Genomic DNA, 115,343 nt, shown 5'->3' on the forward strand with positions numbered 1-115,343 from the left:
CTTCATATTTCTCACGTTCTTCTGACTGCATCTGAGTCAGATTTACATTTCCTTCTCTGTCCACAAGAACTGCCGGGGCTGCATTTTGTACAGGCTGGGCTGGAGTTGGGGGAACCATTGGAGTAGGTTCAAATGTTTTAAGAGGTTCTATTGATCCTAGTGGATCTATGGGTTGATTTTCCTGATTGTCCATGATTACTTTTGATAAATTGATACAAATTTGTCAAGGCCGTCTCTCTGTCCTGCACCTACAGCCTCAAATTTCCATTCTCCGTTTCTGTTGTAGATTCTTCCGAATTCTACTGCCGTTTCGATTGAGAAATCTTCGTCCAGTTCATATTTTAAGATCTCTTCATTCGTATCTGTATTGAAAATTCTGATGAAAGAATTTCTTACCTGTCCAAAGTTTTGTTTTCTCGCATCTGCATCGTGAATCGTTACTACTACTGTAATTTCTTTGATGGCATCGTCAATTTTCGTAAGATCAATTTTGATCTGCTCATCATCACCTGTTCCTTCTCCTGTAAGGTTATCACCTGTGTGAATCACAGACTTGTCCGGAGACTCAAGGTTGTTATAGAAAATAAAGTGGTTATCTGAAACTAATTTTTTGTCGTCACCCAGCAAAAATAAAGATGCATCAAGGTCGAAAGCAGTTCCTGTAGAAGTGTTATTGATATCCCATCCTAAACCTACAGTAAATTTAGGTGCGTTAATATTTTCTCTTTGTCCTTTTTGTAAGTTAATAGCCATAATATAATTCCGTTTGTGTTAAAGTATTGATGTTATTTTCGTATTCTTTTATTAAATGATAATTGTTGCTGATGGCCAGCTCCAAAAGCAGGTCCATCTGTTCTTTTTTTACTTTAGACGTAAGATAATCAAAATTACTTGAATCCAGGCCTAAAATATATTTCACAATCCTTGTATTGAACTGAAAACTGTCTTTATTCATCACTTCTGCAACGTGTTTTACATTCTGTACTGCATAATAATTAAAAAAGTTTTCGATCTTAGGATCAAGGTCAAAATTCATCAGTTCTGCGTAATACAGGAACATAAAGTCTGCTTCCACGCTATATTCATCCAGAATCCTGTTGACTGTATATTCATGACTTCCCGTGATTTTTATATCGTCTATAAAAATACAAAGTTTTCCTCTTAAAAAATCTTTATCGATATAATAAGTATCATTGGCAATCAGATTTTTACGATCTTCAAAATTAAGGTTGCCATAATCTGTTATATACGTGTGATTTCTATTGATTTTGGATAAAACACTTGATTTTTTTCCTTTTTGAAACATATAGAAATCCAAATACTTCTTAAAGTAAAAGCATAAAAAATTGGAAGCCGTAGGAATAGCCATATAAGGGCTTGGAAGCACTACAATCTCTTTATCACTCTGTAAAAGTGCTTCGTTTTCGGAAATAAATCCGTCGAATAATTCTTTTGCAAATTTTTCAGCATACGACTTATCGCCATACTTGAAATAGCTGTATTCTGCAGGTGAGAAGCTAAATTCATCTGCCGAATGAATGTGGTGTAAGCTGTATCTTGTATTCATGTTTATTTTTAGTGTTTAAGTAAATGTGCACTGAAACCGAAGTTTTTTGCCCCTTGATAGTCGGCAACCGGATTGTCTCCGATATGCAAAATTTGATGCAGTGGCAAATCCTGGTCTTTGATCTTATTCTTCACTTCCTGAAAAATAAGCGGGTTCGGTTTGGAACAGTTGATTTCATCAGAATAAATATGAAAATCAATGTACTGATCAAGGTTTTCATGAATCAGAAATTTTCTCATTGTTTTTCCTTTGATAAATCCTGTGTTGCTTAAAATATTAATGGTCTTTCCCTGGTTTTTGATATCCTCAAAAAAATCATGAATATTTTCAAAAATTACAACCGGTCTATATTCCAGAAATAAGTCTTCACTCTTTACATAAAACTCATTGAGTTTTTCTTTATTCAACTCTTTTATATCTACATTCAAAGAACCAAGAATCATCAGATAGATCTCAAATGTATCTATATTTCCTCCTGTCACCTCATTGATTGTATTACAAAGATCATCATAATATTTTACGGTTTTCGCAACCTCCTCTATTGGTTTGTCTACATTAAAAAACGAGGAGAACAGCTCAACTCTTTTTGCTTTAAATTCAGGATGAGATTTGATTAAGGTGAGCCACAGGTCAAAAGAAAAATGACAGTGGTTATGGATGTCGATATCTGTTTTCAATAGGTTTTAAGTTAAAAGTTTTATTTAGCTTTCTTGAAAAAGATTTAATTTTTTTAATCATCAACAAGTGTTTAAATACTATTCTTCCCAAAGATAAAATTTTTATCATAAATGCATTACGTTAGTTCTGTGTTTTAAGATATTTTTATGAAAATTGATGAATTTCACAGACTCTCAGAAGATGATTGATGAACCGTTTAATTTCCTTTCACAAAAAAATAGTTGCAAAAATTCTTTGGAAATCAAAAAAAATTATAATTTCGCAACCGATTAACAATCAACAATGTCAACAAAAATGATAAATATTATAACTTTAAGCAATCCTGTCAGAGCTGTGTTCTTTGGCAGCACTGAATATTTATCTGAATAGTTCTATAGATCTTTTATACCCAAAAATATATTGAAGACCTATCTATTCAGATAGGTCTTTTTTGTTGCCTTATTTCAGACTTTAACAATTCAAACAACTTCTGTTATTTGTTAAGATCTCTGAAAATTTTTCTCAACTCAAAATACAAAAAAATGTTTTACCGGTTTTATCAAACCGGAGTCTATTTTGTGTTCATTATTTTCAGAACCTTTTCAAAATACAGATCTAAAAATCAACAATTTAAATCAAACAAAATGAAATACAACACACGAAATATAGGGATCATAGCACATGTAGATGCAGGAAAAACAACGTTATCGGAAAGACTTCTCTATTACACGGGACTCATTCATAAAATCGGTAATGTAGATGATGGAAATACCACCATGGACAAGGATATCCAGGAAAGAAACCGAGGGATTACCATTTCTTCAGCTGCTGTTTCAACGCAATGGAAAAAAGATCATAAAGTGTATAATATCAACATTATTGATACTCCCGGACACATTGATTTCGCAGTGGAAGTAGAACGTTCTCTAAGGGTTCTGGACAGTGTTGTCGCAGTTTTCTGTGCTTCATCCGGTGTACAACCGCAAACTGAAAATGTATGGTACCAGGCTGAAAAACATGGAACTTCCAAAATATGTTTCATCAATAAAATGGACAGAATTGGGGCAGACTTCTTTGCAGTTCTCCATGAGATAAAAACCAAGCTGAATGCAGTTCCTCTTGCTCTTCAGATTCCGATGGGCGCTGAAGTACATTTTGAAGGAGTCATTGATCTTGTCAAAATGAAAGCATTATACTGGACCAATGAAACCGGGGAAACCATTGTTGAAAAGGACATTCCGGCGGTATTCCGTACTGAAGCTGATGAATATAGAATGAAGTTACTGGAGACTCTTGCAGAATATGATGAGACTTTCTTTGACATTTTTATGGATACCGAAAATACAGTCACCGTTGAAATGATCGTAGAAGCTGTACAAAGTGTCTGCAGATCCGGAGCAGCAGTTCCTGTTCTCTGTGGTTCTGCCTTTAAGAATAAGGGAATCCAGCCTCTCCTTGATGCTGTGGTAACTTATCTTCCAGCTCCTGATCAGCTTGCTGACCTACAGGGAAGAGATCCTCATACAGAAGAAGCAGTAATATTGGAAAGAAATGAAGCGGCTTCTTTTTCGGGGCTTGTTTTCAAAGTCGTGATTGATAAACATATGGGAAGACTGGCCATGCTTCGTGTCTATTCCGGAATGATAAAATCCGGTGATACGATACTGAATGTAAGAACGGGTGAAAGTTTTAGAATTTCCAGAATTTTACAGATGCAGTCGGATAAGACTTTATCAATGGATGAAGCTAAAGCGGGAGATATTGTTGCTTTAACGGGAATAAAGGATGCCAAAACCGGAGATTCTTTATCTTCTCCGGACAAGCCAATATTACTGGAAGCGATTACAATCCCAACTCCTGTTATAAGAGTTGCTATTGAGCCGAAAACGAATGGTGATGAGAAATCTTTTGGTTTGGTACTGGCTAAAATTCAGGAGGAGGATCCTTCTTTAGTTGTTGAGAGAGACAAACAGACCGGAGAGACTTTATTGAGTGGACTGGGAGAACTTCACCTTGAGGTTACGTTGGAAAAAATCCGTCTGAATCATGGTATTGAAATCAATCAGGGAAGACCTAAAGTTTCTTATCGTGAGATCTTGACGGGGACTAAAATCCATAGAGAAAAGCTTTCCAAACAAAACGGAGGAAGCGGTCAGTTCGCTGATATCAGTTTTGAAATCGGACCAAGGAATGACAGTGAATATGGACTGGAGTTTGTCAATGTAATCAAAGGAGGTGTTATTCCCACTGAATTTATTCCTTCTGTTGAAAAAGGATTCAGAGAAGCTATGGAACAAGGTCCATTAAAAGGATATCCTCTGGAAAACATGAAGATTACCCTTCTGGATGGTTCTTTCCATGCTCAGGATTCTGCTGCATTTGATTTTGAAATTGCTGCCAGAGAGGGATTCAAAGCTGCTGCCAAAGGATGTAGTCCTAAATTGATGGAACCTGTCATGCAGATAGAGATTCAAAGTATTGAGGAATACACAGGTGCTGTCACTGCGGATATCAACAGAAGAAGAGGAATCATCACTTCTATTGATGAAAGATCAGGAAGAAAGATTTTTGCCGCGGAAGTTCCGTTAGCTTCAACTTTCGGGTATATTTCCGATCTGAGAACACTGACAAGCGGACGTGCTTCCATCAGCATGAAATTGTCGCACTATGCTTTAGTGCCTGATTTTATCGCGAATACATTAATAACCTAAACAAGCAAGGACTGTAGATTTATCTTACAGTCCTTGTCTTGTTATTGAGGTTTATATTTTTTAATTGATAATTGAAACAAAATTCAATTTTGATTTCTTTATTTTTCCGGAATTACCTTATAAGTAGGGTCTTCTTCAATATTAATTTCAACTACCGCTTCCGCATTTTTCAATATTTTTCGGCAGTCCTCGCTGAGATGTCGTAAGTGTAATGTTTTATTTTGTTCTTTATAACGTTTCGATAACTTGTCTAAGGCATCTATCGCACTCATATCCACAATACGGCTTTCTTTAAAATCAACAACCACCTGATCTGGATCATCCGCAGGATCAAATTTATCTGTAAATGCTGTCGCTGAACCAAAAAACAGAGGTCCATATATTTCGTAATGCTTCACTCCATTCTCATCAATATGTTTTCTTGCTCTGATTCTTTTAGCATTATCCCATGCAAAAACCAATGCTGAGATGATAACCCCAACCAAAACCGCCAGCGCCAGGTTATGTAAAATAACGGTAATCAATGCTACCGTAACTCCTACAAAAATATCGGACTTCGGCATTTTATTAACAATCCTGATTGACACCCACTGAAATGTACTGATGGCGACCATCATCATTACTCCTACCAAAGCCGCCATAGGAATTTTCTCTATCACAGGAGCTCCAAAAAGAATAATGATCAAAATCAGCAGAGATGCTATAATCCCCGAAAGTCTTGCTCTGGAGCCTGCATTAAGGTTTACCAGTGTTTGTGCTACCATAGCACAGCCACCCATTCCACCAAAGAAACCGTTGGTAATATTCGCCAATCCCTGAGCTACAGATTCTTTATTGGTGTTGCCTTTGGTATTGGTAATTTCATCTACCATTGATAAAGTAAGAAGAGATTCTATAAGACCTACTCCTGCCATGATTAAGGCATATGGAAATATTATCTGTAGGGTTTCCAGAGAAAAAGGAACCTTTGGAATGTGAAAACTGGGAAGGTTTCCACTGATATGAGCGATGTCTGCTACCGTTTTTGTTGGAATATTAAATCCAAGAACTAGGGCGAAGACCACAATAATCGCTACTAAAGAAGCTGGGACTGTTTTTGTTATTTTTGGAAAAAAGTAGACTACGGCAATTGTGAGGGCTGTTAAACCAGCCATTATATATAAAGACATTCCCTGCAGCCAGCTTACAGCTCCATTGGTATCCGTAATTTTGAACTGTTCAATCTGTGCCATAAAAATAATAATGGCCAATCCGTTCAGGAATCCGTACATAACGGGTTGTGGAATCAATCTTACAAATTTCCCCAGTTTAAAGATCCCAACTAACATCTGAAGTATTCCGGCTAATGCTACAGTGGCAAAAAGATATTCTATTCCATGAGACTGTATCAAAGCAATCAAGACAACGATTGTTGCTCCTGCCCCACCGGAAACCATTCCCGGGCGTCCTCCCAAAACAGCTGTTACCAATCCCATCATAAAAGCGGCATAAAGCCCTGTGAGCGGAGACAAACCGGCAAGAATCGCAAATGAAAGAGATTCAGGAATCATCGTCATGGCTACTGTAAAGCCAGCCAGCAGTTCATTTTTGTAATTGATTTTCTTCGAAAAGTCAAATAAGCTTATGGTATTCTTCATTGATTGGCAAAGGTATGGACTGTCCCGATGGTATACAATTTTTTCTTTTTATCATTTTTTATGGGTAAGCTTTTCACTTTAAATAATTCACACATTAAATCTTATAATATGTTAATTTTAATTAAAATCAATAGATAAAGCATGATTTTTATATTTCCGGTTGTTTTTACTTCTTATTTTTGTTTACATTTGAAAGCGAATAAGCAATTATTTGGTACTAATTAAAAATTCAACGCGGGAAAAGCTGTTTATCAATCTATCTACAGCTTTAACTCATAGAATTATATAAAAATCTTAATAGGTTATATATTATTTCACACAAATGGCAGGAAAAAGAAGTTTGAAAGAGAAGAAGAAGGATCCATTGAAAATAAAGAATATATCCCAAGTACATTAAGGTGCTCCCTACTCACCTTTTTTAAAGTTATTTGGTAAGTTACAAATCCGTTTTTTAAGGTTAATCATCTTATTAAACGCATTTACCTATTCTTGAATAATAACTTCTATTTTTTATCAATTTCAAATTAAAGTGAATTATTTTTCACCCTACACAATAATATATATTGCCTATTATCGTTTTTTTAATACATAAGTTAAAACAAAAGAATAATATTCAATAAACAATGTTATATAAAGAAATCCATATTGGAAAGTTTATTAAGGAGAGGGTTGATGAAAGTGAAATAACAATAGAGAGAATCTGCAAATTTTTAGGCAAAGACGAAGGAACTATCGAAATGATGTATGTCAGCAGATCGATGGATACAGATCTTCTTCTAAGATGGAGCAAATTATTAGAATATGATTTCTTCAGGCTCTACAGCTCACATTTGATTTTATATGCACCTCCTTCTGCCATCAACAAAAACCAGCAGAAGTCTGAAAAAACGCCTTATTTCAGGAAAAACATTTACACCCAGGAAATCAAAGACTTTATTATGAAAAGAATTCTTTCCGGTGAGATGACGCAAAGCGAAGTCATTAAAGAATATTCTATTCCGAAAAGTACTCTTCACAGATGGCTTCAGAAGAGTGATAATGCCAACGGATAAACAGATAAAGACATGCGCCCCAATTACAAAAAAATCTATCAGGATATGCTCAGAATAGAACATCCTGAAAAGCTGAAAGATCCGAAAATCAAAGAACTTCTTGAGAAGCTCCATAGCAGTGAGGATGTTCTTAAATTTAATGATAAACTTTTCAAACAATCCAGTGAAAATCAAAAGCTCAAAACCTATGATAGGCAGACTATGCTAAAATTGCTGCAGTATCAGAAAAAGCATGGCCATTCTACCAGTTATATGTCGAGAAAATATAAAATAAGCAGAACGACTCTTTCCAAGTGGAAGATGATGTTTGAGGGAGAGCTGGAAGAGACCATGAAAAATGCCGGTAAATAATCTACCGGCATTTTTATAAAGGTAATAATAAGGAAAAAAACGGGCTGCCGTTTGCCGGAATCGAACCGGATAGCCTTGCCGGAGTGACCGGCTTCGCTATTCCTCCCATAGTTGTGGTACGATGAATTTTTTCCTAACAACACTTCATAATATGAATATAAAGAAGCTGAAAATGGGAAGAAGGAAGATGTTAAAGTCTGAAAAATCATCTGACTTTATAGAAAATTATGATACAAAGATATCTTCCAACGTCCCAATTTCAGCTTCTCATTGTATGAAAACAAGGCGACAGGCGAATAATGTAGTCGTGCTCTAACCAACTGAGCTACTCTTCCTATATCAATCGTGTTTTTTTATTGTGGAAGAGACGGGACTCGAACCCGTGACCCCGTCGTGATGAGCGAAGTAACATTTTTCTACGGCACTTGTTTGTTTTTTTTAAATAAAAAGAGGCAAGATTCGAAAAGACTTATACAAGATCACTTCCGTGACCTTCTGGAGTCGAACCAAATTAAACCGAAGTAGGCCTTTTCTACGGCACTCTTTTATACAATCAAGGTAAAATTCTCAGAATCTTCCGTGCATTTGCTCTACCTGCTGAGCTACTTTTCCTTTTCGAGGGAAAAGGCAGGATTCGAACCTGCGACCCAATGTTTATTCAATCTCGAAGTATGATTCTAAAACGACACTTGATTTTAATTTTTCCATTGGGTTCTTCTGTACTTCTTCCAGTTTCGCTGGAACTTTGTATACTTTGCGTTCACCACTTCAAAACCGTGTGGAAAACAGCGCGAACAACCCATTTCATCCCCGTACAAGATTCTGGAAATCTGTATACCGGAAATTTTCTTCGGAAAGTCAATTAATCCATATTCATTGAATCCGAATTTTTTTCTTACCGCTTTAATTTTTTTCATAAGTATTGAGTATTAACCTCAATACACTGCTTCTTTTAGATCTGGTTTATAGTTATTCATGACTATTAGTTTTATTGTTTGTAAATTTATATAACTACTGCGCATTCTTTTTACGCAGTTATTTTTTTATTAAAAACCAAGCAATGAATGATAAGAGTAAATGATATTCAATTGGAAGTTGACGATGAAACTCTTATTTACGGCATTGGTTCGTTACCGGGCTATCTGGTGAAAGACTCTGTCAGTTTGGAATCGAAGGAGGTCTTTCTAACGGCACCAGTAATATTAACACTGCAAAATTATACTCTATGTACGCAATCTTTTTACGCAACTTGTTTTTTTATTTAAATTTTGTTCGTTTTGCCTTGAAGCAAAAGAACCAAAAGTTCAAGACTTGGAAACTACGGCTAAAAATAACCTACACTCTCTAAAAATTCTAAAACTTGCGCGAATGTAATGGTACTTCTTTGTTTCACTTTCTGTATCGCGCTTCAAACAATAGAATTTTCTTAACGTTCGCATAGCTTATTTTATTAACGCCTCTATTTCCTAGGTCACTTTCAAATTCCGGCTAATTGCTCTGAAACTTTCTCCGGAAATTGATAATTCATAATTTTTAAAATGGATAATATTCTGTTCTTAAAATTGATTTGATGCTGGATTACTTTTTCCAACTCAACTTTGAGTTCGGATTCATCTACTTCTGCAACAATTTTTATATTTTCAATATCTTCTATATTTGATTCTGTATATTCTGAGAAACAGACTTTCCCATTTTCTGTTTTGTACAACACCCACGGATGTCCTATCCAGATATCTTTCCATTCTGAAGATGGATTTTTAAAAATATTTTTCCAATCTTCAATATTACTTATATCACCACAACAATTAGGTTGTATCAGTATATCATTTTCTATTTTTAATACAATTCCACCATCAAAAGCCATGACGAAAACATCTTCTTCAGATTCCTCTGATTCCATGTCTTCAATTTTAGCTTCAACAATCATCTTCAGAGTTTCATCATCAATAGTTTTGATATCTACTAAATAAGACCCTTTCTCAATAGTCTCAAAATTAAAATTCAGTTGAGAAACAGCTTCTTTCCATTTTGTAAACCATTCTTCATGATTGGGATAATCGGAAATTTCCGGTAATCCGACTTCTTCTTTGACATATCGTAACGGGCTAATTTCAATTGTATTAATTAGTTTCATAGCATATAGTTTAATTCAATAGCCCCGATTGCAAAGGCATCCTTTTTCTGAATGGCTTGAAAAAAGCTTTGGCGAAAAAGATAGAGTGAAAAGCGGGATTAAGCTTCTAAATATATTGATTGTTTTTATGATGACTAGTTTTTATTTTTAAAAGCAGTACCTTTTACAGCACTACTTTTTGTATCATTTCTACAGCTGATTTTTTATCTTCCAATGCATTCAATACATTGAAAATTTTGTCCGACCAACCGGCAATAAGGTATACATCATTTTTTCTGACGTCAAGCGGCTGTGTACCATAACCTGCCAAGTCAAAAATATACAGTTTTGCATAAGGAGCGATAGCTTTGTATCTTTTCCATACGTCTTCAAAGGAGTTTCTGTTTCCTTTGCTATCCCACATCTGAGTATCGGTAAACAGCATTACTTTATCTACTTTTTCTCCTCTTTTGATCAGATCTTCGATGATCAGATAACCATTGGTGGAATATCCTGCTTCACCTTCTCTTTTATAGAATGCATCCACATTTCTAAGAATACCGTTTTTAGGCATTGGAACTCTTAGCCAGCGGTCACCGAAGATACCTGTCACCACTTTTTTACACTGTGACTGCAGGATCATCGACATCAGCAAACCGATGTCATACAGCAATATTTTACTTTTGCTGGAAACCGCTTTCTGCATAGAACCAGAGACATCTGCAGCGATCACTACTGAAGTATCAAAACCAAAGCCTTTGATGTTTCTGGCACTCACCACTACGGCATCTTCCAATGCTTCCAATACTGAGGACAGATAAGGAGAATCTATGATTTTCAATTCTCTGTAAGCCGCCAGAAATCGGAATGGGAGTTGTTTTGAGTTGGATACCGCTCTTTCATCAGAAAGATATCGGCAAACTTTGTTCATGGCATCAGATGACACTCTGGCTTCAAGGATATTCCTCAAGTTTCTCATGGTTGCCATATAACCCAATTTGTTGCTGAAGATCAGTTCTTCCCATTTGTTTTTGAAGGCCAGTTTTCTTTCTGCATCATCTGCAAATTTCGTTTGACCTAAAACAGAAAGCTCCACTTCCCAGGTATAAGGTGTTTCCAGTGTATTGTTAGCAATTTTGTTGAAAACTGCCTGCTGGTTTTCGTCTTTAGCTTTTGGGTGAACAAGAAATAATGCATCTTTTAAGGTTACGTCTGCTTTCCTGTTGTATTTTGCAAACTGATATTCGTCAAATTTGTTGAATGACTTCACCAAACCTTTCTGAATCTGCTTTGACAGCTTATTAAGCTTTTTAGTATCTGTTCTTTTATTCGCAAGCTGGTAATAGGCAAGCAATTCTGTGATTTCGTCTGCTCTTTGAACGATTCCATCTACTGTTTTACTCACCAGATCTGTACCGGAAGCCTGTTTTGCCAATTCGGTTGTCAAAACCAATGGAATGGAACGCAAGTACATATCTTTCCTTGCATACACCGCCAGTTTTGCCACAAATTCAGGATCATTTTTTTTAATCAGAGACTGAATTCTTTCCAACCTGTCATTTCCTTTTTCATAGTTGGCATCTGACAGTCCTGTTGTAACAACAGCACTATACAATTCTTCTGCAGGTGTCATCGCATATGCTTTTGCACCTTCGTAATTTTGCACTACTTTATTTTCTTTTTTTAAAAAATTAAATTTCATGGTTACTGTTTTTTTTTGTTAAACATGGAGAAGGATTGATACTTCCTCTCTGATTTCTGATGCAAAGTAAAGACAGTATTACGCAGTCTTTTTGCGTAGAATATTTTTCTTTGATTTTTTTAAATTTTTATTTTTGAAATATGATTAAAAGGATATTTATATTGAATAACTCTCGCAGATTTTGCAGGATTAAGCAGATTTTAAGTTTTGGCTGAAGCCGGCGGAATGAAGTCATAATTTATTAGGCGGGCTTTAGCCCGCCCCTATTGAATTAATATTGAAAACAATTATTGATATTTAACAAGAATTTAATTCCTAATTATAAAATCCTTCTATCATTCATTTTCATTAAAGAAATCGTCTCCAACAGGTATTTCAGTAGAGGTTTTATAGCTTTGTGTCATTAAAATTAAAGCTATGATTAAAGGATTATATGAAACTCATGTACAGGTAAGTGATTTGGAAAATGGTATTCAGTTTTATACAGAAGTATTAGGATTAAAACTAGCTCATAGAGATGAAACCAGACCTATTGCTTTTTTATGGGTCGGAGAAGGTAAAGAATTTATGCTGGGGTTATGGGAGCAGAAGGAGAATCTTCAGACCAGACATTTTGCTTTTTCAAGCAGTAAGGAAGATATTTTGAATTACTCAGTAGAATATTTAGAAAATAAAGATTTAAAACCTTATAATTTCCTAAAAAATGGCAGTGTTGAGCCTATGGTATTTGCATGGATGCCGGCACTGGCTATTTATTTTAATGATCCTGATGGAAACCAGCTTGAGTTTATTTCTATTCTGGAAGGTGAAAGTAAACCCGAATTGGGGGTGCTTAGCTATGAAGAATGGCTGAAGCAGGCAAAAAATTAATAAACAAAAGTTTATTAAATGTTATACAATGCAAAGGTGCAGGAAAATCAAAATTTTAAGGAGATTAAGGATGAGTCTTCTTATAAAAACTAATTTTTGCACCTTCGCAATTATTAACAAAATAATATAATAAGCATCAACAATTTTTAACTGTTTACCAGTTTTTTCACTGCCAGCACATGTTTACAAGGACCTCTTTCACCTTGATATTTACTAAACCATTCACAGGTACAGCGTTCTTTTTCTTCTTCAATGATTACCGTATGATGCACACCAGTTCCTTCTACTCTGGCTTCTGTTCTTTCCTTATTGTTGTTTAAAATTTCTACTTTTCCCGCTTCTATAAGCTTTTCAGCATTTTTTATACGGGGATTTAATCCGATAATACGGTTTAATTTAAAAGGAAGTCTTCGGTAGAAAAATTCATTATCATCAAGGTCGTAGCCTAACAATCCCATTGCGGCAAGTCTTCCTGTAATATTTTCCGCCTTATTAAAACTAATATTCTCTTCCAGAGCAAGCATGGCTGGATTAAAAGATTGGTTGGCATAGACGTATTTGTCCAAAGCGTCAATCCATTCATCTGAAACTTCAGAAACTAAACTATCCAGTAGGGCTCCTTCTCCTGAGAAACCTCTCCAGCATTCTCTTGACAAAGAAAAGCTGAATCTAATATTCCCCATATAAAGCTGCCAGGTGGTAGACTGCATATTAGCATGTGGAAAAACCTGCATAGAATCAATATACGGAAGCAAAGGTTCCAACAGACGAAGCCTGTGAAGTCCTCCTATACAAACAGCATCAGCAGATGTTACAGGAGAGAAGATTGGCTTATTTCCTCTCACAATAAGGTAATAATCAGACTTTACTACTCCTTTCGGCATTCCACGAAATAGCTGTTGTGTCTGAATTCTATTAAAAGTATGGCGTTTTTCGGATTCTGATAAATAAACCTGAACCGTTCCCAGACCTTTGATCCATTTTACAGGCAGAGGAACTTTTCTTTCTATTATTTTTTTTCTTCCTGATAAAGCCCCACTTCTTTTTCACCTACGGAAAGCATAACCTTTTCATTCGGTCGGATACTTCCCAGTGCGGTTATCATCGGTTGGTTAAAATCCACATTCGTTGTTCCGTTTTCCAGGAATTCCCCATCAAGACCATCAGGCAGGACGTCCAGCCTTGCGTAAACTCCTGCGCAATGAGAAAAACCTTCAAAGCGTAATCTTCCATTTCCGGCAGTCACAATCGGATCTTTAAGAAGTGCCATCTGAAAAGGAGACAGGTTAAAGCTGGATTTCACAATATTGGAAAGCGTGATCAGACATCTCGCTAAAATAAAGGGCTGTCCTACATTTCCCCAAAAAAAGCACGAAACACCAGTGTCTTTCTGTATCTCACTATATTTAGCAAGAAACAGTTCTTCCATGGCATCTCTCCTAGCCAGGGAGGATTTCCCTGAATAGTTATAAATAAGCGTATCTTCCATAATTTATTTCTTGAGAAGAAGATTGCAGATTTTTTTCAGACTCGAGTTTTCTTTCCAGTTGTTTAATTTTTCTTTGACCTCTTTATGGGCTTCTGACTGGTTCAAAGCCAATACTTCATGATAAATTTCAAGAATTTTCTTCAGATTGGTAACGGGAGTATCCATTTGAAGCAATATATTGGATATCAGTTCCTCAAGGGCAATATTATGATTTTTGCTGACATTCAGCATATGATGTTGTATAAGGTCTGTAAATCTTTTTACAGGTGCCCATTCTAACTTTTCGTGCAAGCCGATCACTCTTCCTAACCACGCATTGTCCATCATATGATAAGAAACATGTTCCAGCCACATTTCTGCAGCTGTCCCACGGATGGTCTTATCACTGTCCAGGAAAATAGTTCCTAAGAAAAGATATCCTATTTCATCCAAAGGCTTTTTGATCTTATAAAGTGCATTCGCGGTATTCAAAACCAGACTTCTTTCATAGACCTCAGCAATTCCGGAATAGAAAAGGCAGTATTTAATGACTTTCGCCAAGGCATTTGCAGGCGTATTTGGAAAACAAAGCATCAGTGCGGGAATTTCTGAAAGCTCTTTCTGCTCAGCAACAAAATATTCCATGAAAAGAGGCTCTTTTCTTTTTCAAGATGATATTTTGGAATAGTAATATTCAGTTCTACAGGGTAGTATGAGTTTTTCTTACTATCAATGGTTTTCCACTTGTAATCACCTGAAAAGAATTCCACAGGAATATCATCATATCCAAAACTTCTGAATTCTTCAAAAACAGTTTCCGGTGAACGGGTAATTCCAGCGGTCATCCACCATGAAGGGTGTTCAAATTTCCCTTCCGGTTTAGCATTTCTGCCAAAGAAGAAAAGTAGCAATTCCCTGTATTCACCTTTCAATCTTTTTTCAACTTCCACTATAGCTTTCGAGGTGTCATCTAGAGCACAACGCTGCAGTGCCAGATGAATATCCAGGTGATGGGGTTCAGTATTATTATTCTGATAATTCTCTAATCTTTCTACCAAAGTGACAGGAGAAACCCAGCAAGGAGCATGGGTGATTGGAAACAACAAAGGAGTCTTATCTCCTGATGCTATTTTTGGAAGGCATAGACAGCAAGCTCTTTAAACGCTTGTCTGGCAGGGCAGTCTGCTCCAACTTCTTCTATCGGACCTAATTTTTTCTGATAATTTGAATAGGACTCTCTTCCCGCTTCCTCTTCTTCTGTTTTCTGGTAGATTTTCTCAAGATTCTTAAGCTGAATCGGATATTTTTCCAGTAAGCTCAAACCATAATTGATAATAGCGTTGCATAATAAAACATTCAGATAGGGAACTTCCCATTTCGCAATCGTTTTACAAGCTTTTAAAAATACAGGTTCTATCAATTTCACAGATTCGGCATCTACATCACCGGCAAATTGGATAAATCCTGTCAAAGCAATATCACAATGATAGCTATACGGATCATCCATCGCTAAAGGAAGATAAAACATGAGGTCTTCAAAGTTTTGAAGTACCTGTACTGCATTTTCTTCTGCTGTCAGAGACAATTTCTCTGAGTCTATTGCTTCCAACTCTTGCTGTCTCTCTTCTATATATTTTGCCAAAAGAGGGCGTACGTTAGTCAGTATATTATCTGAATAATGGGAAAGCGCCTCCATCATATTTTCAGAAGCCGGAATATATTTCAGGATAATCTTTGCTGTTTTTGATTGTATACCGTCATCTTTACTTACAAATGCTGTACTTAAAGCCATCCCCAACATTTCAGGATCCATTTTCTTTCGCTGAAATATTTTTTCTGTAAGAACCAAACTGGAAACAACTACCGTTTTCACTTCTGAGCTCAGCAGATTCGGAAGATAATGTGAAAATTCATCATTCTTAAAATCAGGACTGCCTACTATTTTTTTCAAATGTGATAATATGGTATTCACCGCTTTTGATTGTGAGGAAGATAATCCTGCAAGCAATTCATCCTGTAATTCAGAAAGCTCTTCATCACTTGGTTTTAATGCTGTGAATGCATCCATAAACCATCCCGTAACATTTTTATTAAAATTTCTGTTGGAAGCCAGAAGGCATTCTCTTAAAAATCTTTTTCTTTCAATTTTTTTATCTGCAATCAGCCTTTGAACAATAGGAAACCATTCTTTACGGAAGGGTAAAGATTTGGAAGGGTATTCACATAAATACCAAAAGTGGGTATTAAGTGTTTCTGGATGATCGTCAAGGTCAGATGGATAATTACTTAGGTGATGACCCAGCAATTCCGGTTTAGGTTCTACATATCCTTTTTCCGTCCATCCCAGAATATCCTTATAATTAAAGGCGGTAAATTCTGCTTCTACAGATTCATTGATAAATTCTGAAAACCATTCCGGGCATCCCCACTCCAGTATCTGTTCGGTTTGTTCTGCATTACGGAAAAGACTCCAGTAGTTTTTACCGAAATTCTTTTTATCCATACAAACAAATGAAGCGATATCTATAATCGAATGCTGATTCACAGATCCTGCCGTGTGGTAGGAATTTTTAGTCATTACAATCTTACTGATCTCACGGTCCATTTTCTTTATAGACGGTACCAGTATTTTCCTTTCTTCAGTACTAAGCTCTTTTAGGAAGGGGATGATCTCATGTATTTTTTCCTCATTAAGGATCTCATAAAGTCTTTCTTTCATGTGCTTTTAATTTGATAATATAGTTTTCAGGTTATTTTCTTTTTTCCATTCTATAAGCAGTCCAAGAACTGTTTTGTCCTGTTTGGACTGATTTTGATTTAACAGTTCATGATCGGGCTCCAAGAGCCTTTTAAGATTAAAAACCGACTTCTCAACAGCTGATAGAATGGGCATCAGCCGCTTTTTGAAACCAGGGTTACTACTGACAATCAAATTGATAAGATTCCAAAGACCATCTATATTCTTTACGAATGTCCATTGAAAACTGATCTTTTTATCGATTATTGTTTCCAGGTTCTGTATCTTTAAATCATAGGAAACTACCTTGTTTATTATGACTTCAAAAGCCGTACCACAGAGGGTTTTGTATTTATTAAACAGTCTTGAAAACAGAAATAAATAATGTGCCGATTGAAAAGGTATATTCATTTTCATCCAGACATCTATATACTTTATATCATACTGAAAATCAGCATTAAAAAATGTATTTTCATGCTTTTTCACAAAAAAAAGGTCTAAAAAATACGGTTCGCTATATAAAATCCTGACCAGGTTATTTTGATAAACACCTTGATAAAAATTGAATAAATAGTCTAAAAAATAAGTATTTTCAGGAACGTCTTTATGGCTTCCAAACTTCCCTATCCATACCGGAACATACATTTCAAGGATTGGGTCGACAACATCAGCCGGTATTGAACAATATCCGGATCGTTGTCTTTTGTACTCATTTCCCGCTTTGCAGTCAACCAAAGCAGCCCACACAGAGATCGTATTGCGGCCCCCTTTTCTATTAGTCTGTTTTTTTAAAAGAGCAACAACTTCTTTTTTATCTTTTGGTGTAAGCTTTTTAAGAAAAGGAACAATCTCCTTTGTTTTATAGTTTAAATATTTTGCCATAAAACCTCCATCAATAAGCATAAATTCATTCTTATCAGCTAAAATAAAAAAAATGACTGACAGACAGTAAATTATCCCTTTAAAGTGAATTTTTTAACAAAATATTAAGTTAATAAAACAACCGCTACCACCACCTTTAGTACCACAAAAACAATTCCCTGTTTAAAGATATATTAGTAAAAAAGTGGATTCAGGCCCGGTATTTTACTTTTTATTCTTTTTCTACCTTGTCAATTTTCGGATTTCAGCTGCTTTAAAATATCATCTTTTTACGATACAGATACGTTAATTTTAATTAAAATATCAACATCAAGATTGTAATACATTAAAATCTAAATATTTGCAAAACAAAAGCACTTAATAACTCAACTCTTTTTCAATGATAAGAACAGAATTCTTATTTCTTGTAATCATCATTCCTAATAATAAAAAGACTGCCTCATTACTTTGAGACAGTCTCCATTTTTAAAATGACCTGTTGTTATTTCAGATTATTTAATAATTTTTCAGGCACCAATGCAGGATTTTCGCAATGTTTTTTGCATCATCCACTCCTCTGTGGTGGGTGCCTTCCAGGGTAAAGCCCAATTCACCCAAAGCCCTGTTCATCCCAACACTTTTCCTGATGGTAGGATGAATTTCGCCAAACAATGTCTTTACATTGATATGGTCATCACTCATAGGATAATCTGTATAGAATCTTCTTGCCTGACCCTGAAGCATATTCAGGTCGTAGTTTCCATAGCTGGCCCACGTCAGTTCTTCTGAATCGTATTCTGCTCTCAGGATGTCAAATGCATCATCCAGCATGATTCCTTCGCTATCCAGCATATTTTGGGTAAGTGTAGTAAGCTCTGTACAAAACGGGCTCACTTTTGAATATTGGGGCTTTACTAAAATCCCTTCATTTTTAGAGATCTTACCGGTTTTTACATTCATGATGCATACACCGATCTCGATGATCTCGCTTTCCTGGCCTCTTGGCGGTCGGTTATCCCAACATGTCGCTTCCAGGTCTACTATTAATATATTTTCTGTTGTTTTCACTTGTTTAAAACTTAATTGTTAAAGGGAAGAAGAAGGATGTGGGAAGAGGGAAGTTTTCACAATGTCTAATTTACTTCCAGCCTCCAGGTTCTGTCTTCCAGCCTCATTACTATTTACAGAATCTTAGTTAAAATTCTGGCTGTATTGTAAGCATCGTCTGCTCCGTTGTGGTGAGTGCCTTCAAAATCCATATTCAGATGACTCAGGGCTCTTTTAAGGCCTATTTGTTTGTGCAATTTGAAATGTCTTTTAAATTCATGCATCACATTCATATAGTTTTCTGAAAAAGGATTCGTTATACCAAGCCAATCACACTGTTCTATGATCTGCTCTCCGTCGAAGTTTCCGTATCCGGCCCATGTAAGGGGTTTGGAATGGTATTCATTTTTGATTATTTCACAGGCTTCTTCGAAGTAGATTCCTTTTTCTTCTATCAGCTGCGGAGTAATTCCTGTCAGTTGTGTGCAGAATCTGTTGATACCTGAACGTTCAGGAATGACATAAATGCTTTGTTTTTGGGAAATTGCTTTTGATATTACATTTAATTTGCAAATTCCTATTTCTATAATATCGACTTTCTGCCCGATGGGAATTCTGTCGTTTTCCCAGCATGTAGCTTCCAGATCGATGATTATGATCTCATTGGTTGTTTTCATGATTTTTTTAGAAATTAGAAGCTAGAGGTTAGAAGTTAATTAGGTTTCTACATCTCCTACCCTTCAGCTTCCTTTCTGTTGTTAATTGTTAATTTCTAGGAGCAAATGGAGGCGTCCATTTTTTCCTCTTCATCAATTCTTTGACTTCCTCGTAGGAAACCGGATAAAAATTGTGGCAATCTACCCCAACGTCAAAACTCAGAGCCATCTCATCATCCGGCAATGTTCCGTGTGAGTGTCCATATAACTGCCATACACCGCGGTGCGAGCCATTCCAGGTACGCATGGCGTAATGGAAAAGAATGATTTTTTGTTTTCCGTTACTTTGGTCCGGCTCATCAATTTTCAGTTCGTGATAATCTCTGATGGAAGCAAACCGCTTGGGATAAGTTAAAGCTGCTCCTTCATGATTACCTTTGATAAGGTGGATGTCCCCATTTAACCTGTCTAAAATTTCTTTGGTAAAATCCGGTTTTCCCAGACTCATGTCTCCTAAATGATAGACTGTATCACCGGGTTGAATTTTCTCGTTCCATCTTTTAATGAGTTCTTCATTCATATGGTCGAGAGATTCAAAGGGTCTTTCGGAAAATTTTATAATATTTTCGTGACCAAAATGATGGTCTGCTGTAAAAAATATATTGGGTTTCATTTTTTAATTGTTTTTTAAACTATAACATTCTCAATGTCATTCTGAATACAGACTAAAGGTCTGCGAACGTAGTTCAGAAGTGGAGTGAAGAATCTCTAAGTTCCTTAAACTGATTTTTCCTTCAAGATTCGACGCTGTCAATGACAAATTCAATATGTGATTTCTATAGTTTTGGTTTAAATATTTTTAATTAATTCTTGCGAAATGCTTGATAAAAAGCTATTTCGATTTCTTCCTGATCGCTCTCCGTATATCTTCTTGAAAAGTGAATCGGTATTGCTTCTTTCACCTGGCACTCATTCATGATTTTTCCTGATGCAGAAGCGAAACTGTGATAATTGATCTTTGCAAATTCCTGGTCTGTATCTTTATAAAATGTTTCGATATATACCAGATCAGCTCCTCCAAACACGTTTTTTATTTGTTTGTAATTGTTTTCGTCTACGGCATGATCCATGATTACACCAAGCTTATACCCTGCATTGCGGGTCAGCAGATGAAACAAATCAGCTGCTTTGTACATTGTTTGCTCAATTTCGATTTCTTTATCAACATCATTTTTTTCAAAAGCGGTCTTCATCTCACTGATCCATTTTCCTTTTCTAAAGCCGGAAGCTTCTTCATTAAAGGTGACCGAATCTTTTTCTTTAAACAGATAAGCAATAGAATCTGTTTTGTGATCAAGAATGGCAAAATCAACATTGATGTATTCATCTTCAAACAGGAAATCCTGTGTTCTGATCAATTCAAGGTTCCAGTGTGGCGGATGAAGGGTGTAGACATTAATTTCTTTTTTTGAAACAATCTCCCGGATTTCATACTCAATCGCGTTTTCCGCAATCAAATTCCAGGTGTAAGATTTTAACCTTGCTTCAACCTGTTGATGAATATTTTTTGGTCCGCAGATCACTACTTTTTCTCCGCTTCCGATCTGATGTCTGAAAATACTATCGAAATTTGAAAAGTGATCAATATGGGTATGACTGATGAATACTGCTGATATAGACTGTACTTCTTTTACCGTCAATAAACTTGCTTCACCACAATCACACAAATAGTGCTTTCCTGAGTTGGGAACTTTGATCAATATACTGATGTCTTCTTTTAAAAGACTTTTTATTTCTGCTTGTAACATTGTTTTTCTTTTTTTAAACCACCCCGTCAAAAGTTTTTGAATTTCCGCCATCCTTCTAAGGGAGAGGAATTCTCTCGCTTTCATTTGTTATATTTCTAAGTACTTTCTATTTTTCTGACAGTAATGGCTGCGTTTTTATACATAAAAAAGTTTCGGTAAAAAATTACCGAAACTATACTTTAAGAGTCATCAACTCTTCTTTTATAAAATCAATGACTAAAGAATTCAACTTTTTGTTGATCCTTTTCTGCTCTTCTTTTTCAATAGTAGTGAAAGCTGCCGGGAAGTCTTTTTGGAAATCCTCTAAAATATCCTGTGAAAAAAGACCAATAAGCTTACCCATGATTTTAGGTTCGAATTCGCCAATTTTGCTTACCACATTATTCAATCTGTTGGCAGTAGCATATTTTTGTATTTCCTCCCAGATTTCCTGAGCTTTTTCACCGAAATGGATCTGTTTCTGAACAGTTTTACCTTCTTTTCTAACCATTTTGGATTTTTCGACCCATTTTTCATTCTTATTTTTCAGAATGATTCTTGCGCCGTTTCCAAAGTACTGGGTTTTCAAGGTTTTTACAATGGTACCTTCACACATGTTATCTTCCAATTCAGGAAGTCCCAGCCAAGCCGGAATTTTTGAATTGAAAACATTGGGGAATCTCAAAGCTTCTTCCAAAGTTCCCTGAAACAAGATTTTAGCATAGAAAAATCCTGTCTCCTGAAAAATCTGATTGACCACTTCTGTATCCAAATAGGTAATCCCATTCAGTTTAATATCGAAAGCATAAAATTCGTTGTGAGGAGTATATTCAATACCCTTTTGTACCTTCACAGCATCTTTTACCGGTTCCACTTCTTTATGCTTGTAACCGCCACCGAACAATTCACCGTAGATTACCACAGTTTCAACATCCGGATAGATGGTTTTCACTTTTTGAAACACTTCTATTACATTTTTTCTGTAGCGTTCCAACATCTGATGTGCATTGAAAAATTTCTCATCTTTTTCGATGAAAGCAGTTCTCTTTGCGATTTTAATTTCCTTTCCATCGGTGAAGAAAGAGAAATTAGCCCCGTGAACTTTTTCCTGTACAATGAAAACCTCATCCCCAAAACCCTGCATCCTGATCTGTTCGATCACGCGGGCCTGGTAAGCATTTTCTATAGCGTTATATGTTTTGAAAATCATTTTGTTTTAGTTTTTAATTGTTTCTAAAATTTTTTAAAAGGCTTAGAATATTCTCCTTTCCTACCGGATTCATAGAGTGACAATAGAATTGTGGAAGGTCAAGATAGTTATCCATACAATATTCTATCAGCCATTTGGCGCAGTCATATCCTGTCTTTTCAACATATTCCTGAGAATCCTGTTTCAAATAATGTACATCTGCAAGGTCATGGTCGAAAGAAATCATTTCCGGAAGTCCTTTTTCCAAAATCCTGTTGACAAACTGTTCGTAATTCCGAACGATATGCCAGCCACTTCTGAGGAAAATATCCTGTTTGGTATAATGATAGGCTTCAATAGGATATCTTATATCATCAAGAAATAATAATCTTTTTGTCTTTTCCATGATTTAACTTTTTATAAATTCTTTAAGCTTCCAACTCCCTACATCCCTCTTCCAGCTTTATTATACCATCATATCAGCACAATTGGAACTTGCGAAGGCAAAAGGTTTTGCTTTAAACACATATCCCATTCCCAGAATGTATCCCATTGCATCTTTTAATGCTACATTGGATTTAAAATCCGGGTCGGTATTAATGTCTGCGTGTACCTCCATTTCCACCCCATAAGTATCCAACACAGAGCAGATAGCGTATGCAATTTCTACGGATTTGTTGACCTCATTCAGCATTCGCTCTTTGATACTGATACTCTGTATTGCTCTTTCTTTTCTGATAAAGGTAAACGCTCCTTTTCCTTCACGAATAAATACCACTGCCGTAGCATAATTGATGGCATCTCCATATACATGAGAGTCTGATCCCACACATACTTTCAGACGGTGTCCGTCTGCCTGTTCGCGAATAATGGCTTCTTCTACCAGTTGTGTGATAGAGTGTTGGAAAATTTTTCCGTTCATATTCTGCCATGTTTGTTGTTGCGTTTCCATTTTTTTTACATGTTTTAAATTTATAAATGATTATTGATAATTAATAAACGATAACGAGTCGTTAATTTCTATTTTTTGCACTCCGAACCGGATTCGAACCAATACCATCAGTTTTGGAGACTGAGATGCTGCCATTACACTATCAGAGTAAATGCTGTTAATTCATTAGGACTCGAACCTAAACTACAAGAATCAAAATCTTGTGTGCTGCCTATTACACTATGAATCAAGGTTTAAATTTATGAGTAATAAGTAATTGATCATGAGTAATGCCAGAAACTAGTCAGGTATCAATGATTACTCATTGCTTATTACTTATCATTCATATTTTTGCGGAACAGACAGGAATTGAACCTGTACCTTTAGTTTTTCAGACTAACGTGCAGACCTTCTACACCACTCTTCCGATTATAACTGATTATTAATCAATTATTATTTATTATTTGGTACGGGAAGAGGGATTCGAACCCCCAAAAGCTTGATCCTAAATCAAGAGTGTCTACCATTCCACCATTCCCGCAGATTTTTTTATGAGTAATTGGTAATTAGTAATTTTTTTATGTTGTTTAATTACTCATCATCCATTGCTTATTACTCATATTATATCTAGGTTTGAGAAAGCTCTGTCTATTGATAAACTATGCTTGCTAGTGTTTGTAAAGATCTTCTGCGCTTGACAAACCTTTCTCATTTCCTAATTATGTTTTATTTTAAAAAAAGTAAAAGGCTGTCTTTATTTTTATTGATTAAAGATCTTCTGCTCTTGACAGTCCTTTTTTCTTTTCTTCTTTTTTTGTGAATGGTAACTGGCCAATTTTTTTTAAATCTGAACTTTCATGGTATTATATCAATTCTATATTGACCAGCTATTCACATCCAGTACTCTATAGGGGAATCGAACCCTTATTTTCTGCTCGAAAGGCAGGCGTCCTCACCGTTAGACGAATAGAGCTTTAATCCACTGACCAGGAATCGAACCTGAACAACAAGAGTACATTTCCTGCATGCTGCCATTACATTATCAGTGGTTGGGTGGAAGTAGTAGGATTCGAACCTACTCAGCTATGAAGCAACAGATTTACAGTCTGCCCCGACTCTCCAACTTCGGCGTACTTCCGGATTTCATGAGTAATTAACAATGGTTAATCAATAATTTCTCATTTTCATTTTAAAAAGAAAAGGCCTGTCTCTATTGAATGTTTGACTAAAGATCTTCTGCGCTCGACAGCCTTTTTCTTTTCTTAATAAAGGATATTTCATAAGAGTAATCATCACTCTTTCATTGAGATGGTTATGGGATTCAAACCCACTCAGTTTACACAACGGTTTTGCAGACCGCCCCGACTCTTCCACTTCGGCGAACCATCAGATTAAAAAAAAATAAAGTTTGCTCTGATTTTATTTGATATAAGAACTTCTGCGCTTGGCAAACTTTATTTTTACCTAAAATTTTATAAATGATATTCTTCATTCTAACTGTTCTTTGGAGAGATCAGAAAAAGCTTGTCTGTATTTTTGTGTTTGGTGTAAAGATCTTCTGCTCTTGACAAACTTTTACTTTTTTCTCCTGAAACAATTAACAATTAGTTACCTGCGATTTTGGAAAGACTTGAACTTTCAACTTCCGGTTTAACAGACCGGTGCTCTAACCAATTGAGCTACAAAATCATTGTAATTCCGGAAGGACTCGAACCTTCAACCTTCGGTGTATCAGACCGATACTCTAACCACTTGAGCTACGAAATCATTTGTATTCCATAAGGGGATCGAACCCTTGTCGTTCGGTAGAAAGCCGAATGCACTTGCCACTATGCTAATGGAACAAATTGTCTGGAAAGCAAGATTCGAACTTGCGACCTCCTGCGTCCAAGACGGGTAAACAACCACCGTTATCTTTCCAGCTTTGGGGCTCACTTCTGTTTCTTTTCCGGGAGACAGCCGGATTGGAAATTTTCCATGAACCTTTTTGTAATTCCGAGAGGATTCGAACCTCTAACCCTGGGTTTAGAAAACCCATGCTCTATCCAGTTGAGCTACGGAACCGCTTTGTAATCCCAGAAAGATTTGAACTTTCAACTCCCGGTTTAAAAGACCGGTGCTCTAACCAATTGAGCTATGAGATTTTATATTTTGGGTATCTCCGGGGATCGAACCCTGTTCTCCGGTTCCACAGACCGGCGCTTTACCAAATAAGCTAAAGAAACCATAAAAAAAGCGCCTCTTTTCGGGAGGCGCTTCATATATTTTAACGTAAAAGATCATTAGCTGACCCACGTATATAAGCACCTTTCATCCACAATTTCACTATCAAGAATACACAGAACTCCTGTCGGCTCCTGTCCGAATAGTCTTGAATATTGATTGAATATGTTGTGTAACTGTTTCATTTTATTTTTGTTTGTTTCTAAATTATTTTTAATTGAATCCTGAAAACCTGTTGCTTTCAATTTTCGGTTGCAAAGTAAATATGAATTTTTGGAATCCGCAAATAAATTTTAAAATTAAATTATTGATAATCAATTGATTACACTTTAATTTTAGAGTAGGGAATTTCTGCCCGCAATATTCTGCAGATATCTTAATTACCTAAATGACTGTCTCTCACTGGGTTGCTTATCACTCTATTTTATCGTATTAAAGTTTCATTGTTAATTAAAAAATTTTCATGTTTATAGTTATTTTTTTTCATTCTAAATAATTTCTGACCTAAAAAACAAAAAACGCCTCGATTTTTCGAGACGTTTCTGTTGTATTTTGATTAATTTTTTACAAGTTTATAGTAAATAATTTCCAAAGTCAGCACATTTCGCCTCATTCCATATCACCTCATCATACCCTAATAATCCTTTATTAGAAGGACTTTCGAATAGTTCTGCATTGATATGTGCTCTTTGTATTGTCATAATTTTCTGGGGCAAAGATAAATATTTTTTGATATTATTTTATAATTTTCACAAGCTCGGGAAGGTTTTGGATATGCAAAAGCGCAAAATAATATCAGAAAAACTCTTATAATTTACAAGGATTTTATCTGCGATAAACCTTCAAAAGTACCTTTGTCATTGCGAGCATAGCAAGGAATCTAAACTTAAATGTTCTCTCGCAGATTATTCAAATTGAGCAGATGTTTATGTAAAAAAACATTAATGTCTTTAATCAGTAAAACGTTTTTAATCTTTATTTGCTGAAAATCTTTGCGACTTTGTTATTTTCCAACAAAACAGAATTACTGTGCTATCTTAAACGCAAAGTTTTATTTCGAGAGGTTTTTATTTTAAGGGAGCTAAGGGGAATCAATTACCATTGATTTGATGAAGCAGTCTATTAAAAGTTCATCATACAAAGTTTTCTAATCCATTAATTATTTACTTGTATTCATTTCTTCATCAAGTTTTTCAAGTTGTATGAGTAATTCTCCTTGGTAATCATAAAGACTTTTATGGTCTGAAGTTGCTATAACAACGACTTCTTTAGCTTCCATTAATGAAAATGCAGGAAATTTCTCCTTAATTTCCTTTATTGCATACAATGGTGATTTACCTTTTGATATTATTTCCTGTACAATTTCAAAAGGATTTTTGTTATCATATTTAAAATGAAGATATTTAGCAGTATTGTCCATTTTATTTTTTATCCTTTAATTTCTGAACATTTTATTTCTTCCTGTTTTGAATCTGGAAATGTCTTTCAGAATCACCTCATCATTGGGATTAAAAAATTTCAGTTCATTCACAATTTCTGAGCGGGTGGCTACTTTCTCTGCAATGATTTCATAGGCTATATTTCTGGCTGCTGCATGTAATTTTGGGTCTTTTTTGAACTCATGCTTCATCGCTTCAAGGTAAGTGATCTTTTTGTGAGCCGGAGTTTTTTGATATAAATACTGTATTTCAGATTCCAGTTTTTTAACATCAAAGATATTGGCAAAATAGTTATTCAAGCAGTTGAATGCATCTTTGTCTTCTTCCCATCCTCTCAGCAGTACTTTTTGTGCATCTTCTGTTTTTTCCATTTTTTTACGGAATATCAAAGAAGCTTTTACCATCTGATTATTGGCAACATAATCATCTGCAACGAACTGATAATAGGCATGGGCATTTTTAAGATCGTTGATTTCTTTATAGAGATCTCCTACTTTTTCTTTCTGCTCCATTTCTTTGTAAAGGTCAATGGCTTTTTTGTATTGCTTTGCTTTTTCATAACAAATTGCAGCATCGGATTTGTTGTTTAGCTTTTTAAGATAGACTACGGCTGCTTCATTGTAGAACCCTCCATTTTCCAGTGTCTTTGCACCTCTGTAATTATCCTGCAGCAGATTCATGTAAACTCTTGCCGCTTTTTTATAATCATTTTCAGCAATATATTTTTCGGCAAGTTCTTCGTATTTGCTACGAATCCTGTCAAAAAGGGAATTTTCCAGATAGAAATTGCTGCTTCCACTCCCTTTTCTTCCTGATGAATTTCTGTTGTTTTGTTCTTTATCTTTTAAAGAAGTGATCACAATAAGGATAATAAAGGCGGCTATTAAGAAAATAACCAATGTCCCTATGACACTCCAGAAACTCTCATGGAAAAGCTGGGCAACGATTCCGATGACCTTAAATATGGCCAACAGCATGAATGCAGCTATAAATTTGTCTATAAATTTCTGTTTATTCATCATCATCGGAGTTTAAAATGGTTTTATCATCTCTGAAAAGACGATACAAAAGTAGCATCACACAAATCACAAGAACCCACACAAACCATTTGTATCCAAACATTTCTACCAACGGATAGAATAAATAAATCAGCATTGCTACAAGGATTGCTATTAAAATAAATTTCACCCAGACAGGTACATTATCGCCACCAAGGTTTAATGATTTATTTTTAAACAGAAACAAATACAATCCTACGCCAGCAATCATCAGGATTACCATATACATAATGTCTGAAACCGGGGCCTTTTTTTCCAACAGAGTTCCTTTGGAGCCTATTCCTTTAACCTTTGATTGATCAATGGATGCAGAAGAAGGATCTATGATATCCAGTGTACCGTAAAGTTTCCCTAGTGAGTCAGCCATCAAAGCCTTTCTTTTCTTCAGAAGAAATTTTACGACGTCCCCATTTACAGGTTTCCCTCTGGTATACTGCTTCAGGGAATCTGAAATTTTACGTTCCAGCTTCTCGGTTTTTCCTTCTATATGTTTTGTAATTTTTTTGGTGTAAATGGTTTTAAGAGAATCCCGGCTTTGTTTTTCTTTATTCACAAGCTTTTCGATGTCTTTTCCTATTTCTCCTACTTCTCTGCCACCAGCTTTTTTATAATCTTCTTTGGCTTCTTTTGTTTTGGTTTCAATGATTCCGGCATTAAGAAGTTCTTTAGATAATCCTTTTCTCGACTGATTATATATGGAATCGATCTTAAGATCAATTTCCGAGATTCCGGATTGAAAAGCAATCATATCAGAAGGTGCTTTTACAGCATCCTTTACAATTTTCCCTGAAGAAGTGCCATTTCCGTCCTGTTCGGGGTTCTTTTGATCTGAAGGCAATGCAATCTTTAAGACTATAGCTGCAATAATAACTGCCCAGAATATTCTGCGGAAATTTTTTGTTCCTGCACTCTCTACTTTACCTTTGGAACCTCCACCAAATAAACCTTCCAGCCAGGTAAATTTTCCAAAGCCATCTCCTCTTGAAGTTCCCATGACATCCAGAGAAACTCCCAGTTCTACTGCTCTTTCAGGATACTTTTCAATATATTTTAAATATTTTTCTATTTCTTTTTTATTCCCGGCCATTACTTTTTTAAGGTCAAACGGCAGGTTGTTCATCCATTCTTCTTCGGTTTGCTTTGGCTGTAATGTTTCCATCACTTTTTCGTCATCCATTTCAACGGTATAACTTTCAATTTTTTGAGGAATTGAAACTCCATTCAGAGGTTTTCTGATACTTTCATCGATAATACCAGGTTGCTGAATCAATGAGATCCAGTCGATTTCTTCAGATAGTTTTACCAGTCCGAATTCGGGATGCATAATCAGAAAATGAGAATCAAGCTGTGCCCAGTCTTCAGAATTAATTTTAGGATAAAAAGTAGTGTTTTCAGGGATAAAAAGCCTGTTATCTACACACTGGAAGTAAGCATTCCTGCCTATTTCCTGAGGGGCATTGTCATTAAAAACAAGGAAACAGCCGTACAGCACATTGGGACTATTGGTCGGAATTGCATAAGATTTTACCTGGCTTAAATCAATCCCAAGCATTTCCATTTCCTGAAGCCATACCACAGGTGAAGAGCCTCTGATTAAAAGCCCCTTTTTGGGATAGTTATTTTTCGGGAAAGGTTTTATTCTAAGCTCCATAATCCAAAATCTGTTCTATAAACGGTTTCAAAAACCTATAACACATATCATCCATTGTTCTTACTTTCAGTAGAGCATGCTCCGGGAGATAATATTCTGAACCTCCAAATTCGGTATAGGTTGCCAAAGAGAGAAAACCATTAGCAGTGGAAGGGATGAAAAACTCTTCAATGCTCTTGCTACTGCTTCGGAAAGTCAGCATTCCCCGCGAGTCTGTAATAATCTCGCTCCCATCGGGAAATGTAAATTTATTTTTATGCTGCTCGGCAAAAATTTTAATATCATATTTGCTTCTGGAAAAATTCAGGGTGTTTTCTGAGGCACTGTACAATTCATTTCCGGAAATGACCAGATTTTCATAGTGATTGATTCCTATTTTCTGAAAATTGTTGATAATCCTCAATCCACTTCCCTTGAGCTTGGCGACTTCGGCTTCAGCTTTTATGTTATTTTTTTCAAATTCTTTATCCTTTCCGGTAATAGGTTCTACAGAGATATTTCCATCAATATTTATTTTATAATAGGTAGGATTATCAGGATGATGCAGGTAAAAACTTCGCCCAAAATAAGCCAGTTTGTAGGACTCCGGAACATTCATCCCTGTAAGATTCTGCTCAGAATATTCTCCTGTATTAAGATTAAGCTTTGATATTAATTTTTGTTCAACCTGATATTGGCACAGAATAAAGTGCTGCTGTCTGTTTTTGGCAAGGGCAAACTGTCCTTTTGGTTTTATGGAAATGTTATCGAATAATACTTCACAACCATGATGTGTTTTATAATAATCATAGGAATGTTTGTCGTAATAGTTATCAGAAAGATAAGTCTTCAGTAATTGTTTTTTCGAACTCAGAATGAAAAATTCTCCTTCATATAAGAACTCAGCAATCTTATTAACAGGGGTTGGAAATAAGACAGGATAGTTTTGCGGAAGATCCGTTTTCTTTCCATTGAAGTTATGAACGGACTGTTTTTGTTGTGGAGGATTGGCCCACAACTCCTGCAATGGAAGTTTTATTTTCTGAATATGTTTTCTGGCTCCTTTGTGATGTTTATAAATATTAATCTCACCATCTGAAGTGGTAGTGACCAAAAACTTAAGCCGGTCTCTGTTCTGATGAACTACCCGCTGAACTTTTTCATCATCCATATTGTCCTGATGGGTAATGAAGAAAACTTCAATATCTTTTTCGGTGTGTTCCTGATTAAAAAAATGTTCCAACGCTTCCGAAACTTCGAGAACCGGACTCACCTGATTAAGGTTTTCAACGACTTCTTCCACCTTGTTGAGGGTAATCGGAACACCTGCCTGTCCTAAAGCAAAAACTTTACATTCAGAATGGGCCTTCGGATGTTTGATGACGGCAATAGCAGAGGCAAAAGCCAATACTTTTGGTGTTCCCCAGTTTCTAAGGGAAGTATCAATCAGGATAATTCTTTCAAAAACATTTTCTTCGGGCGGAATTTCTCTTTGAATGTAAAGGGCTTCATTATTGGCCACACGATTCATAAAAACATCATCTTCATTGGCAAATTCGGATAGAAGCATTCTGTGAAAGTCGCCTTTGTTGGTCATATCAGATATTCCTCCAATAGGCTGTTCTCCGGGAGAAAGATGACGCATCGGGATTTTTAGACCGCTCCATATTCTTTTGATCAGACTTCCTACCTGAAATGTTTTGGGTTCTTCAACCAATTCTTTGATAAAGTCTTTATTGGTATCCGCCGTTGTTTCTTCTTCTACCACTTCATCGTCCAACTCCGGCTCATCAACCAGCCCTTTCATAGCATCAATGATAGATTGTGCGGTAGGAAACTTTTCGTTCAGATCCAAAGCACTTAAATCTTTGTTTAAGGCTAATGAACCGGTATCTTGCTGTTCTGCACAAGAAGCCAGTTCGTGTGGTCTTTTATAATAGATTCTTATATGAGCTTCAGCATTCACTGAAGATATTCTGTTGTGCCCATTTTTGAATAAGGTCTGCAGAAGTACAATTCTGTTTTGTTTCTGCTTGTAAACTTTGGCAAGTGATCGTATTTTTTCAAGAAATTCAATTTGTTTTTCCACATTGAATTCGAAATCCTCTCCACTGTAAAACTCAGCGGTACGTCTTAACGGGCCGGCAAAATCTACATATCCGTCCTGCATCGCATACACCACCATAAGCAATGCCCCGAACGGAGGCCATCCCTGCGGCTGAAGTTCTTTAAGAATCTCCATCACATAAGGCCTGTAAGCTATCGCTCCCACTCCCGGAACCGAGAGGAGATTATTTTCGTGATAACCGGAATCACCGGGAATATCTTCATCAGTTTTCCATTCCCAGAAGTAATTTTCATAGGACTGGAAATAGGCCTTTAATTCCATTCTCTTGATTTTTCTGTAAGACGAAATGAGCTTACTGACAACGGGCGGAAATCTGTTTCTTTTATTAAAAGGTAGCTTCCATTTTCATCCCAAAGCAACCATCCTTCCGACTCTTTATTATATTTCTGCTGTAGCAGCGTACTTACATTTTTAAATTCAAAATCCAGACCTGCCGGCAGTAAATGTCTGTCTTTTGTCCAATAGGTCTTTCCGGGGAAACTCAGTAATGGAGTGCCCATAAACAGGGCTTTATCTCCCAGAACAGTCCATTTTATTTTTTCAAGTTTAAACCTGGGTAATGCTGTGATACTTTCTTTAATATCAGCAATATTGCTCAATAAAGCAACTGCAGGCTGTTCTTCGTTGCTTTCTTTTAACCTTACCTGAACCTGTTCCTGAATTCCAAAATAGTTTTGATTCGAAGGTGGAAAAGTAAGCTGCAATGCCTTGTCTATAGGTATCCAAAGCAATGCTGTTCTCATTTTTTTACTCGGAACCAAAGCCTCTTTCCTGAACAAAAGACCATCCCGAAGCTCATACAGAATAAAATCCGGTAATTGTTGTATTTCCGGAGATGCTGCCTGCTCATCGGTAAAACCTCTCAGCCAGATTATTTCTTCTTCCACTGCAATCTGAATGTTTTTCCAGTCTCTGATAGAGCCCAGAAAATCTTCATTGGGACGGGGAAGTTCTGCCCAGAATTCTTTTAAACGCTTTGAAGGATCTTCTGCCATAAGCTTTCAATTTCTTGCTGGATATATTGCTTCTGTTCCGGATTTCTGATCCAGTCACAACGGGTCTGCAGGTATCTCAGTTTATCTTTTATTACATTCTGTTCTTCAAAACTCAGCATTCCACTATTCCATTTTTCCACAAGAATTGTCACATCTTTCATGACTTCTTCAGGATTGGGTGTTTTGTTGTGCATAGCCTGTGGATGGGAATCCGGGTGATCATCTTTCTCGATGGTCCTGTTGATAATTCCTTCCAGAATTTCAATCTGCTCTTCTGTATCCCAGATATGTTTCAATACCCAAAGATCGGAAAGTACTGCTTCTTTTCTTCCACAGATCAGGGCACTGGCAGCGATCAGGTTTTGAAGTTTCACCGCTCTACGGTCTGAAATGGCAATACCTGTATTTCGAAGATTGATAATCGTATTCAGGTAGACTTCATAAATGGGTTTAAGGTCTATTGTTCTACACAGGTTCTGAAGCTGTCTGATCTCATCGGCATGAATTTCCGGAATTTCCGTTTCTTCTTCATTCTCCAGTTTTCTACCTGCTAAAAGGACCTGCTGTAATAATTCAGGATTTACGTAATCTACATTAATTCTTACCAGAAAACGGTCAAATAATGCGTTCAATGCTTCGTCTTCCGGAAGAACGTTACTTGCTCCTACAAACATCAGTGCCGGCAAGTGCTTTGTTTCTTTTCCTCTTTTAAAAATTTTTTCATTGAGAGCCATCAGAAGTGAATTCAAGATGGCAGAATTGGCATTGAAGATCTCATCCAGGAAAACCATGGAAGCTTCCGGCATCATTCCTTCTGTATTGGTGAGAAGCTCTCCTTCTTTCAGTTTTCTGATATCAAAAGGTCCGAATATCTCGTTCGGTTCTGTAAAACGGGTTAATAAATATTCGAAATTTTTGCCGTCTTTTACTGTTTTTGCCAGCGTTCTTACAATTGCTGATTTTGCGGTACCCGGAGGTCCGTACAAAAAGGCATTTTCTCTTGCCAAAAGGCAGATTCCCAACAGATCTACGACATCATTTTTACCTACAAAAGTATCTTTTACGTAGTTAAGAACTGTATTGAGTTGATTTATATTCTGATTCATTGATTTAAAAAATTAAAATTTCCACCACTTTTTTGAGGCTTCTCCTCTTCTATACGTACTTCCCTTTCATTTCTTTTGCTGAATGAAAATGCCAGTTTCAGATAAGTATCTTTGATTACCACATCACGGCATTTCAGGAATGTTTCTTTTGTTGGGATCAGCTAAAAATTCAAATACTTTCTCATACGCTTTCATTGTTGTTTTCGGTTATCGTTTTTAGTTCTCGCCAGAATGCGTCTTTGTGTATTCCGAATTCGGCTATTATTAGTTTATTGATGAACGGAATTTCCGCCAGTTTATAATCTCTTTTTTCGACAATTCTTTCCAGATATAATTTTCTGTAAGTATTGTCTTTTAATTCTTCCTTCCAGTTCACGTTCTTCAGATCAAGATCATACCCGATTCCCGAATAGTGAAACTGCATCAGAATATTTTCCAGCATGGCAATCAAAGGATCTTCAGAATCGACAGCGTTTAAAGCCACAATGACCTGCGGTAAAAACCTGAGTGATAAATCTGCAGATAAAATAGAAGAAATATCCCGGACTCCTTTAAATCCGGGAATAAGATTTTCAATATTTTTTTCAGTATTTTCTCTGATCAGATAAAGCTGTGCACTATGATAGAGAATTTTTGCGGCCCATACGGCTGTTTCTTTGTTACAAGTCAGTTGATCGGATAGAAACTCCAGTCTTTCTTTTTCAAATTCTGTTTCGAAATAATCTCCTGCTTCCGCCTCTTCCTGAGGGGAAATTTTCTGTAAGCTTGAAAAAAGAGTAATGCATTCTTCCTTACGAAGTAAAAAGATCGTGTCTAAAAACGGTGACTTGGTTTCCATGATCTAACAAAAATAAAATTATTTCGTTGAGAATAAAATTTTTGTTGAGAAGATTCATGTTAAATATGGAATTAAAGTGTTGGAAAACGCAAAGACGCAAAGGTTATAATCATTATGCTGCTTTAAGGCGCTAGAAAATCTAAGATTTTCAGCAAGGTTACCATTTAAAATTTAAACCTTATAGGTTTTAAAAACCTATAAGGTTTGAGATTACGTATTCATTACTATAAAGATTGCTTCGTCGCCATGGCTCCTCGCAATGACTTACTGCGATACGATTTCAATGATATTATTTTCCGTATCAAGGATTACGCTTTCGTAATAGCCGTCTCCTGTTGTACGGGGTTCTCCGGCAATGGTATACCCATCTTTTCTCAATATCTCTGTAAGTTCATTTACGTTCTCTTTACTGTCTACTGAAAATGCAAGATGAATGATTCCATAGTGCTGGGATTCGTAAGAGTTTTCTGTTTCTTTGATGTTTGGTTTAGTCATTATTTCAAGACGGCAGCCATTATCAAAACTTAGAAAGTAGGACTGAAAGTTTTTGACAGGATTGTGGTATTTTTCATTGGAAACGGCTCCGAAATATTTCTGATAAAAGGCTCTGGATTTTTCAAGATCTTTAACCCAAATGGCAATATGTTCAATTTTCATTTTTAAAATTTTAAATATTTTACTTCTGCAAAAGTAGCCTGACTGCCTTCATGATACCTGCTCCACATTATTCTTTTATTGTTCTGTATTTACCAGATTTTATTTTTGATTTATACAAAAGACAATACCTAAAATTTTATTTAAAACATTTATTAGTAATATCTTATACATTCTGTTGATCAGAGATGGCTTCATTGTTTCCATTTTCGTAATGACAGAAACAAACTAAAAGTTATTATCTTTGTGCCATTCAAAAAAACATTATGAGTATTCACATCAGTGCAAAAAAAGGAGAAATTGCTAAAGTAGTATTGCAGCCGGGGGATCCGCTTCGTGCACAGTATATTGCTGAGAATTATTTAGAAAATGCTAAACTGGTAAGCAAAACCAGAGGTATTCTTTATTATACAGGTCTTTATAAAGGAAAAGAGATCACGGTAGGTGCTAGTGGAATGGGCTTCCCAAGCATCGGGATCTATTCTTTTGAGTTGTTTACAGAGTATGAAGTAGATACGATCATTAGAATCGGGACTTGTGGTGCTTACAATACTGATCTTAAACTTTTTGATATTTTAAATATTGAAAAAGCTGCCAGCGAAAGTACTTACGCCAAATATGCATGGGGAATTGAAGAGGAAATTCTTCCTCATCAAGGGAATATCTTTACTACCATCAATGAAACGGCAAAAGATTTATCATTAAACGCTAAGGCAATCAACATCCACAGTAGTGATATTTTCTACAGAAAAGATCCTGCTACTCCTGAAATTGCTACAAAATACAACTGTCCTGCAGTAGAAATGGAAGCATTCGGTTTATTTGCGAATGCACAGCATTTAGGAAAAAATGCAGCTACTATTCTTACGGTAACGGATATTATCCCTACACACGAAAAAATCTCTGCTGACGAAAGAGAAAAGGCTTTGAATCCAATGATGGAACTGGCTTTGGAATCGGCAATAAAGAGTTTGTAAGAGCAAGAGACAATTTTGTTTATAAAAAAAGAGCTTTACTTCATCAGTAGAGCTCTTTTTATAGTCTGAAAAAATTTCTGGCCGTTTCTGTGGTCTCGTCCGCGACTTCGGAAATGCTGATCTTCTTCAGATGGGCAACTGTTTGTGCTACATACAGTAAAAAGGAAGATTCATTTCGCCTGTTCTGCATCCTGAACATATTTTTCGGAAGCATAAAAGGGGCATCTGTTTCAATCATCATTCGGTCAAGAGGGACATATTTTATAACGTCTTCGAGATGCTTAAATCTTTTCTCATCACTGATCGCTCCGGTAAATCCCAAATACAATCCTTTATCCAGATATGTCTTTGCTTCATCCAATGTTCCGGTAAAGCAGTGTACAACAGCTTCGGGTAATTGGGAAAGGTATTCATCTGTGATGTCATTAAACCTTTTAAATGCTGATCTTTCATGAAGAAAAAGCGGTTTATTGACTTCTACAGCCAGTTCCAGTTGTGCTTTATAACATCTTTCCTGTATGGGTCTTGGAGAAAAATCCCGGTCGAAGTCCAGTCCGCACTCGCCTACTGAAATCACATGATCCTGTTTCAACAATTTCCTGAGTTCACCGATACTTTCCCCGTTAAAAGATTTGGCATCATGAGGGTGAATTCCGGCTGTTGAAAATAAAATTTCCGGATATTCTTCTGCAATCTGAGCAGATTCTTTGCTTCCTTTTACGCTGGTTCCTGTAAGAATCATATGTTCTACCCCCTGGTCCAAAGCGCGGTTGATAATTTCGTCGTGTTCATTATAGAACTGTTTATTGGTCAGATTAATGCCAATATCAATGTATGTATTCATTTTGTTTTTTATTATAATTTAATTATTGTTTTTAGTTAAAAAAAATAGAAACAGGCCGGGTTTGAACCAACGATTTTCCTTTGAGTGGAATGTTTTTCCAGTTAAACTACTGTTTCCAATTTATGTTTCTGCTCTCAGGAGATTAAAATATTCTGAAGCGGTTAAAGGTCGGATTTCTCCGGCTGGAGTCATTTTTTCCTTCAATTCACAGATTAATAGATCTCCCTGTCTTTTTAGATTTTTGATATGCGGGATAAGATTACTATGTATTCTGAAAGTAGATGCAATAGCCGTCAAAGCATCATCTTTATATTCCTGCTCTATCCACAGCCAATGTTCCTTTTTTGTGGAAGGACACCAGCATTTCACCGCATAAGAATGTTGCATTCTATCTCCCCATATAAAAATTCCGAGTTTATTGTTTTCAACTTCGTGAACTTCATAACGGTTGACTTTCTTGGTTAAGTTTTCGTTTCCGTTTTCATCATATTCCACGTAACAAACTTCTATTTCACTTTCATTGATCTTTTTAGCTTCCAATTTTTCCATCAGATTTCCTACACCATAATAGCTGAAGCAGAAAAGTTTGAAATTTCTATCTGTGGTATTAAAAAATTCTTCATATTTCATCGGCTTCACTTCATCCCAAAGACTTTCAATTTTATCTAAGATCTGCGTAAAAAACGAAGTATCGAAATGTTCCCACTGTCTTTCATACTCACGGGTCTCAAAATTCTGAAAACTGCTGTGTCTTAATTTTAGGATCGCAACCAGTTTTCTCAAAGGATAGCTCTTTTCCTGAAGAACATAAGGGAAAAACATCCGGGAAACAATGAAATGATCTTTCGTAATATAGATGTTATTATTTATTTTAAAATAAATATTCTTTGCCAGCTGTTCAAAACCGGGATTTGTACCATACAAATAATTATTAATACATTTCAAAACCGGAAACTGAAACCCCTGCAACCTTGAATCCCCCCATTGTCCGAGATACTCCAATGATTTAAAATTCACATTCCGGCTCTCCTGATACATAAGCTGAATTTTTCCGTTAATTTTTTGAAGATGTTCAAAACTATCGGTTTCATGGATAATCAGATCACCCACCTCAGCAATGTTAGGAGCAACCACATTATAAGTATTGAAAACACCTTTCACATATTGAAGAGCATTCAGGTGGCACTTTTCAGAACCATTATATTGGAAATTTCCATTGATATCAGTCAAAACAGGAAATACGGCTCCGCTCCCGCCATTGAGCATAATATTTCCAGATTTCTCAAGTGCCGGGAAAGCGACATAAGAACCATTTTCCAGATGAATACTTCCGCTGGTTTCCTGAAGTTCTGGAAATAAAATACTTGTATTTTCAAATTTCAGGTTACCGATCAGCTTCTTCAACGCCGGAAAATAATGGGTAAATTTGTGTCCAATCTGGCATTCACTTCTGAATTTAAGAGAACCATGAACAAATTTCAGATTCGGGAATGATATATTTTCACCTACCACACTGATTTTACCGCGGATTTCCCGGTGAGGAATTACAATATTATTTCCAAGGATCTTAATATCAAAAATACCGTCTTTCAGAAGCACATCTGCCTGAAACTGGTAATTGATAGGAATAGCATCTCTCGTTTTCAGTAATTTGCCATTCTTAGCATTGACTGTAGCATTTTTAACAGAAATATAGCCTCCGATTATTTCCAGGTTTTTAAAAGCAGCATCAACGATGCACTTGAAATGACCGCTTACTTTTTTAAGCTGATCCAGCTGGGTATAGCAATGCATTTTAAAATGACCTTCCACCGTTTCAAGTTGTGGAATTTCACAATTATCTGCATCAATAGAAAGATTTCCGTTGATATGTTTCAGTTCCGGAAAGCGGCAGCCTTCACCACGCAAAAGCAAGTTTCCTTTTATTTCGGTACCGTGAAACGTCATGTTTTTGGCATACACTTCTATCTGGGTATGGTCGTCAAAAACAGCCTCCGTCCAGTCTTCTTCGGAGAATATTTTATATCGTTTTGTGGTATCAGTCGTATGCATTTTCTATTATTTGTGTTATCGGGTTATATTCCTGTTGGATATACTTTACAAAACAACCGCTTTCTATACGGAGCATTTTATGTTCATTATGGGTGATAAAAGCATCTTTTGCAATCAGAAATGTTTCTGTAATTCCGTTTTTAGAATAGATGTAATAGTCTTCCGCTTTCAACATATGCTGGTTGCTTGTTTTTTCAAGACAGTATTCTTTATAACCCTTTGTATGTTCTGCCAGATTTTCAATTCTGTTCAGGTAGTTTCTGTTTGCTTTTCTTTCTCTTACCGTTGAGAGGTATTCTGGGATATCCTGTTCTTTTGTCACCATTACATTTTCAAAAGATTCCTGTTTCCATTCTGTCGAAATCATTTCCGGTTCTTTCACCAATTCTATTTTAGAAATTCTTGGTCTCGGCGTTCTTTCCTGCCATTGCATGGGTACGGGAACTTTTACTTCATCAATGATGTTTAAAAAAATCAATAAATCTTTAAGCATGGTATTATAATTTTAAATGAAAGCCAAAGAGACCGGGATCGAACCGGCAACCTATCCTCCGTGGATATGCTTTTCCAGATTAAGCTACTGCTCTGACTTTCTGATTAGGGAGATAAGCACGATTCGAACGTGCATCGATTCCGGGCAGGGAATCGTTTTTCCGTTAAACTATTATCTCCATTATTTACTTTGGGAGTACAGCAGGATTTGAACCTGCAGCTCGTCCGTATTGAGGACGTATTCTTCTCCTTTTGAACAATGTACTCCTGTGAAACGGACGGGAATTGAACCCGCAGCCTCTGACTTGGAAGGTCAACGCTCTTCCTGTTGAGCTACCGTTTCAATGGTTGGGAGATAAGCAGGATTCGAACCTGCAACTCATTTTAGCAAAATGTATTTTTCCATTTATTACTATTATCTCCGTCTGGATATTACCAGGTGTGAACTTTATAATTTTTCAATAAAACTCCACTAAAGTAATTTCCTTTTATTCCTTCTATCACAGGATGCAGAGTTCTGGCAGCTCCATCCACTGAATCCAGTGGCGGAATATATCCCATCTCAAACTGTTTTTTTCTCAAACTTTCTTTAGCTCCTGTAGAAATCCATCCCACATCTACCGCGCTCATATAGATCTGATCATTTTCAAATTCTTTTGCAGAAGTGAGCGTCATCATATTCAGAGCTGCCTTTGTCATATTGGTATGCGGATGAAAAGCCGTTTTATTTTCATAGCTAAAAATTCCTTCTGATGAGGTTACATTGATGATAAATTTTTCTTTAAACGCTGAGTTTTTCATCAATGGCTTCAGTTCTTTGATCAGGAAATAAGGGGCAATGTGATTGATGAGGTTTACCTCTACCAGTTCATACATGGAAACCTCTTCCAAAGTAGAATTCCAGCTTGTTTTTTCTCTGTTATCCACAGGTTGTCCAAAACGGGTAAGTGCCACCTGAGTTTCTTCATTGTGTGCATATTCCAATTTCGCGGTTTCCTTGGAAATTTCTGTCTGGTTCGGGATCAGGGTCGATATATTTTTAAATTCTATTAGTTTTTCCTTTTCACGTTTTATTATCGGCAGATAGTATTCATCAGGGTATTTTATTGTCTGAGCTGCATTATTGATCAGAATATCCAGCGTATCAAAATTGAATCTATAAAAGTTGATAAAATCCTGAATCGCCTTCAGATTTCTCAGATCCAAACCATATATCCAGAGTCTGTCTTTCCAGTTTTCATAATCTTCCTCCTGCTGCATCAATTCCATCGCCAGTGCCGGGAACCGGGTTGTCAAAACCAAATTAGCTCCGTTTCTCAACACCTTCAATGCTGCGGCAAAACCTACCTTCACTCTTCCTCCTGTCAGGATTACATTTCTTCCTGTAAGATCTGCCGTTTCAAAACGTTTTTCATAGTTTTCTGCAGCGCAGACCGGGCATAATCTGGAATAGAAAGAGTGCGCATACTGATAACTCTGGTTACAGCAATAGCAGTTTTTGGGAATCTGAAGTTTTGTGAGTTGTACCTCTTCTTTTTCATTATCATAATAAACAGAAACTCCCGCCAATGCTTTCTGCATCAATACAGAATTGGAATTTACAGCCAGATCCTGAGACTTCATTTCTGAATAATTTTCATGACGGCTTTGTTTTTTGGCGCTCTTATGAATTTTCGTAATCAGTCCTGAAAATGTTTTGTTATCAGGATTCAGAAACGGATCTTCCTTCAAGGCATCAAGAACCTTGAGACATATTTCCCATTCTTCGGTTGAAAACTTTTGATCTGATGTATTCATAGCTTCTGTTTTATGTCTGCAAAACTAGAAGCATAGTACGCAATCTTTTTACGTAGAAGAAAAAGAATGAAAAAGAGTGAATTTGTGAAGAATACATCAGGCTAGTCTCCATGATTTATGAAAAAATATAAATTCCCGCAGATTTCATAGATGGCAGAGATGTTTGTGTTTTATTTATTCGTTGATAAATTTTTCCAGAAAGCCGATCAGTTTTGTTCCTCCGTGGCTCCAGCGGATGCCGTGACCTTCTTTTTCCCGGACTTCAAAAACTAGTTCGTGTTTGTAATGAAAGAAAACATTCCACCAGGTTTTATTGTCAATGATATCATGGATTTTCGCCATTACTTTCTCTTGTTTCTGCTGATTGTTTCCTTTTATCTCCCCCAGAAATCATCATCCATTCTTCCAATATGCTTTTCCCAAGCTCTTTGTGCAATGGTAATTTCGCTATTGAAAGGTTTCTGACAGGCCTCAATCAGCATGGTTTTCAAATGAGGAATCGCGTTTTCATCACGAATGCTTGCAGAGGTCAATCTTTGTCCTAAGATGTTCAGCCAGTGTTCAAACGGAATATTTTCCAGCAATTTTGTTTTAACCTCATCTGAATCGTTATTCTCAAGAATCAGAATAAATTTTTCAAAGCTTTCCTGCCTGTCAACTTGTATTTCTTCGTTAAAATAAGGTAAATCCAGTTCTAAGGAATGGTTTTTAAATCTATCTATATTTTTTTCCAGATTTATCAGATGCTCTTCTGCTAAAACAGCTTTGTACTGGTCTTTCCAGGTTTGAGAAAACAGAGGAATATAGGGTTCAAACAGGTTCATATTTTACATCATTTTAATCAGATTAACAGGAAGGTTTTCTTCTCTGATCAAATAGCCGATGAGATTAAACCATTCTTTACAGTGATCCAGAATCCAGGCATCTGAGGAAACGATGAGTTCCGAACTTTCTGCCAGAAATTTGTCTGGATTATACTGCAAATCACCTTCCCAGTTGAGCTGATGTTGTTCGGCAAATTCAAGAATAATCTGCTTGATTCTTCCACTGTTGGACACCGGTTTGTCAAAGATCCATACAAGTTTCTCAATTTGGTTTTTCTGATGAAAAGAAGCAACTAATTCTACGGCTCTTAAGGTTTGATTCACTCTTTTATACGTTCCATGAACTCCGGAAAGATCACGGATACAACCGTCTAATCCTTCAAAAATATAAGCTTTGGAAAGCAGACTTTCCAGCAGGATTAAAACATTAAAACCATCGAGGTAAACTATCTTTTCCTTTAAATCTGAGGCTTTCAAATGTTTCAATTTTCTTTTTTGAATCTGAATATCAGATGCGGATGCTCCCCGTAAAGCCTGTATCTGACGGGTTTTTAGTCTGTATCTGTTTCCTACAAGCTCTGAAGCCGCTTTTTCCGGGTATTCTCTGGTCAGCAAATACTGCATATCTTCAACAGCCAGTTTCAGTTTGCTGATCTGCTTCTCTGAACCAAACAGAGTATCATCGCCAGTGTTTTTTCCACGGTTTCTGTTATTCATACTCAAAAATAGAATTTTTGGGGAATTTTTATGGCAAGAAAAAAGTTTTTATCATGGAATGTTGAGAAACCACCCCGTCAAATCTTCGATTTGCCACCCTCCAAACGAGGAGAATTGAGTACATTCGGCAGTAATATTTGTTAATACTATTGATATTCTTATAGGAAATATCATTTCTTTCATTCTAATTTGGGATCTGTTATGTTTTCTACAACAAAAGAGATATTCTATACAACGTTTTGATATTTATTCGGAATAAGTTTGCAAAGACTGAAAAAATACCCTTATGAATACACTGAAAAAATTATGTTATCTGTCTGCAGCCGTGCTGTTATCAGCATCTTTTGTTTCATGTTCAAGTGATGACAATGAAATCATTATTGAACAGCAGACTCCCTCACAGGTACTGTCTTCTACTCCATGGGAAACTACCGGAGCTAAGGATAAAAATGGAAATAATATTGCTCTTACTGATGCCAGCGTAGCCGGATATGTGGGGTTTGCTTATTTTAAGGCAGACGGAAAGTTTGCCATTTACAACCTTACTGACGTATTGAGGTCAATGGGAACCTGGTCTGTGGATGCACAGGGAAAAACCAGAACGATTGCCGCATTGAATCCAGATGGGACCACGATTTTCACCCGTGATGTTGAAATTCTTGTTTTAAACAGAAATGAATTCACTTACAGAATACGTCCTAACTCCAGCGACCCGTCTATTTACTATGACATCATCCACACCAGAACGTCTCACGCAGAGCCGACAAATGGACAGCTTGCATTAGCTTCTACTCCATGGGAAACCACTGGTGCTAAGGATAAAAGCGGAAATAATGTAGCTTTAAGTGATAGTAGCGTAGCCGGATATGTAGGCTATTCTTACTTTAAAGCTAACGGAACTTTTAAAATTTTCGGTTTAAATGATATTTTGAGATCTGAAGGGACATGGTCTATTTCTCCTGACGGGAAAAAGAGAACGCTTACCACGCCTACTTTTACCCGTGTTGTGGATATTCTTACCCTGAACGAGACTACATTTACTTACAGAATTACTCCTGATGCTGCCAATCCGGCTGTATTTTACGATATCATTCATACAAAGGTCAACCATAAGGAACCTTTGTAGTGATTATTTTTTTGATATGAAGGAAAAACCTGCCCAGTGATGGACAGGTTTTTATTTTTTTAAATTAAACGAATGAAGAATGTGCTAATTTGTAATTCATTAAATATATTCCTCCCACCATTTTTTCCAGGCTACCGTCCCCAGCTGGTCCAAATCTACCTTTTCGCCAATCATAGGAAGGGTAATGGGTATATTGTTTTCTTCTGCATGTTTTGAGGCAAACTCTAAAGGTTCATACCAGATATGCTGTGCCAGTTTGAATTTTGAGTTGTGAACAGGAATGAAGTTTTTGGCTTTCAGTTCTTTTATTTCTGAGATCAGCTGATCCGGCAGGGTGTGAATGTAAGGCCACATTTCGTTATATTGTCCGGTTTCCATTACAGCTAAATCAAACGGTCCGTATTTTTCTCCAATTTCTGTAAAATGATTTCCATAACCGCTATCGCCACCTAAAAATAGATTTTTTGTAGGTGTTTTCAATACAAAGGAAGTCCAGAGTGAAATATTACGGTTCAGTAATCTTCCGGAAAAGTGTCGTGCAGGAGTAAGTGTTATTCTGAAACCTTCTGCGATATCCATGCTTTCCCACCAGTTTTTTTCAATGATTTTATCAAAACTCCAGCCCCAGTATTCAAAGTGCTGACCGGTTCCTAACCCACAAATAACTTTTCCTACTTTATCTTTTAAATCCTGAACCGTTTTATAATCGAGATGATCCCAATGATCATGTGAAATAAGCAGGAAGTCAATATCCGGCATGTGTTCCGGCTTGTAATAATCGGCTCCCTGGAAAGCTTTTATAGAGCCTGGCATAGGAGAAGCATTTCCACTGAAAACAGGATCTATCAGAAATTTCTTGCCATCCACCTGTATGAAATAGGAACTGTGCCCAAACCACACCAAAACATTTTCTTCAGGCGGAAGGTTCTTAAGGTCGGTCACCACAAACGGAAGAGCCCTGCTGGGTGATGTATTTTCTACTTTACACAAGGTTTGGAGAAGTACTTTGGTCATACTTTCTCCTTCTAATAAAGACGGTGTTGTCAATATATTCTGAAATTTCCCATTGAGATAGTTGGGAAGCGTACTGAAATATTCTTTTCTTTTTCATCGGGAAATTGCCCGAGCTGCTTTTTTAAATTTTTCATTCCCTTAATTTTTACATTCTGAGCCTTTCTTCTTCCAGGTCCAGCCTTGTTAAATAATGTCTAATATATTCTTCGTCAATATTCGGATTGCGTCTGTTTTCTTCACGAAGCCAAATTCTCTGCTGTTCGATGGTTTCAAAATAGATTTGTTTGGCTTCTTCAGACATCTCATGAGTAGAGTCTTCTTTATCTTCCTGCTCCCAGCGGTCCATCAGTTTGCTAAAATATTCATTTTCGCTTCTTCTTTCTTTATAATTTTCATCCAGATACCTGAAGGATACCCGGCGCATTTCTCTTCTCAGGAAATATTCAGATTCTTCTTCGGACATCCCTGCTCCGGAATCGGATAAATTGAGCTTTTTGATCAATGCAGGGAGTGTCAATCCCTGAACAATCAAAGTGGTAAGAATCACGATGAAGGTAATAAAAAGAATAAGATCACGGTGCGGAAAAGGCTGCCCATTTTCCATTACGATGGGAATAGACAATGCTGCTGCTAATGAAACTACTCCCCGCATTCCTGTCCAGCCCATCAATAATGGAGCTTTCATTCCCGGATCTCTATCTGCAACATTGATGAAATTTCGCATGATGAGCGTAACGAAAACCGCCCCAAAACCAGATAATAACCGGACAATAACCAGTACTATTGTTATCAATAATCCGTAGCCAACGGCATCGGATAAACTTATCCCTTCTTTTTTCAATCCCACCATAATTTCCGGCAGATCCAGCCCGATCAGCAAGAACACAATTCCGTTGATCAGAAATACAAAGCTTTCCCATACATTGGAGCCTCTTAACCTAGATTGTGAAGTTTTAAAAATCTGATGTCTTCTAACGGAAAGAAACAATCCACCGCTTACCACGGCCAATACCCCCGAAGAATGCACTTCTTCAGCGGCAATATACATCACATAGGGAGCAACAAGACTGAGTATTGCATCCATATTGACATCGGTAGGAAATATTTTCCCAATTTCAAGGAAGATAAAAGCAAGTATAATCCCTATTCCCAATCCGCCGAATACCATCCATCCAAAACTTACCGCCGCATCCTGCCATATGAACTGTCCCGTAGCCACGGCAACCATTGCAAACCTAAAAATGATCAGTGAGGAAGCATCATTGAATAAACTTTCTCCTTCCAAAACCGTAGATACATTTTTGGGAACTTTCACAAATTTCAAAATCGCTCCGGCGCTTACAGCATCCGGTGGTGATACAATTCCTCCCAGCACAAAGCCTAATGCCAGTGAAAATCCGGGAATATATGAATTGGCTACAAAAGCCACAGATATTGCCGTAAGGAAAACAACAATGAAGGCAAAACTGGTAATAATGCGCCTCAGTTTCCAAATTTCTTTCCAGGAGACGGCAAATGCAGCTTCGTATAAAAGCGGAGGCAGGAAGATGATAAAAATAAGTTCCGGATCAATTTTCAACACCGGTAGTCCGGGGATAAAACTGATAAGAAGTCCGGCAATAACCAGTATAATTGGATATGCTACTTTTAAACGATTGGCCAGCATAATAGCACCGATGATTACCAGGACTAAACCTAAGTAATAAATAAAATTTTCCACCATTGTTTTTTATTAATTTTTTAAACCAAGTCTTTATTTTTTGATAACAAAAGTTTAAAAGAAAAATAAATATAAGATTTTGAGATGTGAAAATCCAATTGATTTGGAATAAAATTTTAAATCCGGTCTATTTCAAATTTTATAAAAATAAATGTGATCCTTAGAAATCATGCAACCAGCCAAAGCATAATGATTCCTAATACTAAACAACATAGTATCATTATAGCAAAAGTCTGTGCTAGTAATTTCCAATATTTTTTATGATCGAATGTAAAATCAACAGGATTGATATAGTAGACATCATAAACCAAAGGATCTATCCGCAAATCTGGTCTGAAATATACAATTCCCTGAATATACCTTCGCCTTAAAGCTTTTAAATTTCCAATAAAGGAACTGTAACCTGCATCCATTCCGTTAAAATCTACTTCTGTTACCAAGCCATTGTCATTCACTTTCAATATATAGGTTTTGTATCTTGGACTGACACTCACATCATATTCATCAGAAAAGGAATATTTTTTCAGGTTACTGTAAAGAATTTTATCTATTGTTCCATTGGCCATTTCGTAATGAATTCCCTGATCATCAACGACTACCTGTCTGACCTCTCTTTTTCTGATTTTCTTCTGATATAGAATAAAACGGTATAAGCCAAAAGCAAGAGCCGGATAATACAGTATCGAAACTACAGTAAATAACACAATTTTATTACTGAGCACAATGGGCAATGCTACTATCAAAAGAAACGCCATCACCAATAAAAGGATCCCAAAAATCCTGGTCACCCAAGTCATGAGCCACCATGTTTTAGAAACTAACGGTAAAAAATCTTTTCTTACATCCTCTCGCATCTGTTCAAGATACAAAAAAAGTCAATAATATAAAAGAGCCACAGTGGCACACCATGACTCTTTTTACTTAATTGAAAATAAGATATGATTGAATTGAAACTATGAGATCGTATATGTTTTTTCTGTAGTGGTATTGTAGGTATCAGAGATGATATTGTCTACAAACCTCCATTCTGCCACAGAACTGCCAGAAGTAAATTTTACATGCAGGTATCCTCTTTTATAAAGATTCGCATAATCAAGGTCATCGATCAGCAATGAGAATGCCTGAGCCAGTTCTATTGCTTTTGCAGGGTCTGAAGTTATTCCGAGATACCCTTCCAACCCCGGAGAAGAAACGGAACTGCAAGCTAATTCGGTTCCAATGAATTTGCCTTGTGCATCGGTAAGTTTTCCTAACCATGCGTTGTGGGTATCTCCAGCCAATACCACTACATTTTTTCCTGCAAGAACGGAATACAGCTGTTCTCTTTCCATGAAATATCCATCCCAGGCATCCAAATTATAGGGTAAAGTAGTTGTGATTCTGGCAATTTCCTGTGGAGTCAATGTAGGATCCTGCTGCTTGTATCTTGTTTTGATAATAATCAGTTGTGTGATTATGTTTTGAAGGGCCTGCATCGTGGCTGGCTGTGCGCTTCCTTGTTGTTTTATTTCTGTCAGAATCTGGTTCAAAAGCATCAGAAGTTCAGCAGGAACCATCATTTTAGTCATTAAAATCTGTTGTCCCAGTACTTTCCATTTTGCTGTATCGCCATTAATCTGAGAGCTCAGCCATGACATCTGTTCGCTTCCTATCAGTTTTCTGCTGGTGCTTAAGAAATCTGTTTTAAACTGTACCTGATTAAAGTTTCCTGCATTATCCAGATAATCGGAATATTCCATCTGTTTATCTCTTGCAATCACCCTTGTATCCATCATATAAAGAGATACAATATTTCCGAAGTTGAAACCTCTGTAAATTCTCATATCCTTCCCAGTTTTAAGGGGAATATATTCACTGTATGCCTGGAAAGCAGCCATTTTTCTGGCTTGAAAATCACCTTCATTAGGCTGATGGTTTTCTGCTCCGGATTTATAAGTATCATTGGCAAATTCATGATCGTCCCAAACACAGATGAATGGCTTTTTCTGATGAAGAAGCTGAAGATTTTTATCTCCCCGGTATTGTCTGTATCGTTCTCTATAATCGCTGAGATTAAGGATTTCCTTTGCCGGCTGATGTGCTCTTCCTAATTGATTGGTATAAGGATTTGTTCCGTATTGCCCAGGTGCATATTCATAGATATAGTCTCCTAGGTGTACAACGACATCTGCTTCAGATTTTGCAATCGCTCCATATACATTAAAAAGTCCTGCAGGGAAGTTGGAGCAAGATACTACTGCCATTTTCACCTCATTTACTGCATCTGATTTTGAAGGTAAAGTAAGGGTTTCCCCTGTTACACTCGCTTCTTTGGTTTTGTTATTATAGAATCTGTAGTAATATTTTGTATTGGAAGAGATATTCTGTACATCTACAGCTACCGTAAAATCATTCACTGCTGTAGCATTCGCCTGACCTCTTCTTACAACTTCTGAAAAGTTGCTGTTCTTGCTTATTTCCCAGGTAATTTCTGCATCAGTTCCTTTAGAATATCTGGTCCAGATAATGATTCCCGTTGCACTGGGATCAAAACTTGCCACTCCGGATTCAAAACCTCCATTTTTAAGATCATCGGGAGCATTTCCATTTTCTGTAAAATCGTCACTGCAGCTTTCAATTAAAGGTGCAATGAAAATTCCTCCGGCAGCCAATAGTGAATTTTTAAGAAATCTTCTTCTGTTGAATTGGTTATTATTTTCCATCATTACTTTTTCTGCAAAGCAACGGGATATGAGGAAGAAGGGTGTTAACTGTGTTTTAAATATCCTTTATGGTTTTTTAAACAAATGTTTAATGTTATGCATAGGAAATTTGAAATAGTAAAATGTCTCCTTTTAAGAAAATAGAATGGAAGTTTGTTCAGATATTATAAAAAGATATTCTGCTTTTTATTACATTCACGATACTAATAATTATGATAAAATAATATGACTAGAAAAATCATTCTTTCGTTATTCATCCTGATAACCGGATACTTTTTCTATAAACCAATGGTAGTATCATTAGCAGCTGTAAAAGGACCCAAGAGTATTGATCTTAAGCCGAATGAAAAATTTAAATTAAAAGATATTCCGGGATTGGAAAGCACTCAAAATATGGTTGTATATATTGTTTTAGACCATGAGGACAGAAAAAATAGGAGTTCTGCCATCCCAAAATGGAAAGTTTTAAAATCCAATAATCTCTCTTTAGTAAATGATTTGATTAATTGTGAGTTTAAATACACAGGATCGGATGTTTCCACAGTGCAAAGTATGATCTATGTCTACTCAAATAATACATTAGTTTTTGAGAGCGAAATTTCTCTGGACACCAATAGTTTAGGACTTCAAAATACGGTAACTGGCTGGGCTACTCCAGTTGATCAAAAACAATTTCTACATATTATAAATCGGTTTGATAGATATAACCTGCCGGTTTTAATTATTAATAATTAGTAATGTTTAATAGAATAAGCAATAAAAAAACCGCTCACATGCTGTAAGCGGTTGATTTTATGTGGTCCCACCTGGGCTCGAACCAGGGACCACCTGATTATGAGTCAGGTGCTCTAACCAACTGAGCTATAGGACCTCAAAACTTGGTTAAATTTTGTGTTTGCAAAAATAGCAAAATTTCTTTTACTACAAAATTTTTTATTGCTTTTCTTGGCAAAGTTCTACCAGCACACCATTTGTAGATTTCGGGTGTAGGAAGACAACTAATTTGTTATCAGCACCTTCTTTCGGTTCTTCGGAGATAAACTGAAATCCTTCTTTTTTCAATCTTTTCACTTCTTCCAGGATATTTTCAACCCCAAATGCCAGATGATGGATGCCTTCGCCCTTTTTATCGATAAATTTTGAGATCGGACTTTCAGGATTACTGGCTTCCAACAGCTCAATTTTACTTTCTCCGGTTTCATAGAAAGACGTAACCACGCCTTCTCTTTCTACAGTTTCTTTTTTGTAGGATTCTTTTCCTAATAACTTGGCAAAAAGTTCATCAGAAACGCCTAAAGACTTTACAGCAATACCAATATGTTCTAGCTTCATAAATACTAATAAATATAATTAAATCGTAAATTTGATACTGCAGTCGAATTTCAAAGTATCAATTCAAACAAAAGTACTAAATTTGCAGAAATTATGGAAAGTAACAGACAAAGAAAAGTAGCACAGATCATTCAGGAAGACTTCGCAGAACTTTTCCGCAAACAGGCTTCAGACAGCAAACAGAGCATATTGGTATCTGTTTCAGATGTAAAAGTAACTGCTGACTTAGGAATCGCTAAAATTTATTTAAGCATTTTCCCTCAGGAGTTTCGTAGCGCTGTGATGAAGGAAATTGAAGAAAACAAACCTCAATACAGAAACTTCATTGGCCAAAAAATGGCAAAACAGGTACGTATTATTCCACAGCTTAACTTTTATCTGGATACAGCTCTTGATGATGTTGAAAAACTGGAAAGAGAATTAAGAGGCGAAGGCGACAATCCTGTTTTATAGATCTTGAAGAATATTGCATTTTACATAGCATCCAGATACCTTTTGGCTAAAAAAGGCAGTACTGCCGTTACGTTCATTACGTGGCTGGCCGTAGGTGCCATGACGGTTGCTGTGGCTGCAATGTTCGTCATTATTTCCGTCTTTTCCGGATTGGAAGAACTGAATAAAGACCTAATTTCCAATCTCCATGCGGATCTGACTTTAAAAAGTTCTGCAGGGAAAACTATTAAAAACCTGGAACAGGTTAATTCTGTTTTAAAAAACAATAAAGAAGTGAGCAGCTTCTCCCGTGTTATTGAAGAAAAAGTATACATCAGCTTCAATGGGAAAGGAGATATTGCCTATTTAAGAGGGGTAGATTCCGCTTATGTCAAAGTAAATCCAATCAATAAAGATGTTTTCTACGGAACATATCCCAGCTTCAAGTATTCTAATGAAGTATTGATGGAAAACAGCCTGGACAACAGACTTTCTATTCCCGTAGATTCTTCCAATCATTATGCAACGGTCTTTATGCCCAAACCGGGAACAGGGATCATCAATAAGGAAGAAGACATCTATAATAAAAGAGATATTTCGGTAACAGGTGTTTTCCCCGGAAAAGATCAACTGGATAATTACATCATCTCTCCTATTGAACTTACTGAAGAATTGTTAAGTCTTCCAAAAAAATCGGCTTACCAAATCGTTATTAAATTAAAAAATCCGGAGAATGCAGATGCTGTAAAACAAAACCTGCTTTCTTCTCTGGGAAAAAATATTGAGATCAAAACCAAGGAAGAAGAAAATGCTGCTTTCTGGAAAATGATCAACACTGAAAAGCTTTTTATCTACCTGATTTTTGCACTGGTTATTTTCATTACGACCTTCAATCTTGCAGGAGCGATCATCATCCTTCAGCTTGATAAAAAAGAACAGGCAAAATCATTGATATCACTTGGCTTCCCTTTAAGCCATCTAAGAATGACCTATTTCTACACCGGAATACTTATTGTGGTTTCCGGAGTAATTACCGGATTAATCCTGGGAACAGCACTTTGCTATTTTCAGCTTTATACAGAGTTCTTCAGAGCCAATGAAGTTCTCCCATTCCCGGTAAAAATTGTAGGAAAAAATTATCTTATCGTAGCACTTACAGCTTCTATCTTCGGAATCACTATTTCATGGTTCTTTTCAAAAATAAGTAGAGAATATCTTACTAAAAGCTAATATCGTAAGATTATATATTACATTAAATTAATATATCTCGTTTTCATTTTTTGTACCTTTACGCCCCAATTTAAAAAAATGAAACGAATTTTATCTTTTTTTCTATTAAGTTTTGTATTTATAAATGGTCTGGCTCAGATCCCGGCCGGATATTATAATGCAGCTACAGGCCTAAGTGCCGCTCCTCTTAAAACAGCTCTTAAGCAAATCATTACTACAGGACATGCTACAGGTATCACGTATAGTGATGTATGGGGTGCATATCAGACAACCGACCGTGATTATGACTATGATAATGATGGTACAATTCTGGATATTTATTCAGAAACACCCGTAGGACCAGATCAATATAATTTCGCATATGGTACAACTCAATGTGGGTCAAACGGTTACTCTAATGAAGGAGACTGCTACAACAGAGAACATGTTGTTCCTCAAAGTTTATTCAATGAGGCATTACCGATGAGATCAGATGTTCACTTCATAAGAGCTACTGATGGAAAGGTAAACAATGAAAGAGGTAATTTACCTTATGGAAAAGTAGGTACATATAATTTTCTGTCAAAAAACGGATCCAAAAGAGGAAACTCTGTTTCACCAGGATATTCAGGTGTTGTATTTGAACCTATTGATGAGTTTAAAGGAGATATAGCGAGAATGATTTTTTATTTTGTAACAAGATATGAAAGTCAGCTTGCAGGGTTCTCTACCGGTGATATGATCGCCAAAAACACTTACCCAAGTCTTCAGGATTGGGAATTGAGCCAACTTTTACTATGGCATGCGCAAGATCCTGTATCTGCATCAGAAATTAGAAGAAATAATGCTACCTATGCATTTCAGGGAAACAGAAATCCATACATAGACCATCCTGAATATGTAAATATGGTTTGGGGAACTCCAGTTCTTGATACACAAGCTCCAACAGTTCCTACCAATTTAATTGCAAACAATCCGACATCAAATTCAATTGCGGTAAGCTGGACAGCTTCAACTGATAACGTGGGAGTAGCTTCTTATGAAGTTTATGCAAATAGCGTTCTAAAAGCCACTGTTTCAGGAACAATAACTTCTACTGTTGTAACAGGATTATCTCCACTGACTCAGTATACATTCTATATCATTGCTAAAGATGCAGCAGGAAACGCTTCACCACAAAGTAATAATGCTGTAGAGACTACTCTTGACGGACCTGCCGGAGGAGGAAGCTGTGGAACTGAAGACTTCTCAAATATACCAACTTCTACAAACCCTGCTTATGCCACAAGAGTTTGGACCAATAATAGCATAACATGGACTGCGGTTGACTCAAGAGTTGATGAAACGATCAATGGTAAAGCAATTACATTAAGAATTGGAAACTTATCCAGTTCTGTTCTTACAGGAGGAATCCAGAACTTAACAGTAACAACTGCATTAAAGTATGGAAGCGGAGCTGGTGTTCTAAACGTAGAAATAAATGGAAATCTAGTAGGTACGATTCCTTATAGCGGAACAGCTAATGCAACAACGACAACAACCATTCCTAATATTAATGTAAGCGGAAATGTAGTGATCAAAATTACGAATCCAATTACAAGTCAAAATGCACAAAGAGTTGCCATAGATGATCTTAGCTGGACATGTTTTAGTACTTTAGCAACTGCTGAAACCAAAAAAGACAAATCCCAGTTCACGATCTACCCTAACCCGGTAAGAAATAATGAATTATTTGTAAAAGGAGAAAACCTTAACAAAGTTTCAAAAGCGGACATTTACGATCTTTCCGGAAAATTAATTGAAACATTCATTAATCCTTTCAAAAACACAAACAAAATCAACCTTAAAGGATTAACGAAAGGAACTTACATCCTAAAAACAGATAACTTCTCTACTAAATTTATCGTAGATTAATTATTAAAAAATATTTCAAACCAAAGGCCGGATTTATCCGGTCTTTTTTTATTTTTGATCTATGGATTCCAATAAAAAATTAGGATTGATAGGAAGAAATATTTCCTATTCTTTTTCTAAAAAATTCTTCGAAAATAAGTTCCAAAAGCTCATGCTGAAGAACTTCTCCTACGATATTTTTGATCTGAATGAAATCAATGAAGTGGAAAACCTTTTTTCTTCTCCGGAGCTCTTAGGATTCAATGTTACCATTCCTTATAAAGAAAAAATAATTGATTATCTTGACGAATTAAGTGATGAAGCGGAAAAAATAGGCGCTGTCAACTGCGTTCTTATTCAGAATGGCAAAAAGACAGGTTATAATACGGACGCTTTCGGCTTTGAAAAAACGCTTATCTTACACAAAAAGCCTTCACAGGACAAAGCACTGATCTTAGGAAACGGAGGTGCAGCAAAAGCTGTAAAATATGCGCTAGACAAGCATAACATTCCTTCTGTAACAGTTTCAAGAAGTACAGAAATCAACTTTGAAAATCTTGATAAAGAAACTGTTACTGAATACAAAATAATCATTCAATGTACACCTGTAGGTACTTTTCCAAATGTTAAAGATTGTCTGTCTTTCCCTTTTGACGGTCTTTCTCCGGAACACCTGGTGATCGATCTGATCTACAATCCCAATTATACCCAATTCATCATCAATGCCTCTGAAAAAGGAGCAAAAACAGTCAACGGGTATTATATGCTTGAACAGCAAGCAGAAAAAGCTTGGGAAATTTGGAATTTTCAAAAAAAATAACATAAATTAGTGCTTTAATTGGCCTTAAAGCTATATTTAAAGGATATTAACGCCACTCACATAAAAGATTTGCTATGACTACAGAAAACAATCTTTCTGAAAACGAAGAAAAGAATAATCCTAACGAAGTATCTCAGGACACATCAGAAAACACAGTTTCTCATGATGCAATCCCACATGAAGATGAAGCAGAGCACCTGGAAGAACATGAAGAGGTAGAAATTTCCCTTACTGATGCTTTAAAGGAAATGGAAAAAATCATCAACACGCCTAATGCGGGTGAGAATTTTAAGAGATTCAACCAGCTGAAGGAAAAAGCAAGTCATTACATCCATGATGAAGTGGAGGATAAAAAGCATGAATACGCAGAAGCCGGAAATGCTTCTGAAAACTTCAGTTATGAGCACCCTTCTCAGACTAAATATTCCGCATTGGTTAATATTTTCAGGGAAAAACATGACGACTTCCAGAAAGGACAGGAAGAAGAGCAAAAGAAAAACCTTGAGCACCGTCAAAGCATTATCGAGAGACTTAAAAATTTATATACAAGTTCTGAACCAGGAATTAATCTTTTTAAATCCATTCGTGAGATCAAAGAAGACTGGTCAAGAGCCGGGCAGGTTGCAAAGTCTGAATTTAAAATTCTCAACAACAATTATTTCCACCACCTGAATCAATTTTATCAGATGCTGGATCTGAACAAGGAGTTTTTGGAGCAGGAATACAGCCATAACCTGGAAAAAAGACAGCATATCATTGCCCGTGCCAAAGAACTTGAAAATGAACCCGTGATTCAGAAGGCTTTAAATGAGCTTCAATATCTTCATAAACTTTGGAAAGAAGAGGCTGAACCAGTTTCAGAAGAATTCCGTGAGAAAACATGGGAAGAATTCAAAGAAATTTCCAATAAAATTCACGAAAGAAAGTCTGAACTTTCCGCTTCTATTGAAAAAGAGCAGACTGTGAATCTTGAAAAGAAAAATGAGATCATTGCTGAAATAAAGAAACTTTCTGAACCATCAGAAACTCCTAATCACAATTATTGGCAAAATTCCATTAAGAGAGTTGAAGATCTTCGTTCAGAATTCTTAAAAACAGGAAGTGTTCCAAGAAAGCTTTCCAACCAAAACTGGAATGATTTTAAAACAACACTAAGAGCTTTCAATACAACGAAAAACAATTATTATAAATCTTTGAAAGGGTCTCAGCAGGCTAATCTTGAAGAGAAGTTAAAATTGATCCAGACGGCACAGGATAATATGAATAACGAGGAATGGGATATCTCAGTTCCGTTATTCAAAAAACTACAGGAAGACTGGAAAAAAATCGGGCACGTTCCAAAGAGCATGACCAACAAAATATGGGATGAATTCCGTGATGCATGTAACGCATTTTTCAACAATTACAGAGAGAAAAGCAACACTTCTACCGACAACTGGAAAGAAAATTATAAAAACAAAAAAAATCTTCTTGATGAATTGAAAATGGTGTCCAATGAAGAAGGCAGCATCGAAAAAATTGAGCAGATCAAAACTTCATGGAATAATATCGGTAAAGTTCCGAGAGATAAAATTTCAATCAACACTGAATTCAATAAGACTTTAAGAGAGAAATTGAAAATAAACAAAATCAATGAACTTGAACTGAAAGAAGAAGGCCTATCTGAAAACCAGCTTACTGACAAAGCAAGAAAGATCAAAAATCAAATTTCAGATCTTGAAGGTGAAATCGTAAAACTGGAAAACAACCTTTCTTTCTTCAACAAACCATCAAGAGAAAATCCTCTTTTAAGAGATACTTACAATACTATTGATGAGAAGAAAGCTCATCTGGAAACATTAAAACAGAATCTCCACAGCATTATCAGCGGAGATTAATAGATAACAAAATAAATAAAGGCGGAGCAAAGCAATTTGTCTTCGCTTTTTCTTTTTATAGAATATGAACAACGACGAACTTTATATCAAAAGATGTATCGAACTGGCACAGAAAGCCCTTGGCAAGACTTACCCTAACCCTCTTGTAGGAAGTGTGATTGTACATAACGGGGAAATCATAGGTGAAGGATACCATCATAAAGCAGGAGAAAATCATGCTGAAATAAATGCGATCAATTCAGTTAAAAATAAAGAACTGATCCCGGAATCAACGATCTACGTATCTTTGGAGCCTTGTGCTCATTATGGGAAAACGCCACCCTGCGCTTTAAGAATCAAAGAATTAGGATTTAAAAAAGTTGTTATTGGCGCGATGGATTCTCATGATAAAGTAAATGGGAAGGGAAAGAAAATCATTCAAGACGCAGGAATTGAAGCCACTTCAGGAATTCTGGAAAAAGAATGTATTGAACTTAATAAGAGGTTTTTCACGTATCATGAAAAGAAAAGACCTTATATCATTTTAAAATGGGCAGAATCAGGTGATGGCTTTTTGGATAAATATTTTAAACCTACCGCCATTTCCAATACATTGGTCAATCAGTTCGTTCATCAATTGAGAGCTGACGAGCATGCTATTTTAGTAGGAACCCAAACAGCTTTACATGACAATCCAAGTCTTACAGTAAGAAATGCCGAAGGGATAAATCCTGTCAGAATTCTGATTGACTTTGATTTAAAAGTTCCGGAAACCTTCAATATTTACAATAACGAAGCAAGAACACTGGTTTTAAATTCTGTGAAAGAGAGTACTGAAGGCCCTATTCAATTCATAAAAATCAACAAGGATCATTTTCTTCCGGATCTTATGGAAGCGTTGTATAAAGAACAAATACAGTCTGTGATTATTGAAGGCGGCCGTTTTACACTACAGCAGTTTATCAATGCTAACCTTTGGGACGAAGCTATTGTCATTAAAAATAAAAGTCTGATACTGGAAAACGGAACAAAAGCTCCGGAATTTGATCATACAGCATCCAAAACCGAAGATTTCAGGGATAATACGATTTCTTTCTTTAGACAAAAATAAAACCTTTTTATCACCTTCAAATGAAATAATTTATTTACATTAGTTTTACAAAAAAATTACTATGAAAAATTTAAAGAAAGTTTCAAGACAAGAGTTGAAAAAAGTATCTGGAGGAAATGCTCCTCAATGCTGTTCTTATTATCCACCTTCATTACAGCATTGCTGTGCAACTCCTTCCAATATGAGCTGCCCACCAGCTTGGGTAGATGGAACATTCCCATGTTAATATTATAAAATGGAACAAATTAACCCAACAAAAAATATGATCATGAAAAATGTAAAAAAAGTATCCAGAGCTAATATGAAAACCATTCAAGGAGGTGTTTTTGTAACATGTACATTGCCTAATGGGCAGCCTACGAGATGCAGAGATTACTGCCCTGCAGATTTTTGCGGTCCTACAAGCTATATGTGCCTGATTCCAATGGATCTTTGTGGAGATCAAATGTAAGAATGCAATTTCACTTTCAAAATACATAAGCCGTCAAGATTTGACGGCTTAATTTATGATTATGGTGCAGAATACTAAAGCATTTAATATTTTTGCATAAACAAAGCAGGAACTCCAATGACGTTTGAATACAAAACCATAGAAAAACCCATAGAAGATATTCTTTTAAAAGAAAAAGGAAGCAAGTTCATCGGATTTGCTTACCCTGTGAATAATGAAAAAGAGCTAAAGGCAGCTTTAGAAAAGGTCAGGGAAGAACATCCGAAAGCCACCCATCACTGCTACGCTTTCAGAATGGGATTAAATGGTGAAAACTATCGTGCTAATGATGACGGAGAACCTTCCGGAAGTGCGGGTCTGCCTATTTACAATCAGTTATTGGCGAATGAAATTACAAACGTTCTTGTGATTGTGGTCCGCTATTACGGTGGAACTAAACTTGGTGTTTCCGGGTTGGTAAAAGCCTATAAAGAATCTGCAAAGATTACATTGGAAGAAGCCAATATTATAACCCGGGAACTGGAAACAGAAGTTGAGATTCATTTTAATTTCAATCAACAGAATACGATCTTCACCCTGCTTTCAAAATTTGATGCCAAAGTTTTGAATTTTGATGCCAACGAGAACTATATTCTCACGGCTTCGCTGAAACTGGCCCAAAAAGAAAACATCTCGGAAAAACTATCCGAGATGCAATATGTTTCATTTGAATTTAATGATTAATCCCTTCTTCCACCAAGAAGTAAAGACCCCCAGTAAAGAAGCTGTGCCAGAGAGCCCAGGGCTGCTACAACATAAGTTCTTGCTGCCCATTTCAAACTGTCCTGTACCCCAACAAACTCTTCTGCAGTTACAGTTCCTGTATCTTTAAGCCATTTCATCGCTCTGTTACTAGCATCATATTCCACAGGTAACGTTACAAAAGCAAAAAGTGTTGTCATCGCAAACATCGCTACTCCAATTGCCAGAACCGTAGTATTTCCGTTTGGATTTTCAATACTTCTTGATGCTGCCATTACCGCGATACCCGCTATAAGGACAAACTGCATCAGATTGGAACTTATATTAACGATAGGAACCAGTTTTGAACGTAAGTTCAACATAGAATATCCTACGGAGTGCTGTACGGCGTGTCCGCATTCATGAGCTGCTACTGCAGCTGCTGCGGCATTTCTCTGCATATAAACCCCTTCAGAGAGGTTTACTGTTTTATCTGCCGGATTATAGTGGTCCGTCAACTGCCCGGGAACAGATATTACCTGAACATCATTAATCCCGCTATCTCTCAACATTTTTTCCGCTACTTCTTTCCCCGAAAGTCCATTTCGAAGGTGTACATTGGAATAATATTCAAATTTCGATTTCAATCGGGATGAAACCCACCAGCTCACCAACATTGAAATACCAATAATGATATAATAACCCACCATTTTATTTAGATTTTGTGTTTAATTTTTATCCATAATCAAATAAAAACTGTGCCAAAGTATAAGATTTTATTATTTATATTTGTGACTAAATTACCATCAAAAGTTATGTCTAAGGTTTCAATTATTGAAGTAAAAACAGCTGATCAACTCAAGCAATTCGTAAAATTTCCGATGGATTTGTACAAAAATAACCCGTACTATGTCCCATCTTTTATAAAAGACGAAATGAAAATCTGGGATGCAAAAGAAAACCCTGCCTTACAATATTCAGAATCTAAGCAGTTTCTGGCGACAAAAGACGGTAAAGTAGTGGGTAGAATTGCTGTAATCATAAATCATAAAGAAGAGAAAGAATTAGGGAACAAAAAAGTACGTTTTGGCTGGATAGATTTCATTGATGATGCTGAAGTTTCCAAAGCTTTAATTCAAACCGCAATCGATTATGCCAATGAGCACCATATCGACATGATTGAAGGACCTATGGGCTTCACCAATCTTGACAAAGCAGGCATGCTGACAATGGGATTTGATAAACTGGCAACGATGATTGGAATCTACAATCACGCCTATTATCCCAAACACCTTGAAAACCTTGGATTAACCAAAGAAAAAGAATGGGTAGAATATGAAATGAATTTCCCGAAAATACTTCCAGAAAAAGTGGAGAAATTCAGTGGCCTGATTGCTCAGAAATACAAACTTAAAGTTCTTAAATTCAAGTCAAAAGAAGAAATCCTTCCTTATGTAGAACCTATGTTTAAGCTTTTAGATGAAACTTATAAACATCTTTCTACGTATACTCCCATTTCAGAAGAACAGATCAAAACATACAGAGAAAAATACTTTCCTTTTATCAATAAAAACTATGTAATCTGTGTGGTGGATGAAAATCAACAATTGGTTTCTTTTGCTATCACAATGCCTTCCTATTCCAAGGCTCTTCAGAAATCAAAAGGAAAATTATTTCCATTGGGATGGTGGCACTTTTTACAAGCCGGAAAAAAGAATGATCGTGCCAATTTCTATCTTATCGGAATTCATCCGGAATACCAGAGACGTGGCGTAACGGCTATTATTTTCAAGGAAATTTTTGTACGATTTACCAGCATGGGGATTGATTTTGCTGAAACTAATCCTGAATTGGAAGAAAACAAAAGCGTGCAGGTACTTTGGCAGGATTACAACCCTGTAAATCATAAACGAAGAAGAACATATTCTTTAATGATAGGCAATCCAAAATAAGCCTTCTATACCTACTTCATACGAGCTGATGTCTTAAGGAATCTAAACCTCAATACATCACTCGTTATTCATAGTCACCATTTTCCTCTGATTTTCGTAAATTCACAGTATGAAACCACAACTCATTATTTTCGCTGTTTTGATCGCCGGATTTATTTGTTATAACATCTTTTTCCAGTTAAAAGATGACAGAATGAATACCATCATCAATATTGCTTTTGCCAGTATTCTTTTCGGATACATCTCATTTATGGCCTATACCCTTTTGAAAAAAATGAAAAAATAAACCGAAAGCCTACAATAATCAACCCTTCAAGACCCTTCAATACTTACGAGAAAGGGAAAGTAGTACCATTTTAAAAGTACATGATGGGGGTTATCTTTTGGGAGTGACTACAAAAAAAGGGGGAAAAACACATCATAAAAACAATCATAAAAAGCTAATTTTTATTGATTCTAAATTACCGATTTAACTCATTTTCACCCGACTTTTAAGCTGATAAATTTCATGCTTTCTTGTTTATTCGCTAAATTTGCAAATTGAGATAATAATGCAAAAATGAATTTACCTGAAAGTTATATTCCAATCCTTATCCAGGCTGGTGTAGCAGTAGGATTTGTAGCGGTTTCTTTGCTTGGGGCACATTTCTTGGGGCCACAACAGAAAAAAGGAGACTCTGTAAAAAACCAAAGCTGGGAATGCGGGATTCCTGTAGAAGGAAATGCTAGAACACCGTTTTCTATCAAATACTTCCTGACAGCGGTATTGTTCGTACTATTCGATATTGAAATCGTATTTTTTTATCCTTATGCGGTAAACTTCAGAGAATTCGGCATGGAAGGCTTCCTTGCCGTACTTACATTCGTTGCGATCTTCTTCGTGGCGTTTTTCTATGTTTGGAAACGCGGTGCGCTGGATTGGGATAAGTAGGATAATTAAAAATCAAAAATTATAAATTTTAGATCGGATTTTAAACATAGAAAATGATGTTTTAATCTACAATCTGAAATTTAAAATCTAAAATCTAAGAGATGTCAGATAAAAAACCAGTAATAAGAACAGATGCACCTGCTCCCGAAGGCTATGAAGGAGAAGGGTTTTTCGCAACAAAACTGAGCAGTGTAATCGGTATGGCTAGAAAGTTTTCACTTTGGCCATTGCCATTTGCAACCTCTTGTTGTGGTATCGAGTTTATGGCTACCCTGAACCCCACTTATGATGCTTCAAGATTTGGTATGGAAAGAAACTCTTTCTCTCCAAGACAAGCAGATATGCTGATGGTTTGTGGAACTATATCAAAGAAATTGGGACCAGTCCTGAAAGAAGTTTACACTCAGATGGCTGAGCCAAAATGGGTAGTCGCAGTTGGCGCTTGTGCTTCCAGCGGTGGTATTTTTGATACATATTCTGTACTTCAGGGAATTGATAAAATTATTCCGGTAGATGTGTATGTTCCTGGATGTCCTCCAAGACCTGAGCAGATTATTGAAGGAGTAATGCAGGTACAGGCTCTTGCAGAGAGTGAAAGTATCAGAAGAAGAGATATGCCTGAATATCAGAAATTATTAGATTCTTACAACATAAGCAACTAAACGGAGATGACAAACGAATTTGTATTAGAAGCAATCACAAGAGAATTTCCGGAATCTGTTATTTCAAGCTCAGAACCTTATGATATGCTAACGGTTGAAGTGAAGAAAGAAGATATTAAGAAAATCATTCATTATCTTAAAGATTCATCTTTGGAATTTAATTTCCTTACGGATATTTGTGGTATTCATTACCCTGAATTTCCGGACAAGGAAATTGGTGTTGTATACCATTTGCATAATATGATGGCCAATTTCAGATTACGTCTGAAAATCTTCATGTCCAGAGAAAATATAGAGGTAGATTCTCTTACAGAATTATATGCGGGAGCTAACTGGATGGAAAGAGAAACGTATGATTTCTATGGGATTAAATTTAAAGGACACCCGGATCTTAGACCTATCTTGAATATGGAAGATCTTGGATACCACCCAATGTTGAAAGAATATCGCCTTGAAGATGGTACCAGAACCGACAAGGACGATAATATGTTCGGAAGATAAAAAATAATGCAATAAGCCATAAGTAGTAAGCATTAGCTTAAAGCCTATAGCCTATAGCCTAAAGCATTTAAATTATGAAAGATAACTCATTATCTAATATACTAAACCAGTACGAAAGTAAGGAACAGATTGACGGACAATTATATACCCTCAATTTAGGACCTACCCACCCTGCTACTCACGGGATTTTCCAAAACATCTTAACGATGGATGGAGAGAGAATCCTTCATGCTGAACAGACGGTAGGATATATCCACAGAGCATTTGAGAAAATTTCTGAAAGAAGAAACTATTCTCAGATCACTACCCTTACTGACCGTATGAATTACTGTTCTGCACCGATCAATAACCTGGGTTGGCACATGACAGTGGAGAAGCTGATCGGAGTTAAAGTTCCAAAACGTGTAGACTATATGCGCGTTATCCTTATGGAACTTGCCAGAATTGGTGATCACCTGATTTGTAACGGGGTAACCGGAATGGATGCAGGAGCCATTACAGGTCTTACTTATATGTTCATCGAAAGAGAACGTATTTATGATATGTATGAGCAGATTTGTGGAGCAAGGATGACAACCAATATGGGAAGAATCGGAGGATTTGAAAGAGATTTCACTCCTAAGTTCCATGAGTTACTGAAAGATTTCTTAAAAACCTTCCCTGCAAGATTTAAAGAATTCGGTACCTTATTAGAAAGAAACAGAATTTTCATGGACAGAACCATCGGTACAGGAGCCATCTCTGCCGAAAGAGCTTTAAGCTATGGTTTCACAGGTCCAAACCTACGTGCAGCAGGAGTAGATTACGATGTAAGAGTTGCACAACCTTATTCATCATACGAAGATTTCGACTTTATTATTCCTGTAGGAACTTCAGGAGATACTTACGACCGTTTCATGGTTCGTCAACAGGAAATCTGGGAATCCCTTAAAATCATCAACCAAGCATACGACAACCTTCCGGAAGGACCATTCCACGCGGATGTTCCTGATTTCTATTTACCTGAAAAGGCAGATGTTTACAGTAAAATGGAAGCATTGATCTACCACTTCAAAATTGTAATGGGAGAAACAGATGTACCGAAAGGAGAAGTTTACCATGCTGTAGAAGGTGGAAACGGAGAATTAGGATTCTATCTTGTGAGTGACGGAGGAAGAAGTCCTTACAGACTTCACTTCAGAAGACCATGCTTCATCTACTATCAGGCATACCCTGAAATGATTACAGGTTCTGTAATTTCAGATGCCATTGTAACGATGTGTAGTATGAATATTATTGCGGGAGAATTAGACGCATAAAAAGAAGAGGTCAGACATCAGATTTCAGATGTTAGACTCTTCGCTTTACATATAAATTTAAAAATCTGATGTCTAGAATCTGACATCTGAAATCTTAGATAAAAAATGAGCGAAACAATAGCTTTTAAACCGGAAAGTTTAGCACAGGTACATAAAATTATCGCAAGATATCCTGAAGGAAGACAAAAATCTGCTCTTCTTCCTGTACTTCACTTAGCACAGAAAGAATTCGGAGGTTGGTTAGATGTTCCTGTGATGGATTATGTTGCCGGACTATTAAGTATCCAGCCAATCGAAGTATATGAAGTGGCTACTTTCTATACGATGTTTAATATGAAGCCGGTGGGTAAATATGTTTTGGAAGTTTGCAGAACAGGACCTTGTATGGTTTGTGGAAGCGAAAAAATTCTGGACCATATCAGAACCAAACTGAACATTAAAGATGGGGAAACTACTGAAGACGGTATGTTCACATTAAAGCCTGCTGAATGTCTTGGAGCATGCGGATATGCACCAATGCTGCAGCTAGGAAAATTCTTTCATGAAAATTTAACGATAGAAAAAGTAGATGAAATCCTTGATCTTTGCAGACAGGGACAAGTTGCTTTAGACTAAAATAATTTTAAATCCTGAATTTTGAATTTCGGATTTAAGCTTAGTTAATTTTTTAAATAATTACAAAAAAGCTAGAAGCCAAAAGCCCATAGCTAAAAGCATAATAAACAATGAGTAAAAAACTTTTACTTAAAGACGCACATATAGAAGGTATTCGCTACTTTGAAACATACCGTAAACAGGGAGGTTACACTGCAGCTGAAAAAGCCTTGAAGATGACTCCTGACGAAATTCTTGAAGAAGTAAAAGCTTCAGGACTAAGAGGTCGTGGTGGAGCAGGATTCCCAACAGGGATGAAATGGAGCTTTTTGGCAAAACCAGAAGGCGTACCAAGACACTTGGTGGTCAATGCAGACGAATCTGAACCGGGAACTTTCAAAGACAGATATTTGATGGAATTTCTTCCTCATTTATTGATTGAAGGAATGCTTATCTCATCTTTTACTTTAGGTTCAAATGTTTCTTATATCTATATCCGTGGAGAATATTCATGGATTCCGGATATCTTAGAAGAAGCAATTGAAGAAGCTAAAGCAGCAGGATTTTTAGGTAAAAATATCTTAGGAACAGGTTACGATTTGGAAATCTATGTTCAGAGAGGTGGTGGAGCTTATATCTGTGGTGAAGAAACTGCATTGCTTGAATCCCTTGAAGGAAAACGAGGAAATCCAAGATTAAAACCGCCATTCCCGGCTGTAAAAGGACTTTGGGAAAGACCAACAGTGGTAAACAATGTTGAGTCTATCGCGGCAATCGTTCCAATCATTGATATTACAGGTGCTGAATATGCAAAAATCGGAGTAGGAAGATCTACAGGTACGAAATTGATTTCTGCTTGTGGAAACATCAACAAACCGGGTGTATATGAAATCGATATGACCATCACTGTAGAAGAATTTATCTACTCTGATGAATATTGTGGCGGTATTAAAGACGGAAAAAAATTAAAGGCTTGTATTCCTGGAGGAAGTTCTGTTCCGATTGTTCCAGCTAATTTATTGTTGAGAACTGTGAACGGAGAGCCAAGATATATGAACTATGAATCATTGGCAGATGGTGGTTTTGCTACCGGAACAATGATGGGTTCAGGAGGTTTCATCGTTTTGGATGAAGATCAGTGTATCGTAGAACATACCATGACATTGGCGAGATTTTATCACCATGAAAGTTGTGGACAGTGTACACCTTGCCGTGAAGGAACGGGATGGATGCACAAGATTTTGAAGAAAATCGAGAAAGGAGAAGGAAAAATGGAAGATATCGATCTACTTTGGGATATCCAGAGAAAAATCGAAGGAAACACCATTTGTCCATTGGGTGATGCAGCGGCTTGGCCAGTTGCAGCAGCAATTCGTCACTTCAGAGATGAATTTGAGTGGCACGTGAAAAACCCGGAGTTGTCACAAACTCAAAATTATGGATTGGCACATTATGCAGATCCTATCCCAGCTGTTGAAAAAAATGCTTAGTTAAAATGAAGAAGTTATTAGTTGTTGGTTTAATGATGTCGAATTTTGTATTTGCACAAAATAAGAAAACAGATACTGCAAACTATAATAGATCCGTTGAAGAGGATTTATCATATGTAGCGAGTGAGAAACAGCAGATTAAAGCTGAAAAAAAGGAAAAGCCTAATCCATTAAGTAAGAAAGGTCAGGTTTTCGTATTTTACGGCTGGAACAGAGCGGCTTATAGTAATTCTGACATCCACTTTACTGGAAACGGATACGATTTTCAATTGAATAACGTAACAGCACAGGACAGGCCTACAAAATTTGGAATCGTTTATTTTGATCCAAGTTGGTTTACTGTAACGCAGTATAATTTCAGAATAGGATATTTTATTAAAGATAATTTAGCACTTGTTTTAGGGATTGACCACATGAAATATGTGATGGATCAAAATCAAACTGTTAACTTTAAAGGACATATTTCAGATCCTGAATATGCAGGAATGGTACAAAACGGACAGGTAAACCTCGCAGATGAGAAGTTCCTTACTTTTGAACATACAGACGGATTAAATTATGAAAATTTAGGTCTTGAGAAATACAAAAATCTTATTCATAAGAAAAATATAGATTTAGTATGGTCTTACGGAGCCGGGATCGGGTTCATGTTTCCGAAAAGTAATGTAAAACTTTTTGGAAATGAAAGAAGTGACCGTTTTCATGTTGCAGGGATGGGAACCGATATCAGATCCAGTCTTAACTTAGTTTTCTGGAAAAACTGGATGCTTAGAGTAGAAGGAAAAGCTGGTTATATTAATATGTGGGATATTAAAACTACATTAAATAACAAACCTGATAAAGCCCGCCAGGATTTTGTTTTCGGACAAGTTCTAGCAGGAATTGGATATACATTTAATACTAAGAAATATAAATAACAAAGCCTATTGCTTAGCGCATAAAGCTTAAAGCATACGATATGAGCGAAGAAGTTAAAAAATTCAAAATAACGATAGACGGACAGACTACTGAAGTTTTGCCTGGTACTTCTATTTTGGAAGCTGCAAGACAAATCGGTGGTAAATCTGTACCTCCAGCTATGTGCTACTACAGCAAATTGGAGACCAGTGGAGGAAGATGTAGAACTTGTCTTGTAGAAGTTTCTAAAGGATCTGAAGCTGATCCGCGTCCTATGCCAAAATTAGTTGCCAGCTGCAGAACTAATGTAATGGACGGTATGGAGGTAAAAAACCTTAGTTCTGAGAAAGCTCAGGAAGGAAGAAAAGCCGTTACCGAGTTCTTATTGGTAAATCACCCGCTGGACTGCCCTGTTTGTGATCAGGCTGGAGAATGTCATCTTCAGGATTTAGGTTATGAGCATGGAAATCTTCAGACAAGAACTGAATTTGAAAGAAATACTTACGAAGCTGATGATCTTGGACCGAACATCAAATTGAATATGAACCGTTGTATTCTTTGTGCAAGATGTGTATTGACAGCTAATCAACTTACAGAAACAAGAGAGCACGGTATTCTTTTCAGAGGAGACCACGCGGAAATTTCTACTTATTTAAATAAAGCTTTAGATAATGACTTCATCGGAAACATTATCGATGTTTGTCCAGTAGGAGCATTAACAGACAGAACAGCACGTTTTACAAGCAGAGTTTGGTTTACAAAACCAATGAATGCTACATGTAAATGTGATAAGTGTTCTGGAAAAGCTGTAGTATGGATGAAAGGAGATGAAGTGGTAAGAGTAACTGCTAGAAAAGACCAGTGGGGTGAAGTAGAAGAATTCATCTGTGATACATGCCGTTTCGAAAGAAAAGAATTATCAGACTGGAATATCGAAGGTCCTAGACATATCGACAGACACTCTGTAATTTCATTGAACCACTATGAAAAGCCTAAAGATGAGCTAAGAGTTTTAGACAATCCGATGGCTAAAGAAATCAGTGAAAAAGACGAACAATAATTAATAAGACATCAGATTTCAGATACCAGACTTCAGACAACAAATTAAATCTGACATCTAGCATCTGACATCTTAATATCTAAATAAAAATGGATTTACTTACATTTAAACTTATACTTGTACTAGCACTTTTCCTGCTATCGTTAACGATTGCAGCCTACTCTACCTGGGCAGAAAGAAAAGTTGCCTCTATCATGCAGGATAGAATTGGTCCTAACAGAGCTGGACCTTTCGGATTGCTGCAGCCTCTTGCTGATGGTGGGAAGTTTTTCTTCAAAGAAGACTTTACGCCGGCCAATGCAGAAAGATTCCTATTCGTATTAGGACCTGCTTTGGTAATGTTTATTTCATTGATTACAGGAGCTGTTATTCCTTGGGGTAAAAGTTTAAATATCGCAGGTACTTCTTTTGATCTTCAGGTTGCTAACATTGACGTTGGTGTACTTTTCATCATCGGAATGGCTTCCATCGGGGTTTACGGAATCATGATCGGAGGTTGGGCTTCAAACAACAAATATTCATTACTAGGTGCTATCCGTGCTTCTTCTCAGATGATTTCTTATGAATTGGCAATGGGATTAGCACTTCTTTCTATCATTATGATGACAGGAAGTTTAGATTTAAAAGAAATCACAGAAAGTCAGACTACTGGAAAATTATGGGGAGTAATTCCTTGGGTTTCCGGGATGAACTGGAATATTTTCTACCAGCCAATCGCTTTCCTTGTTTTCTTTGTAGCCGCTTTAGCCGAAACCAACAGACACCCGTTCGATTTACCTGAGTGTGAATCTGAATTGGTAACAGGATATTCTACAGAATACTCTTCCATGAAATTAGGTTTATATATGTTCGGGGAATACGTGAACATGTTTATCTCTAATGCTTTCATTGTCGTTCTTTTCTTTGGAGGGTATAATTATCCTGGTATTGAATGGGTAACTCAGAACTGGGGTGAGAATGCTGCAGGGATCCTGAGTGTTGTAGCATTCTTAACGAAGACTGTAATCGGAATTTTGATCTTCATGTGGATCAGATGGACGCTTCCAAGATTCAGATACGATCAGTTAATGCATTTGGGATGGAAAACATTAATTCCAATGGCATTGGTAAACCTATTAATTACAGGAGCTGTAATTTTAGCATTTGCAAACTAAGAGCATTTTATTTACAAAAATGAAAAAAATATTAAATCTATTATTCATTATAGCATCAATATTTTGCTTTTCACAGAAATATATAGATGGAATAATCATAAAAAAAGATAATGATACAATAAATTCTAAGATTAGAATATCTACCAATATCTTTAATAAGAAAATAATAGATGAAAGAAGTTTTTATGACTTTTTAGTTCTTGTAGATGAGAGTGGAGAAAAAAAAGAAATAATTAAAACTCGAAATGTAAAAGAACTGAGATTTACAGATTTTAACGGAAAAGATAGAATCTATATAGATGATAAAGGTACTTTTAGACAGTTAATGTTTAGTGGCGAAAAGACTAAATGGTTTAGAGATATAGTTGTAAATTCATATGATGGCTCTATAACATATGCAGATTATTTAGTTTATAAAGATGGGCAAGAACTGAAAATTGGAGGAGGATTTACTAATACGAAGAAAATGTTGATTAAAGCAACAGCCGCAAAACCAGAATTAGAAAATCAAATTAAGATTATGGAAAGATTTAGTGATGAATATATAGTGAATCTTCTAAAAAATATGACCAATAATCTTTATCTATCTTAAAGCTAAAATTTCGCATAAAAGTAAAAATTAGTATCAAACAATAATAATACAGACGAGATTAGTCTAATATCTATAATTAAATGAAATTAACTAACAGATCAAAAGTTGTTTCCAATAAAGAAATGACCCTTGCTGAAAAAATCTACCTGCCTGCAATCTTTACAGGGATGGGGATTACATTTAAGCATGCTGTAAGAACCGTGATAAAGGGTGCTCCCGCAGTATATTCGTATCCGGAAGTACAGAAGCCGAGAACTACCATCTGGAGAGGCCAGCACGTTCTGAAAAGAGACGAAGAAGGCAGAGAAAGATGTACAGCTTGCGGACTTTGTGCGGTAGCTTGTCCTGCAGAAGCCATTACGATGACTGCTGCTGAAAGAACTAAAGAGGAAAAAGGTCTTTACAGAGAAGAAAAGTACGCTTCAGTATATGAAATCAATATGCTAAGATGTATTTTCTGCGGAATGTGTGAAGAAGCTTGTCCTAAATCTGCGATCTATCTTACTGATAGATTGGTAGACGTAGAAACCAACAGAGGTTCTTTCATTTACGGAAAAGATAAATTAGTTGAAAAAATAAATGAAAGGATTGATATCACGACAAGACAATCCGAGAAACAAAAAAATGCGGTAAAATAATGGATCAGATTTTATTTTTCTTGGTGGCGTTTTTAGCAGTGGCAAGTGCGGTTTACTTCGTATTTGCAAGGAATCCTTTATATGCTATTCTGTCATTGATTGTTACGATGTTTTCAATTGCAGGAATGTACATTCTTTTGAATGCACAATTCTTGGCAATTATCCAGATTATAGTGTACGCAGGTGCCATCATGGTACTTTTCCTTTACATCTTAATGATGCTTAACCTTAATAAAGGAGACGAAAGTAAGAAGAACAATACTTTAAAATTTGTTGGAGTTTTTACTGCAGGTATTCTTTTAGTAGGAGTATTAGGTGTTTTCAGAGGAGTACAAGACAACCATATTGTAGTTGAAAATGTAGACAGAAGTGTTGGTCTTACGAAAAATCTGGGTAGACTTTTGTTTAATGAATATGTTTTACCGTTTGAGCTTGCTTCCATCCTAATTCTGGCAGGTATTGTAGGCGCGGTATTAATCGGTAAAAAAGATTTATAAAATTATGGGAGAAGTAAATACTTTTATACAAAGCGTCCCTTTGGAATACTTCATCATTCTTTCATCAGTATTGTTCTGTCTGGGAGTAATGGGAGTATTGCTTAGAAAAAATGCTATTGTGATTCTGGGCTGTGTAGAGCTTATGCTGAATTCTGTAAACCTTTTATTGGCAGCTTTTTCAGCGTACAAAGGCAACGGCGACGGACAACTTTTAGTTTTCTTCATTATGGTGGTAGCAGCTGCTGAAGTAGCGGTAGGTCTGGCAATTATTGCGATGCTATATAGAAACACCCGTTCTGTAGATGTGAGTATATTTAATAAATTAAGAGGATAGGAATGGAGAATCTAGTATATGCAATAGTACTCTTACCACTTTTAGGGTTTCTTATTAACGGTTTATTCGGGAAAAATCTTCCAAAAATATTGGTGGGATCTTTGGCTACAGCAATGGTTTTCGGATCTTTCTGTATCGCTGTAAGTCTTTTTATGAATTTCAATTCTGAAAGCCAGCCTGTAATCGTAAAAGCTTTTGAATGGTTTAGAGTAAATGGTATTCAAATCAATTTTGGATTCCAGATCGATCAGCTTTCTTTAATGATGGTGATGATCATTACAGGTATCGGTTCACTGATCCACTTATACTCTATCGGATATATGAGTCATGATAAAGGGTTCTACAAGTTCTTTACTTATTTGAATCTTTTCATCTTCTCTATGTTACTTTTAGTGATGGGAAGCAACTACCTTATCTTATTCATTGGATGGGAAGGGGTAGGTCTTTGTTCTTACCTGTTGATCGGATTCTGGTATACTAACGAAGAATACGGTAAAGCAGCAAGAAAAGCTTTCATCATGAACAGAATTGGTGACCTTGCTTTGTTGATTGGTATCTTTATGATTGCCTCTCAGACAAACGCTGTAGATTATCTTTCTGTAGCAGAAAATGCTTCAAAATTTGAATTAGACGGAACAGTGATCATCTTTATCACAGCGAGTTTATTCATCGGTGCTACCGGTAAATCTGCTCAGGTTCCTTTATATACATGGTTACCGGATGCGATGGCCGGACCTACTCCTGTATCAGCGTTGATCCACGCGGCAACGATGGTTACTGCAGGGATCTATTTGGTAGTAAGATCAAACTTCTTATTTACTTTAGCACCTACAGTACAGGGAGGAATTTTACTGATCGGGTTCTTGACTGCTGCGTTAGCAGGATTTTATGCACTTCGTCAGAACGACATCAAAAAAGTATTGGCATACTCTACAGTTTCACAACTTGGATTTATGTTCATTGCATTAGGTCTTGGAGCGTATACAACAGCCATGTTCCACGTAATGACACACGCATTCTTCAAGGCTTTATTATTCTTGGGTGCAGGTTCAGTAATCCACGCAATGAGCAACGAACAGGATATGCGTTTCATGGGAGGTCTTAAGAAATATATTCCTCTTACCCACGCTACATTCCTGATCGGAACATTAGCCATCTCAGGTTTCCCTTTATTATCAGGGATGATCTCTAAAGACGAAATTTTAGTAGCAGCTTTCGCTAAAAATCCAATCTATTGGGTAATCTTGTTTGTATTAGCGGCAATGACTGCAACCTATATGTTCAGACTATACTACCTTACATTCCATGGAGAATTCAGAGGTACTGAAGAACAAAAACACCACTTACACGAAAGTCCATCAAATATGACATTACCATTGATCGTATTGGCTATTCTTTCTGTAATCGGAGGTTTTATCAACCTGCCACACTTCATCGGACACGGGCACTATGCCAAACTGATGGAATGGTTAAAGCCTGTTCTTACGGAACAAAGCTACAGCCAGATGGAAGCTACTCTTTCCGGAGTACCTTTCAATACTGAAATGATCTTATTAGCAGCTACAGTGCTTATGTTCTTTACTGTATGGTTCATCGTTAGAAATACTTATGTAAGTAAGAAAAAGATGGCTATCGCAGAAGAGAACTACACCGGATGGGAAAAGCTTTCTGCTAAGAAATTATATATTGACGAACTTTACAACGCATTGATTGTAAAAACTGTTGAAGGATTAGGACGCGGAGGAAAAATGTTTGATAAGGGTATCTTAGACCGTTTTGTAAACTTTGTAGGTGATGGTGCTGAAGACAGCGGTAAAGCTATGAAGCGTGTACAGAACGGAAATGTAGAGACATATATCCTTATCATGTCTTTAGCGGTGGGAATTATATTAATTGTTAACTTTTTATTACAATAATAATGTCTTGTTTATTATTAACATTATTACTATTACCCCTAGTAGGTTCGGGATTAGTTTTTGCATGGAAGAGTAATTCCAGCAAATATTTGGCGCTTGGAATTGCATTGATACAAATGCTTGTAACATTCTATATACTTTCGGATTTCGATTTTACTCCGACAGTAGACAGTGTATTGCAGCACGAGATCAATTATCCATGGTCACAATTTATGAAGAGCTCTCTTCACTTCGGTATCGATGGAATGAGCATGCTTCTTTTATTATTGACCAATATTCTGGCTCCAATCATTATTTTATCATCTTTCAATGAAAGTGTAAACTACAGAAATACATTCTACGGATTGATTCTGTTGATGCAGTTTGGTCTTATAGGAGTATTTACTTCTTTAGACGGATTGTTGTTCTACATTTTCTGGGAAGTAACATTGATTCCAATTTGGTTTATCGCCGGACTTTGGGGACAAGAAAATAAAAGGTTTGAATTCACTACGAAATTCTTCGTATATACATTCGTTGGATCTTTATTTATGTTAATCGGATTGATCTATGTGTACAACCACTCTGCATCATTCGCTTTAACAGATCTATACAATGCACAACTGAACGAAACACAACAGACTGTGGTATTCTGGTTTATCTTCTTTGCATTTGCAGTGAAATTACCGGTATTTCCTTTCCATACCTGGCAGCCTGATACCTATACCTACTCTCCTACTCAAGGATCGATGTTGTTATCCGGGATCATGCTTAAGATGGCAATCTATGGTGTAATGCGTTATTTACTACCCATCACACCTATTCCGATTGCGGGAATTTCAGGACAGATCGTGATCATCCTTGCTATTGTAGGAATTGTTCACGGAGCTTTGATTGCTATTATCCAGACGGATATGAAGAGAATTATTGCCTATTCATCTTTCTCTCACGTAGGACTGATGGTAGCGGGGATCTTTGCTTCTGCAGTAGTTACTCTTAGAGGAACTTTCAATGTAGAAGGAGCAGAAGGAGCTTTGGTACAAACTTTCGCTCACGGGATCAACGTTGTAGGATTATTCTACTGTTGTGATATTTTATATAAGAGATTTAAATCAAGAGACATCAGACAAATGGGTGGTTTAGCTAAAGTAGCTCCTAAATTTGCTGTATTGTTCTTGATCATTATATTAGGTTCAATGGGAGTTCCATTAACTAATGGATTCATCGGGGAATTTATTCTATTAAAGTCTGTATATGATTTTAACGGAACAGCAGCAGTAATTGCTGGTCTTACGGTAATTCTTTGTGCGGTGTATTTACTGAGATTCTACGGAAAAGCAATGTTCGGAGAAGGAGATGCAGCCGTTTTAAGCACAGCGAAAGATTTATCCGGTGTAGAATTTTCTGTATTGGCAAGTTTAGCGGTTTTTGTGATTTTACTTGGTATTTTCCCACAACCGGTAATCGACATGGTGGGTAGTTCAGTGAAGTTTATCTACACAGCAATGGCTAATTAAGAATTTAAAGATTTAAAAATTAAAAAATTAAGAGATTTAGAAGCGTAAAAGAAGAGAGACAGGAGACTATTGAACCTGGAACTTGAAACCTTAAACGTTGAACTTTAAACTTCTGATCTCACATCTCAAATCTATATTATGAGTGTTTTAATTATTGTTTTCCTAACGGCAGTTATTGCGTTATTTTCAGGAGTTTTCGAACAAGGAAAATTCGCAAGATACATTGGGATTTTAGGATTAATCATCGCATTGTACGTAAGTTTTATGCCTGAATGTGCGTTCTTCGACCATTACAAGCATATGTATGAGTACAGTGACAATACGGCGTTATTTACTAAAATTTCAATCGTAACAACATTATTATTATTCTTCCTGGGAGGTTTTGCATTCAGCAACCACAGAAGCCACCAGTCAGAATTATATGCATTGATGCTATTTGCATTATGTGGAGGGATTATCCTTTTCGGATACCAGAACCTGGTAACGATGTTCCTGGGTATTGAAATCCTTTCTATTCCATTATATGTAATGGCTGGAGCTAACAAAACTGATCTGAGATCAAACGAAGCTTCTATCAAATATTTCCTAATGGGTGCATTTGCAACAGGTTTCTTACTGTTCGGGATTGCGTTCATCTACGGAAGTGCTGGAAGTTTTGATCTGTATAAGATCCACGATTTCGGAGTAGCCAACTCAGGGAATGTAATGTTCATCTTAGGAGTATTACTGATTCTTTGTGCATTGGCATTCAAAGTAGCTTTAGCCCCTTTCCACATGTGGAGCCCTGATGTATATGCAGGTTCTCCATCATTGATCACCGCTTTCATGGCAAGTGTGGTAAAGATCTCCGGATTCTTTGCACTATTCAGATTGATGACTCTTGGTTTCGCCGGAGTTACTCATGAATGGATCAATGTTTTAGGCGTATTCTTAATCATTACTTTATTATTGGCAAACGTTATGGGTCTTGCTCAGACGAATGCAAAAAGAATGTTAGCTTACTCTTCAGTTTCTCACGCAGGATATATCGGATTGGTATTCTTCGGAATGACAAGCCTTTCTACGTATAACCTTGCATTTTACTTATTTGCATATTCTTTATCTACAGTAGGAGTTTTCATGTGTCTGATCTGGGTAGAGAAATTAAAAAGAGAAACCTCTTTTGGAGCATTCAAAGGATTGGCAAAAACTGAACCTTTATTAGCAACAGCATCAGCGATCTCTATGCTTTCAATGGCGGGAGTTCCGTTAACAGCTGGGTTTATGGGGAAATTTGCTTTATTCTCCCAAGCGATGAACGGTGCTGCTTTCTTAGTATTGGTAGCTGTATTAGGTTCAGCCCTATCTATCGCTTACTATTTAAGACTGATCATTTCAATGTTCTTCTTTAAAGAATCTACATTCAAGTCATCAGAAAAAGTAACGCTTACTTACAACATTGTTGCGGTAGTTATCATTGCAGCAATTATCATTCTGGGAATCTTCCCTGACCTTTTTGCAAGAATGTTCGGATTGTAAGATCTGAATTTTAAGATAATAAAAAGCACAACTTTTCAGTTGTGCTTTTTTATTGTAAACAAGGGGCATATATGGATAAAAACAAAAGCTTATATTTGAAAAAACAAAACCAGGAAACTCCGCATACATTTAACTTTTGTCTCTGTTAAATTTGTACACCACCCTCTTTTAATTGAATATGAAAAACATTTTTCGCCTCATATTTTTTACGCTGCTATCAATCTCTTGTCACTCTCAAAATAGTAAAGATTATAATTTTGGGTTTGAATCAAAAACAGGAAATCATCTATTATCTGACGGCTGGTTCAGCTGGGGAAACAACAAGGTAAAAATAGAATCAACCCAATCTCAATCAGGAAAAAAATCGGTAAGCATTCAATCTGATACGACAGACCGTACAGGAGGAATGGCGTATATTCTTATGAACAGCTACCGGGGAAAAGAAGTAACGCTAGAAGGCTATATCAAAACAGAAAATGTGGAAAACTCCACAGGCTTGTTTATAACTTTTGAAGATCAACAGGAAATTCAAATTGAATCAAAAGACATCAAAACCGAAAACCTCAACGGAACTGCAGATTGGAAAAAATACACGGTCACCGCTATTATACCTGAAGACTCCAATAAAATTATGATGGGTGGATTTCTGAAAGGAAAAGGAAAAGCCTTGTTTGATCAATTTAAACTTTATATAGACGGAAAAAATATTGAAGAACTTTCACCTCAAGATTTATCCCAATCTCCCGATGAATTCTTTCTCGATTCTCAATTCAGGATTAACGGACTCAACAAACAACAAATCGATAACCTATATCAGTTGGGGAAAACGTGGGGATATTTGAAGTATCACAGCCCGGAAAATTCAAAAGGAAATCTCAACTGGGATTATGAGCTATTCCGTTTTTTACCCAATATAAATTCTAAAAACTTTGATTACTTATTATACAGCTGGTGCAAATCTTTCAGTACTGCCCTAAAAACAGATATCAAAGAAAATTATTATATTGATTGGGTTCCCAATGAAGGAAATCCGATATTTAAAAATGAAGAATCCTATCCGCGTATGAAATGGGACGATGACGGGATGAAACTTCTTGCATTATTCCGTTACTGGAATAGCATCAATTATTTCTTCCCCTATAAAGATATCATAGGAAAAAACTGGGATCTCGTTTTGAAAGATTACATTCCGAAAATAGTTCATACCGATGATGAACTCAGTTACAAACTGGCATTGCTGGAACTTACTAAAGAGATCAATGACACGCATGCCGGCATTTACTATTTCGGAAGTGTTATTGATGAATTTTACGGCATCAATGAAGCCCCTTTGAAAACCCGATTTATTAATGATCAACTGGTCATCACAGACATCAGTAAACAAAATACAGCATCGGGATTTGTCGTTGGAGATATTATCACAGAGATCAATCACAAAAAAGTAAATGATCTTCTGGCTGAAAAAGCAAAATATATACCTGCTTCCAACAAAGCAGCGCTTCTCAGAGATATTAGCAGTATCATTCTCAAAACAAATGAAAATGATATCGTCATAACAATACAACAAAATAATGGAAAATTGTCGGATATCAGTTTAAAAACAATTCCCGGTCAGGATCTAATCCTGGAAAAAAATATTCCGACACACAAAGAATTGGATCATAATATCGGGTATATCTATCCTGCTGTCATCACAAAAGAGGAGATTCATACGGTGATGAAAAAATTCATGAATAAAAAAGGAATTATCATTGATCTCCGATGTTATCCTAAAGAGTTTTCAACCTTTATCCTTTCCGATTATTTTTTTCCTACTTCCAAAGAATTTGCTCAATTTAAAGCAACATCATTACATCATCCCGGAAAATTTGAGGTGAATGGAACTGCAAAAATTGGTAAAACAAACCATAATTATTACAAAGGTAAAGTCGCTATTCTAGTGGATGAAACGACGCAAAGCGCATCAGAATTCATTGTGATGGCCTTACGCACAGCTCCCCAATCTGTCGTGATAGGTTCTCAAACAGCAGGTGCAGACGGAGATGTTTCCAAAATACTTCTTCCTGGTGGAGTAAGCACTTCAATAAGTGGACTGGGAGTATATTACCCCAATGGAAAAGGGACCCAAAGAACAGGTGTTTCTATTGATATCCAGGTCAAACAGACCTTAAAATCCATACGAAATAATGAGGATCCACTAATTGAAAAAGCAGTAGAATTTATTAATCAATAATCCAGTAATCTGTCTTTCCAAAAAACAGCAAAGAATTACAAAATACATTGCTGTTTTTTTCAAAGTATCTGTAAATTATGTACAATAAAATAAAATTTCCACCCTACCCATATTCTGCTTTTTTCATAACTTTACTCTAAATTTCAGCTCTTGGCTAATCTCTACAAAAAAGACTCTCCTTTTCAGGTTTATATATCATTCAAAAAATATTTGGATGTTCTGGAGCATATCCGATATAACGATAGATTGGAATATAGAGTCAATTATGCAGAATCCCTGATCGAGAGTACGAAAAACTTTAAAGAGCTTCGGGACGGGTTCGAGGATACGGCTCTTCTCGAAAAACATGAAGACCTCATCAGATTGCTGCTTGCTGATCTTTTCCCAACCGGTCTTACCAAAAACGAAATCAAAGCGGCAAGTATTCCTCTTTCTAACATCACATTCAATTATACCGAAAGGTTTAAAGATATTCTTAAAGATGCCGGAAAAGACTTCGAAATAGAACTCAGAAATATTTCAGATAATGAATTTTATGTGTTCTGCTGTTGTCTGATTCTTCAGAGCTACTTCAAAAAAGATATTAAAAGTACGATTCCGTTTTATTATGATATCCCCAACAAACAGGGAATCATGAAACATTATAAGATTACAGTCAACTCAGACTTTACGGAAATCACTCCTACAGAAGATGCCAAGATCCCATCTGATGATATTTTGGAGATGCTTCTGGAAAACCTGGATGATTTTAAATTGTGGAAAAAATATTTCCCTTCCCAATCATGGATATTGAAAGGATTCACCATCATTTCACTGGTAGACTGCACCTCTGAAGTTGCACTTTCTGACCTGAAATCAAGCATGATCGAGATTGATCCGGAAGATTTAAATCCTAATGAAAACCTGACTGAAATTTTCAAATCCTATTTTGATGTCCCGGAACTCAGCTTTGGGCTGATGACCTTCAACAAAAAAGAACAGAAGCTTGATAAACTTCCGATTTACGACAGTCTTCTTACCAATCATATTCTTGATTTCTGGATCAACACTTTTGATGAAGAAACCCGTAAGAACACGTTCAATAATTTAAATCATAATTCAAAACCAGTAGTTGTTTCCAATGTAAACAAACTCGATGAAAATGTAAAACAGCTTCCTTCCTTTAGTATTTTAAAGGACAATAACGTCAACAGCTTCATGGTAATTCCTATCATGAAAGATGGAGAGCTCCTTGCTATCATGGAATTTACCTCTCCTATTGCCGGAAGTTTCAACGGGTTGAAACTTAAAAAACTGGAATTTTTCACGGATATGGTTCTTTTCTCTCTAAACAGATTCTACTTTGAGAAAAACTATCAGATAGAAGCTATTATCCAACGTGAATATACTACGATTCACGATAGTGTAGTCTGGAAGTTCAGAAATGAAGCTGAAAAATACTTCACGGCATCACTCGGAAAAAAATATATACCTTAAAGCAGATTTCATTTAAAACCCTTACTCCGCTATTTGGTGTTTCAGATATTCGTTCTTCTTCGGAAAAGCGATATAACCTGATGCTGTTGGATCTTAATCAGCAGATTGAGTGGCTTAACGAGATTTTTCTACTTACCAATTCCGATTCGGAAAAATTCCTGCTGGCACTGGATATTTTCGAAAATGAACTGAATAATGAGATCAAAGCTGATACGGAACAGCGCTTCCAAAGATTATTAAGGGAAGAGATTCATCCTTTTCTACAGGGAAAGCTTGAAGTAAGGACTTCCAGAGAAATAAAGGCAAAGATCAAAGACTATTTTTCACATATCTTTGCACCAACAGACCTGTTTTACAACCATCGAAAAAAGCTGGATGACTCTATCACTCTGGTCAATAGAAAGCTTGCTGATATGCTGGATGAAAGCCAGGTAAAAGCGCAGGAAATTTTCCCGCATTACTATGAAAGGTTTAAGTCTGATGGTGTGGAACATAACCTGTACATTGGTCCTACCATTGCTCCCGAACTCCACTATAACTCAAAAGTTGTTCACAAACTGAGATATTGGCAGCTGAAGACCATCTGCAAAATGGAGCTTGACTTCCAGTCTTTCAAAAAAGATCTTCCTATACAGCTGGATATTGCCTCGCTGATCTTTGTATATAATGAAAAAATAGACATACGTTTCAGAATGGATGAAAAACGCTTCGATGTAGATGGAGCCTACAATTCTTATTACGAGATCATCAAAAAGCGTCTGGATAAAGCCCATGTCAAAGATTCTTCGGAACGCATCACCGCTCCCGGAAAAATCACCATCGTCTATTTCGGAATGGAAAATCAGAAGGAATACCTGGACTACATCTCTAAGCTCCAGAAAAAAGACGTTTTACAGCATGATGTGGAGTTTCTGAAGGTAGAAGATCTTCAGGGAATTACGGGATTGCTGGCGCTGAGGGTGTCTTTTACGCTTCCGCAGGAATAAAAAAAATCCGGAATATATATCCCGGATGATTATTTATCGTTTATTTTCAATAAAAATACTGATTTCAAATTCCTGTTTTACAGGATATTTATAAACTTTAGCAGAATGCCAGTTATTGAGTTCTTTTGATTGAAATAAACTTACAATTTCTTTCTTTGACACATCATCTGTATACCTTAGAAAATCAATTTTTTCAATGTTATTTTGCTTTCCTATTGTTATGCGAAGTCTGTTTTCACCTTTTTGGGTATTTGCATGAATCTTAAATTTTTCAAATAAGATTTTGCGGAAATTATTTATTCCTCCTTTAAAACCAGCATTACCAGGTCCAAATAGTTCTATATCATCAATACAATTTCTACTTATTTTCTGACACTTTTCCAGGGATACTACAGCTTCAGATTTTAATGAATCAATTGCTCTTCTTTCTTCTGGTGTAGGTGAAAGTATTTTTATATTCTCTAATGTTGAAATAGAATGAACTAATGATTCTGATTTTACAGAATGTAATGCATCATCATTTTTAATTTGAGCAAAACTTTTAGCAAATAGACAAAGTGTTATTATTAATAATATTTTTTTCATTGGTGATTATATTAAAAATGATAACAGTAGAAACAAAATAACTTTTTTCACCATAAAATTCATTGCAATAATTCTATAAGACTGATCATTTATTACTATTGTTTGGTAAAAACTAACCCCTCAGTTACAGGTAAGTATACTTTAATATCAGGATTTCCCGGACAATTTTGATTAGTAAGAACTGAGCTATTCGTTCTAAATGCCCAAGAAATTTGTGTATTAGTAAGCTTTTTCAATAGTATTTTTCCCCAACCTACTCCACAGTTAGTACCACTATAAATGAAAACTACAGAATTTATGTTAGGTTTTGTACCAATGCTATAAATAAAATTATTAGATAATTCATCAGTAGGGAAATTAATAGTGGATGTATTTTGTAAAATACTGCCTGATGAATTTTTAATTTTAAACTTTATTATGAGGGCATCCTTATAATAAATTTTTCCAATATCTTTTTCTTCTCTATTTTCTTCTTTAGTAATATATAAAGTAATTTCATTTCCTTGAAAATTAGCTTTATAAATTCCTATGTACGGAGATAATTCGTTATTCAAATCTTTTACATAACCTCCTTGAGGTATATTTTCCATCCAGGTATTTAATGGAAGAGGATTTTGTTGTGCTTTACATGAAAGCATACTTGTAAAGGTGATAAAAAGTATAATTTTTAAATATAATGTTTTCATTATTGTAATTTTTAGGTTAGGGGCAAGGAATCGGAGTTGTAGTTCCGTCTGAATTTAATGTTATCATGTTTATCGTACCATTATCATCTATCCTTTGTAATATCACATTATTTTTATTGATATTCATTTTATCTAAGGTTTCAAAAAATAATTTTTCTACTCCCGTATGATTCAATGAAGCTCCATCATTATCTGAATAAGGAGAAACAGGCAACATAGAGGTTAACTCATATTCTCTTTTTTGATAATTATTTTTTAAAATTTTCATATCATAATTTGTACTCGAAATTGTTCCTGCATCTTGTATAGGACCATTATAACGTAAAATATAATGAAAGTATTTTATTCCATTTGGGCATGAGGTACAGTTCTCAGAACCTATTACCCCTATAAAAACATCACTTACAGTAGAGCTGCTTCCTGACGTAATAATATTGGTAAAAAGAGATTGTATATCGGGTGGTGAGAATATGTTTATTCCCGCCCCAGGGTGAGAATGGTAAAATCCAGCAAATTCCTGCATATCCCCCACATCCCAATGTTGTTTGCCTCCTTCTGTTATATCGGAAGTTGTGCCATCAGGTCTTATTTTGAAGCCAAATTCATTGCCATCAACTATTACTTTTTCTTTCAATTGCCCTATTTTATCTTGTACAGCAGGATTTGTAAGCATCATTTTTGTTTGTTTACAAGGTGGTATTCTACGAGGTGGTAAGTTAGGTATTGTAGGTGTACCATCATTATTTCCACCCGACCCTCCAAATGGCCCACCGCCGCCGCCAGTTCCATCTTCCCCCAATGCTGTGGAAGCTGGGAGCGCTTTACATCTATGGATAACGACGGTAACCATTTTTGAAGGCTGGTCTGCCTTACAAGGACCTCCTTGTGATTTGGAAGGTTCTCCATTAAAGTGTTGGCCTTCACTACAGGAAGTAAAATAGGATTCTTCTATCCATTGACACGAAATATCAGATTTGTTTACTAATCCTCCCCCACTGTAGGTCCCTGGGTTTAACTCTTCTACATTGAGTTTCCCCTTTGTATCAACAGAACCATCATTCATCAGGATTTGTTTTTCCGGTGATGTAAAATCATAAGTAATTAAAAGTTCTTTGTAAGTACCATCCGGAAGAAGACTCAGAACAAGGTTTTCCAAAGGTGCATTTTCAGGTTCATTGTCCCTTGTGATATGAAAAGTGTAGCTGTGAACATTTGGTCCTCGTTCTATGTAAATCACATCATCTGTATTCACAGAAACTCCGTTGCTGTATTTCACAGATTTTCCTGAAACATGAGCCTCACGGGTTTTCAGTTTCTCATTGATTTTTTTTAGCTCAGGAATAAGGTTGATTTTGTGTTTACTTTCTTCTAAAGAAATCCTTTTGTAAATATATCGGAAAGCATTGTAGTCATTGGAATTTTCCTGCTGGTCGGGGAAATAATCATTCCTGCAGGACCATAAAGTGGCAAATAAGGCTATCAATAAAGACAACCTGAGACTCATTTTTTTTCTCATGTGTTTTTAATTTTTGTGCGGTTAAATATATAAATTTTTCGCAAACGTAAGAATAAAATTTTAAGTAGGCAAATCTGCCTACTTAAAATTTATAGTAAACTACAACCTTTGCTATGTGAAAGATTCGGATCAAATAATACTGAAGAAAATTGGTGAGCGTCTCCAAGAGACACGTGTGCAAAAAAACCTTACACAAAAAGAACTTGCCTTTATGGTAGATATAGAAATTTCACAGATTACAAGGATAGAAAGAGGGGTTATCAATACATCTGTTCTCAGTCTTCTGAGAATTACGGATGCTCTTGAAATTTCAATAAGTGATTTTTTGAAGGATTTAGAAAAATCCTAATCCACAAAATAAGTATCCGGTTTCTTCAATTCTCCCTGAGGAATTGCTGCCTGTTCAAAAATAGAAAATTCTATAGTACGGCAAATGCTGTTCAGGGCAAGGTCATTTTCCTCTTCACCAAAAGGTTCACCAATCTCCTGGATAATGGCATCGAGAGCAATAAAAGTATAGCTGATCAACAAAACGATCAGAGGCATCATCCACCCTAAAGAATCTACCAACCCAAAAGGAAGCCAGAAACAATACAGATATACGGTACGATGCAGCAAAACACTGTAAGCAAACGGTAACGGAGTATTGTAAATTCTCTCACATCCCCCGGAAATATTAGAAAACTGATTCAACTGATGATCCATAGAAGTCATCACGATGGTATCTATATTTCCTTTTTTATTCTGCTCATTGAGCCAGTCGGCAATAAACCCCAGAATAATACTTGGAATAAACTTTTTATCCTTTACCTGTGCCAGCTGTTCCAGAGAAAGCAATCTCTCAAGATGCTCTGTACCGGTTTTATCTCTCAATTGAAAGTTCAGTGACCAGGAAAATGCCGAGATCAGTTTAATGATTTTCTGTTTTTCTTCTTTGGCTTCGGGAGAAGAGTCGTTCACTAATGATAAAATCTGTCTTGTCAAAGACCTGGTTTCAATCACAAGTAATCCCCAAAGTTTTCTGCCTTCCCAGAAACGGTCATAGCTCGCAGAATTACAGAATCCCATAAAAATGGCAAGTGCCAATCCTATCAGCGTAAAAATGGTAGGATTTAGATGCACTTTATAATCAAAGATTCTCCCTTTAAAAAAATAGATAGCCAAAGAAAACAGCGTAATCATAGTGAGCTGAACTACAATTTTCTTCAACACAGATCCTCTCCATATAAATAGCATTTTCAGCCAATTCGTTCGCTGTCTGACAATCATTTGTTATCTATTTATTTTAAATTAAAGACTAAGGAATGCGATCCCAAAAGACAGAACAGAAATAATAATCCCGGCCATAAAGATCTTATAGGTAATGGATAAAAGCTTGTATTTCCTGTCAAGAACTTTTCCCAGATAGTATAAATCTTTTACCATGGAATCATAAATATAATCTCTGTCTTTGATCAGGTCTTTCATCGCATTGTGATAATCATCAAACAACATCTGCTGAAAGTTTCCGAAGAACAGCAGGTTTACTTTTCTATTCGCAATATCCTGATTGGTAAACGTAGTTTTTGTCACATTCGGCTTGGTAGACAAGATCGCAAATATGATTGTCAGTACGCTTGACAAAAGCAATATGAAACTTGGAAGAATTAAATGTGAATTTTTAGGAGCATCTAGCTTCGGAACCAATACAGAAAGACAAACCGAAATAATAATCGCATTTACTGATAAAAGAATATTGGCTTTACTATCTGCAATATCGCTCAGTCTCGTATGATTGTTAAGCGTTACTCTGAATAAAGTATCTACACTTCTGTCTGATTTTTCTTTTTCCTTTTTCCCTTCTGAAACCTCCTTCTTAGTCTCTTTTTTATCTTCTTCTTTTTCCAGCTTCTTTTCGATCTTTTTAATGTTCTTCTTTTTCAGGGGTTCCCAGTTTTCTTTGGCATAATCTGTATAAAAAGTATGCTTATTCTTCAGCATATCCAGATTACCGGCATTCCATTCTTCATTGGAAAAACATCTTACATTGGTCAATTCCCATTCTTTTCTCAAAGCATCGGAAATATCACTGTAATCATGTCCTGCAAAATGGCTGAAATCGGCATCTTTTACAATTTTTTCCAGTAAGTTCTGAGGCTCATATTGTATTTTCGTAGCCAGAATCAGTTTTTCAACATCTGCAATATAGTTTTCCGGATAATTTTCCTGGTGTAAAAAGGCTTTCATAACCTCTACGCTCCTTTCCTCGTGGTTCAGAGCACATTCTATATACCCGGTATCATGAAACCATAATGCGACGAGTACCTTCTCCTGATCCTCTTCAGAGACAGGAGTGTTTTTCATGATTTCCTCAGCCTTATTCACTGTATAGGCAGTATGGATAAAATTATGATAAAAATATACTGAAGATAACTTATCTTTGAATAAGATTTCAACATAATTTTTAGCTTTGTGTAGAATGCTCATTCCTGAATTTTTGTTAATGTAAATTTATGAATTTATCCTTTAAAACTCATCTAAAAAATACTTCTATTGTTCTTCGAACAGTAATGTCCGCAGGAGCCCTTTATTCCTGTGCTACCTATAACGTGCAAAAGGGCAAAAACTTATTTGAAGTAAAAGATTCTGAAATAAAATCTGAAAATGATTTTAAAGTTTTTCTGATTGGTGATGCTGGAAATGCAGATGAACCTCAGGCACAAAAGACTCTGAATTTACTAAAAAGTAAGCTGGACTCTGCCGACAGCAACTCTATGCTGATCTTTCTGGGAGATAATATCTATCCTAACGGGATGCCCAAAGAAACAGATAAAGAGTATGCTTCAGCTAAAGAAAAACTGGAAAATCAGCTTGCCATCACTAAAAACTTCAAAGGAAAAACATTAGTAATTCCCGGAAATCACGACTGGTACAACGGACTTGAAGGATTAAATACCCAGGAAGGACTGGTAAAAAAATACCTGGACGATAAAAAGGCATTCCTCCCTAAAAACGGATGCCCAATTGACGATATCAACCTATCCAAAGACATCAAACTCATTGCCATTGATTCCGAATGGGTGATTGCCAACTGGGACAATTATCCGGGGATCAACAAAAACTGTAATATTAAAACCCGCGAGGATTTCTTTACCGAGTTTAAAGATCTTATCATTAAAAATCAGGGTAAAAAGATCATTGTAGCTTTACACCACCCTATTATCAGCAGTGGAACGCATGCAGGCTTTAATTCTGCGAAATCTCATCTTTTCCCTTTAAAAAGTAAAATTCCTGTTCCTGTAGTTGCAAGTGTCATCAATATAGTAAGGAGTTCCTCCGGAGCGAGCCCTGAAGATATTAATAACCAACATTATGCAGATCTGGCTAACAGACTGAAAAGTATCGTTCAGGATAAAGAAAACATTATTTTCGTTTCCGGGCATGATCATAATCTTCAATATCACGAAGACGGAAACTTCAGACAGATCATCAGTGGTGCAGGTTCTAAAACAGATCCTTCTACCATTGTTGAAAAAGCAGACTTCTCTTACGGGGGAAGCGGTTTTGCGGTTTTAAATTTCAGAAAAAACGAAAGTACAGATGTTGAGTATTTTTCAACAAAAGAAGCACAGCTTAAAAAACTGACTCATATTTCAGTCATTTCCAAACCGGATGCATTTGTCAATAATTTTCCAAATTCTTTTCCGGCGACTTTCTCTTCAACCATTTATCCGGTACAGCTTACCGAAAAAAGGAAATTTTACCGCTGGCTTTGGGGAGACCACTACAGAAGGTATTATGGAATTCCGATTGAAGCTCCAACAGCCAACCTTTCAGAGTTGAATGGAGGATATATTCCTTTCAGAGAAGGAGGAGGAAACCAATCCAACAGTTTACGATTAAAATCAGCAGACGGACAGGAGTTTGTGATGCGTGGCGTGAAAAAAAGTGCTATTCGTTTTCTTAATAATATGGCTTTCCAAAAAAGTACATTAGGAGAAGAGCTTGCAGATACTTTCCCTGAAAAATTCCTGCTTGATTTTTATACGACCAACCATCCTTTTACTCCGTTTACCATTGGGAATATGTCAGAAAAACTGAATATTCTGCACAGTAATCCCAAATTGTATTATATCCCAAAACAACATGCTTTGGGGAAATATAATGAGAACTATGGAGATGAAATGTACATGATTGAAGAACGTTTTTCTTCTGACCCGAAAACATTGGCCTATCTCGGCAATGCAAAAGATATCGTTTCCACAAATGATGTATTGAAAAACCTCAACAAAAGCAATAAATATTCTGTTGACAGAGAGTCTTACATCAGAGCAAGATTATTTGATATGCTTATCGGTGACTGGGACAGACACTCGGATCAATGGAAATGGGCAGAATATGAAGTGGGCGACAAAGTTGTCTATAAACCTATTCCTAAAGACAGGGATCAGGCCTTCAGTAGATATGACGGGGCTGCATTTAAAGTGATTATGAATGTTCCGGCCATTCGCCATATGAAAACCTTTACAGAAGACATCAGCAGTGTAAAATGGCTGGCTATGGAACCCTATCCAATGGATTTGGTTTTCTTAAAAGGTGCTGACCAACAAGAGTGGGAAACGCAGGCAAAATATATTCAGGAGCATCTTACCGATGCGGATATTGATGATGCTTTCCATAATCTTCCGAAAGAAGTACAGGATGATACCATCGCTGAAATCCAGCGAAAACTGAAAATAAGAAAAACAAAACTCCTGAGCTATGCGACTCAGTATTATGATGTATTGCAGAAAAAAGTTCCTCTGGCAGGCACTGTAAATCCTGATAAATTTGTCATTACCAAAAACGGACATTCTGTTCTTGTACAGCAATACAAACTGGGTAAGAATAAGGATAAGAATGAGCTTGTTTTTGAAAAGACCTATCACGATTCAAAAACAAAAGAACTGTGGATCTATGGGCTGGAAGATGATGATATCTATGAAGTAAACGGAACCGGAAGTCCTAAAATGACCATCAGACTGATTGGTGGATATAATCATGATACGTATACTATTGGTGACGGAAGAAAAGTAAAGATTTATGATTTTAAATCTCAGAAGAATACTTACAATGCCAGCAATGCAACCAAAAACATTACTGACGACTACGACATTAACAGTTATAATTATAAACATCCGAAATACAATTCATTTGCTGGTTATCCAAATTTAGACTACAACCCTGATGATGGTGTCATTGTAGGAGTTTTAGCTAATTATACCGTTAATAATTTTATCCGTGATCCTTTTACTCAAAAACACAGCTTAAAAGCTAATTTTTATACGGCTACAGCAGGATTCAGTCTTACTTATAGAGGAGTATTCAAAAAAGCGATTTCAGGATGGGATATCAATCTGGATGCATTTTATACGACTCCAAGATTTTCTCAAAACTTCTTTGGACTTTCCAATGAAAGTGAGTACGACAAAGAAGATACGGAAAGAGAATACAACAGAGCCAGAATTTCTAAGTTCAACTTTGCTCCTTCCATCTCTCAGAAAAGCTGGATGAATCTCAGTCATCAGTTTCAATTGACTTTTGAGGATAATAAAGTACAGAGAAAGGCCGACCGTTTCATCAACCAGTCACCGGACGTAAGACCGGGGGTATTTAACAGCCAGCAGTTTGTAGGAGCTAATTATACTTTTGGCTATAAAAATGCTGATAATGTAGCCTTCCCTACCCTTGGGCTGGAATTCATGGTTAATGCCGACTGGAAAGCGACTCTTTCCGATTTTAATAAAAATTTCGTAACTGTAAAAGGAAAGCTTGCTGTTGATCATAGAATTGATAAAAAAGGAAAATTTGTATTTGCAAACTCCAGCAATGTCATGTGGATCAACAATAATAATTTTGAATTTTATCAGGCTGCAACCATTGGTGGCAATAACGGTATGAGGGCTTTCAGAAATGAAAGATTCTCCGGAAGATCATACTTTATCAATAACTCTGAAATTCGATGGGATTTCGGTAGGGTAAGAAATAATATTGCTCCGGCTAACATGGGAATCCTTATTGGATATGATATCGGCCGTGTATGGAATGACGGTGAAGATTCCAGAAAATGGCATCAATCTGCAGGTGCTGGGGTTTGGCTGAGTATCGTAGAAATGGTGTCTGCAAGGCTGAATTATTTTTATGGTTCAGATGGCGGAAGGGTTTCTGCAGGGGTAGGAATGAAATTTTAAATCTTATTGGGGAAAGAAGAAAATAATTCTAATTTTACCATCTCAAAAAATAATTCAGAAATAATCACAAAGAACTAATAACCAACATGTTAAATTAATAAAAATTATATATTTAAAAAATATCAATTTAAATTTAATTTAATAATTCTAATTTTCAGCTCACATTTTTCATCAATAACACAAATATGGCTTTTATCTAAAGGCCATATTTTCAGCTATATAGTCCAAACCTACAGATAGCACAATATGTTTGTTAATTCCTTAAAAAACAGACATTTTTAAAACAGTTTATATTTGTGCCAACAAAAAAACCAACAATTGAATGAAAAACAAGCTATTATACATGGTGTTATTAGTCATGTCCATAAGTTTAAATGCACAGATAGGGATTAAAACACCAACACCTCAACATACATTACATGTCAATGGTTCCCTTCAGGTAGTTAAAGACCTGAATGTGGGTGGAGATGATAGGACAAAGGGAAATTCAGGAAACAAAGGAGAAGTCTTAATGTCAAGTGGAGTGGGAACAGCTCCGATTTGGAAAACGATTGAATCAGAAAACTTTTTAAAGGTAGTTTATGTTGGAAATAAAACGGATATCAATCCAACAAGTGGCAGTTATACAGGAACCCACTCTACACCCGTCAACACTCATGAAAGTTATTCACAAACCTATATTTTTAATGTAAGCAATAAGATTGACACAGCTTATTTGACCTATAACTCTACAACAGGTCTTTTCACGGTAGTAAAACCCGGGTTTTATAATATTGTCCCGTATGCTACCTATGATCTTAATCTGAATCCTTCTGGACAAACCGCAGGAACAGCTAATTCTTACATTCAGAAAGTTTCTCCGGCAGTCACAACGCTTGCTGGTATCTCTACAGGACATGGAGAGCGCACTACAGGATTGAATCATAATCTATCATCCATCAATTTCTTCAATACCGGGGAGACATTCAGAATACGCTGTCGTTATACCCAGGATTTCCGATTATCCAGCGGCAATATTCACATATCATATCTTACGCCGTAATCAACAATTCAATCACTTCAATTACATTCATATATTTAAAAAATCCACAGAGTAAATCTGTGGATTTTGTATTTAGTATAATATTATCTGTCCGTTTGTATCATATTTATAAGTCCATTTCTTTGTCCCTGTTTTTGGAGGAAGACCAGAATTTAAAGCTACAGTACCCGATTCTCTTCTCCTGAAATTATTAGCAGATAAGCTTTTCTCAAAAAAAGTATCATTGATCAAATAAAGTTTTTTAAATGGATTGGCAGCATTATCAAAATCAGAATAGGTAACAGTACTAAATTTAGTATCTACCCCACTTACTTTTTCTAAGACTTCACACTTAGTAAGGTGATTATTGTTATCGTAATAATATCGTAGATCTTACCTTACTCCGTAATAACAACAGCTTTAATCAATCTATTTATATATTCAAAAAAACACAGATTTACTCTGTGTTTTTTTATTTACAATAAAAATGGAAAAGATAATAAATGCTACGGATTAAGTTCCTGAAATCAGTAGATAGCAATGTATAAAACGGATTTATATTTTGGATATAACAGTAAAAACAGATCTCCTCATAGAAATACTTCTATAACAAAGAATTAAATAAAAAAAGTAAGAGAAATTAATTTAAATAAAATTTAAAAAATATCAAAAATAATTTAAATATTACATCAAAACAGCATTTAAACAAAAAAAGCACAATATAACAGGCAATATCTTACTATATCAAAATTTCATTTGTTAAAAGTAATGTATACATTTGCACCAATAAAAACACACTTTCTAAGATGAAAACAAAACTACTAAGCGTAGCATTAATTGCTATGTCATTATTTACATTCGCACAAGTCGGGATACAAACGCCGACTCCTAAAAAAACATTACATGTTAACGGCGGGCTTCAAGTTGTGAAAGATATCAATGTAGGCGGGGATGGTAGTACAACAGGTTCTTCAGGAACTGCCGGAGATTTCTTAAGTACCAATGGAACCGGTAACGCTCCGGAATGGAAATCCCTAGATTCTCAGAGTATTACCAAAATGGTATTTATAGGTAATAAGAATAACACCGACCCTGCACCACCAGCTCTTCCTTATGCAGGTGGCCAATCCAATACTTTACGTTATAATGTAGTAAACAAAATTCTTAATACTTATATTAGTTATGATTCTAATACGGGTATTTTTACCGTGAATAAAGCAGGATTCTATAGTGTTAATACCTATTTGACATACGATTTGCATAGTAATCCATCTGGTCAGACCGGTGGTACGGCAACATCTACAATTGATAAAGTTGGTGATGCTATAGAAATAGCAAAAATGTCAACCAATCACTCAGAAAGAAGCGAATATGTGTATCACACCTTAACAGGAATCAGGTTATTTGCGGTTGGAGACACCTTTAAAGTAACCGGTGATCATACAAGACAATATAGATTGGTGACTTCAAACTTTCAGTCCAATATATTTCAGAATAATTTTAGACGTTTATACAATCTTCATTAAAAAAGCTTTACAGGTATTTTGTAAAGCTTTTTTGGTAATAACCTATAAACCACAAGAATATTTTAAAATAAAATTCCATGTTACTTTTCTCCATAATCCTTCTTCATCTTGTTTCCAATATTCATAAAAGTAAAAAAATGTTTAAAATATTCAGCATAATATTATTAACTACACCATTACTTATTTTCTCACAAATAGGATTAGAGATTTGCTGTTTTTTTACAATCTCTTTATTACATAAAATGATCCTAAAAAGAAAATGTATATACATTTCCACCTTCATTTTTTCCTTTCTCATCCGCGATCATTAATGTTTTATCATCAAGAAAAATAATAGCTTCCTTCTGAGAATTATGGTTTAATGGAATTTTCTGAATTTTTGTAGCACTGAAATTATCGGCAGTAAATCCGGTCAGAACATGTACATTTTTGTGCGTCAGCAATACAATTTTATCTTTCGTACTATTGATGGTAGCTGATGTAATCGCTGCATCATTATAGCCGCCTTCAAGTTTTAACGTTCCTATTAACTTCGCTTCAAAATTCCCCTCTTTATTAGGTACCTGGAATACCAGGAAAGTGCCGTCAAAACCTTTGCTTCTGTTTTTGGTGAATAAGTAAAAGCTTCCATTCATTTCTACAAAAGCCTCACAATCATACAGCAGGTTTGATTTTTTCGGTGGAAATTCCGTCTGCCCCTGATAATGGAATTTCGTAGTCTGAACAACTTTTGTAACTGTTTGTTTACTATCTTTCAAATCTGTTTTTAAAATAGCAAGGTCCTGTCTGTCATTATCATTATTCCCAAAATCTCCGATATAAATATTTCCTTCAGAATCAGATATAATGTCTTCCCAATCTGTATTTTCAGCATTTTCTACCGGTATTTTTGCCAGCATCTCTCCTTTATCATTCAGACCGTATATTGCATTTTTATTCCCTCTATCTTCTATCACCCAAATAGTCTTTTTATCTTTTGATAACGTAATTCCGGAAACTTCCTTCAACTTTTTGGGTAAGGAAAACTGTATTTTTAGTTCGTCCCCATTAGTAGGGGAATTCTGAGCTTTTGGATTGCAACTCAATAAAAACAAAGCAGGTAGAATAAGCAAGCGTAACATATTTTTTATTTTTTTTAACTGAACATAAGAAGCATTAATTGTTCCAATCAGGATTTATGAATTTTTTTTGCCTTTTCCCAAAGGACATCCATTTCTTCTAAAGACATATCTGCAAGCTTTAAATCTTGCTCCTCAGCAAGTCCTTCCATCTTTTGGAATCTTGAAATAAACTTTAGATTGGTTCTCTCCAAAGCAGAATCCGGATTGATTCCTGAAATTCTTGCATAATTGATCAGCGAGAAAAATACATCACCCAATTCCTGTTCTTTTTTAACCAGGTCCGTCTCTGCATGAAACTCCTGAATTTCTTCATCTACTTTTTTCCAGGCATCTTCCGCATCGTGAAATTCAAACCCGATACCTTTCACTTTATCCTGAATTCTGTAGGCTTTTACCAGACTCGGTAAACTTTTTGGAACTCCTCCTAAAATAGATTTATTTCCTTCTTTTAATTTTAATTTCTCCCAGTTCTGTTTCACCTCTTCTTCGTCTTTCACGACAGTATCTCCGTAGATATGAGGATGGCGGAAGATCAGCTTTTCATTAAGAGAATTGATAACATCTGCAATGTCAAAACTTTCTTTTTCTGAACCGATTTTAGCATAAAAAACCAAATGAAGCAGCACATCTCCCAACTCTTTCTTTATTTCATGTAAATCGTCCTGCAAAATAGCATCTGAAAGCTCATAGGTTTCTTCAAGGGTAAGATGGCGAAGTGACTGCAGTGTCTGTTTCTGGTCCCATGGGCATTTTTCACGCAAATCATCCATGATGTCCAGTAATCTGCTAAAGGCTTCTAGTTTCTCTTGTTTCGTATTCATAAGTAATGGGAAATTCAATCTTATACAAATGTAAGGGATATTTTGGGTCTGTGGTAGAGGTTGAGAGTGAAAGTTGGGAGTTTCGGAGTGTGGGATGCGAGGTTTAATGTTTAATGGCACAGACAAAATTTGAACTTAGCAGAAAATTCCCTAATCCCTGCAACCTAGTATCTGCTACCTAATCTCTGCTACCTTCTACCTAATAGAAAAACAAAAAGCCTTGTCCGGAACTTCCAGACAAGGCTTTATATTTTAATTCAAGTTGAATGAATTATCCTTGTTTTCTGTGTGTACTTTTAGGAGCTGATTTTGCAGCTGAAGTAGCTTTTACTTTTGGAGCAGCTGGCTTCTCTACTTTTGGAGCTTTCTTAGCTTCTTTTTCAATGCTTACTTCTTCAGCAGGTTCTCCGTCCAAAGTTTCAGGCTCTGCTTTTACAAAGCTATCAGGAGTGATATATCCAGCTTTATGAAGGATATTGTACCACTGAGCCAATTTCTTAATATCAGAAGAATATACTCTTTCTGTATCGTAGTTTGGAAGAGATACCAACATAAAGTCTTTCAACTCTGCATCAGAAGATTTGTGAGAGATCGTTTCCTTATAGTCGTTGTTTTTAGCAATATTTTCAAATACTTCAAACAAAGGAACTTCTTTCTCAAATGTAAACATGGCAATATTGTCCAATAAACTTACCTGGCTTGAGTTTCCAATGCTTACTTTTTTCTTGTTGGTAACATCTTCAATGATGAATCCGTTTCTTAATTGAGAAACTAATTTGAAAAGTCCTGGTTTTCCAGAAATTGAAATTATTTTTTCTAACAGCATAATTTTATTTTTTGTAAATTCTGCAATCAGCACTAGCTTTTTGCTTTATATTATTTTTTAATCCTTGTTTAAATTATTTTGGAAATCTCATTTTGTAACCGATGCTTACTTCACCTTGAGAGATTTTTGTCAGCTTACCTTTTACCAGTTTTTTCTTCAAAGCACTCAGGTGGTCGGTAAACAGAACGCCTTCAATATGGTCATATTCATGTTGAATTACGCGGGCTCTAATATCGGAAAAAGTTTCTGTATGTTTCACAAAATTTTCGTCATAATATTCGATTACGATTGTCCCTTTTCTTTTTACATCTTCTCTTACATCCGGAATAGAAAGACAACCTTCATTGAACTTCCATTCTTCCCCTGATTCTTCAAGAATCTGCGCATTGATGAACACTTTTCTGAAGTCTGCCAACTCGTCTTTAATATCTTCATAATCCTCATCATCTGCAAGAGGCGTTACATCTATTACAAACAGACGGAGATCCAAACCGATCTGAGGCGCTGCAAGACCTATGCCATTTGCGCTGTACATCGTTTCGAACATGTTATCTATCAATTCTTGTAATCCGGGATAGTCTTTGTCTATATCTTTTCCCACTTTTCTCAAAACAGGATCCCCAAAAGCTCTTATCGGTAAAATCATCTTAATCTTTGTTCTAAAAATTCTGCAATATGATCGTTGCACTTACTTTATCTATTAATCCTTTTTCCTGCCTCTTTTTTTTGCTTTTTCCACTTTGTGAAATAAAAAACGAAGCCATTTTGGATGTAAATCTTTCATCAAAACGGTGAACCGCAATATCCGAAAATTCTTTTTTAAATTCTTCTATGAATTTTAAAATATCAGTTTCTACTTCTGAAACGTTTCCTTTTAAATCTATGGGAAGCCCAACCACTACTTCATCTACCTTATTTTCATTGAAATATTTTTTCAAAAATTCCATTAAAGAACGGTTCTCTACAGTCTCCAGCCCACTGGCTATAATCTGCATATCATCTGTTGCAGCGATGCCACAACGAGCCTTTCCGTAATCTATTGCAAGGATTTGTCCCATAAGTCTGCAAATTTAGTAAAATTTACTGATTTTATTCATAACGCAGTTTTTTTATATAAATCATGTTTTATTCCATTATTTTTTTATAATTTTAATCTTCCAAAAAACAATTATATGAAGAAACTCATCCTCGTAAGACATGCAAAAAGCGACTGGCCGGAGGAAACAGAGGACTTTGACAGACCTTTAGCAGACAAAGGTTTGGAGGATGCTATGCACATGTCCAGATTCCTGAAAAGCAATAGTATTTCCATTGATCATTTTGTGTCCAGCCCCGCGGTACGTGCACTGAATACCTGTAAAATTTTTAATCAAGCCTATCAGTTGAACTGTTCTACTGATGAGAAATTGTATAATCCTTCGGAAAGAAGCTTTGAATCTGTAATTTATGACCTGGATGACAACCTGAATTCGGTTGCTTTCTTCTCTCACAACAATGGAATTTCCAATTTTGCCAATTCCATCTCTGAAGATATTTTCCATTTTCCCACTTGTGGAGTGGCCGGTTTTGAAGTAGACTGTGAATCTTGGTCCGAGTTTGATGGCGCCAAAAAGAAACTGCTGTTCTTTTATGAGCCTGGGAAAATATAACTTTACTTCCTTATTTTTTATGTCTCAATTATTATCCTTCTTTTCTCATGTCAGAAACAGAAGAAAACTTGTTATGAGTCAAAAAATTCTTTAAAAATTAATACATAGATTACTTTAGTAAATCAGGATCTTAATCTTTTACAGTAAACCATCATTTCTTTTACATACTTCACATTCCCCTCCTCTGGAGGGGTGGCAAAAAATAAATTTTTTGACGGGGTGGTTAAATTTCGCCTAAAGCCATTATCCCTGTAAACATGAAAAAACAGGCGAAAGCCCGTTCCCATTGAATTATATCAGTTTCAATTATTATTAAAATTAGTGTTATCTGTGAATAAATTAGTGGCATTCGTGGTTAACAAAAAAGAACGGACCAAAGCCCGCTCTTTTGAATATTTTTTTACAATTTTATCTTTTATTTTCTCTTCAAATCCAGATCATCAAAATCAAAACTGAAATCTGTCACATCAGAAATCGCTTTCAGTTTTGCAGATTCTGCTTTTCCGTTTTCATCATAGCTGAAAATAATGTAGGCATCTGCATCATAGCTTCTGTCGTCCCATTTGATAATGAAAGAATTGTTGGAATATGGAAGCAGTTCTCCTTTTAATCTTAGAGAATTTTTACATGAAATTCTATACGTATTTCCCTGTTGTGCAATTTCAACATCCCCAAACCAAACATCATTGTATGTTCCTGTAAATTGTTCTGCTTTTGGCTGAAGAGATTTTTCTTTTTTAAATGCTTCAGATTTTGCAAAAGCATCTTTCTTCTGTTTGTCGAACTCAGTCTCCATTTTAGACATTCTGTCACCATATGTTTTCAGCCAGTTTCTGTCTGCTACTCCAAGGTAAGAATCTTTCACAGTATTGGTAATGGTATTGAAAGCCGCTCCAGACTGTTGGTTCGTCAATACAACAATTCCCAGTTTCATATCCGGAATTAAAGTAAACTGTGTAACCGTTCCGATCAATCCTCCTGTATGCTGTATCTGCTTGTGTCCTTTAACATCGCTTAGGAACCATCCTAAACCATATCCATAAAAACTTGTATCATATGGATTTTTCGCCGCTACCCTATCCGGAATCTGTAAACTCCAAAGCTGTTGAACATTCTTATCTGAAACCAGTTTTTTACCATCTTTTGTAGTAAAATTATTTAAAAGACATTCTGCCCAAGTCGTCATATCTTTAATGTTACTCATAATTCCACCCGCAGCATTGGCTGTTTCGTTCCAGTCGTGGGGAACAGCAATTGCTTTTCCATCTACAGGAGCATGTGCATCAATTTTGTTGGCTGTTGCTTTTGCTCTGTTGTAGCTTCCAAAACTTGAAGTCATTCCTACTGGTTTCATAATTCTCTGCTCAATAAATTCTGCCCAGCTTAATCCTGAAACTCTGTGAATCACTTCTCCGGCAACAATAAACATAACATTGTTATAATCTAATTTTGTTCTGAACGGGTTTTCCGGTTTTAGGTATCGTACATTACGAACAATATCATTAACCGTTAAGTTTCCTCCTTCCGGAAAAAACATAAGATCTCCCTGCCCAAGACCCAATCCGGCTCTGTGCGTGATAAGATCTTTTATCGTTACATTTTGGGAAACATACGGATCGTACATTTGAAACTCAGGAATATATTTTGAAACCTTATCATCCCAGTTCAGTTTTCCTTCATCTGCTAAGATTGCTAATGCCGTACATGTAAAACCTTTAGAATTGGAAGCAATCCCCACCAGTGTATTGTCATCCATAGGCTGTTTGGAGGTAAGAGAACGTACTCCAAAACCTTTGGAATAGATCATTTTACCATCTTTTACAATTCCTACGGACATTCCTGGTACATCAAAAGTTTTCAGGGTATTTTGGATCAGTTCATCCAGCTTTTTTTCTTCAACCTGCGCATTGGCCAATCCTACGGTCAAGAGAAAAATGAAAAAAGAAAATTTCTGTTTCATTGTTTATTTTAATTTTCTCAAATTTACTAAATATTAAGCGATGCTCATTTTAGCAGTGCTAAAACTTTACTTATTTTACCGATAAACCAGTTGTATTCATGAAAAAGCCTATTTGTATCTGTATTTTCTCTCTTTTCGCAGTCAGTGGTATCAAAGCCCAGGACAGAACTTCCAATCCTTTGCTTCTACAAACCTGGAATCTCAGTAAAATGGACACTTATATCTATACGTATGAAAAACAGGATGGTTTTGAAGCAAGAAGAGAAGGGATCAGGTTTCAGAAAAATGGAAAAATCACAGGAAATCTGATTAAATCTACCTTAAGATATGATACTTTGGAAGAACCTGTTAGCAAAAAAAGTGAAAAGCCAGACCGTTACATCGGGAGCTGGAGAAAAGCTTCAGATTCTACTGTGACTTTAGTATTTCCTTCCAATACCAATATGACCGGTACTTTTGTGATTTCAAAGCTTACAGAAAATCAACTGAAATTAAAAAAGGTTTTTAGTGAAGCTATAGAAAAGAAACTGGACTCTATCAGGAAAACAAAAAATATTACTGATTAAGATCCCGACTCAGTTTATGAAAGCTTGTTTATATTTGCAGTCTTAAAAAAATAGTAAAAATGGCAGTAAACAGATTATTGGCTTTCTTCTTACTGATGATAAGCTGTAATTTATATTTTTCTCAGGACGTCACCATCAAAGATGATAAAGTCTTGCTCGATGGAAAACAGATCCTGAAAGCTGAAAAGATCAATGTAGCCCAATATTCATTTTTCTCCATGAAAGATGACGAGGAAGTTCTTCTTTACCGATATATGGACAACGAAACACCAAGGTATGTAAGTGATGATTATTTTATTCTGAACTTTCTCACTGAAAAAACAAAAGTAGAATCTACTGATATAGCAAAAATCTCCAATTTTATGAATTCCAAAAAAGGAATGGAAAAGCTGATAAAATGGTTATTGAAAGAAAGAGTGATCAATCATGACGGAGAAATTAATCCTGATCGTGTAGCGGTATTCAAAGATAAGTATCACGAAAATATTACTGAAAGAACCCTTAGATAATGACAAAAATCCTTCTCCTTTCCGATTCCCATTCTTATATTGATGACCGGATCTTAGAATATGCTTCTCAGGCTGACGAAGTCTGGCATGGTGGAGATTTCGGAAGCCTAGAGGTGATTGAACAGCTGGAAAAGATAAAACCTCTGAGGGGAGTTTATGGAAACATCGATAACGCTCAAATTCAGGCTGAATTTCCGGAAGTGAACCGTTTCTTTTGTGAAAAACTGGAAGTGCTGATGATTCATATCGGAGGTTATCCCGGAAAATATACTCCACTCACCAAGAAAGAAATAGCCGAGAAAGCTCCGAAATTATTTATTTCAGGGCATTCACACATTTTGAAAGCCATGTATGATCAGAAGAACAGTCTGCTGCACCTTAACCCCGGAGCTTGTGGAAAACAGGGCTGGCATAAGGTAAGAACAATGATGCGCTTTGTGGTGGACGGTGAAGAGATCAAAGATCTTGAAATTATAGAACTTGGACCGAGAGTGTGATGAGTGAGAGCGTACGAGGGTTTGAGGATAAAGGAGTTTGTTTTCAATACATTTTACTTTTTACCTTTGCACAATAATAGATTCAGACAAGTCATAAAAAATTATGAAGATTGGCGATAAGGTTTCGGTGGTAGATGAAAATCTAAGCGGAGTTGTAACTTCCGTGAGGGGAAATATTGTAGTTTTTAAAGACGAATATGGCTTCACCCACCAGTATGCAAAAGAAAAATTAGTACCGAAAGATGCTGATCTTTATGAAAATATCAGAGTGGTGAAAAAACCTGAGCCCAAAAAAGTTATTTCTAAAAAACATCAGAAAAATCATTTGGTTTTAGACCTGCATTTTCATAATTTGGTAAAGAATCCAAATGACTATGACAGCTTTGAAAGATTGTTTATTCAAAAGGAAAAACTGATTGAAGTAATTCAGTTTTGCAGGAAAAATAACCTGAAGAGACTGGAAATTGTTCACGGCATAGGTGACGGGACTTTGCAGAGGATGGTTCGCGATGTATTGGAAAGCCAGGTCAATATTGATTTTTATAATAAGGAAATACTTCACCATCAATCGGGTGCGGTAATGGTAGAATTTCACTAAATTTGCAGGAATTGAAATATGAACGTACTTAATTTACTTTTTACCAAAGACGGATTGATCTACCAGATTGTTAAAAACAAAAACATTCTGGAGGAAAAGTCTTATTTCGTTACTGAAGAGACACCAGCCAATCTTATTGAGCAAAAGCTGGACGAAGTTCTTATTAAGCAGCGCTATGACGAAATCCATATTATTTCGGCATTTAATCATTTTACGTTGATGCCGGAAGGTTTTTCCGAGCATGATGCAGGATTTGATCTGATTGCCTTCAATGCTCCTACAGACAGAGAGAAAGAAGAACTGATGCTTTCTATCAACAAAAAATTCAACATTCAGTTTTATTATACTTTCCCGAAAAACTATTATAAGAAAATAAAGGAGTTGGCAATACCTGTCCATTTCAATTTCTCCGGAGAAAAGTTCCTAAGTTCGATCAATAATAAAACCAATAAGGAAATCCACATTAACCTTTATCATAACCAATGTGAGTTTTTTGCCATTGACAATAAAAAGATCATTCTTTATAATAATCTGGATGTAAACTCAGAAGTAGATTTTCTTTACTTCATCATGTTTACATTAAGCAAAATAGGCTTCGGGATCAATGAAACCAGCTTTTATGCTTATGGAGAAACTACGGAAAATGAAACATTCATTTCCGAACTTCAGAAATTTGTTAAGAACCTGAAAATCGTTTTTGACAATATTCCAAACAAGAATTTTATACTTAATTAGGTTGCAGACAGCAGGTAACAATGATTAGAATACAATCACCTGCCACCTATGATCTATTACCTAAAACCTAAACAACAATATGTTCAGAATAATATCAGGAAAATGGAAAGCTAAAAAAATTGCAGCTCCTAAAAACTTTGACGTTAGGCCTACAACTGATTTTGCTAAAGAAGCTTTATTCAGTATCCTGGAAAATAAATATGACATGCAGTCTATTGCTGTCCTTGATCTTTTTGCAGGAATTGGCTCTATCACCTTCGAATTCGGTTCCAGAGGCTGCCAGAGTGTAACTTCCGTAGAAATGAATCCGAAACACACCTCTTTTATCAATTCTACCGCTTCTGAGCTTGGTATGTCACTTCAGATCAACGTACAAAGAGATGATGTATTTGACTGGCTTAAAAAATTCAGAAATAAAAAATCATTTGAGATTGTCTTCTCCGATGCTCCTTTTGAAATGGAAGAGAAAAAGTACTATGAGCTGATTTCTCTTGTTTTAAACAATAAATATTTAAAAGAAAACGGAGTTCTTATTGTAGAACATCAAAGCCGTATGAAAATGGAACATCCCAATTTAGTAGATACCCGAAAATACGGAAACGTGAGTTTTAGTTTTTTTGAACCTAATAAAGAAAATAATCAGGAACTTTAATCCCTGATTATTTTTTTTGAGATAACGGGAGCTTCTATCCCCCATTTCGTAATCGCTTCCAAAACAGGAAGTAGTGTTTTTCCAAAATCTGTCAATTCATATTCAACAACCAAAGGAGGTTTTTCTGTATAAACAGTTCTGCTTATCACACTATCATCTTCTAACTGCTTAAGCTGCAGACTTAACGTTCTTTCCGTAATGGTAGGAATAGACTTTCTTATTTCATTGTATCTTTTTGCACCATCAATTAAATGGTGTAAAATTACCGCTTTCCACTTACCACCTATGAACCTCATGGTGACGCTGGTACAGCAAGGGTAGGATTTATTATCTACTGTATACATTTATACTATCATTTTTTACCGTTATTGCAAAGTTAGTAAACTTAAATTACTTTTGTAACTATAAAAATGATAGTATAAAATTATGAATTTTTTAAACAAAATGAAAAACAGGTATACTGTAAAAAAGTATAACCCACAGGGAAAAGTCAGCGAGGAACAAATTGCAGCTTTAAAAGAGATTTTAAACCTCAGTCCTTCATCTATTAACAGCCAGCCATGGAATTTTATTTTTGTGAATGATCCGGAACTAAAGAAGCAGCTCGCAGACAAATCTTATTTTAATAAAGAAAAAATTCTGGACAGCAGTCATTTAATTGTTTTCCAGGCTCTTAAAAATCCGGAAGATTTTGAAAAACAGATTGAAGGAGTACTTCCTGAAGGATCTGTGGCCTATTACAAAAATTTTGTAAAGCCAAAAGGAGAAACCGAAATAAAATCCTGGCTAAAACATCAGGTATACTTATCGTTGGGAGTCTTACTCTCTGCCTGTGCTGATATGGAAATAGATTCTACTCCGATGGAAGGAATTCAACCTGAAGAATATGACACTATTCTGAATAATGAAAAATATGAAACTCTTTTTGCTGTAACTATTGGTGAAAGAGATGAAGCAGATTCCAATCAGCCGAAGTTCAATCCAAAGACCAGGTTGAAAGCTGAAAAGGTAATTTTGGAAGCATAATTATTAATCTGCAAGAAACTATAGTTAAAAACACAAAAAAGCTGTTTCAGATGAAACAGCTTTTTTATTTATAATACTTTTAATTCTAAATCGATTGTTTTTCCGAAGAACTTCTTGGAGATCTTTTCAAAATTCTTGGTAAGATCTGAAAGGTAGAAATGATAATTCGGCTTGGGATTATTATCATTTAAAAGATGGTATTTATCCAGGATAATATTCAGATGATTGGCAACAATATTCGGGGAATCAATCACACGGACTCTATTTCCGTAATACTGTTTGATCTCATCGATCAAAAGAGGATAATGGGTACAGCCCAGAATGAGCGTTTCAATATTTTTTAATTTGCTATTGCTTAAATAGTTATAAATAATAGCATGGGTAATCGGATGGTTCTTAAATCCTTCTTCAATAGCAGGAACAAGCAATGGTGTTGCCAGTTCATCCACTTTGATCCATTTATTATGCTTTCGGATACTCTTTTTATACAGTCCGGAATTCACCGTAGCTTTGGTCGCAATAACCCCTACATTATTGTGGATTTCGTAAGATACCTTTTCAGCAACAGGATTGATAACGTCTATCACAGGAACTTTTCCTGCAACGGACTGCATCACTTCATTCAAAGCATTAGCAGTCGCCGTATTACAGGCAATTACAATAGCTTTACAGTTCTGCGCCAGCAGAAAATTGGTGATTTTTGTAGAATATTCAATAATAGCTTCCTTGGATTTTTCTCCGTAAGGAAGGTGTTTTGTATCTCCAAAATAGATCAGATCTTCGTTAGGAAGAAGCCTTTTGATTTCTTTGGCAACGGTAAGACCTCCCACCCCGCTATCGAAAATACCGATAGGCTGGCTTGGTGAAAGATGTGAATAATCTTGTTTTTTAGTTTTCAAATGACCCGAAATTTTATACAAAAATAGTGAATTTTATGGCATATTGTACACCTGCAAGCATTATACAATAAACAAATCAGAAGCAATTCCGTCAGCCATAAACCAATGCTTTTCAGGAATTTTTAAATGGTCATTTTCAATGATTAAAATACCTTCTTCTATTTTCGGTTTGATTTCTCTCTGAAAGTGCTCCAGCATCCTCTCTGAAAACTTGTTTTTTAAACTGATAAGATCAACTCCCCAGATGGTGCGCAGACCAATCATAATCATTTCATTGAACTGATCTTCCTGGGAAAGAAATTCTTCTTCTTTGGCCAGTAGTTTATCATTAAGCTTTTTGATATATTGCTGGTTATTGGCTACATTCCAGCTTCTGACATCAAATCCGTTATAAGAGTGTGCCGAAGGTCCTATCCCCAAATATTCCTGATATTTCCAATAAGAAGAATTGTGACGGGAATAAAATCCGGGTTTTGCAAAATTGGACACTTCATAATGTTCAAAACCGTTATCTTTTAAAAAGTCTGATAAGTAATAAAATTCTCTGTTTTGCTCTTCTTCTTTGGGACTTTTTACTTTTCCTTTTGAAATCCAGTTTTCCAAAGCTGTTTTGGGTTCTACTGTCAAAGCATATGAAGAAATATGCGGAACTTCCAGCGCTATTGTTTTATGTAAGTTTTCTTTCCAGATCTCAAGGTTGGAAGTAGGAGAACCGTAAATCAGATCAATGCTCAGATTTTCAAATCCAAAATCCTGAGCTCGTTTGATAGAACTCTCCGCCTCTGAAGCATTGTGAGCCCTATTCATTAATTTTAAATCTTCTTCAAAAAAACTTTGAGTACCAATAGACAGTCTGTTTACAGGAGTTCCGGCTAATTGCCTTAAAAAACTTTTATCCAAATCATCGGGATTGGCTTCCAATGTGATTTCTATATCTTTCTCAAAACTGAAATGTCTTAAGACTTCATCTATTAAAGAACTGATCTCATCCACTGAAAGAATAGATGGAGTTCCCCCTCCAAAATATAGGGATTTCAGGTTTCTGTTCTGTAACTCATCTTTTCTCAGCAATATTTCAGTTTTCATCGCACGAAGCATTTCATCCTTGAAATTCAGGGATGTTGAAAAATGAAAATTACAATAGCTGCATTTTTGTTTACAGAACGGAATGTGAATATATATCATAAAAAAAGCTCTGAAATTTTTCAGAGCTCAAATTTATTTAAATTAAATTGATTAGTATCTAAATCCTCTAACATTAATAAAGTTGTCAAAGTTATAACCCAGACCAATCATGAAGCTGTTTCCTCCATAGCTCTGGATATCAGATAACCCAAGGTTATAAGTAGCTCCGATCATGAATTTGTTGAATCTTACTTTTACAATTGGAGAAATACTCAGGTTCTGATTATCAAATCTGTTCTGAACCGTTCTGTAGCTTACCCCGAAAGAGAATGCGTTGATCTCGTTAGAGAACGTCGCCATAAGGTTCCAGTCGATCATTCTCGTTGAGTTTGTATTAAGGTTGATCAATGCTGATGGCGCTAGTGTAATGTTATCAGCAATGTTCCAGTTATATCCTAAGTTTAAGAAGAATTTAATTGGAGAAGGCTCATAGTTGTTTACGATAGAAGCATCATTACTCAATGCAATATCATTTACGGAAACACCCCCGAATAGACCTCTATAGGTAGCGGCCAAACCAAAGTTGGCATACACCATAAAGATATTACTTTCTTCACCTCTCAATAATGGGTCACCTCCTTCTTCAGTATTGATTTTTGAATAATCAAAATTCATGTTATAGAAGTTAACACTTGTACCAAAAGAGAACTGGTCTTTTCTGTCTCCCTCGCTGCTCAGCGGAATAAAATATGAAGCACCGGCCGTGATACCACCAGCAGAAATAGGCCCGTTACTGTCTCTAAACACGGAAATACCAGCACCTACTCTATCAAAGATATTCGCATTAATCCCAATAGACTGAACATTCGGAGAATTACTAAATTTTGAAAATTGTTGTTGATAATTGGCGTTGAGCTGTACGTAATCTGATTTTCCGTATTGAGCTGGGTTGAACAGGAACTCACCATCCAGAAGATATTGCTGATAGTATGGTAGTGATTCTTGTGCTTTGTATGCATTTGACAAAAGAGCTAAACATACGATAGCATATAGTTTTCTCATAACAAATCTTGATTTCAATTCAACAAATATAAAAAAATTCTCAATATATTTTTAGTTTTCCAAATAATTTCTCCATTTTTTTACAGCATCCGTCATATCTTTGGGCATTGGGCTCTCAAAATACAATTCCTTTTTAGTCGTTGGGTGTATAAATCCGAGGGTATGGGCATGAAGTGCATGTCTTGGTAAAATTTCAAAAACATTTTTAATAAATTGCTTGTATTTGGGAAGATTGACTCCTCTCAAAGGGGTATGACCTTCATATCTTTCATCGTTAAACAAAGTATGACCTACATGTCTGAAATGCGCCCTGATCTGATGGGTTCTTCCGGTCTCAAGTTTACATTCCACCCAAGTCATGTATTTGAACCTTTCAAGAACCTTATAGTGGGTTACTGCGTGTTTTCCATGGCTGCCATCTTCATAGACAGACATTTGCATCCTGTTTTTAGGATGTCTTCCGATATGTCCTTTGATGGTACCTTCCTCATCCTGAAGATTACCCCACACAAAAGCCCAGTACAATCTTTTCGTTGTTCTGTTAAAGAATTGTTTCGCCAGAAAGCTTAATGCATACTCATTCTTGGCAATTACCAGCAGTCCTGAGGTATCCTTATCAATTCTGTGAACAAGCCCTACTCTGTCCAGATCAGACTTTTGACCATTCTTTTCAAAGTGATATGCCAGCGCATTCACCAGTGTTCCGTCCCAGTTTCCAAATCCTGGGTGTACAACCATTCCCGGCTCCTTATCCACAACAACAAGGTCATCATCTTCATAGATGATATTCACTGGGATATCCTGCGGAGTAATGACATTCTCCCTTGGAGGATGGGTAAGCAGTACCGAGATCTGATCTCCCGGCTTCACTCGGTAATTCTGTTTTACCGGAGCTCCGTTTACAATAACGTTTCCGGCTCTGCAGGTTTGTGAAATTTTATTCCTTGAAGAATTCTGTCTGTGTATTAAAAGGAACTTATCAATTCTTAATGGCTCCTGTTTGTTGTCAACAGTGAGATTAAGATGTTCATACAATCCTTTATTTTCCTCGTCAATATCGATGTTTTCAATACTGTTGGAATCTAATAATTCTTCATCTAAAAAATCTTCGTTATCTTCTGACATTCTTTTATATTTTTTACAGAAAAGGCTTCAACATTTTATAGTTGAAGCCTGTATTTTTGATATTAATCTGATCTTATTCTACGACTACCTTCTTAGCTTTCGGCTTTTGAGCAGGCTGTTGTGTAGTTGCTGAAGCAGCTGGTTTGGCTGTACTTCCTGCAGTATGAGTACCATTTCCTACAGCCGTTTTAGGCTTTTCAGTTGCAGAAACAACAGGTTTGGAAGTTGTCGTCTGAGTCTTAGGAGTCTCAGTTTTCGGAGCTTCCGGTTTTGGAGTTTCTTTTTTAGGTGCCGGAGCAGGTACTACGGGAGCTTCATAGCTTGGTTCGTTATGAACTTCCTCATATCGTACCGGAGGCAGTGATGTATCTACTTTCATACGATAGATAGAATTCAGCTGCTCTACTTTCGCTCTTAGCTCTGCCGGAGTTTTCTTACTTGCCCAAAGGTCAATCTGCATTCCCTGGTCACGAACATCTCCTGAAGCAGGATCTTGATAATAAATAATATCAGATTCGTCTTTGCTGCCATCTTCATGCTCTACCAATCCAACTTCAAACATACTTTTTGCAATAACTGCTCTTGCTTCTTTTACAGAAAGTCCTACCACATTAGGAATAGAAATATTTCTCATAGGACCAGAGCCTACCACTACATCGATTACAGAGAATCTAGGCAAACGTGCTCCCGGATTTACAGCATTTCCTTTATATAAAATACGTAAAAGAGCATCTTTCTGGATACTTGGTTCATAAATGGTATCTCCAATCTTAAGACCTACCTGATCTAACCTCTGGAATGCCAGCCCTGAATATTTATTGATAACATCCGGAACAGCAATCTGAGCCCATGTTCTAGGATTCACTCTAAGACGTACCGTTCTTCCGTCCTTTACACGGGAACCCGGTGCAGGATAGATCTGAAGAACCTGGAATGGTCTGTATTTAGGATCATACTTCGCACTGTCTACTTCATACTCCAATCCTGTATCATCCAATATTTTAACAGCATCATGGATAGATTTATTAACGACATTGGGAACAGGAATTTCCTGACCGTGATTAGTATGGTATTCCAACCAGCGAAATGTGAGCCATATCAACCCTACAAAAATGCCGATGGCTATTACTAAATTCAGTAAAACTTTCCAATTGAAAAGTGATTTAAGCATACTTAAAAATACTTTAATTATAACCGCAAATATAGCTAATAATTTTAGAATGGACTTTTTATTTAACACAATTCATTTTTGATGGTAAAATTTGTCAATTTCCCATATTGCATTACAGAAAATGATTAAATTTGCCTTAATTGATACTATATGGTTATGAACAAAAAAAGTGTTGCCGTAGTAATGGGAGGCTATTCTGATGAATATGTCGTTTCTTTAAAAAGCGGACAATTGATTTATGATTCTTTAGACAGAAATCTCTATGACGTATATAAAGTAGTAGTCCTTAAAGATGAATGGTATTTTTTAGGAGAAAATGATAAGAAATACGAGATCAACAGAGGGGATTTTTCTGTAACTTTAGATAATGGAGAAACCTTAAAATTTGATGCCTGCTTCAATATTATCCATGGAACTCCTGGTGAGAACGGGATTCTTCAGGCATACTGGGATGCGATTGGTCAAAAATATACAGGTTGTGATTTTTACCAGAGCGCTCTTACTTTCAATAAAAAAGATACGCTTGCCGTATTATCAAAGTACGGAATTCCTTCCGCGAAAAGTATTTATTTAAGAAAAGGCGAAGACATCAATGTGGATGAGATCATATCAGAATTAAATCTTCCTGTATTTGTAAAACCCAACCAATCCGGATCTTCTCTGGGAATTTCTAAAGTGAAAGAAAAATCTGAACTGATTGCCGCTACTGAAATTGCATTCAAAGAAGATGATGAAATTCTGATTGAAAGTTTCCTGGACGGTATGGAAGTTTCTGTAGGAGTTATCGATTTTAAAGGAGAAACTATCGTTCTGGGAATTACAGAAATTGTTCCTACCAATGAGTTTTTCGATTACGAAGCAAAATATGAAGGGGCTTCTGAAGAAATTACCCCAGCAAGAATTGACGAAGAAACCACAAAAAGAGTAGAAGAAATTTCTAAAAGAGCGTATGATTCACTAGGAATGAGCGGTTTTTCAAGAAGTGAATTCATTCTAATGGACGGAATTCCTTATATGCTTGAAATGAATACCAATCCAGGGTTCTCTCCGGCAAGTATTCTTCCACAACAAGCAAGACATTATGGAATTTCCATTATGGATCTTTGTGGAAATGAAGTTGAAAAAGCTTTAAATAAAAGAAAATAGATAACTGAAGTAAGAAATTATAACTCGTACAACATGAAAATTGCTGTTTTCCCTGGGTCATTTGACCCTATTACACTAGGACATTACGACATTATAGAAAGAGCGGCACCGCTATTTGATAAATTAATCATCGCCATTGGACAGAATTCTCAGAAGAAATATATGTTTCCTCTTGAAAAAAGAATGGAATTTATCCAAAATTCTGTAGCAGAATTCCCCAATGTGGAAGTAGATTCATTCGAAGGCTTAACGGTAGATTACTGTTTTGAAAAAAATGCTCAATACATTATCAGAGGATTGAGAAACCCTGCCGATTTTGAATTTGAAAAAGCGATTGCTCATACTAACAGAACTTTAGCCCACAAAAAACTGGAAACGGTATTCTTACTGACCTCTTCAGGAAAATCTTTTATCAGCAGCAGTATCGTAAGGGAGATCATCACCCACGGCGGCGAATATGAACTGATGGTTCCGGATTCGGTGAGAGTGGAGAAATAAACAAAACAATAATTGATAAGCGATAAATGATAATTGATATAATGGCCAAGAATTTGCTTAAGCAAAAAATCATTCATCAATTATCATTTACCATTTATAATAGATATGCACGAACAGTTCAATTTTGCTATAGAAGTCCTGGGGACCATTGCCTTTTCCATGTCGGGAAGTTTTGCAGCCATGCAAAAACGGCTTGATCCGTTTGGGGTACTTATTATTGCATTTGTAACTTCCGTAGGAGGAGGAACTGTAAGAGATCTATTGCTTGATATCCCGGTATTCTGGATGCATGATCTTCTGATGTGTGCCCTGATCCTGGTGACCAGCATTTTTTCAATGGTATTCAAATCTCTTGAAAAGAATTTTAAAGTAACCTTATTTATCTTCGACAGCTTTGGTCTTGGGTTATTTACCATTATCGGAGTTCAGAAAGGATTAAATGCAGGAATCCATCCTATGATTTGTATTGCATTAGGAACTATAACAGGTTGTTTCGGAGGTATTATACGGGATATATTACTCAACAGAATTCCATTGATTTTCAGAAAGGAAATTTATGCTACAGCATGTATATTAGGAGGTTCAGCATTTTTATTGATGACCAGATATACTACACTTTCCTATACTTTTATACAAATATTCACTATTATACTGATTGTAGCGATTCGTACTCTGGCTGTAAAATACCAATGGCAGATGCCTAAATTTTATGGTTATGATCATAATTCGGAAATGTAGCTTCGTTAAGAAAATCTTTATCTAAAAGATATTTTTTCTAAGCCCTACCACCTCCAAGAATAAAAAACAAAAAGTCCTGAAAAATTCAGGACTTTTACTTTTATATAGATATCGGAGATTCCTTAGAATCGTCCTCTCTGTCTCATATTAGGATTATGCATGTGCTTCTGCATAGTTGGCATTTTCAACTGATCTTTCATCATTTTGATCTGATCGGTCATCATTCCTGCGCTGTCTAATCTTTTTGCTTCTTCCAGTAACTTCTGCCCTTCCTGTTTTCTTCCTTTGGAAATAGCTGCTGCTGCAAGATTTAAAGTAGCCATTGCTCTGTCATGCTTCATATTCAAACCATATTCCAATGCTTTTTTCATAAAAGGTTCTACTTTTGCAGGGTGATCCTGAGCTTGAGTCAATCCTAATAAATAGTGGAAATATCCGTATTGAGTCTTGTGAAGTTGTCCTTTATAATCTGTTATTTTGGTTAGCCATTCACCAGCTTTCTCCATATTTTGTTTTCTCAATTGCCAAAATGCCAAAAGAATATATTCATTTTTAAAGAATAATAAGATCGGAAATGCAGCCAAAAGAAAAACAACAATACCCCATCCCATACTTCTTGTGAAAAATATCAAATAAAGTCCCGCCAGGATAAGAAGTGCTGCTATTACAATTTTTATGTATTTATTCATTATTAAATTTTAGAAGTGCAAAGATAAAAAATTTACAGGTTAGAAGCTAGAAGTTAGAGGTGAGAATTCTGTAATTACTCACTCTTGATTTTTTCAAAGGTCTGGAAACAGAAATCATAAGCATTTTTCTCATCCTTCTCATGGCAGATTTCTGCAGTTTTTTTCCAGATTTTCTCATCTATTTTCGGGAAGAATGTATCTGCTTTAAGGTCTGCTTTCACTAAAGTAACTTCAAGCCTGTCTACCAAATCCATTGTCTGCTCATAAATATTTCCACCTCCAATAATGAAGACTTCTTCATCAATTTTTTTAGCAAATTTCAATGCTTCTTTGATACTTCCTACGATAAGGATTCCTTCTTCAAACCAGTTCTTCTTTCTTGACACAACAATATTGGTACGGTTCGGAAGGGGCTTTCCAATACTTTCGTATGTTTTTCTTCCCATAATGATGGGATGTCCTGAAGTTATATCTTTAAAATGTTTTAGATCTTTAGGAAGATGCCAAAGTAATTGATTTTCAAAACCAATTTCATTTTTCTCTCCCATTGCCACCACTATTGTTGTCATTCAAATAATTTTTTACAAAATTAGCACATAATTTGTATATTTGGTTAGCACAAAAAATTTAAAAAAAATAAACTATGAAAAATAAAGGATGTTTGGGTGCCGGAACTATTGGTATTGCCCTCCTTATTATTGTTGCTGTTCTATTCTTCTGGGGAAAAAGCGGATATAACAGCTTTGTCGACAAAGAACAGAGTGTCAACGCAAAATGGTCGAATGTAGAGACTGTATATCAAAAAAGAGCAAACCTTATTCCTAACCTGGAAAGAACGGTAAAATCGTATTCAAAATTTGAGCAGGAAACTTTAACTCAAGTTGTGGAAGCACGTTCCAAAGCTACTTCTATCAACATTGATCCTAGTAATATGACTGAAGCTGACCTTGCTAAATTCCAGGCTGCTCAGGGAGAATTATCAGGAGCTTTGAGCCGATTGATGGCTGTAGTAGAGGCTTATCCTAACTTAAAAGCAGACCAGCAGTATATCAACTTCCAAAGAGAATACACTGCTATTGAAAACAGTATCAGAACTGAAACTGTTTATTATAATGATGCTGCAAAGGATTACAACACTTCCATCAAGACTTTCCCGAATAATATTTTGGCGAATTTCACCAACTTTAAAGAAAAACCTTATTTCAAAGCTGAAGCAGGAGCTCAAAAAGCGCCTGAAGTATTCAAATAATAATGGGTAATTTCCTAACAAATCAACAGATCGCTTCCCTTGTGGAAGCGATTCAGTCTGCGGAAGATCATTCTACGGGAGAGATCAGGGTGCATATTGATTCCAATACAGAAAATCGTGATGCCAAGACAGCATTTGACGTTTTCAAAAAACTCGATATGGATAAAACGGCTGATAGGAATGCTGTTCTTTTTCATGTCAATTTTGAAAAAAAATATCTGACAATCATCGGAGATATCGGAATCCATGAAAAGGTACGACAGTCTTACTGGGATCACCTGCACGACTATATCACTGCGGAATTTGCCAAAGGAAATTATCACAAGGCGCTGAAAAGTGCCATCCTGGAAACAGGGCTTGAACTCAAAAAACATTTTCCTGTAGAAGGAGAAAATCCAAACCAACTGTCAAATGAAATTACGTTCTCTTAAAATAGTATTTTCATTTGTATTGCTATGCTTGTACACTTTTGTATCAGCACAATACACCATTCCTGAAAAACCCGCAGTTCTTTACCCTGTCTTTGATGAAGCCGGTTTGCTTTCTCAACAGGAAAAAGATGCTCTTAATAATAAGCTGATCAAATTTGCAGATTCTACCTCAACAGAAATTGAAGTAGTGATCATCCGCTCCACCAAAGGAGAGGATGTCAACTTTCTGGCAACCATGTTCGGTGAGAAATGGAAGATCGGAAAAAAAGGAGTGGATAACGGAGTGGTTTTCCTTGTTGCCACAGAAGACAGAACGATGTCTATCCAGCAGGGACGTGCCGTAGAACAATATCTTACCGCTTCAGTAGCAGGACAGATCTTAGATTATATTGTTACCCCAAACTTTAAAAAAGGACTTTGGTATGACGGCATCAATGGCGGAACCTCAGCCATTATGGAGGCTGTTGAAGGTAAATTCAAACCTGTTGCAACGACAGCTCCTTCCGGTAACGGAAGCGCTTTTAAAGTCCTGATCATTGCTTTTGTTATTTTCATCATTATTGCCATACTTTTTGGCAACAGAGGCGGTGGCCGTGGTGGAAATAATGACGACGACGATGATGTCATTATCACCAGAAAAGGACGCAGAAACTATCCTGGTGGCTTCTTCCCATTCCCTGGCAGCTTCGGAGGAGGTGGCTTTGGCGGCGGAAGTTCCGGAGGCGGAGGCGGCGGATTTGGAGGTTTCGGCGGCGGTGGAAGCTTTGGAGGCGGTGGTGCTTCCGGAGGCTGGTAAATCAGTAAATCACTTTCAAAATATATAAACAGATCAGGTCATCACGGCCTGATTTTTTATTTAAAAACATAAAATAGTATGTTTTTTTTAGCTTTTCTTAATGGTAAATTGATTTTTACGTATTAAAAAATTAATAAAACCTCATAAAAACTACCTTTTATTCAATATTTTTTTATTATATTTACTGAAA

At 36.2% G+C, this 115,343-nt stretch carries 118 protein-coding genes and 21 tRNA genes (1 of these 139 running past the window's edge); 55 read left to right on the forward strand and 84 right to left on the reverse strand.

The genetic code is table 11. The features are described 5' to 3' along the window. The 4 genes in view from LF886_RS20855 to LF886_RS20870 are tightly spaced (at most 8 nt apart) and all read right to left on the reverse strand, a layout consistent with a single transcriptional unit that may run on beyond the window. Window positions 1-193, reverse strand: the 5' portion of a protein-coding gene (locus LF886_RS20855; protein ID WP_236851441.1) for a toxic anion resistance protein. It extends 983 nt beyond the left edge of the window; only the first 193 of its 1,176 coding nucleotides appear in the window; the start codon lies at window positions 191-193; its stop codon lies beyond the left edge, outside the window. Window positions 194-195: 2 nt separating this feature from the next. Beyond that, a complete protein-coding gene (locus tag LF886_RS20860) occupies window positions 196-753 on the reverse strand; it encodes a TerD family protein (protein ID WP_124530814.1) in 558 nt (185 codons plus the stop codon). Then, window positions 743-1,567, reverse strand: coding sequence for a phosphoribosyltransferase family protein (locus LF886_RS20865; protein ID WP_236851442.1), 825 nt, complete (start codon window positions 1,565-1,567; stop codon window positions 743-745). The genes LF886_RS20860 and LF886_RS20865 overlap by 11 nt, the downstream gene beginning before the upstream one ends. An 8-nt stretch (window positions 1,568-1,575) precedes the next feature. Then, window positions 1,576-2,244 (reverse strand): HAD family hydrolase, encoded by a 669-nt coding sequence (locus LF886_RS20870; RefSeq protein ID WP_236851443.1) that lies wholly within the window; start codon window positions 2,242-2,244, stop codon window positions 1,576-1,578. Between the two features lie 624 nt (window positions 2,245-2,868). On the opposite strand from LF886_RS20870, the gene fusA reads away from it, so the two are divergent. Continuing rightward, window positions 2,869-4,935: an elongation factor G gene (gene fusA, locus LF886_RS20875; RefSeq protein WP_236851444.1), complete on the forward strand. Its 2,067-nt coding sequence runs from the start codon at window positions 2,869-2,871 to the stop codon at window positions 4,933-4,935. Window positions 4,936-5,033: 98 nt separating this feature from the next. Here the strand turns inward: fusA and LF886_RS20880 are convergent, their stop codons facing one another. Continuing rightward, on the reverse strand, window positions 5,034-6,572 hold the full coding sequence (locus LF886_RS20880) for a SulP family inorganic anion transporter (RefSeq protein WP_236851445.1): 1,539 nt from the start codon (window positions 6,570-6,572) through the stop codon (window positions 5,034-5,036). A gap of 623 nt (window positions 6,573-7,195) precedes the next feature. Here LF886_RS20880 and LF886_RS20885 point away from each other — a divergent pair. Beyond that, on the forward strand, window positions 7,196-7,624 hold the full coding sequence (locus LF886_RS20885; protein WP_103233653.1) for a transposase: 429 nt from the start codon (window positions 7,196-7,198) through the stop codon (window positions 7,622-7,624). Between the two features lie 45 nt (window positions 7,625-7,669). Then, a complete protein-coding gene (locus LF886_RS20890; RefSeq protein ID WP_228447757.1) occupies window positions 7,670-7,975 on the forward strand; it encodes a helix-turn-helix domain-containing protein in 306 nt (101 codons plus the stop codon). 619 nt (window positions 7,976-8,594) lie between these two features. On the opposite strand, the gene LF886_RS20895 is transcribed toward LF886_RS20890, so the two are convergent. The 4 genes from LF886_RS20895 to LF886_RS20910 form a co-directional block, all read right to left on the reverse strand. Beyond that, window positions 8,595-8,705 (reverse strand) — tRNA-OTHER (locus LF886_RS20895). Further along, entirely contained in the window at window positions 8,671-8,892 is a 222-nt protein-coding gene (locus LF886_RS20900; RefSeq protein ID WP_236851446.1) for a phosphate ABC transporter substrate-binding protein, read from the reverse strand. The genes LF886_RS20895 and LF886_RS20900 overlap by 35 nt, the downstream gene beginning before the upstream one ends. A 560-nt stretch (window positions 8,893-9,452) precedes the next feature. Further along, window positions 9,453-10,109 carry a hypothetical protein gene (locus LF886_RS20905; RefSeq protein WP_236851447.1) on the reverse strand — a complete coding sequence of 219 codons (657 nt, stop codon included), beginning with the start codon at window positions 10,107-10,109 and terminating at the stop codon, window positions 9,453-9,455. A gap of 163 nt (window positions 10,110-10,272) precedes the next feature. Beyond that, a complete protein-coding gene (locus LF886_RS20910) occupies window positions 10,273-11,790 on the reverse strand; it encodes a TROVE domain-containing protein (RefSeq protein WP_236851448.1) in 1,518 nt (505 codons plus the stop codon). Window positions 11,791-12,207: 417 nt separating this feature from the next. Here LF886_RS20910 and LF886_RS20915 point away from each other — a divergent pair, with 417 nt between their 5' ends. Then, complete coding sequence (locus tag LF886_RS20915) at window positions 12,208-12,660, forward strand: VOC family protein (protein ID WP_236851449.1); 453 nt, start codon at window positions 12,208-12,210, stop codon at window positions 12,658-12,660. 146 nt (window positions 12,661-12,806) lie between these two features. Here the strand turns inward: LF886_RS20915 and LF886_RS20920 are convergent, their stop codons facing one another. The 36 genes from LF886_RS20920 to LF886_RS21080 all read right to left on the reverse strand — a co-directional run bounded on the left by LF886_RS20920 (window position 12,807) and on the right by LF886_RS21080 (window position 35,410). After that, the gene (locus LF886_RS20920; RefSeq protein ID WP_236851450.1) at window positions 12,807-13,544 is read right to left on the reverse strand and encodes an SWIM zinc finger family protein; all 738 of its coding nucleotides are present in this window, start codon (window positions 13,542-13,544) and stop codon (window positions 12,807-12,809) included. Window positions 13,545-13,669: 125 nt separating this feature from the next. Further along, window positions 13,670-14,149 (reverse strand): hypothetical protein, encoded by a 480-nt coding sequence (locus LF886_RS20925; RefSeq protein ID WP_236851452.1) that lies wholly within the window; start codon window positions 14,147-14,149, stop codon window positions 13,670-13,672. A 3-nt stretch (window positions 14,150-14,152) separates the two neighbouring features. After that, a complete protein-coding gene (locus LF886_RS23965; RefSeq protein WP_262913033.1) occupies window positions 14,153-14,773 on the reverse strand; it encodes a DUF6493 family protein in 621 nt (206 codons plus the stop codon). Next, the gene (locus LF886_RS23970; RefSeq protein WP_262913034.1) at window positions 14,722-15,231 is read right to left on the reverse strand and encodes a DUF6493 family protein; all 510 of its coding nucleotides are present in this window, start codon (window positions 15,229-15,231) and stop codon (window positions 14,722-14,724) included. The genes LF886_RS23965 and LF886_RS23970 overlap by 52 nt, the downstream gene beginning before the upstream one ends. Window positions 15,232-15,254: 23 nt before the next feature. Then, window positions 15,255-16,847, reverse strand: coding sequence for a DUF6493 family protein (locus LF886_RS23975; protein ID WP_262913035.1), 1,593 nt, complete (start codon window positions 16,845-16,847; stop codon window positions 15,255-15,257). Between the two features lie 6 nt (window positions 16,848-16,853). After that, a complete protein-coding gene (locus LF886_RS20935) occupies window positions 16,854-17,768 on the reverse strand; it encodes a DUF6493 family protein (RefSeq protein ID WP_236851453.1) in 915 nt (304 codons plus the stop codon). A 474-nt stretch (window positions 17,769-18,242) separates the two neighbouring features. Next, window positions 18,243-18,794 (reverse strand): 3'-5' exonuclease, encoded by a 552-nt coding sequence (locus tag LF886_RS20940; protein WP_236851455.1) that lies wholly within the window; start codon window positions 18,792-18,794, stop codon window positions 18,243-18,245. Between the two features lie 113 nt (window positions 18,795-18,907). After that, window positions 18,908-19,450: a 3'-5' exonuclease gene (locus LF886_RS20945; protein WP_236851456.1), complete on the reverse strand. Its 543-nt coding sequence runs from the start codon at window positions 19,448-19,450 to the stop codon at window positions 18,908-18,910. 88 nt (window positions 19,451-19,538) lie between these two features. Beyond that, complete coding sequence (locus LF886_RS20950; protein ID WP_103232781.1) at window positions 19,539-20,102, reverse strand: metallophosphoesterase family protein; 564 nt, start codon at window positions 20,100-20,102, stop codon at window positions 19,539-19,541. Between the two features lie 190 nt (window positions 20,103-20,292). Next, the gene (locus LF886_RS20955) at window positions 20,293-21,237 is read right to left on the reverse strand and encodes an MBL fold metallo-hydrolase (protein WP_236851458.1); all 945 of its coding nucleotides are present in this window, start codon (window positions 21,235-21,237) and stop codon (window positions 20,293-20,295) included. A gap of 172 nt (window positions 21,238-21,409) precedes the next feature. Next, on the reverse strand, window positions 21,410-22,426 hold the full coding sequence (locus tag LF886_RS20960; RefSeq protein ID WP_236851459.1) for an RNA ligase, Rnl2 family: 1,017 nt from the start codon (window positions 22,424-22,426) through the stop codon (window positions 21,410-21,412). Window positions 22,427-22,439: 13 nt separating this feature from the next. Beyond that, entirely contained in the window at window positions 22,440-22,811 is a 372-nt protein-coding gene (locus LF886_RS20965) for a cyclic-phosphate processing receiver domain-containing protein (RefSeq protein WP_236851461.1), read from the reverse strand. Window positions 22,812-22,871: 60 nt separating this feature from the next. Next, window positions 22,872-23,357 (reverse strand): ribonuclease H-like YkuK family protein, encoded by a 486-nt coding sequence (locus LF886_RS20970; RefSeq protein WP_103232785.1) that lies wholly within the window; start codon window positions 23,355-23,357, stop codon window positions 22,872-22,874. A 78-nt stretch (window positions 23,358-23,435) separates the two neighbouring features. After that, a tRNA-Trp gene (locus LF886_RS20975) sits at window positions 23,436-23,506 on the reverse strand. 184 nt (window positions 23,507-23,690) lie between these two features. After that, window positions 23,691-23,763, reverse strand: a tRNA-Phe gene (locus LF886_RS20980). 38 nt (window positions 23,764-23,801) lie between these two features. After that, window positions 23,802-23,877 (reverse strand) — tRNA-Leu (locus LF886_RS20985). A gap of 360 nt (window positions 23,878-24,237) precedes the next feature. Then, window positions 24,238-24,309: transfer RNA gene (locus LF886_RS20990), tRNA-Glu, on the reverse strand. Between the two features lie 81 nt (window positions 24,310-24,390). Beyond that, window positions 24,391-24,474 (reverse strand) — tRNA-Tyr (locus LF886_RS20995). Window positions 24,475-24,642: 168 nt separating this feature from the next. After that, window positions 24,643-24,724: transfer RNA gene (locus LF886_RS21000), tRNA-Cys, on the reverse strand. Window positions 24,725-24,951: 227 nt separating this feature from the next. Beyond that, a tRNA-Asn gene (locus LF886_RS21005) sits at window positions 24,952-25,025 on the reverse strand. Window positions 25,026-25,029: 4 nt separating this feature from the next. Next, window positions 25,030-25,103 (reverse strand) — tRNA-Ile (locus LF886_RS21010). A 5-nt stretch (window positions 25,104-25,108) separates the two neighbouring features. Next, a tRNA-Glu gene (locus LF886_RS21015) sits at window positions 25,109-25,180 on the reverse strand. Window positions 25,181-25,186: 6 nt separating this feature from the next. Continuing rightward, window positions 25,187-25,258: transfer RNA gene (locus LF886_RS21020), tRNA-Pro, on the reverse strand. A gap of 68 nt (window positions 25,259-25,326) precedes the next feature. Next, window positions 25,327-25,400 (reverse strand) — tRNA-Arg (locus LF886_RS21025). A gap of 6 nt (window positions 25,401-25,406) precedes the next feature. Then, a tRNA-Lys gene (locus tag LF886_RS21030) sits at window positions 25,407-25,480 on the reverse strand. Window positions 25,481-25,488: 8 nt separating this feature from the next. Next, window positions 25,489-25,556 (reverse strand) — tRNA-His (locus tag LF886_RS21035). Between the two features lie 62 nt (window positions 25,557-25,618). Further along, complete coding sequence (locus LF886_RS23980; protein WP_262697051.1) at window positions 25,619-25,744, reverse strand: hypothetical protein; 126 nt, start codon at window positions 25,742-25,744, stop codon at window positions 25,619-25,621. Window positions 25,745-26,131: 387 nt separating this feature from the next. Continuing rightward, the gene (locus tag LF886_RS21040) at window positions 26,132-26,260 is read right to left on the reverse strand and encodes a penicillin-binding protein (protein WP_068939893.1); all 129 of its coding nucleotides are present in this window, start codon (window positions 26,258-26,260) and stop codon (window positions 26,132-26,134) included. A 458-nt stretch (window positions 26,261-26,718) separates the two neighbouring features. Then, window positions 26,719-26,979 (reverse strand): hypothetical protein, encoded by a 261-nt coding sequence (locus LF886_RS21045; RefSeq protein ID WP_236851463.1) that lies wholly within the window; start codon window positions 26,977-26,979, stop codon window positions 26,719-26,721. A gap of 15 nt (window positions 26,980-26,994) precedes the next feature. After that, complete coding sequence (locus LF886_RS21050) at window positions 26,995-28,017, reverse strand: soluble NSF attachment family protein (RefSeq protein ID WP_236851464.1); 1,023 nt, start codon at window positions 28,015-28,017, stop codon at window positions 26,995-26,997. Next, complete coding sequence (locus LF886_RS21055) at window positions 28,010-29,707, reverse strand: APC family permease (protein ID WP_236851466.1); 1,698 nt, start codon at window positions 29,705-29,707, stop codon at window positions 28,010-28,012. Before LF886_RS21055 ends, LF886_RS21050 begins: the two co-directional genes overlap by 8 nt. Continuing rightward, a complete protein-coding gene (locus LF886_RS21060; protein ID WP_236851468.1) occupies window positions 29,697-32,075 on the reverse strand; it encodes a hypothetical protein in 2,379 nt (792 codons plus the stop codon). Before LF886_RS21060 ends, LF886_RS21055 begins: the two co-directional genes overlap by 11 nt. After that, complete coding sequence (locus LF886_RS21065; protein WP_236851470.1) at window positions 32,066-32,809, reverse strand: hypothetical protein; 744 nt, start codon at window positions 32,807-32,809, stop codon at window positions 32,066-32,068. The genes LF886_RS21060 and LF886_RS21065 overlap by 10 nt, the downstream gene beginning before the upstream one ends. After that, the gene (locus LF886_RS21070) at window positions 32,782-33,915 is read right to left on the reverse strand and encodes an AAA family ATPase (protein WP_152290585.1); all 1,134 of its coding nucleotides are present in this window, start codon (window positions 33,913-33,915) and stop codon (window positions 32,782-32,784) included. Before LF886_RS21070 ends, LF886_RS21065 begins: the two co-directional genes overlap by 28 nt. 181 nt (window positions 33,916-34,096) lie before the next feature. Next, window positions 34,097-34,753 (reverse strand): hypothetical protein, encoded by a 657-nt coding sequence (locus LF886_RS21075; RefSeq protein ID WP_236851471.1) that lies wholly within the window; start codon window positions 34,751-34,753, stop codon window positions 34,097-34,099. A gap of 264 nt (window positions 34,754-35,017) precedes the next feature. Further along, window positions 35,018-35,410, reverse strand: coding sequence for a VOC family protein (locus tag LF886_RS21080; protein WP_236851478.1), 393 nt, complete (start codon window positions 35,408-35,410; stop codon window positions 35,018-35,020). A gap of 263 nt (window positions 35,411-35,673) precedes the next feature. Between LF886_RS21080 and deoD the strand changes: the two genes are divergently transcribed. Continuing rightward, entirely contained in the window at window positions 35,674-36,384 is a 711-nt protein-coding gene (gene deoD, locus LF886_RS21085; protein ID WP_103231396.1) for a purine-nucleoside phosphorylase, read from the forward strand. 58 nt (window positions 36,385-36,442) lie between these two features. Here deoD and LF886_RS21090 read toward each other — a convergent pair whose 3' ends face one another. The 13 genes from LF886_RS21090 to LF886_RS21150 all read right to left on the reverse strand — a co-directional run bounded on the left by LF886_RS21090 (window position 36,443) and on the right by LF886_RS21150 (window position 43,110). Continuing rightward, window positions 36,443-37,228, reverse strand: a complete 786-nt coding sequence (locus tag LF886_RS21090) for a TatD family hydrolase (protein ID WP_236851485.1) — start codon at window positions 37,226-37,228, stop codon at window positions 36,443-36,445. A 46-nt stretch (window positions 37,229-37,274) separates the two neighbouring features. Next, a tRNA-OTHER gene (locus LF886_RS21095) sits at window positions 37,275-37,344 on the reverse strand. A gap of 4 nt (window positions 37,345-37,348) precedes the next feature. After that, window positions 37,349-39,280, reverse strand: a complete 1,932-nt coding sequence (locus LF886_RS21100) for a hypothetical protein (protein WP_236851487.1) — start codon at window positions 39,278-39,280, stop codon at window positions 37,349-37,351. Continuing rightward, window positions 39,267-39,773, reverse strand: a complete 507-nt coding sequence (locus LF886_RS21105; protein ID WP_236851489.1) for a hypothetical protein — start codon at window positions 39,771-39,773, stop codon at window positions 39,267-39,269. The genes LF886_RS21100 and LF886_RS21105 overlap by 14 nt, the downstream gene beginning before the upstream one ends. A gap of 23 nt (window positions 39,774-39,796) precedes the next feature. Further along, window positions 39,797-39,868, reverse strand: a tRNA-Pro gene (locus LF886_RS21110). Window positions 39,869-39,881: 13 nt separating this feature from the next. After that, window positions 39,882-39,951, reverse strand: a tRNA-OTHER gene (locus LF886_RS21115). A 14-nt stretch (window positions 39,952-39,965) separates the two neighbouring features. After that, window positions 39,966-40,039 (reverse strand) — tRNA-Ile (locus LF886_RS21120). Window positions 40,040-40,042: 3 nt separating this feature from the next. Beyond that, window positions 40,043-40,115 (reverse strand) — tRNA-Gly (locus LF886_RS21125). Window positions 40,116-40,122: 7 nt separating this feature from the next. Continuing rightward, window positions 40,123-40,195 (reverse strand) — tRNA-Ser (locus tag LF886_RS21130). A gap of 9 nt (window positions 40,196-40,204) precedes the next feature. After that, window positions 40,205-41,569 (reverse strand): SDR family NAD(P)-dependent oxidoreductase, encoded by a 1,365-nt coding sequence (locus LF886_RS21135; protein ID WP_236851490.1) that lies wholly within the window; start codon window positions 41,567-41,569, stop codon window positions 40,205-40,207. A 174-nt stretch (window positions 41,570-41,743) separates the two neighbouring features. Beyond that, on the reverse strand, window positions 41,744-41,911 hold the full coding sequence (locus LF886_RS21140; protein WP_236851492.1) for a hypothetical protein: 168 nt from the start codon (window positions 41,909-41,911) through the stop codon (window positions 41,744-41,746). Between the two features lie 32 nt (window positions 41,912-41,943). Next, complete coding sequence (locus LF886_RS21145) at window positions 41,944-42,393, reverse strand: hypothetical protein (RefSeq protein ID WP_236851494.1); 450 nt, start codon at window positions 42,391-42,393, stop codon at window positions 41,944-41,946. A gap of 3 nt (window positions 42,394-42,396) precedes the next feature. After that, complete coding sequence (locus LF886_RS21150) at window positions 42,397-43,110, reverse strand: DUF434 domain-containing protein (RefSeq protein ID WP_236851495.1); 714 nt, start codon at window positions 43,108-43,110, stop codon at window positions 42,397-42,399. A 286-nt stretch (window positions 43,111-43,396) separates the two neighbouring features. Here LF886_RS21150 and LF886_RS21155 point away from each other — a divergent pair, with 286 nt between their 5' ends. Then, entirely contained in the window at window positions 43,397-44,236 is an 840-nt protein-coding gene (locus LF886_RS21155) for a DUF4822 domain-containing protein (protein WP_236851497.1), read from the forward strand. Window positions 44,237-44,335: 99 nt separating this feature from the next. Here the strand turns inward: LF886_RS21155 and LF886_RS21160 are convergent, their stop codons facing one another. The 4 genes from LF886_RS21160 to LF886_RS21175 all read right to left on the reverse strand — a co-directional run bounded on the left by LF886_RS21160 (window position 44,336) and on the right by LF886_RS21175 (window position 49,675). Then, on the reverse strand, window positions 44,336-45,250 hold the full coding sequence (locus LF886_RS21160) for an MBL fold metallo-hydrolase (protein ID WP_236851499.1): 915 nt from the start codon (window positions 45,248-45,250) through the stop codon (window positions 44,336-44,338). A gap of 145 nt (window positions 45,251-45,395) precedes the next feature. Beyond that, window positions 45,396-46,973, reverse strand: a complete 1,578-nt coding sequence (locus LF886_RS21165) for a Na+/H+ antiporter (RefSeq protein ID WP_236851500.1) — start codon at window positions 46,971-46,973, stop codon at window positions 45,396-45,398. A gap of 164 nt (window positions 46,974-47,137) precedes the next feature. Beyond that, window positions 47,138-47,767: a hypothetical protein gene (locus LF886_RS21170; protein ID WP_236851502.1), complete on the reverse strand. Its 630-nt coding sequence runs from the start codon at window positions 47,765-47,767 to the stop codon at window positions 47,138-47,140. A 156-nt stretch (window positions 47,768-47,923) separates the two neighbouring features. Further along, the gene (locus LF886_RS21175) at window positions 47,924-49,675 is read right to left on the reverse strand and encodes an alkaline phosphatase D family protein (protein ID WP_236851503.1); all 1,752 of its coding nucleotides are present in this window, start codon (window positions 49,673-49,675) and stop codon (window positions 47,924-47,926) included. 222 nt (window positions 49,676-49,897) lie between these two features. Between LF886_RS21175 and LF886_RS21180 the strand changes: the two genes are divergently transcribed. Beyond that, window positions 49,898-50,407: a hypothetical protein gene (locus tag LF886_RS21180; protein WP_236851505.1), complete on the forward strand. Its 510-nt coding sequence runs from the start codon at window positions 49,898-49,900 to the stop codon at window positions 50,405-50,407. Between the two features lie 62 nt (window positions 50,408-50,469). Here the strand turns inward: LF886_RS21180 and LF886_RS21185 are convergent. Together LF886_RS21185 and mce are read right to left on the reverse strand one after the other, a co-directional pair. Beyond that, a tRNA-Ile gene (locus LF886_RS21185) sits at window positions 50,470-50,543 on the reverse strand. A gap of 62 nt (window positions 50,544-50,605) precedes the next feature. Then, window positions 50,606-51,004 (reverse strand): methylmalonyl-CoA epimerase, encoded by a 399-nt coding sequence (mce, locus tag LF886_RS21190; protein WP_110009625.1) that lies wholly within the window; start codon window positions 51,002-51,004, stop codon window positions 50,606-50,608. Between the two features lie 93 nt (window positions 51,005-51,097). Between mce and rbfA the strand changes: the two genes are divergently transcribed. From rbfA to LF886_RS21235, 9 genes are all read left to right on the forward strand, one after another. Further along, the gene (gene rbfA, locus LF886_RS21195) at window positions 51,098-51,457 is read left to right on the forward strand and encodes a 30S ribosome-binding factor RbfA (RefSeq protein ID WP_103234718.1); all 360 of its coding nucleotides are present in this window, start codon (window positions 51,098-51,100) and stop codon (window positions 51,455-51,457) included. Window positions 51,458-51,460: 3 nt separating this feature from the next. Then, window positions 51,461-52,666, forward strand: coding sequence for an ABC transporter permease (locus tag LF886_RS21200; RefSeq protein ID WP_236851506.1), 1,206 nt, complete (start codon window positions 51,461-51,463; stop codon window positions 52,664-52,666). A gap of 78 nt (window positions 52,667-52,744) precedes the next feature. Beyond that, on the forward strand, window positions 52,745-54,559 hold the full coding sequence (locus LF886_RS21205; protein ID WP_236851513.1) for an endonuclease: 1,815 nt from the start codon (window positions 52,745-52,747) through the stop codon (window positions 54,557-54,559). 61 nt (window positions 54,560-54,620) lie between these two features. Next, window positions 54,621-55,358: a shikimate dehydrogenase family protein gene (locus tag LF886_RS21210; RefSeq protein WP_236851515.1), complete on the forward strand. Its 738-nt coding sequence runs from the start codon at window positions 54,621-54,623 to the stop codon at window positions 55,356-55,358. 74 nt (window positions 55,359-55,432) lie between these two features. Continuing rightward, window positions 55,433-57,235, forward strand: a complete 1,803-nt coding sequence (locus LF886_RS21215) for a DUF349 domain-containing protein (protein WP_236851517.1) — start codon at window positions 55,433-55,435, stop codon at window positions 57,233-57,235. Between the two features lie 64 nt (window positions 57,236-57,299). After that, a complete protein-coding gene (gene ribD, locus LF886_RS21220) occupies window positions 57,300-58,325 on the forward strand; it encodes a bifunctional diaminohydroxyphosphoribosylaminopyrimidine deaminase/5-amino-6-(5-phosphoribosylamino)uracil reductase RibD (protein ID WP_236851518.1) in 1,026 nt (341 codons plus the stop codon). A gap of 61 nt (window positions 58,326-58,386) precedes the next feature. Then, window positions 58,387-58,551, forward strand: coding sequence for a bacteriocin-like protein (locus LF886_RS21225; protein ID WP_236851520.1), 165 nt, complete (start codon window positions 58,387-58,389; stop codon window positions 58,549-58,551). Between the two features lie 42 nt (window positions 58,552-58,593). After that, the gene (locus LF886_RS21230) at window positions 58,594-58,776 is read left to right on the forward strand and encodes a bacteriocin-like protein (RefSeq protein WP_123921480.1); all 183 of its coding nucleotides are present in this window, start codon (window positions 58,594-58,596) and stop codon (window positions 58,774-58,776) included. A 117-nt stretch (window positions 58,777-58,893) separates the two neighbouring features. Further along, entirely contained in the window at window positions 58,894-59,499 is a 606-nt protein-coding gene (locus LF886_RS21235; protein ID WP_236851521.1) for an IMPACT family protein, read from the forward strand. Here LF886_RS21235 and LF886_RS21240 read toward each other — a convergent pair. Continuing rightward, window positions 59,496-60,206, reverse strand: a complete 711-nt coding sequence (locus LF886_RS21240; RefSeq protein WP_185145140.1) for a zinc metallopeptidase — start codon at window positions 60,204-60,206, stop codon at window positions 59,496-59,498. The two genes, LF886_RS21235 and LF886_RS21240, sit on opposite strands and share 4 nt — an antisense overlap. Before the next feature lie 105 nt (window positions 60,207-60,311). Here LF886_RS21240 and LF886_RS21245 point away from each other — a divergent pair, with 105 nt between their 5' ends. From LF886_RS21245 to LF886_RS21345, 21 genes are all read left to right on the forward strand, one after another. Further along, window positions 60,312-61,448, forward strand: a complete 1,137-nt coding sequence (locus LF886_RS21245; RefSeq protein WP_236851523.1) for a GNAT family N-acetyltransferase — start codon at window positions 60,312-60,314, stop codon at window positions 61,446-61,448. A gap of 109 nt (window positions 61,449-61,557) precedes the next feature. Next, on the forward strand, window positions 61,558-61,734 hold the full coding sequence (locus LF886_RS21250; protein WP_165835341.1) for a hypothetical protein: 177 nt from the start codon (window positions 61,558-61,560) through the stop codon (window positions 61,732-61,734). A gap of 273 nt (window positions 61,735-62,007) precedes the next feature. Beyond that, entirely contained in the window at window positions 62,008-62,379 is a 372-nt protein-coding gene (locus LF886_RS21255; protein WP_103234088.1) for an NADH-quinone oxidoreductase subunit A, read from the forward strand. 101 nt (window positions 62,380-62,480) lie between these two features. Continuing rightward, complete coding sequence (locus LF886_RS21260; RefSeq protein ID WP_002983540.1) at window positions 62,481-63,041, forward strand: NADH-quinone oxidoreductase subunit B; 561 nt, start codon at window positions 62,481-62,483, stop codon at window positions 63,039-63,041. Window positions 63,042-63,047: 6 nt separating this feature from the next. Further along, window positions 63,048-63,542, forward strand: coding sequence for an NADH-quinone oxidoreductase subunit C (locus tag LF886_RS21265; RefSeq protein WP_103234089.1), 495 nt, complete (start codon window positions 63,048-63,050; stop codon window positions 63,540-63,542). 74 nt (window positions 63,543-63,616) lie between these two features. Continuing rightward, the gene (gene nuoD, locus LF886_RS21270; protein WP_236851524.1) at window positions 63,617-64,840 is read left to right on the forward strand and encodes an NADH dehydrogenase (quinone) subunit D; all 1,224 of its coding nucleotides are present in this window, start codon (window positions 63,617-63,619) and stop codon (window positions 64,838-64,840) included. A 105-nt stretch (window positions 64,841-64,945) separates the two neighbouring features. Beyond that, window positions 64,946-65,455: a complex I 24 kDa subunit family protein gene (gene nuoE, locus LF886_RS21275; RefSeq protein WP_034693429.1), complete on the forward strand. Its 510-nt coding sequence runs from the start codon at window positions 64,946-64,948 to the stop codon at window positions 65,453-65,455. A gap of 110 nt (window positions 65,456-65,565) precedes the next feature. Continuing rightward, complete coding sequence (nuoF, locus tag LF886_RS21280; protein WP_103234091.1) at window positions 65,566-66,924, forward strand: NADH-quinone oxidoreductase subunit NuoF; 1,359 nt, start codon at window positions 65,566-65,568, stop codon at window positions 66,922-66,924. A gap of 5 nt (window positions 66,925-66,929) precedes the next feature. Then, on the forward strand, window positions 66,930-67,841 hold the full coding sequence (locus LF886_RS21285; protein ID WP_109623034.1) for a hypothetical protein: 912 nt from the start codon (window positions 66,930-66,932) through the stop codon (window positions 67,839-67,841). A gap of 41 nt (window positions 67,842-67,882) precedes the next feature. Next, complete coding sequence (locus LF886_RS21290; RefSeq protein WP_236851526.1) at window positions 67,883-68,881, forward strand: 2Fe-2S iron-sulfur cluster-binding protein; 999 nt, start codon at window positions 67,883-67,885, stop codon at window positions 68,879-68,881. A gap of 89 nt (window positions 68,882-68,970) precedes the next feature. Beyond that, window positions 68,971-70,035 (forward strand): NADH-quinone oxidoreductase subunit NuoH, encoded by a 1,065-nt coding sequence (gene nuoH, locus LF886_RS21295; RefSeq protein WP_236851527.1) that lies wholly within the window; start codon window positions 68,971-68,973, stop codon window positions 70,033-70,035. A 19-nt stretch (window positions 70,036-70,054) separates the two neighbouring features. Then, window positions 70,055-70,627, forward strand: a complete 573-nt coding sequence (locus LF886_RS21300; RefSeq protein ID WP_236851529.1) for a hypothetical protein — start codon at window positions 70,055-70,057, stop codon at window positions 70,625-70,627. Window positions 70,628-70,707: 80 nt separating this feature from the next. After that, complete coding sequence (locus tag LF886_RS21305; RefSeq protein WP_040996950.1) at window positions 70,708-71,265, forward strand: NuoI/complex I 23 kDa subunit family protein; 558 nt, start codon at window positions 70,708-70,710, stop codon at window positions 71,263-71,265. Then, window positions 71,265-71,762 carry an NADH-quinone oxidoreductase subunit J gene (locus LF886_RS21310; protein WP_236851530.1) on the forward strand — a complete coding sequence of 166 codons (498 nt, stop codon included), beginning with the start codon at window positions 71,265-71,267 and terminating at the stop codon, window positions 71,760-71,762. Before LF886_RS21305 ends, LF886_RS21310 begins: the two co-directional genes overlap by 1 nt. A gap of 4 nt (window positions 71,763-71,766) precedes the next feature. After that, window positions 71,767-72,096 carry an NADH-quinone oxidoreductase subunit NuoK gene (gene nuoK, locus LF886_RS21315; protein ID WP_089696983.1) on the forward strand — a complete coding sequence of 110 codons (330 nt, stop codon included), beginning with the start codon at window positions 71,767-71,769 and terminating at the stop codon, window positions 72,094-72,096. Between the two features lie 2 nt (window positions 72,097-72,098). Continuing rightward, a complete protein-coding gene (nuoL, locus tag LF886_RS21320; protein ID WP_103232052.1) occupies window positions 72,099-74,012 on the forward strand; it encodes an NADH-quinone oxidoreductase subunit L in 1,914 nt (637 codons plus the stop codon). A 2-nt stretch (window positions 74,013-74,014) separates the two neighbouring features. Then, entirely contained in the window at window positions 74,015-75,508 is a 1,494-nt protein-coding gene (locus LF886_RS21325; protein WP_236851532.1) for a NuoM family protein, read from the forward strand. A gap of 138 nt (window positions 75,509-75,646) precedes the next feature. Next, window positions 75,647-77,026 carry an NADH-quinone oxidoreductase subunit N gene (locus tag LF886_RS21330; protein WP_109738746.1) on the forward strand — a complete coding sequence of 460 codons (1,380 nt, stop codon included), beginning with the start codon at window positions 75,647-75,649 and terminating at the stop codon, window positions 77,024-77,026. A 178-nt stretch (window positions 77,027-77,204) separates the two neighbouring features. Further along, window positions 77,205-79,259, forward strand: a complete 2,055-nt coding sequence (locus tag LF886_RS21335) for a S41 family peptidase (RefSeq protein ID WP_236851534.1) — start codon at window positions 77,205-77,207, stop codon at window positions 79,257-79,259. Window positions 79,260-79,409: 150 nt separating this feature from the next. Continuing rightward, window positions 79,410-80,735: a GAF domain-containing protein gene (locus tag LF886_RS21340; protein ID WP_236851535.1), complete on the forward strand. Its 1,326-nt coding sequence runs from the start codon at window positions 79,410-79,412 to the stop codon at window positions 80,733-80,735. 80 nt (window positions 80,736-80,815) lie between these two features. Beyond that, a complete protein-coding gene (locus tag LF886_RS21345; protein ID WP_236851537.1) occupies window positions 80,816-81,721 on the forward strand; it encodes a hypothetical protein in 906 nt (301 codons plus the stop codon). A gap of 33 nt (window positions 81,722-81,754) precedes the next feature. Here LF886_RS21345 and LF886_RS21350 read toward each other — a convergent pair whose 3' ends face one another. From LF886_RS21350 to LF886_RS21360, 3 genes are all read right to left on the reverse strand, one after another. Next, entirely contained in the window at window positions 81,755-82,306 is a 552-nt protein-coding gene (locus LF886_RS21350; RefSeq protein ID WP_236851539.1) for a hypothetical protein, read from the reverse strand. Window positions 82,307-82,401: 95 nt separating this feature from the next. Further along, window positions 82,402-82,992, reverse strand: coding sequence for a DUF6705 family protein (locus LF886_RS21355; protein ID WP_236851540.1), 591 nt, complete (start codon window positions 82,990-82,992; stop codon window positions 82,402-82,404). 16 nt (window positions 82,993-83,008) lie between these two features. Continuing rightward, window positions 83,009-84,508 carry a hypothetical protein gene (locus LF886_RS21360; protein ID WP_236851542.1) on the reverse strand — a complete coding sequence of 500 codons (1,500 nt, stop codon included), beginning with the start codon at window positions 84,506-84,508 and terminating at the stop codon, window positions 83,009-83,011. A gap of 115 nt (window positions 84,509-84,623) precedes the next feature. On the opposite strand from LF886_RS21360, the gene LF886_RS21365 reads away from it, so the two are divergent. Continuing rightward, a complete protein-coding gene (locus LF886_RS21365) occupies window positions 84,624-84,857 on the forward strand; it encodes a helix-turn-helix domain-containing protein (RefSeq protein ID WP_236851544.1) in 234 nt (77 codons plus the stop codon). Here LF886_RS21365 and LF886_RS21370 read toward each other — a convergent pair. Together LF886_RS21370 and LF886_RS21375 are read right to left on the reverse strand one after the other, a co-directional pair. After that, the gene (locus tag LF886_RS21370) at window positions 84,854-85,777 is read right to left on the reverse strand and encodes a bestrophin family protein (protein ID WP_236851545.1); all 924 of its coding nucleotides are present in this window, start codon (window positions 85,775-85,777) and stop codon (window positions 84,854-84,856) included. The two genes, LF886_RS21365 and LF886_RS21370, sit on opposite strands and share 4 nt — an antisense overlap. Before the next feature lie 21 nt (window positions 85,778-85,798). Further along, entirely contained in the window at window positions 85,799-86,974 is a 1,176-nt protein-coding gene (locus LF886_RS21375; RefSeq protein WP_236851547.1) for a Pycsar system effector family protein, read from the reverse strand. Between the two features lie 26 nt (window positions 86,975-87,000). On the opposite strand from LF886_RS21375, the gene LF886_RS21380 reads away from it, so the two are divergent. The 3 genes from LF886_RS21380 to LF886_RS21390 all read left to right on the forward strand — a co-directional run bounded on the left by LF886_RS21380 (window position 87,001) and on the right by LF886_RS21390 (window position 93,264). Continuing rightward, window positions 87,001-90,717, forward strand: a complete 3,717-nt coding sequence (locus LF886_RS21380; protein ID WP_236851549.1) for a metallophosphoesterase — start codon at window positions 87,001-87,003, stop codon at window positions 90,715-90,717. Between the two features lie 322 nt (window positions 90,718-91,039). Next, window positions 91,040-91,759: a hypothetical protein gene (locus tag LF886_RS21385; protein ID WP_236851551.1), complete on the forward strand. Its 720-nt coding sequence runs from the start codon at window positions 91,040-91,042 to the stop codon at window positions 91,757-91,759. A gap of 785 nt (window positions 91,760-92,544) precedes the next feature. After that, window positions 92,545-93,264: a hypothetical protein gene (locus LF886_RS21390; protein ID WP_236851553.1), complete on the forward strand. Its 720-nt coding sequence runs from the start codon at window positions 92,545-92,547 to the stop codon at window positions 93,262-93,264. A gap of 248 nt (window positions 93,265-93,512) precedes the next feature. Here the strand turns inward: LF886_RS21390 and LF886_RS21395 are convergent, their stop codons facing one another. From LF886_RS21395 to ruvX, 5 genes are all read right to left on the reverse strand, one after another. Further along, on the reverse strand, window positions 93,513-94,385 hold the full coding sequence (locus LF886_RS21395) for an SdiA-regulated domain-containing protein (RefSeq protein ID WP_236851559.1): 873 nt from the start codon (window positions 94,383-94,385) through the stop codon (window positions 93,513-93,515). 47 nt (window positions 94,386-94,432) lie between these two features. Continuing rightward, window positions 94,433-95,206, reverse strand: coding sequence for a nucleoside triphosphate pyrophosphohydrolase (gene mazG, locus LF886_RS21400; protein WP_236851567.1), 774 nt, complete (start codon window positions 95,204-95,206; stop codon window positions 94,433-94,435). A 271-nt stretch (window positions 95,207-95,477) separates the two neighbouring features. Further along, complete coding sequence (locus LF886_RS21405) at window positions 95,478-96,032, reverse strand: DUF5606 domain-containing protein (RefSeq protein ID WP_236851569.1); 555 nt, start codon at window positions 96,030-96,032, stop codon at window positions 95,478-95,480. Between the two features lie 73 nt (window positions 96,033-96,105). After that, complete coding sequence (def, locus tag LF886_RS21410) at window positions 96,106-96,678, reverse strand: peptide deformylase (RefSeq protein WP_236851571.1); 573 nt, start codon at window positions 96,676-96,678, stop codon at window positions 96,106-96,108. Window positions 96,679-96,691: 13 nt separating this feature from the next. Continuing rightward, complete coding sequence (gene ruvX, locus LF886_RS21415) at window positions 96,692-97,090, reverse strand: Holliday junction resolvase RuvX (RefSeq protein WP_236851578.1); 399 nt, start codon at window positions 97,088-97,090, stop codon at window positions 96,692-96,694. Window positions 97,091-97,204: 114 nt separating this feature from the next. Between ruvX and LF886_RS21420 the strand changes: the two genes are divergently transcribed. Further along, window positions 97,205-97,681: a SixA phosphatase family protein gene (locus LF886_RS21420; protein WP_124530888.1), complete on the forward strand. Its 477-nt coding sequence runs from the start codon at window positions 97,205-97,207 to the stop codon at window positions 97,679-97,681. Window positions 97,682-98,096: 415 nt separating this feature from the next. Here the strand turns inward: LF886_RS21420 and LF886_RS21425 are convergent, their stop codons facing one another. Continuing rightward, window positions 98,097-99,641 carry a serine hydrolase gene (locus LF886_RS21425; RefSeq protein WP_236851580.1) on the reverse strand — a complete coding sequence of 515 codons (1,545 nt, stop codon included), beginning with the start codon at window positions 99,639-99,641 and terminating at the stop codon, window positions 98,097-98,099. 98 nt (window positions 99,642-99,739) lie between these two features. Between LF886_RS21425 and LF886_RS21430 the strand changes: the two genes are divergently transcribed. From LF886_RS21430 to rsmD, 6 genes are all read left to right on the forward strand, one after another. After that, complete coding sequence (locus LF886_RS21430) at window positions 99,740-100,207, forward strand: hypothetical protein (protein ID WP_236851581.1); 468 nt, start codon at window positions 99,740-99,742, stop codon at window positions 100,205-100,207. Window positions 100,208-100,266: 59 nt separating this feature from the next. Beyond that, the gene (locus LF886_RS21435) at window positions 100,267-100,716 is read left to right on the forward strand and encodes a hypothetical protein (protein WP_236851583.1); all 450 of its coding nucleotides are present in this window, start codon (window positions 100,267-100,269) and stop codon (window positions 100,714-100,716) included. Further along, window positions 100,716-101,213, forward strand: a complete 498-nt coding sequence (locus LF886_RS21440) for a metallophosphoesterase family protein (protein WP_236851585.1) — start codon at window positions 100,716-100,718, stop codon at window positions 101,211-101,213. The genes LF886_RS21435 and LF886_RS21440 overlap by 1 nt, the downstream gene beginning before the upstream one ends. A gap of 103 nt (window positions 101,214-101,316) precedes the next feature. Next, on the forward strand, window positions 101,317-101,811 hold the full coding sequence (locus LF886_RS21445; RefSeq protein WP_236851587.1) for a Smr/MutS family protein: 495 nt from the start codon (window positions 101,317-101,319) through the stop codon (window positions 101,809-101,811). Between the two features lie 18 nt (window positions 101,812-101,829). Beyond that, window positions 101,830-102,546, forward strand: coding sequence for a DUF3822 family protein (locus LF886_RS21450; protein ID WP_236851588.1), 717 nt, complete (start codon window positions 101,830-101,832; stop codon window positions 102,544-102,546). 79 nt (window positions 102,547-102,625) lie between these two features. Then, window positions 102,626-103,198 carry a 16S rRNA (guanine(966)-N(2))-methyltransferase RsmD gene (rsmD, locus tag LF886_RS21455; RefSeq protein WP_103234326.1) on the forward strand — a complete coding sequence of 191 codons (573 nt, stop codon included), beginning with the start codon at window positions 102,626-102,628 and terminating at the stop codon, window positions 103,196-103,198. Here rsmD and LF886_RS21460 read toward each other — a convergent pair. Next, a complete protein-coding gene (locus tag LF886_RS21460; RefSeq protein ID WP_236851590.1) occupies window positions 103,195-103,542 on the reverse strand; it encodes a winged helix-turn-helix transcriptional regulator in 348 nt (115 codons plus the stop codon). The two genes, rsmD and LF886_RS21460, sit on opposite strands and share 4 nt — an antisense overlap. 82 nt (window positions 103,543-103,624) lie before the next feature. Here LF886_RS21460 and LF886_RS21465 point away from each other — a divergent pair, with 82 nt between their 5' ends. Next, the gene (locus LF886_RS21465; RefSeq protein ID WP_236851592.1) at window positions 103,625-104,224 is read left to right on the forward strand and encodes an NAD(P)H-dependent oxidoreductase; all 600 of its coding nucleotides are present in this window, start codon (window positions 103,625-103,627) and stop codon (window positions 104,222-104,224) included. Window positions 104,225-104,292: 68 nt separating this feature from the next. Here the strand turns inward: LF886_RS21465 and murI are convergent, their stop codons facing one another. The 5 genes from murI to LF886_RS21490 form a co-directional block, all read right to left on the reverse strand. Next, complete coding sequence (gene murI / locus LF886_RS21470; RefSeq protein ID WP_103234324.1) at window positions 104,293-105,123, reverse strand: glutamate racemase; 831 nt, start codon at window positions 105,121-105,123, stop codon at window positions 104,293-104,295. Between the two features lie 60 nt (window positions 105,124-105,183). After that, a complete protein-coding gene (gene hemW / locus LF886_RS21475; protein WP_236851598.1) occupies window positions 105,184-106,308 on the reverse strand; it encodes a radical SAM family heme chaperone HemW in 1,125 nt (374 codons plus the stop codon). A 51-nt stretch (window positions 106,309-106,359) separates the two neighbouring features. Then, window positions 106,360-107,310, reverse strand: a complete 951-nt coding sequence (locus tag LF886_RS21480; RefSeq protein WP_236851604.1) for a PorP/SprF family type IX secretion system membrane protein — start codon at window positions 107,308-107,310, stop codon at window positions 106,360-106,362. Between the two features lie 51 nt (window positions 107,311-107,361). After that, window positions 107,362-108,435 (reverse strand): RluA family pseudouridine synthase, encoded by a 1,074-nt coding sequence (locus LF886_RS21485; protein ID WP_236851606.1) that lies wholly within the window; start codon window positions 108,433-108,435, stop codon window positions 107,362-107,364. 73 nt (window positions 108,436-108,508) lie between these two features. After that, a complete protein-coding gene (locus LF886_RS21490) occupies window positions 108,509-109,606 on the reverse strand; it encodes a PASTA domain-containing protein (protein ID WP_236851608.1) in 1,098 nt (365 codons plus the stop codon). 156 nt (window positions 109,607-109,762) lie between these two features. Between LF886_RS21490 and LF886_RS21495 the strand changes: the two genes are divergently transcribed. From LF886_RS21495 to LF886_RS21505, 3 genes are all read left to right on the forward strand, one after another. After that, window positions 109,763-110,752 (forward strand): D-alanine--D-alanine ligase, encoded by a 990-nt coding sequence (locus LF886_RS21495; RefSeq protein ID WP_236851609.1) that lies wholly within the window; start codon window positions 109,763-109,765, stop codon window positions 110,750-110,752. Window positions 110,753-110,785: 33 nt separating this feature from the next. Next, window positions 110,786-111,250, forward strand: coding sequence for a pantetheine-phosphate adenylyltransferase (coaD, locus tag LF886_RS21500; protein WP_076356137.1), 465 nt, complete (start codon window positions 110,786-110,788; stop codon window positions 111,248-111,250). A 105-nt stretch (window positions 111,251-111,355) separates the two neighbouring features. Next, on the forward strand, window positions 111,356-111,988 hold the full coding sequence (locus LF886_RS21505; protein WP_236851611.1) for a trimeric intracellular cation channel family protein: 633 nt from the start codon (window positions 111,356-111,358) through the stop codon (window positions 111,986-111,988). Window positions 111,989-112,110: 122 nt separating this feature from the next. Here LF886_RS21505 and LF886_RS21510 read toward each other — a convergent pair whose 3' ends face one another. Both LF886_RS21510 and LF886_RS21515 read right to left on the reverse strand, forming a co-directional pair. After that, entirely contained in the window at window positions 112,111-112,677 is a 567-nt protein-coding gene (locus tag LF886_RS21510) for a DUF2892 domain-containing protein (protein WP_236851612.1), read from the reverse strand. A 74-nt stretch (window positions 112,678-112,751) separates the two neighbouring features. Continuing rightward, window positions 112,752-113,246, reverse strand: coding sequence for a dihydrofolate reductase (locus LF886_RS21515; protein ID WP_236851614.1), 495 nt, complete (start codon window positions 113,244-113,246; stop codon window positions 112,752-112,754). Window positions 113,247-113,320: 74 nt separating this feature from the next. Between LF886_RS21515 and LF886_RS21520 the strand changes: the two genes are divergently transcribed. The 3 genes from LF886_RS21520 to LF886_RS21530 are packed head-to-tail and all read left to right on the forward strand — an operon-like array spanning window position 113,321 to window position 115,153. Further along, window positions 113,321-113,926, forward strand: coding sequence for a LemA family protein (locus tag LF886_RS21520; protein WP_103233000.1), 606 nt, complete (start codon window positions 113,321-113,323; stop codon window positions 113,924-113,926). Between the two features lie 2 nt (window positions 113,927-113,928). Then, a complete protein-coding gene (locus tag LF886_RS21525; protein ID WP_185147131.1) occupies window positions 113,929-114,357 on the forward strand; it encodes a TPM domain-containing protein in 429 nt (142 codons plus the stop codon). Continuing rightward, the gene (locus LF886_RS21530; protein ID WP_236851616.1) at window positions 114,338-115,153 is read left to right on the forward strand and encodes a TPM domain-containing protein; all 816 of its coding nucleotides are present in this window, start codon (window positions 114,338-114,340) and stop codon (window positions 115,151-115,153) included. Before LF886_RS21525 ends, LF886_RS21530 begins: the two co-directional genes overlap by 20 nt. The last annotated feature ends 190 nt before the right edge of the window (window positions 115,154-115,343 follow it).

The sequence above is a fragment of the Chryseobacterium sp. MEBOG07 genome (assembly GCF_021869745.1).
GTDB lineage: Bacteria > Bacteroidota > Bacteroidia > Flavobacteriales > Weeksellaceae > Chryseobacterium > Chryseobacterium viscerum.

Coding starts and splice junctions, on each gene's coding strand:
- LF886_RS20880 (WP_236851445.1), bottom strand. CDS start 6,572: ATGAAGAATACCATAAGCTTATTTGACTTTTCGAAGAAAATCAATTAC.
- LF886_RS21520 (WP_103233000.1), top strand. CDS start 113,321: ATGAAAAATAAAGGATGTTTGGGTGCCGGAACTATTGGTATTGCCCTC.
- LF886_RS21335 (WP_236851534.1), top strand. CDS start 77,205: ATGAAAAACATTTTTCGCCTCATATTTTTTACGCTGCTATCAATCTCT.
- hemW (WP_236851598.1), bottom strand. CDS start 106,308: ATGATATATATTCACATTCCGTTCTGTAAACAAAAATGCAGCTATTGT.
- LF886_RS21045 (WP_236851463.1), bottom strand. CDS start 26,979: ATGGACAATACTGCTAAATATCTTCATTTTAAATATGATAACAAAAAT.
- LF886_RS21135 (WP_236851490.1), bottom strand. CDS start 41,569: ATGAATACATCAGATCAAAAGTTTTCAACCGAAGAATGGGAAATATGT.
- LF886_RS21175 (WP_236851503.1), bottom strand. CDS start 49,675: ATGATGGAAAATAATAACCAATTCAACAGAAGAAGATTTCTTAAAAAT.
- LF886_RS23975 (WP_262913035.1), bottom strand. CDS start 16,847: ATGAAAGAAAGACTTTATGAGATCCTTAATGAGGAAAAAATACATGAG.
- LF886_RS20915 (WP_236851449.1), top strand. CDS start 12,208: ATGATTAAAGGATTATATGAAACTCATGTACAGGTAAGTGATTTGGAA.
- LF886_RS21445 (WP_236851587.1), top strand. CDS start 101,317: ATGAAGATTGGCGATAAGGTTTCGGTGGTAGATGAAAATCTAAGCGGA.
- LF886_RS21285 (WP_109623034.1), top strand. CDS start 66,930: ATGAAGAAGTTATTAGTTGTTGGTTTAATGATGTCGAATTTTGTATTT.
- LF886_RS21260 (WP_002983540.1), top strand. CDS start 62,481: ATGTCAGATAAAAAACCAGTAATAAGAACAGATGCACCTGCTCCCGAA.
- LF886_RS21100 (WP_236851487.1), bottom strand. CDS start 39,280: ATGCATACGACTGATACCACAAAACGATATAAAATATTCTCCGAAGAA.
- LF886_RS21355 (WP_236851540.1), bottom strand. CDS start 82,992: ATGAAAACATTATATTTAAAAATTATACTTTTTATCACCTTTACAAGT.
- LF886_RS21215 (WP_236851517.1), top strand. CDS start 55,433: ATGACTACAGAAAACAATCTTTCTGAAAACGAAGAAAAGAATAATCCT.
- LF886_RS21525 (WP_185147131.1), top strand. CDS start 113,929: ATGGGTAATTTCCTAACAAATCAACAGATCGCTTCCCTTGTGGAAGCG.
- deoD (WP_103231396.1), top strand. CDS start 35,674: ATGAGTATTCACATCAGTGCAAAAAAAGGAGAAATTGCTAAAGTAGTA.
- ruvX (WP_236851578.1), bottom strand. CDS start 97,090: ATGGGACAAATCCTTGCAATAGATTACGGAAAGGCTCGTTGTGGCATC.
- LF886_RS21395 (WP_236851559.1), bottom strand. CDS start 94,385: ATGTTACGCTTGCTTATTCTACCTGCTTTGTTTTTATTGAGTTGCAAT.
- LF886_RS21205 (WP_236851513.1), top strand. CDS start 52,745: ATGAAACGAATTTTATCTTTTTTTCTATTAAGTTTTGTATTTATAAAT.
- nuoH (WP_236851527.1), top strand. CDS start 68,971: ATGGATTTACTTACATTTAAACTTATACTTGTACTAGCACTTTTCCTG.
- LF886_RS21350 (WP_236851539.1), bottom strand. CDS start 82,306: ATGAAAAAAATATTATTAATAATAACACTTTGTCTATTTGCTAAAAGT.
- LF886_RS21465 (WP_236851592.1), top strand. CDS start 103,625: ATGAATTTTTTAAACAAAATGAAAAACAGGTATACTGTAAAAAAGTAT.
- LF886_RS21435 (WP_236851583.1), top strand. CDS start 100,267: ATGGCAGTAAACAGATTATTGGCTTTCTTCTTACTGATGATAAGCTGT.
- LF886_RS20885 (WP_103233653.1), top strand. CDS start 7,196: ATGTTATATAAAGAAATCCATATTGGAAAGTTTATTAAGGAGAGGGTT.
- coaD (WP_076356137.1), top strand. CDS start 110,786: ATGAAAATTGCTGTTTTCCCTGGGTCATTTGACCCTATTACACTAGGA.
- LF886_RS20945 (WP_236851456.1), bottom strand. CDS start 19,450: ATGAAAACAACCAATGAGATCATAATCATCGATCTGGAAGCTACATGC.
- LF886_RS21450 (WP_236851588.1), top strand. CDS start 101,830: ATGAACGTACTTAATTTACTTTTTACCAAAGACGGATTGATCTACCAG.
- LF886_RS21080 (WP_236851478.1), bottom strand. CDS start 35,410: ATGAAAATTGAACATATTGCCATTTGGGTTAAAGATCTTGAAAAATCC.
- LF886_RS21530 (WP_236851616.1), top strand. CDS start 114,338: ATGAAATTACGTTCTCTTAAAATAGTATTTTCATTTGTATTGCTATGC.
- LF886_RS21090 (WP_236851485.1), bottom strand. CDS start 37,228: ATGAATACATACATTGATATTGGCATTAATCTGACCAATAAACAGTTC.
- LF886_RS20960 (WP_236851459.1), bottom strand. CDS start 22,426: ATGATTTTCAAAACATATAACGCTATAGAAAATGCTTACCAGGCCCGC.
- fusA (WP_236851444.1), top strand. CDS start 2,869: ATGAAATACAACACACGAAATATAGGGATCATAGCACATGTAGATGCA.
- LF886_RS21360 (WP_236851542.1), bottom strand. CDS start 84,508: ATGAGAAAAAAAATGAGTCTCAGGTTGTCTTTATTGATAGCCTTATTT.
- LF886_RS21325 (WP_236851532.1), top strand. CDS start 74,015: ATGTCTTGTTTATTATTAACATTATTACTATTACCCCTAGTAGGTTCG.
- LF886_RS21390 (WP_236851553.1), top strand. CDS start 92,545: ATGAAAACAAAACTACTAAGCGTAGCATTAATTGCTATGTCATTATTT.
- LF886_RS20890 (WP_228447757.1), top strand. CDS start 7,670: ATGCTCAGAATAGAACATCCTGAAAAGCTGAAAGATCCGAAAATCAAA.
- LF886_RS21345 (WP_236851537.1), top strand. CDS start 80,816: ATGCTGTTGGATCTTAATCAGCAGATTGAGTGGCTTAACGAGATTTTT.
- LF886_RS21065 (WP_236851470.1), bottom strand. CDS start 32,809: ATGGCAGAAGATCCTTCAAAGCGTTTAAAAGAATTCTGGGCAGAACTT.
- LF886_RS21235 (WP_236851521.1), top strand. CDS start 58,894: ATGACGTTTGAATACAAAACCATAGAAAAACCCATAGAAGATATTCTT.
- LF886_RS21305 (WP_040996950.1), top strand. CDS start 70,708: ATGAAATTAACTAACAGATCAAAAGTTGTTTCCAATAAAGAAATGACC.
- LF886_RS21140 (WP_236851492.1), bottom strand. CDS start 41,911: ATGGCGAAAATCCATGATATCATTGACAATAAAACCTGGTGGAATGTT.
- LF886_RS21055 (WP_236851466.1), bottom strand. CDS start 29,707: ATGGAGCTTAGAATAAAACCTTTCCCGAAAAATAACTATCCCAAAAAG.
- nuoK (WP_089696983.1), top strand. CDS start 71,767: ATGGGAGAAGTAAATACTTTTATACAAAGCGTCCCTTTGGAATACTTC.
- LF886_RS21510 (WP_236851612.1), bottom strand. CDS start 112,677: ATGAATAAATACATAAAAATTGTAATAGCAGCACTTCTTATCCTGGCG.
- LF886_RS21460 (WP_236851590.1), bottom strand. CDS start 103,542: ATGTATACAGTAGATAATAAATCCTACCCTTGCTGTACCAGCGTCACC.
- LF886_RS21050 (WP_236851464.1), bottom strand. CDS start 28,017: ATGAATAAACAGAAATTTATAGACAAATTTATAGCTGCATTCATGCTG.
- LF886_RS21060 (WP_236851468.1), bottom strand. CDS start 32,075: ATGGAATTAAAGGCCTATTTCCAGTCCTATGAAAATTACTTCTGGGAA.
- LF886_RS21495 (WP_236851609.1), top strand. CDS start 109,763: ATGAACAAAAAAAGTGTTGCCGTAGTAATGGGAGGCTATTCTGATGAA.
- LF886_RS21505 (WP_236851611.1), top strand. CDS start 111,356: ATGCACGAACAGTTCAATTTTGCTATAGAAGTCCTGGGGACCATTGCC.
- ribD (WP_236851518.1), top strand. CDS start 57,300: ATGAACAACGACGAACTTTATATCAAAAGATGTATCGAACTGGCACAG.
- LF886_RS20935 (WP_236851453.1), bottom strand. CDS start 17,768: ATGCTTATTGATGGAGGTTTTATGGCAAAATATTTAAACTATAAAACA.
- nuoL (WP_103232052.1), top strand. CDS start 72,099: ATGGAGAATCTAGTATATGCAATAGTACTCTTACCACTTTTAGGGTTT.
- LF886_RS21385 (WP_236851551.1), top strand. CDS start 91,040: ATGAAAAACAAGCTATTATACATGGTGTTATTAGTCATGTCCATAAGT.
- rbfA (WP_103234718.1), top strand. CDS start 51,098: ATGGAAAGTAACAGACAAAGAAAAGTAGCACAGATCATTCAGGAAGAC.
- LF886_RS21105 (WP_236851489.1), bottom strand. CDS start 39,773: ATGCTTAAAGATTTATTGATTTTTTTAAACATCATTGATGAAGTAAAA.
- LF886_RS21480 (WP_236851604.1), bottom strand. CDS start 107,310: ATGAGAAAACTATATGCTATCGTATGTTTAGCTCTTTTGTCAAATGCA.
- LF886_RS21150 (WP_236851495.1), bottom strand. CDS start 43,110: ATGAATAACAGAAACCGTGGAAAAAACACTGGCGATGATACTCTGTTT.
- LF886_RS20970 (WP_103232785.1), bottom strand. CDS start 23,357: ATGGAAACGCAACAACAAACATGGCAGAATATGAACGGAAAAATTTTC.
- LF886_RS21490 (WP_236851608.1), bottom strand. CDS start 109,606: ATGCTTAAATCACTTTTCAATTGGAAAGTTTTACTGAATTTAGTAATA.
- LF886_RS21155 (WP_236851497.1), top strand. CDS start 43,397: ATGAATACACTGAAAAAATTATGTTATCTGTCTGCAGCCGTGCTGTTA.
- LF886_RS21180 (WP_236851505.1), top strand. CDS start 49,898: ATGACTAGAAAAATCATTCTTTCGTTATTCATCCTGATAACCGGATAC.
- LF886_RS20925 (WP_236851452.1), bottom strand. CDS start 14,149: ATGGAAGATACGCTTATTTATAACTATTCAGGGAAATCCTCCCTGGCT.
- LF886_RS20965 (WP_236851461.1), bottom strand. CDS start 22,811: ATGGAAAAGACAAAAAGATTATTATTTCTTGATGATATAAGATATCCT.
- LF886_RS21405 (WP_236851569.1), bottom strand. CDS start 96,032: ATGCTGTTAGAAAAAATAATTTCAATTTCTGGAAAACCAGGACTTTTC.
- LF886_RS21245 (WP_236851523.1), top strand. CDS start 60,312: ATGTCTAAGGTTTCAATTATTGAAGTAAAAACAGCTGATCAACTCAAG.
- LF886_RS21160 (WP_236851499.1), bottom strand. CDS start 45,250: ATGACCAAAGTACTTCTCCAAACCTTGTGTAAAGTAGAAAATACATCA.
- mazG (WP_236851567.1), bottom strand. CDS start 95,206: ATGAATACGAAACAAGAGAAACTAGAAGCCTTTAGCAGATTACTGGAC.
- nuoD (WP_236851524.1), top strand. CDS start 63,617: ATGAAAGATAACTCATTATCTAATATACTAAACCAGTACGAAAGTAAG.
- LF886_RS20860 (WP_124530814.1), bottom strand. CDS start 753: ATGGCTATTAACTTACAAAAAGGACAAAGAGAAAATATTAACGCACCT.
- LF886_RS21240 (WP_185145140.1), bottom strand. CDS start 60,206: ATGGTGGGTTATTATATCATTATTGGTATTTCAATGTTGGTGAGCTGG.
- LF886_RS21210 (WP_236851515.1), top strand. CDS start 54,621: ATGGATTCCAATAAAAAATTAGGATTGATAGGAAGAAATATTTCCTAT.
- rsmD (WP_103234326.1), top strand. CDS start 102,626: ATGTTCAGAATAATATCAGGAAAATGGAAAGCTAAAAAAATTGCAGCT.
- LF886_RS21310 (WP_236851530.1), top strand. CDS start 71,265: ATGGATCAGATTTTATTTTTCTTGGTGGCGTTTTTAGCAGTGGCAAGT.
- LF886_RS21145 (WP_236851494.1), bottom strand. CDS start 42,393: ATGAACCTGTTTGAACCCTATATTCCTCTGTTTTCTCAAACCTGGAAA.
- LF886_RS21330 (WP_109738746.1), top strand. CDS start 75,647: ATGAGTGTTTTAATTATTGTTTTCCTAACGGCAGTTATTGCGTTATTT.
- LF886_RS21265 (WP_103234089.1), top strand. CDS start 63,048: ATGACAAACGAATTTGTATTAGAAGCAATCACAAGAGAATTTCCGGAA.
- LF886_RS21300 (WP_236851529.1), top strand. CDS start 70,055: ATGAAAAAAATATTAAATCTATTATTCATTATAGCATCAATATTTTGC.
- mce (WP_110009625.1), bottom strand. CDS start 51,004: ATGAAGCTAGAACATATTGGTATTGCTGTAAAGTCTTTAGGCGTTTCT.
- LF886_RS20950 (WP_103232781.1), bottom strand. CDS start 20,102: ATGAAACCCAATATATTTTTTACAGCAGACCATCATTTTGGTCACGAA.
- LF886_RS21375 (WP_236851547.1), bottom strand. CDS start 86,974: ATGAGCATTCTACACAAAGCTAAAAATTATGTTGAAATCTTATTCAAA.
- nuoF (WP_103234091.1), top strand. CDS start 65,566: ATGAGTAAAAAACTTTTACTTAAAGACGCACATATAGAAGGTATTCGC.
- LF886_RS21250 (WP_165835341.1), top strand. CDS start 61,558: ATGAAACCACAACTCATTATTTTCGCTGTTTTGATCGCCGGATTTATT.
- LF886_RS21170 (WP_236851502.1), bottom strand. CDS start 47,767: ATGACTTGGGTGACCAGGATTTTTGGGATCCTTTTATTGGTGATGGCG.
- LF886_RS20865 (WP_236851442.1), bottom strand. CDS start 1,567: ATGAATACAAGATACAGCTTACACCACATTCATTCGGCAGATGAATTT.
- LF886_RS21440 (WP_236851585.1), top strand. CDS start 100,716: ATGACAAAAATCCTTCTCCTTTCCGATTCCCATTCTTATATTGATGAC.
- LF886_RS21485 (WP_236851606.1), bottom strand. CDS start 108,435: ATGTCAGAAGATAACGAAGATTTTTTAGATGAAGAATTATTAGATTCC.
- LF886_RS21425 (WP_236851580.1), bottom strand. CDS start 99,641: ATGAAACAGAAATTTTCTTTTTTCATTTTTCTCTTGACCGTAGGATTG.
- LF886_RS20955 (WP_236851458.1), bottom strand. CDS start 21,237: ATGTTACAAGCAGAAATAAAAAGTCTTTTAAAAGAAGACATCAGTATA.
- LF886_RS23965 (WP_262913033.1), bottom strand. CDS start 14,773: ATGGAATATTTTGTTGCTGAGCAGAAAGAGCTTTCAGAAATTCCCGCA.
- LF886_RS20920 (WP_236851450.1), bottom strand. CDS start 13,544: ATGCCGAAAGGAGTAGTAAAGTCTGATTATTACCTTATTGTGAGAGGA.
- LF886_RS21380 (WP_236851549.1), top strand. CDS start 87,001: ATGAATTTATCCTTTAAAACTCATCTAAAAAATACTTCTATTGTTCTT.
- LF886_RS21225 (WP_236851520.1), top strand. CDS start 58,387: ATGAAAAATTTAAAGAAAGTTTCAAGACAAGAGTTGAAAAAAGTATCT.
- LF886_RS20910 (WP_236851448.1), bottom strand. CDS start 11,790: ATGAAATTTAATTTTTTAAAAAAAGAAAATAAAGTAGTGCAAAATTAC.
- LF886_RS21075 (WP_236851471.1), bottom strand. CDS start 34,753: ATGGAAACCAAGTCACCGTTTTTAGACACGATCTTTTTACTTCGTAAG.
- LF886_RS21230 (WP_123921480.1), top strand. CDS start 58,594: ATGAAAAATGTAAAAAAAGTATCCAGAGCTAATATGAAAACCATTCAA.
- LF886_RS21165 (WP_236851500.1), bottom strand. CDS start 46,973: ATGGTGGAAAATTTTATTTATTACTTAGGTTTAGTCCTGGTAATCATC.
- LF886_RS21070 (WP_152290585.1), bottom strand. CDS start 33,915: ATGAATCAGAATATAAATCAACTCAATACAGTTCTTAACTACGTAAAA.
- nuoE (WP_034693429.1), top strand. CDS start 64,946: ATGAGCGAAACAATAGCTTTTAAACCGGAAAGTTTAGCACAGGTACAT.
- LF886_RS21255 (WP_103234088.1), top strand. CDS start 62,008: ATGAATTTACCTGAAAGTTATATTCCAATCCTTATCCAGGCTGGTGTA.
- LF886_RS21430 (WP_236851581.1), top strand. CDS start 99,740: ATGAAAAAGCCTATTTGTATCTGTATTTTCTCTCTTTTCGCAGTCAGT.
- LF886_RS21290 (WP_236851526.1), top strand. CDS start 67,883: ATGAGCGAAGAAGTTAAAAAATTCAAAATAACGATAGACGGACAGACT.
- LF886_RS23980 (WP_262697051.1), bottom strand. CDS start 25,744: ATGAAACAGTTACACAACATATTCAATCAATATTCAAGACTATTCGGA.
- LF886_RS20900 (WP_236851446.1), bottom strand. CDS start 8,892: ATGAAAAAAATTAAAGCGGTAAGAAAAAAATTCGGATTCAATGAATAT.
- def (WP_236851571.1), bottom strand. CDS start 96,678: ATGATTTTACCGATAAGAGCTTTTGGGGATCCTGTTTTGAGAAAAGTG.
- LF886_RS21370 (WP_236851545.1), bottom strand. CDS start 85,777: ATGATTGTCAGACAGCGAACGAATTGGCTGAAAATGCTATTTATATGG.
- LF886_RS21040 (WP_068939893.1), bottom strand. CDS start 26,260: ATGACAATACAAAGAGCACATATCAATGCAGAACTATTCGAAAGTCCT.
- LF886_RS21515 (WP_236851614.1), bottom strand. CDS start 113,246: ATGACAACAATAGTGGTGGCAATGGGAGAGAAAAATGAAATTGGTTTT.
- LF886_RS21420 (WP_124530888.1), top strand. CDS start 97,205: ATGAAGAAACTCATCCTCGTAAGACATGCAAAAAGCGACTGGCCGGAG.
- LF886_RS20905 (WP_236851447.1), bottom strand. CDS start 10,109: ATGAAACTAATTAATACAATTGAAATTAGCCCGTTACGATATGTCAAA.